This is a genomic window from Paenibacillus ottowii (assembly GCF_006874425.1).
Taxonomy (GTDB): domain Bacteria; phylum Bacillota; class Bacilli; order Paenibacillales; family Paenibacillaceae; genus Paenibacillus; species Paenibacillus ottowii.
This window is the reverse complement of record NZ_VIJZ01000002.1, coordinates 57672-173014: the sequence shown is the minus strand read 5'-3', so window position 1 is coordinate 173014 and position 115343 is coordinate 57672. Positions and strand designations below refer to the sequence as shown.

The 115343-nt window shown below is 40.6% G+C and carries 140 protein-coding genes, 4 pseudogenes and 1 riboswitch (2 of these 145 cut by a window edge); of the genes and pseudogenes, 119 read left to right on the top strand and 25 right to left on the bottom strand.

The annotated features are described in order from the left end of the window. The 28 genes from FKV70_RS04920 to FKV70_RS04780 form a co-directional block, all read left to right on the top strand. Positions 1–487 carry the 3' portion of a hypothetical protein gene (locus tag FKV70_RS04920; RefSeq protein ID WP_142611978.1) on the top strand. Its footprint begins 80 nt before the window's first position, so 487 of the gene's 567 nt are visible here — the last part of the coding sequence; the start codon falls outside the window, past its left edge; the stop codon is at positions 485–487. A gap of 10 nt (positions 488–497) precedes the next feature. Then, positions 498–1073 carry a hypothetical protein gene (locus FKV70_RS04915; protein ID WP_142611977.1) on the top strand — a complete coding sequence of 192 codons (576 nt, stop codon included), beginning with the start codon at positions 498–500 and terminating at the stop codon, positions 1071–1073. After that, positions 1070–1648: a hypothetical protein gene (locus tag FKV70_RS04910; protein ID WP_142611976.1), complete on the top strand. Its 579-nt coding sequence runs from the start codon at positions 1070–1072 to the stop codon at positions 1646–1648. The genes FKV70_RS04915 and FKV70_RS04910 overlap by 4 nt, the downstream gene beginning before the upstream one ends. Beyond that, a complete protein-coding gene (locus FKV70_RS04905; RefSeq protein WP_142611975.1) occupies positions 1645–2079 on the top strand; it encodes a hypothetical protein in 435 nt (144 codons plus the stop codon). Before FKV70_RS04910 ends, FKV70_RS04905 begins: the two co-directional genes overlap by 4 nt. A gap of 10 nt (positions 2080–2089) precedes the next feature. After that, positions 2090–2536, top strand: coding sequence for a hypothetical protein (locus FKV70_RS04900; RefSeq protein ID WP_142611974.1), 447 nt, complete (start codon positions 2090–2092; stop codon positions 2534–2536). Positions 2537–2578: 42 nt separating this feature from the next. After that, a complete protein-coding gene (locus FKV70_RS04895) occupies positions 2579–3367 on the top strand; it encodes a hypothetical protein (RefSeq protein ID WP_142611973.1) in 789 nt (262 codons plus the stop codon). A 64-nt stretch (positions 3368–3431) separates the two neighbouring features. Further along, the gene (locus FKV70_RS04890; protein WP_142611972.1) at positions 3432–3773 is read left to right on the top strand and encodes a hypothetical protein; all 342 of its coding nucleotides are present in this window, start codon (positions 3432–3434) and stop codon (positions 3771–3773) included. A gap of 49 nt (positions 3774–3822) precedes the next feature. Beyond that, entirely contained in the window at positions 3823–4059 is a 237-nt protein-coding gene (locus FKV70_RS04885; RefSeq protein ID WP_142611971.1) for a hypothetical protein, read from the top strand. 27 nt (positions 4060–4086) lie between these two features. Then, on the top strand, positions 4087–9567 hold the full coding sequence (locus FKV70_RS04880; RefSeq protein WP_142611970.1) for a phage tail tape measure protein: 5481 nt from the start codon (positions 4087–4089) through the stop codon (positions 9565–9567). Further along, positions 9567–10121 (top strand): phage tail domain-containing protein, encoded by a 555-nt coding sequence (locus FKV70_RS04875; RefSeq protein ID WP_142611969.1) that lies wholly within the window; start codon positions 9567–9569, stop codon positions 10119–10121. The genes FKV70_RS04880 and FKV70_RS04875 overlap by 1 nt, the downstream gene beginning before the upstream one ends. Positions 10122–10133: 12 nt before the next feature. After that, positions 10134–10544 carry a phage tail fiber protein gene (locus FKV70_RS04870; RefSeq protein WP_142611968.1) on the top strand — a complete coding sequence of 137 codons (411 nt, stop codon included), beginning with the start codon at positions 10134–10136 and terminating at the stop codon, positions 10542–10544. 9 nt (positions 10545–10553) lie between these two features. After that, a complete protein-coding gene (locus tag FKV70_RS04865; protein ID WP_142611967.1) occupies positions 10554–11921 on the top strand; it encodes a right-handed parallel beta-helix repeat-containing protein in 1368 nt (455 codons plus the stop codon). Positions 11922–11936: 15 nt separating this feature from the next. Beyond that, positions 11937–12575, top strand: a complete 639-nt coding sequence (locus FKV70_RS04860; RefSeq protein ID WP_142611966.1) for a phage distal tail protein — start codon at positions 11937–11939, stop codon at positions 12573–12575. Between the two features lie 12 nt (positions 12576–12587). Further along, positions 12588–14741, top strand: a complete 2154-nt coding sequence (locus FKV70_RS04855) for a phage tail protein (protein ID WP_142611965.1) — start codon at positions 12588–12590, stop codon at positions 14739–14741. 61 nt (positions 14742–14802) lie between these two features. Continuing rightward, on the top strand, positions 14803–15387 hold the full coding sequence (locus FKV70_RS04850; RefSeq protein ID WP_090738489.1) for a 2,' 3'-cyclic nucleotide 2'-phosphodiesterase: 585 nt from the start codon (positions 14803–14805) through the stop codon (positions 15385–15387). 3 nt (positions 15388–15390) lie between these two features. Further along, positions 15391–16089, top strand: coding sequence for a hypothetical protein (locus FKV70_RS04845; protein WP_142611964.1), 699 nt, complete (start codon positions 15391–15393; stop codon positions 16087–16089). A 112-nt stretch (positions 16090–16201) separates the two neighbouring features. Then, complete coding sequence (locus FKV70_RS04840) at positions 16202–16408, top strand: hypothetical protein (protein ID WP_244310659.1); 207 nt, start codon at positions 16202–16204, stop codon at positions 16406–16408. Between the two features lie 41 nt (positions 16409–16449). Further along, positions 16450–16905 (top strand): phage holin family protein, encoded by a 456-nt coding sequence (locus FKV70_RS04835; protein ID WP_208738390.1) that lies wholly within the window; start codon positions 16450–16452, stop codon positions 16903–16905. Beyond that, complete coding sequence (locus FKV70_RS04830) at positions 16883–17875, top strand: GH25 family lysozyme (protein ID WP_142611963.1); 993 nt, start codon at positions 16883–16885, stop codon at positions 17873–17875. Before FKV70_RS04835 ends, FKV70_RS04830 begins: the two co-directional genes overlap by 23 nt. 2 nt (positions 17876–17877) lie before the next feature. Next, positions 17878–18432, top strand: a complete 555-nt coding sequence (locus FKV70_RS04825; RefSeq protein WP_142611962.1) for a phage holin, LLH family — start codon at positions 17878–17880, stop codon at positions 18430–18432. Between the two features lie 141 nt (positions 18433–18573). Next, positions 18574–19818: a hypothetical protein gene (locus FKV70_RS04820; protein WP_142611961.1), complete on the top strand. Its 1245-nt coding sequence runs from the start codon at positions 18574–18576 to the stop codon at positions 19816–19818. Between the two features lie 470 nt (positions 19819–20288). Beyond that, entirely contained in the window at positions 20289–20867 is a 579-nt protein-coding gene (locus FKV70_RS04810; RefSeq protein WP_142611959.1) for a hypothetical protein, read from the top strand. A 94-nt stretch (positions 20868–20961) separates the two neighbouring features. Then, complete coding sequence (locus tag FKV70_RS04805) at positions 20962–21432, top strand: NucA/NucB deoxyribonuclease domain-containing protein (protein WP_142611958.1); 471 nt, start codon at positions 20962–20964, stop codon at positions 21430–21432. Positions 21433–21698: 266 nt separating this feature from the next. After that, entirely contained in the window at positions 21699–22211 is a 513-nt protein-coding gene (locus tag FKV70_RS04800) for a hypothetical protein (RefSeq protein ID WP_142611957.1), read from the top strand. A 25-nt stretch (positions 22212–22236) separates the two neighbouring features. Continuing rightward, a complete protein-coding gene (locus tag FKV70_RS04795) occupies positions 22237–22644 on the top strand; it encodes a hypothetical protein (protein ID WP_142611956.1) in 408 nt (135 codons plus the stop codon). A 730-nt stretch (positions 22645–23374) separates the two neighbouring features. Then, complete coding sequence (locus FKV70_RS04790; protein WP_142611955.1) at positions 23375–23962, top strand: transcriptional regulator; 588 nt, start codon at positions 23375–23377, stop codon at positions 23960–23962. A gap of 34 nt (positions 23963–23996) precedes the next feature. Beyond that, complete coding sequence (locus FKV70_RS04785; protein WP_142611954.1) at positions 23997–24620, top strand: hypothetical protein; 624 nt, start codon at positions 23997–23999, stop codon at positions 24618–24620. Positions 24621–24639: 19 nt separating this feature from the next. Further along, entirely contained in the window at positions 24640–24873 is a 234-nt protein-coding gene (locus tag FKV70_RS04780) for a hypothetical protein (protein WP_142611953.1), read from the top strand. A 110-nt stretch (positions 24874–24983) separates the two neighbouring features. On the opposite strand, the gene FKV70_RS04775 is transcribed toward FKV70_RS04780, so the two are convergent. Then, positions 24984–25307 carry a hypothetical protein gene (locus tag FKV70_RS04775; RefSeq protein WP_142611952.1) on the bottom strand — a complete coding sequence of 108 codons (324 nt, stop codon included), beginning with the start codon at positions 25305–25307 and terminating at the stop codon, positions 24984–24986. A gap of 242 nt (positions 25308–25549) precedes the next feature. On the opposite strand from FKV70_RS04775, the gene FKV70_RS04770 reads away from it, so the two are divergent. The 3 genes from FKV70_RS04770 (at position 25550) to FKV70_RS27080 (ending at position 27593) form a co-directional block, all read left to right on the top strand. Next, positions 25550–25975, top strand: coding sequence for a NucA/NucB deoxyribonuclease domain-containing protein (locus FKV70_RS04770; RefSeq protein WP_142611951.1), 426 nt, complete (start codon positions 25550–25552; stop codon positions 25973–25975). A gap of 171 nt (positions 25976–26146) precedes the next feature. Next, positions 26147–27406, top strand: coding sequence for a Kelch repeat-containing protein (locus FKV70_RS04765; RefSeq protein WP_142611950.1), 1260 nt, complete (start codon positions 26147–26149; stop codon positions 27404–27406). Between the two features lie 103 nt (positions 27407–27509). Next, a complete protein-coding gene (locus FKV70_RS27080; protein ID WP_223822117.1) occupies positions 27510–27593 on the top strand; it encodes a putative holin-like toxin in 84 nt (27 codons plus the stop codon). 214 nt (positions 27594–27807) lie between these two features. Here the strand turns inward: FKV70_RS27080 and FKV70_RS26475 are convergent, their stop codons facing one another. Beyond that, positions 27808–28698 (bottom strand): hypothetical protein, encoded by an 891-nt coding sequence (locus FKV70_RS26475; RefSeq protein ID WP_244310657.1) that lies wholly within the window; start codon positions 28696–28698, stop codon positions 27808–27810. Between the two features lie 161 nt (positions 28699–28859). Here FKV70_RS26475 and FKV70_RS04755 point away from each other — a divergent pair, with 161 nt between their 5' ends. The 5 genes from FKV70_RS04755 to FKV70_RS04735 all read left to right on the top strand — a co-directional run bounded on the left by FKV70_RS04755 (position 28860) and on the right by FKV70_RS04735 (position 31015). Next, on the top strand, positions 28860–29192 hold the full coding sequence (locus tag FKV70_RS04755; RefSeq protein WP_142611949.1) for a YolD-like family protein: 333 nt from the start codon (positions 28860–28862) through the stop codon (positions 29190–29192). 124 nt (positions 29193–29316) lie between these two features. Further along, complete coding sequence (locus FKV70_RS04750; RefSeq protein ID WP_014599897.1) at positions 29317–29949, top strand: hypothetical protein; 633 nt, start codon at positions 29317–29319, stop codon at positions 29947–29949. Beyond that, positions 29927–30481 carry an accessory gene regulator ArgB-like protein gene (locus tag FKV70_RS04745; RefSeq protein WP_142611948.1) on the top strand — a complete coding sequence of 185 codons (555 nt, stop codon included), beginning with the start codon at positions 29927–29929 and terminating at the stop codon, positions 30479–30481. The genes FKV70_RS04750 and FKV70_RS04745 overlap by 23 nt, the downstream gene beginning before the upstream one ends. After that, entirely contained in the window at positions 30459–30605 is a 147-nt protein-coding gene (locus tag FKV70_RS04740; RefSeq protein WP_016821994.1) for a cyclic lactone autoinducer peptide, read from the top strand. The genes FKV70_RS04745 and FKV70_RS04740 overlap by 23 nt, the downstream gene beginning before the upstream one ends. 14 nt (positions 30606–30619) lie before the next feature. Next, complete coding sequence (locus FKV70_RS04735) at positions 30620–31015, top strand: LytTR family transcriptional regulator DNA-binding domain-containing protein (protein WP_014599896.1); 396 nt, start codon at positions 30620–30622, stop codon at positions 31013–31015. 240 nt (positions 31016–31255) lie between these two features. On the opposite strand, the gene FKV70_RS04730 is transcribed toward FKV70_RS04735, so the two are convergent. The 3 genes from FKV70_RS04730 to FKV70_RS04720 form a co-directional block, all read right to left on the bottom strand. After that, positions 31256–31468, bottom strand: a complete 213-nt coding sequence (locus FKV70_RS04730) for a helix-turn-helix domain-containing protein (RefSeq protein ID WP_043921417.1) — start codon at positions 31466–31468, stop codon at positions 31256–31258. Between the two features lie 553 nt (positions 31469–32021). Continuing rightward, complete coding sequence (locus tag FKV70_RS04725) at positions 32022–33209, bottom strand: site-specific integrase (RefSeq protein ID WP_142612008.1); 1188 nt, start codon at positions 33207–33209, stop codon at positions 32022–32024. Between the two features lie 109 nt (positions 33210–33318). Beyond that, entirely contained in the window at positions 33319–33708 is a 390-nt protein-coding gene (locus tag FKV70_RS04720) for a helix-turn-helix domain-containing protein (RefSeq protein ID WP_014599962.1), read from the bottom strand. A 230-nt stretch (positions 33709–33938) separates the two neighbouring features. On the opposite strand from FKV70_RS04720, the gene FKV70_RS04715 reads away from it, so the two are divergent. From FKV70_RS04715 to FKV70_RS04650, 14 genes are all read left to right on the top strand, one after another. Beyond that, a complete protein-coding gene (locus FKV70_RS04715) occupies positions 33939–34151 on the top strand; it encodes a helix-turn-helix domain-containing protein (protein ID WP_017427617.1) in 213 nt (70 codons plus the stop codon). A 12-nt stretch (positions 34152–34163) separates the two neighbouring features. Beyond that, positions 34164–34430, top strand: coding sequence for a group-specific protein (locus FKV70_RS04710; RefSeq protein ID WP_142612007.1), 267 nt, complete (start codon positions 34164–34166; stop codon positions 34428–34430). Between the two features lie 206 nt (positions 34431–34636). After that, positions 34637–35776 carry a ParB N-terminal domain-containing protein gene (locus FKV70_RS04705; RefSeq protein ID WP_142612006.1) on the top strand — a complete coding sequence of 380 codons (1140 nt, stop codon included), beginning with the start codon at positions 34637–34639 and terminating at the stop codon, positions 35774–35776. Beyond that, positions 35757–36188 (top strand): ORF6C domain-containing protein, encoded by a 432-nt coding sequence (locus FKV70_RS04700; protein ID WP_142612005.1) that lies wholly within the window; start codon positions 35757–35759, stop codon positions 36186–36188. The genes FKV70_RS04705 and FKV70_RS04700 overlap by 20 nt, the downstream gene beginning before the upstream one ends. Before the next feature lie 105 nt (positions 36189–36293). Next, positions 36294–36662, top strand: coding sequence for a hypothetical protein (locus FKV70_RS04695; protein ID WP_142612004.1), 369 nt, complete (start codon positions 36294–36296; stop codon positions 36660–36662). 5 nt (positions 36663–36667) lie between these two features. Continuing rightward, on the top strand, positions 36668–37063 hold the full coding sequence (locus FKV70_RS04690) for a hypothetical protein (RefSeq protein WP_244310667.1): 396 nt from the start codon (positions 36668–36670) through the stop codon (positions 37061–37063). Positions 37064–37123: 60 nt separating this feature from the next. Continuing rightward, a complete protein-coding gene (locus FKV70_RS04685; protein WP_142612002.1) occupies positions 37124–38284 on the top strand; it encodes a hypothetical protein in 1161 nt (386 codons plus the stop codon). A gap of 8 nt (positions 38285–38292) precedes the next feature. Beyond that, the gene (locus FKV70_RS04680) at positions 38293–38700 is read left to right on the top strand and encodes a hypothetical protein (protein ID WP_244310665.1); all 408 of its coding nucleotides are present in this window, start codon (positions 38293–38295) and stop codon (positions 38698–38700) included. Between the two features lie 34 nt (positions 38701–38734). After that, a complete protein-coding gene (locus FKV70_RS04675; protein WP_142612000.1) occupies positions 38735–39745 on the top strand; it encodes a phage replisome organizer N-terminal domain-containing protein in 1011 nt (336 codons plus the stop codon). A gap of 6 nt (positions 39746–39751) precedes the next feature. After that, positions 39752–40708 (top strand): primosomal protein DnaI, encoded by a 957-nt coding sequence (gene dnaI / locus FKV70_RS04670; protein ID WP_142611999.1) that lies wholly within the window; start codon positions 39752–39754, stop codon positions 40706–40708. 128 nt (positions 40709–40836) lie between these two features. Continuing rightward, a complete protein-coding gene (dnaN, locus tag FKV70_RS04665; protein ID WP_142611998.1) occupies positions 40837–41967 on the top strand; it encodes a DNA polymerase III subunit beta in 1131 nt (376 codons plus the stop codon). Beyond that, positions 41968–42360: a DUF1064 domain-containing protein gene (locus FKV70_RS04660; RefSeq protein ID WP_244310663.1), complete on the top strand. Its 393-nt coding sequence runs from the start codon at positions 41968–41970 to the stop codon at positions 42358–42360. It abuts the gene before it with no gap. Positions 42361–42429: 69 nt separating this feature from the next. Next, on the top strand, positions 42430–42744 hold the full coding sequence (locus FKV70_RS04655) for a hypothetical protein (protein WP_208738391.1): 315 nt from the start codon (positions 42430–42432) through the stop codon (positions 42742–42744). Next, a complete protein-coding gene (locus FKV70_RS04650) occupies positions 42741–42968 on the top strand; it encodes a hypothetical protein (RefSeq protein WP_142611997.1) in 228 nt (75 codons plus the stop codon). The genes FKV70_RS04655 and FKV70_RS04650 overlap by 4 nt, the downstream gene beginning before the upstream one ends. Positions 42969–42999: 31 nt before the next feature. Here the strand turns inward: FKV70_RS04650 and FKV70_RS04645 are convergent, their stop codons facing one another. Further along, positions 43000–43209, bottom strand: coding sequence for a helix-turn-helix domain-containing protein (locus FKV70_RS04645; RefSeq protein ID WP_142611996.1), 210 nt, complete (start codon positions 43207–43209; stop codon positions 43000–43002). Positions 43210–43350: 141 nt separating this feature from the next. Between FKV70_RS04645 and FKV70_RS26040 the strand changes: the two genes are divergently transcribed. The 10 genes from FKV70_RS26040 to FKV70_RS25855 all read left to right on the top strand — a co-directional run bounded on the left by FKV70_RS26040 (position 43351) and on the right by FKV70_RS25855 (position 48102). Further along, complete coding sequence (locus FKV70_RS26040) at positions 43351–43512, top strand: hypothetical protein (protein WP_167669710.1); 162 nt, start codon at positions 43351–43353, stop codon at positions 43510–43512. A 126-nt stretch (positions 43513–43638) separates the two neighbouring features. Next, on the top strand, positions 43639–43827 hold the full coding sequence (locus FKV70_RS04640; RefSeq protein WP_016822073.1) for a hypothetical protein: 189 nt from the start codon (positions 43639–43641) through the stop codon (positions 43825–43827). Beyond that, a complete protein-coding gene (locus FKV70_RS04635; RefSeq protein ID WP_142611995.1) occupies positions 43824–44006 on the top strand; it encodes a hypothetical protein in 183 nt (60 codons plus the stop codon). The genes FKV70_RS04640 and FKV70_RS04635 overlap by 4 nt, the downstream gene beginning before the upstream one ends. 72 nt (positions 44007–44078) lie before the next feature. Then, the gene (locus FKV70_RS04630) at positions 44079–44750 is read left to right on the top strand and encodes an HNH endonuclease (RefSeq protein ID WP_142611994.1); all 672 of its coding nucleotides are present in this window, start codon (positions 44079–44081) and stop codon (positions 44748–44750) included. A 26-nt stretch (positions 44751–44776) separates the two neighbouring features. Then, a complete protein-coding gene (locus FKV70_RS04625; protein ID WP_142611993.1) occupies positions 44777–45109 on the top strand; it encodes a hypothetical protein in 333 nt (110 codons plus the stop codon). 53 nt (positions 45110–45162) lie between these two features. Further along, positions 45163–45909 carry a DNA cytosine methyltransferase gene (locus FKV70_RS04620; protein ID WP_142611992.1) on the top strand — a complete coding sequence of 249 codons (747 nt, stop codon included), beginning with the start codon at positions 45163–45165 and terminating at the stop codon, positions 45907–45909. Between the two features lie 12 nt (positions 45910–45921). Further along, on the top strand, positions 45922–46749 hold the full coding sequence (locus FKV70_RS04615) for a DNA adenine methylase (RefSeq protein ID WP_142611991.1): 828 nt from the start codon (positions 45922–45924) through the stop codon (positions 46747–46749). Between the two features lie 41 nt (positions 46750–46790). Next, positions 46791–47468, top strand: coding sequence for a hypothetical protein (locus FKV70_RS04610; RefSeq protein ID WP_142611990.1), 678 nt, complete (start codon positions 46791–46793; stop codon positions 47466–47468). A 47-nt stretch (positions 47469–47515) separates the two neighbouring features. Continuing rightward, positions 47516–47911: a YopX family protein gene (locus FKV70_RS04605; RefSeq protein ID WP_142611989.1), complete on the top strand. Its 396-nt coding sequence runs from the start codon at positions 47516–47518 to the stop codon at positions 47909–47911. A 47-nt stretch (positions 47912–47958) separates the two neighbouring features. Beyond that, positions 47959–48102 carry a hypothetical protein gene (locus FKV70_RS25855; protein WP_162305662.1) on the top strand — a complete coding sequence of 48 codons (144 nt, stop codon included), beginning with the start codon at positions 47959–47961 and terminating at the stop codon, positions 48100–48102. Positions 48103–48414: 312 nt separating this feature from the next. Here the strand turns inward: FKV70_RS25855 and FKV70_RS04600 are convergent, their stop codons facing one another. Beyond that, the gene (locus FKV70_RS04600; RefSeq protein ID WP_142611988.1) at positions 48415–49173 is read right to left on the bottom strand and encodes a Cthe_2314 family HEPN domain-containing protein; all 759 of its coding nucleotides are present in this window, start codon (positions 49171–49173) and stop codon (positions 48415–48417) included. A 303-nt stretch (positions 49174–49476) separates the two neighbouring features. Between FKV70_RS04600 and FKV70_RS04595 the strand changes: the two genes are divergently transcribed. Beyond that, the gene (locus FKV70_RS04595) at positions 49477–50118 is read left to right on the top strand and encodes a hypothetical protein (protein WP_142611987.1); all 642 of its coding nucleotides are present in this window, start codon (positions 49477–49479) and stop codon (positions 50116–50118) included. 201 nt (positions 50119–50319) lie between these two features. Here FKV70_RS04595 and FKV70_RS26035 read toward each other — a convergent pair whose 3' ends face one another. Further along, complete coding sequence (locus FKV70_RS26035) at positions 50320–50496, bottom strand: hypothetical protein (protein ID WP_167669709.1); 177 nt, start codon at positions 50494–50496, stop codon at positions 50320–50322. 368 nt (positions 50497–50864) lie between these two features. Here FKV70_RS26035 and FKV70_RS04590 point away from each other — a divergent pair, with 368 nt between their 5' ends. The 37 genes from FKV70_RS04590 to FKV70_RS04405 all read left to right on the top strand — a co-directional run bounded on the left by FKV70_RS04590 (position 50865) and on the right by FKV70_RS04405 (position 84613). Further along, positions 50865–51119, top strand: coding sequence for a hypothetical protein (locus FKV70_RS04590; RefSeq protein ID WP_142611986.1), 255 nt, complete (start codon positions 50865–50867; stop codon positions 51117–51119). A 420-nt stretch (positions 51120–51539) separates the two neighbouring features. Further along, the gene (locus FKV70_RS04585) at positions 51540–51779 is read left to right on the top strand and encodes a hypothetical protein (protein ID WP_142611985.1); all 240 of its coding nucleotides are present in this window, start codon (positions 51540–51542) and stop codon (positions 51777–51779) included. A gap of 59 nt (positions 51780–51838) precedes the next feature. Further along, positions 51839–53143: a terminase small subunit gene (locus FKV70_RS26875; RefSeq protein ID WP_280115059.1), complete on the top strand. Its 1305-nt coding sequence runs from the start codon at positions 51839–51841 to the stop codon at positions 53141–53143. Beyond that, positions 53079–54503, top strand: coding sequence for a DEAD/DEAH box helicase family protein (locus FKV70_RS04575; protein ID WP_142611984.1), 1425 nt, complete (start codon positions 53079–53081; stop codon positions 54501–54503). Before FKV70_RS26875 ends, FKV70_RS04575 begins: the two co-directional genes overlap by 65 nt. A 67-nt stretch (positions 54504–54570) precedes the next feature. Continuing rightward, on the top strand, positions 54571–55503 hold the full coding sequence (locus FKV70_RS04570) for a nucleotide-binding protein (RefSeq protein ID WP_142611983.1): 933 nt from the start codon (positions 54571–54573) through the stop codon (positions 55501–55503). 126 nt (positions 55504–55629) lie between these two features. Beyond that, on the top strand, positions 55630–56985 hold the full coding sequence (locus FKV70_RS04565; protein ID WP_142611982.1) for a phage portal protein: 1356 nt from the start codon (positions 55630–55632) through the stop codon (positions 56983–56985). 153 nt (positions 56986–57138) lie between these two features. Beyond that, complete coding sequence (locus tag FKV70_RS04560) at positions 57139–58194, top strand: 3-oxoacyl-ACP reductase (protein WP_142611981.1); 1056 nt, start codon at positions 57139–57141, stop codon at positions 58192–58194. A 3-nt stretch (positions 58195–58197) separates the two neighbouring features. Further along, positions 58198–59199 (top strand): hypothetical protein, encoded by a 1002-nt coding sequence (locus FKV70_RS04555; protein ID WP_142611980.1) that lies wholly within the window; start codon positions 58198–58200, stop codon positions 59197–59199. A gap of 66 nt (positions 59200–59265) precedes the next feature. Beyond that, a complete protein-coding gene (locus tag FKV70_RS04550; protein ID WP_142611979.1) occupies positions 59266–59664 on the top strand; it encodes a hypothetical protein in 399 nt (132 codons plus the stop codon). Continuing rightward, complete coding sequence (locus tag FKV70_RS04545) at positions 59661–60227, top strand: hypothetical protein (protein WP_142611978.1); 567 nt, start codon at positions 59661–59663, stop codon at positions 60225–60227. The genes FKV70_RS04550 and FKV70_RS04545 overlap by 4 nt, the downstream gene beginning before the upstream one ends. A 10-nt stretch (positions 60228–60237) precedes the next feature. Beyond that, positions 60238–60813 carry a hypothetical protein gene (locus tag FKV70_RS04540; RefSeq protein ID WP_142611977.1) on the top strand — a complete coding sequence of 192 codons (576 nt, stop codon included), beginning with the start codon at positions 60238–60240 and terminating at the stop codon, positions 60811–60813. After that, a complete protein-coding gene (locus FKV70_RS04535; protein ID WP_142611976.1) occupies positions 60810–61388 on the top strand; it encodes a hypothetical protein in 579 nt (192 codons plus the stop codon). The genes FKV70_RS04540 and FKV70_RS04535 overlap by 4 nt, the downstream gene beginning before the upstream one ends. Beyond that, positions 61385–61819 carry a hypothetical protein gene (locus FKV70_RS04530; RefSeq protein ID WP_142611975.1) on the top strand — a complete coding sequence of 145 codons (435 nt, stop codon included), beginning with the start codon at positions 61385–61387 and terminating at the stop codon, positions 61817–61819. Before FKV70_RS04535 ends, FKV70_RS04530 begins: the two co-directional genes overlap by 4 nt. A 10-nt stretch (positions 61820–61829) precedes the next feature. Next, a complete protein-coding gene (locus FKV70_RS04525; protein ID WP_142611974.1) occupies positions 61830–62276 on the top strand; it encodes a hypothetical protein in 447 nt (148 codons plus the stop codon). Positions 62277–62318: 42 nt separating this feature from the next. Further along, on the top strand, positions 62319–63107 hold the full coding sequence (locus FKV70_RS04520) for a hypothetical protein (protein WP_142611973.1): 789 nt from the start codon (positions 62319–62321) through the stop codon (positions 63105–63107). Positions 63108–63171: 64 nt separating this feature from the next. Further along, a complete protein-coding gene (locus FKV70_RS04515; RefSeq protein WP_142611972.1) occupies positions 63172–63513 on the top strand; it encodes a hypothetical protein in 342 nt (113 codons plus the stop codon). 49 nt (positions 63514–63562) lie between these two features. After that, on the top strand, positions 63563–63799 hold the full coding sequence (locus FKV70_RS04510) for a hypothetical protein (protein WP_142611971.1): 237 nt from the start codon (positions 63563–63565) through the stop codon (positions 63797–63799). Positions 63800–63826: 27 nt separating this feature from the next. Then, on the top strand, positions 63827–69307 hold the full coding sequence (locus FKV70_RS04505) for a phage tail tape measure protein (RefSeq protein ID WP_142611970.1): 5481 nt from the start codon (positions 63827–63829) through the stop codon (positions 69305–69307). After that, positions 69307–69861 (top strand): phage tail domain-containing protein, encoded by a 555-nt coding sequence (locus FKV70_RS04500; protein WP_142611969.1) that lies wholly within the window; start codon positions 69307–69309, stop codon positions 69859–69861. Before FKV70_RS04505 ends, FKV70_RS04500 begins: the two co-directional genes overlap by 1 nt. Positions 69862–69873: 12 nt before the next feature. Beyond that, entirely contained in the window at positions 69874–70284 is a 411-nt protein-coding gene (locus FKV70_RS04495; protein WP_142611968.1) for a phage tail fiber protein, read from the top strand. Positions 70285–70293: 9 nt separating this feature from the next. Then, on the top strand, positions 70294–71661 hold the full coding sequence (locus FKV70_RS04490) for a right-handed parallel beta-helix repeat-containing protein (RefSeq protein WP_142611967.1): 1368 nt from the start codon (positions 70294–70296) through the stop codon (positions 71659–71661). Positions 71662–71676: 15 nt separating this feature from the next. After that, positions 71677–72315, top strand: a complete 639-nt coding sequence (locus tag FKV70_RS04485) for a phage distal tail protein (RefSeq protein WP_142611966.1) — start codon at positions 71677–71679, stop codon at positions 72313–72315. Positions 72316–72327: 12 nt separating this feature from the next. After that, complete coding sequence (locus FKV70_RS04480) at positions 72328–74481, top strand: phage tail protein (protein WP_142611965.1); 2154 nt, start codon at positions 72328–72330, stop codon at positions 74479–74481. A gap of 61 nt (positions 74482–74542) precedes the next feature. Further along, complete coding sequence (locus tag FKV70_RS04475; protein WP_090738489.1) at positions 74543–75127, top strand: 2,' 3'-cyclic nucleotide 2'-phosphodiesterase; 585 nt, start codon at positions 74543–74545, stop codon at positions 75125–75127. 3 nt (positions 75128–75130) lie between these two features. Beyond that, complete coding sequence (locus FKV70_RS04470; protein WP_142611964.1) at positions 75131–75829, top strand: hypothetical protein; 699 nt, start codon at positions 75131–75133, stop codon at positions 75827–75829. 112 nt (positions 75830–75941) lie between these two features. After that, positions 75942–76148 carry a hypothetical protein gene (locus tag FKV70_RS04465; protein ID WP_244310659.1) on the top strand — a complete coding sequence of 69 codons (207 nt, stop codon included), beginning with the start codon at positions 75942–75944 and terminating at the stop codon, positions 76146–76148. 41 nt (positions 76149–76189) lie between these two features. Next, positions 76190–76645, top strand: coding sequence for a phage holin family protein (locus FKV70_RS04460; RefSeq protein ID WP_208738390.1), 456 nt, complete (start codon positions 76190–76192; stop codon positions 76643–76645). Beyond that, positions 76623–77615 carry a GH25 family lysozyme gene (locus tag FKV70_RS04455; protein ID WP_142611963.1) on the top strand — a complete coding sequence of 331 codons (993 nt, stop codon included), beginning with the start codon at positions 76623–76625 and terminating at the stop codon, positions 77613–77615. The genes FKV70_RS04460 and FKV70_RS04455 overlap by 23 nt, the downstream gene beginning before the upstream one ends. Before the next feature lie 2 nt (positions 77616–77617). After that, positions 77618–78172 (top strand): phage holin, LLH family, encoded by a 555-nt coding sequence (locus FKV70_RS04450; protein WP_142611962.1) that lies wholly within the window; start codon positions 77618–77620, stop codon positions 78170–78172. 141 nt (positions 78173–78313) lie between these two features. Beyond that, positions 78314–79558: a hypothetical protein gene (locus tag FKV70_RS04445; RefSeq protein ID WP_142611961.1), complete on the top strand. Its 1245-nt coding sequence runs from the start codon at positions 78314–78316 to the stop codon at positions 79556–79558. A 470-nt stretch (positions 79559–80028) separates the two neighbouring features. Continuing rightward, positions 80029–80607: a hypothetical protein gene (locus FKV70_RS04435; protein WP_142611959.1), complete on the top strand. Its 579-nt coding sequence runs from the start codon at positions 80029–80031 to the stop codon at positions 80605–80607. A 94-nt stretch (positions 80608–80701) separates the two neighbouring features. Continuing rightward, positions 80702–81172: a NucA/NucB deoxyribonuclease domain-containing protein gene (locus FKV70_RS04430; protein WP_142611958.1), complete on the top strand. Its 471-nt coding sequence runs from the start codon at positions 80702–80704 to the stop codon at positions 81170–81172. A gap of 266 nt (positions 81173–81438) precedes the next feature. Next, on the top strand, positions 81439–81951 hold the full coding sequence (locus FKV70_RS04425) for a hypothetical protein (RefSeq protein WP_142611957.1): 513 nt from the start codon (positions 81439–81441) through the stop codon (positions 81949–81951). 25 nt (positions 81952–81976) lie between these two features. Further along, positions 81977–82384 (top strand): hypothetical protein, encoded by a 408-nt coding sequence (locus tag FKV70_RS04420; protein ID WP_142611956.1) that lies wholly within the window; start codon positions 81977–81979, stop codon positions 82382–82384. 730 nt (positions 82385–83114) lie between these two features. Continuing rightward, entirely contained in the window at positions 83115–83702 is a 588-nt protein-coding gene (locus FKV70_RS04415; protein WP_142611955.1) for a transcriptional regulator, read from the top strand. A gap of 34 nt (positions 83703–83736) precedes the next feature. Next, positions 83737–84360, top strand: coding sequence for a hypothetical protein (locus tag FKV70_RS04410; protein WP_142611954.1), 624 nt, complete (start codon positions 83737–83739; stop codon positions 84358–84360). A 19-nt stretch (positions 84361–84379) separates the two neighbouring features. Continuing rightward, on the top strand, positions 84380–84613 hold the full coding sequence (locus FKV70_RS04405; RefSeq protein WP_142611953.1) for a hypothetical protein: 234 nt from the start codon (positions 84380–84382) through the stop codon (positions 84611–84613). Between the two features lie 110 nt (positions 84614–84723). Here FKV70_RS04405 and FKV70_RS04400 read toward each other — a convergent pair whose 3' ends face one another. After that, positions 84724–85047 (bottom strand): hypothetical protein, encoded by a 324-nt coding sequence (locus FKV70_RS04400; protein WP_142611952.1) that lies wholly within the window; start codon positions 85045–85047, stop codon positions 84724–84726. A gap of 242 nt (positions 85048–85289) precedes the next feature. On the opposite strand from FKV70_RS04400, the gene FKV70_RS04395 reads away from it, so the two are divergent. From FKV70_RS04395 to FKV70_RS27075, 3 genes are all read left to right on the top strand, one after another. After that, positions 85290–85715, top strand: coding sequence for a NucA/NucB deoxyribonuclease domain-containing protein (locus FKV70_RS04395; RefSeq protein WP_142611951.1), 426 nt, complete (start codon positions 85290–85292; stop codon positions 85713–85715). Positions 85716–85886: 171 nt separating this feature from the next. Beyond that, complete coding sequence (locus FKV70_RS04390; RefSeq protein WP_142611950.1) at positions 85887–87146, top strand: Kelch repeat-containing protein; 1260 nt, start codon at positions 85887–85889, stop codon at positions 87144–87146. Positions 87147–87249: 103 nt separating this feature from the next. Beyond that, complete coding sequence (locus FKV70_RS27075; protein ID WP_223822117.1) at positions 87250–87333, top strand: putative holin-like toxin; 84 nt, start codon at positions 87250–87252, stop codon at positions 87331–87333. 214 nt (positions 87334–87547) lie between these two features. On the opposite strand, the gene FKV70_RS26455 is transcribed toward FKV70_RS27075, so the two are convergent. Continuing rightward, positions 87548–88438: a hypothetical protein gene (locus FKV70_RS26455; protein ID WP_244310657.1), complete on the bottom strand. Its 891-nt coding sequence runs from the start codon at positions 88436–88438 to the stop codon at positions 87548–87550. Between the two features lie 161 nt (positions 88439–88599). On the opposite strand from FKV70_RS26455, the gene FKV70_RS04380 reads away from it, so the two are divergent. The 5 genes from FKV70_RS04380 (at position 88600) to FKV70_RS04360 (ending at position 90755) form a co-directional block, all read left to right on the top strand. Beyond that, complete coding sequence (locus tag FKV70_RS04380) at positions 88600–88932, top strand: YolD-like family protein (RefSeq protein ID WP_142611949.1); 333 nt, start codon at positions 88600–88602, stop codon at positions 88930–88932. A gap of 124 nt (positions 88933–89056) precedes the next feature. Next, positions 89057–89689 (top strand): hypothetical protein, encoded by a 633-nt coding sequence (locus FKV70_RS04375; RefSeq protein ID WP_014599897.1) that lies wholly within the window; start codon positions 89057–89059, stop codon positions 89687–89689. Further along, positions 89667–90221 carry an accessory gene regulator ArgB-like protein gene (locus FKV70_RS04370; RefSeq protein ID WP_142611948.1) on the top strand — a complete coding sequence of 185 codons (555 nt, stop codon included), beginning with the start codon at positions 89667–89669 and terminating at the stop codon, positions 90219–90221. The genes FKV70_RS04375 and FKV70_RS04370 overlap by 23 nt, the downstream gene beginning before the upstream one ends. Then, a complete protein-coding gene (locus FKV70_RS04365; RefSeq protein WP_016821994.1) occupies positions 90199–90345 on the top strand; it encodes a cyclic lactone autoinducer peptide in 147 nt (48 codons plus the stop codon). Before FKV70_RS04370 ends, FKV70_RS04365 begins: the two co-directional genes overlap by 23 nt. A 14-nt stretch (positions 90346–90359) precedes the next feature. After that, positions 90360–90755, top strand: a complete 396-nt coding sequence (locus FKV70_RS04360) for a LytTR family transcriptional regulator DNA-binding domain-containing protein (RefSeq protein ID WP_014599896.1) — start codon at positions 90360–90362, stop codon at positions 90753–90755. A 240-nt stretch (positions 90756–90995) separates the two neighbouring features. On the opposite strand, the gene FKV70_RS04355 is transcribed toward FKV70_RS04360, so the two are convergent. The 4 genes from FKV70_RS04355 to FKV70_RS04340 all read right to left on the bottom strand — a co-directional run bounded on the left by FKV70_RS04355 (position 90996) and on the right by FKV70_RS04340 (position 94317). Further along, positions 90996–91208, bottom strand: a complete 213-nt coding sequence (locus tag FKV70_RS04355; RefSeq protein WP_043921417.1) for a helix-turn-helix domain-containing protein — start codon at positions 91206–91208, stop codon at positions 90996–90998. Between the two features lie 564 nt (positions 91209–91772). Beyond that, positions 91773–91994, bottom strand: a complete 222-nt coding sequence (locus tag FKV70_RS04350; protein WP_142611947.1) for a DUF6199 family natural product biosynthesis protein — start codon at positions 91992–91994, stop codon at positions 91773–91775. Positions 91995–92341: 347 nt separating this feature from the next. Beyond that, on the bottom strand, positions 92342–92668 hold the full coding sequence (locus FKV70_RS04345) for a hypothetical protein (protein WP_142611946.1): 327 nt from the start codon (positions 92666–92668) through the stop codon (positions 92342–92344). 485 nt (positions 92669–93153) lie between these two features. Beyond that, positions 93154–94317: an epoxide hydrolase family protein gene (locus FKV70_RS04340; protein ID WP_142611945.1), complete on the bottom strand. Its 1164-nt coding sequence runs from the start codon at positions 94315–94317 to the stop codon at positions 93154–93156. 114 nt (positions 94318–94431) lie between these two features. On the opposite strand from FKV70_RS04340, the gene FKV70_RS04335 reads away from it, so the two are divergent. Beyond that, entirely contained in the window at positions 94432–95286 is an 855-nt protein-coding gene (locus FKV70_RS04335) for a helix-turn-helix domain-containing protein (protein ID WP_142611944.1), read from the top strand. A 188-nt stretch (positions 95287–95474) separates the two neighbouring features. Here the strand turns inward: FKV70_RS04335 and FKV70_RS04330 are convergent, their stop codons facing one another. Both FKV70_RS04330 and FKV70_RS26450 read right to left on the bottom strand, forming a co-directional pair. Further along, positions 95475–95987 (bottom strand): cupin domain-containing protein, encoded by a 513-nt coding sequence (locus FKV70_RS04330; RefSeq protein ID WP_244310679.1) that lies wholly within the window; start codon positions 95985–95987, stop codon positions 95475–95477. Between the two features lie 20 nt (positions 95988–96007). Then, on the bottom strand, positions 96008–96208 hold the full coding sequence (locus tag FKV70_RS26450) for a cupin domain-containing protein (protein ID WP_231887506.1): 201 nt from the start codon (positions 96206–96208) through the stop codon (positions 96008–96010). A 174-nt stretch (positions 96209–96382) separates the two neighbouring features. Here FKV70_RS26450 and FKV70_RS27070 point away from each other — a divergent pair. From FKV70_RS27070 to FKV70_RS04305, 5 genes and pseudogenes are all read left to right on the top strand, one after another. Then, positions 96383–96472, top strand: a pseudogene (locus FKV70_RS27070) (hypothetical protein); the annotation flags it as partial. A gap of 137 nt (positions 96473–96609) precedes the next feature. Beyond that, positions 96610–96906 (top strand): DapH/DapD/GlmU-related protein, encoded by a 297-nt coding sequence (locus FKV70_RS26445; protein WP_280115058.1) that lies wholly within the window; start codon positions 96610–96612, stop codon positions 96904–96906. Positions 96907–97025: 119 nt separating this feature from the next. After that, entirely contained in the window at positions 97026–97211 is a 186-nt protein-coding gene (locus FKV70_RS04315) for a sporulation protein Cse60 (RefSeq protein WP_063212598.1), read from the top strand. A 205-nt stretch (positions 97212–97416) separates the two neighbouring features. Next, positions 97417–97542: pseudogene (locus tag FKV70_RS04310) on the top strand (VOC family protein); the annotation flags it as partial. A 371-nt stretch (positions 97543–97913) separates the two neighbouring features. Next, positions 97914–98726, top strand: coding sequence for a class I SAM-dependent methyltransferase (locus FKV70_RS04305; protein ID WP_142611943.1), 813 nt, complete (start codon positions 97914–97916; stop codon positions 98724–98726). A 188-nt stretch (positions 98727–98914) separates the two neighbouring features. On the opposite strand, the gene FKV70_RS04300 is transcribed toward FKV70_RS04305, so the two are convergent. Both FKV70_RS04300 and FKV70_RS04295 read right to left on the bottom strand, forming a co-directional pair. Continuing rightward, complete coding sequence (locus FKV70_RS04300; RefSeq protein ID WP_142611942.1) at positions 98915–99559, bottom strand: DUF554 domain-containing protein; 645 nt, start codon at positions 99557–99559, stop codon at positions 98915–98917. Between the two features lie 57 nt (positions 99560–99616). Next, a complete protein-coding gene (locus FKV70_RS04295; RefSeq protein WP_162305661.1) occupies positions 99617–100372 on the bottom strand; it encodes a MerR family transcriptional regulator in 756 nt (251 codons plus the stop codon). Positions 100373–100586: 214 nt separating this feature from the next. Between FKV70_RS04295 and FKV70_RS26440 the strand changes: the two genes are divergently transcribed. Together FKV70_RS26440 and FKV70_RS26435 are read left to right on the top strand one after the other, a co-directional pair. Further along, positions 100587–100724 (top strand): hypothetical protein, encoded by a 138-nt coding sequence (locus FKV70_RS26440; RefSeq protein WP_244310656.1) that lies wholly within the window; start codon positions 100587–100589, stop codon positions 100722–100724. A 1-nt stretch (position 100725) separates the two neighbouring features. Further along, positions 100726–100878: a DUF4367 domain-containing protein gene (locus FKV70_RS26435; RefSeq protein WP_244310654.1), complete on the top strand. Its 153-nt coding sequence runs from the start codon at positions 100726–100728 to the stop codon at positions 100876–100878. Positions 100879–101199: 321 nt separating this feature from the next. On the opposite strand, the gene FKV70_RS04285 is transcribed toward FKV70_RS26435, so the two are convergent. The 4 genes from FKV70_RS04285 to abc-f all read right to left on the bottom strand — a co-directional run bounded on the left by FKV70_RS04285 (position 101200) and on the right by abc-f (position 107216). Then, a complete protein-coding gene (locus FKV70_RS04285; protein WP_142611940.1) occupies positions 101200–102297 on the bottom strand; it encodes a GerAB/ArcD/ProY family transporter in 1098 nt (365 codons plus the stop codon). Between the two features lie 29 nt (positions 102298–102326). After that, a complete protein-coding gene (locus FKV70_RS04280; protein WP_142611939.1) occupies positions 102327–103553 on the bottom strand; it encodes a Ger(x)C family spore germination protein in 1227 nt (408 codons plus the stop codon). 12 nt (positions 103554–103565) lie between these two features. Further along, positions 103566–105182, bottom strand: coding sequence for a spore germination protein (locus FKV70_RS04275; protein ID WP_142611938.1), 1617 nt, complete (start codon positions 105180–105182; stop codon positions 103566–103568). Positions 105183–105728: 546 nt separating this feature from the next. After that, complete coding sequence (gene abc-f / locus FKV70_RS04270; protein WP_142611937.1) at positions 105729–107216, bottom strand: ribosomal protection-like ABC-F family protein; 1488 nt, start codon at positions 107214–107216, stop codon at positions 105729–105731. A gap of 562 nt (positions 107217–107778) precedes the next feature. Here abc-f and FKV70_RS04265 point away from each other — a divergent pair. The 4 genes and pseudogenes from FKV70_RS04265 (at position 107779) to FKV70_RS26430 (ending at position 110578) form a co-directional block, all read left to right on the top strand. Further along, the gene (locus FKV70_RS04265) at positions 107779–109173 is read left to right on the top strand and encodes a helix-turn-helix domain-containing protein (RefSeq protein ID WP_142611936.1); all 1395 of its coding nucleotides are present in this window, start codon (positions 107779–107781) and stop codon (positions 109171–109173) included. A gap of 503 nt (positions 109174–109676) precedes the next feature. Further along, positions 109677–109873 (top strand): annotated as a pseudogene (locus tag FKV70_RS27065) (IS3 family transposase); the annotation flags it as partial. Between the two features lie 163 nt (positions 109874–110036). Next, positions 110037–110294: pseudogene (locus FKV70_RS27060) on the top strand (transposase); the annotation flags it as partial. Between the two features lie 176 nt (positions 110295–110470). Next, the gene (locus tag FKV70_RS26430) at positions 110471–110578 is read left to right on the top strand and encodes a YjcZ family sporulation protein (RefSeq protein WP_231116802.1); all 108 of its coding nucleotides are present in this window, start codon (positions 110471–110473) and stop codon (positions 110576–110578) included. Positions 110579–110690: 112 nt separating this feature from the next. On the opposite strand, the gene FKV70_RS04255 is transcribed toward FKV70_RS26430, so the two are convergent. The 3 genes from FKV70_RS04255 to FKV70_RS04245 form a co-directional block, all read right to left on the bottom strand. Beyond that, positions 110691–111908: a sialidase family protein gene (locus FKV70_RS04255; RefSeq protein ID WP_142611935.1), complete on the bottom strand. Its 1218-nt coding sequence runs from the start codon at positions 111906–111908 to the stop codon at positions 110691–110693. Positions 111909–111947: 39 nt separating this feature from the next. After that, positions 111948–112316, bottom strand: a complete 369-nt coding sequence (locus tag FKV70_RS04250; protein ID WP_142611934.1) for a hypothetical protein — start codon at positions 112314–112316, stop codon at positions 111948–111950. A gap of 349 nt (positions 112317–112665) precedes the next feature. Continuing rightward, positions 112666–112767, bottom strand: a riboswitch (guanidine-I (ykkC/yxkD leader). Between the two features lie 253 nt (positions 112768–113020). Beyond that, the gene (locus FKV70_RS04245; RefSeq protein WP_244310653.1) at positions 113021–114490 is read right to left on the bottom strand and encodes an FAD-binding protein; all 1470 of its coding nucleotides are present in this window, start codon (positions 114488–114490) and stop codon (positions 113021–113023) included. A gap of 494 nt (positions 114491–114984) precedes the next feature. On the opposite strand from FKV70_RS04245, the gene FKV70_RS04240 reads away from it, so the two are divergent. Then, positions 114985–115343 carry the 5' portion of a glycosyltransferase family 2 protein gene (locus FKV70_RS04240; protein ID WP_142611932.1) on the top strand. It continues 523 nt past the right edge of the window, so only the first 359 of its 882 coding nucleotides appear in the window; the start codon lies at positions 114985–114987; its stop codon lies off the right edge, out of view.

Here is a 115343-nt window from a genome sequence, read left to right as displayed (position 1 = left end):
ATCAGCCGTAATTGATGGACGGTGCAAACGTGAGATCGGAGTTACAACATATACCGAGCGTATACCGCTTACCGATCAGCAGCGAGGGCATTTGTCTTATTACCCGGTTGTAGAGGTGAAGGAGGTAAAGGGCAGGCTGAAGCAGGGATTGATGGGTAATTTCTTTGGTCCGCCAGGATTCGAAACAATCGCTGATATCGGCACAATTGATATAGACAAGGATATTGGTACAGTCTGGTGCGGTTATTCTTCTTTCGGTTCAGCGTATGCAGAGCTAGAAGTGACGTATACCAGTGGTTGGGAGACTATACCTGATAAGGTCAAGGTGGCATGTGGACTGATCATAGGGCAGTTAGCTGGGAACCCGAACACCAACGTGAAATCGAAGAAGGACTTCGACTTAAACATTGAATACTTCGGCAACAGTATGATCACGCCAGAAATAGCCGATCTTCTGTCTGAGTTTGAACATAGGTCATTTAGGTAGGTGATGAAAGTTGTTCTATGAGTTCTTACACCGCCATACGCCGTGTGTGGTGGACGGAAACGAAGATGTAGTGATTCTATCAAGGGAAACCAAAGCGACGACTGTAATGGGCAAAGAATACGTCTATAACGGTGTATTCTCATCTGAATCACTCGTTAATCGTGGTTCCTTGGTACAGGCAGAGGACAGGTTTCTCGTCCTAACCTTAAGGAAAACGGTAGATCAGGACAAATACTGTTCTTTGGTTAAAACGAACGCTGTGGTAGAGGTGCAAAGATACCAGCAAGCTTACGATGCAAATGATAATCCGGTGGGCGATGCGGAATTCACGTCGGTCGCTGCTGATGTTGTTTGTTCTGCACTGTATGTCACAGCACAATTGCGACAACAGGAGCCGGGCTTGCTGCCGAGTACCGTGTTTACCTTGCAGTTACAGACGACAGTCGATGTAAGAGACCCTCAAGACTCAAGTCTATCCGCGCCTGACCGGATTGTAATGGGCGGGAAGACATACCAGGTAGATGTGGTAGATAGGATCAAGTATCCTAACTTGCTGCATGTTCAGCTTTCAGAGGACCGCCGATGATTACAGGGTATGATTCAGCGAAAGCGGCAAAGGATCTGGAGAATAAGCTCGCTGTTGAAATTACCGGGCTAACGAAACTGGTCATGCTGACAGCCAAAAGCGGCATACGGTACTATCCGGCAGTTCGGGACCATTTGGAGATGCACATGTTCGTGCTTGCTAATCAAATGATTTCAGGCGACATTACAGCGGATTACTGGCAGGCGTGGCTTGAACAATTCGGTAAAGGCTCCAAGATGGCAGACAGCAGCCAAAATCCCGGTTTAATAACCTACATGAATAGTGAAGCATGGAACCGACTGAGGTCCAAAGGTGATCGTATTATTGTAGGTCGTTCCCGTGGAAAGTACCGAGCGATTGACGGTACCATGAAGGAATCAGGTGGGGGATATGCTGGAGTAGATTTGGAGGAGCTTGCGGAGCGCGGTGATATTGATCCTTCATTTAGGGCCACACCTCCAACCTACTTTTTACGTATTGCAATCCAGTCCAACCGAAAACGGATTTTGGACGGTATCAGCCGAGTGATCACTGAATTTCCTTATCACAGATACTTCAAGGAGGTAAAGGAGTGAGCCTACAACTTATTGATGCTGTTCAGAATGCTTTAAAAGCAGATTCGGAACTCATGAGCATGCTGAAGCTTACTCCTTCATCACCCTCTGCTGATATCGTAAAGCGATTTACGAAAGGCATGGAGCCTGAGATAACGGTTTCTAAGGATACAGTTCCACATATCTGCCAATATGTCATGCCGGGACGATATGCCACTAATCCACTGGTGTTCGAAGGTAAGTTCTGTATCGACTTTTATGGTAAGACAGCATATGAGGCAAAGCTTCTATTTGAAAGAGCTTTCAAAACCTTGCACGAAAAAAGGTTGTTTGCACAGGGGGTTATGTCCTATCTTTGTGTGCTATCCTATGACTCAGATTTTGCTACTGGCATCCAAGGGGCCAAGGGGTACAAAGCAATTTTCGATGTTGATTACTTGAGAATGAATTGAGGTGAGCAGAATGGCAGAAGCAGCTGTATGGAAAGCAACCGGGAGATCCGGTGATCACAATGGTGTTAACCACGTTGAATATGAGCTGCTGGATTCAGCACAAAAGCGAGTTTCTTTGGCTAAAACCAACGTATCCAGTATTGAAAAAGATGGGGTTAAAATTGAACCGGATGATCAGGAAACTCTATGGTTTAGTGAAGCAAATGCAACCAAGAAGTACAAATTTAATGTTGTTACTCTTGCTGGTACAACTTATGAAACCGAATTGAATTGGACTCAACCTAATCCTCCTAAACCAGAACCTACCGAATGGGATACGCTGATTGCTGAAAAAATCGCGCTTGCTAAAGGGTTGGGTATCATGGGGGTCTGGAATCCAAAACAGGGTTACAAGCTAACCAAAGAGTACAGTCGCATTGCAGAAATTGATAAGCGTTTATGGGAACTGGTCAAATAATCTGACCAGTTTTTTATGTTCACATAAGGAGGATGAAACTTTATGCAACCTTTAGTATTTGATGGTGTGGGGTCAGCACAGGTTTATGAAGAAGGCGGAAGGCTTAAGTTTCTTGATGATAAAATCACTAAAGTCACTTTGCAATTGCAGTTTGATTGGGACAAAGTAATGGGCGGCGATAGTGGATATGCATTCCACTACACTGCTAAGGATTTAGGGGATAAGGCCTCTATGGAAGTTCCTCGTTACTCTGATATTTTGGCTGAGTTGTCTCAAGGGGCTGAATCAGAAAAAGGCACAGTTCAATTTGATGAGGTAGAGCAAGGATTTTTGACCGCTACTGATGGCTATAAATTAAAGGCTCCGACGAAGTATAATGGAACCTTTGTTGATAAGAGTGACCGCGTTTACTTAAAAGACACTGACACAGGAGAACTTACTGAACTGACTCGTGTTGCTTCCACTCCAACAGCAGAACAGTACGTAATTACATCTGATGGAAAAATTACATCTGATGTTGCAAACGAAGGGAAGTTAATAACCGTTACGTTCAAATGGTCAAAAGAGAATGCTACAAGAAGTAGTTTAAGCGGTAAACGCCGTCCGAAACCATTTAAGCTGGTACACCGTTTTTCCTTAACCGATGATCGGAACGGTAAAGAAGTCCCTTGCCAGCTCACTATTTGGAAGGCCCTCGGGGGCGGAACTTTGGACGTGTCCCAAGAACGCAAAAAGCCAACCACTAACACATTGGCGCTGGAGATTATGGAACCGGATATCACGCCGGAAAACCCTAACGGATATGCAGTGGAAATCATTTTCGGTATCTAATTAATCACTAACCCAACCCCCTACCAGAGCGCTAGGGGGCTACATACATTGAGGAGGAAATTTAATGAGTACAGACAAACAATTGGATAAAACGCTTAACATCGGAACTGAAATTCGATTGGCAGAGGGCATCAAAAAGCACGTGAAGATTGGAACAATTGCATTGATCCGTCAGGTTCGTGAAGAGATGGATGGTGTAGTACACAAGTTTTCCTTTTCGATAGGCCGGAAAAAGTGGGAGGCTACCGAAGACCGGGAAGCGGTTGACTGGCCTAAAGTAGAGGATACGTACAAAAAGGTATTTAACCTTGTTCTGGTTGAAGAAATAACTGAAGAAGAGTATGAACAGATTGACCAGGACGGTATTGAAGAACTGGACAAACTATTAGACCGATTTCTATTCTGAGTCGTTTCCTCCAGACCAGGAAGAGAATGATGAGGAAGAACCGGACGAAATGGATTCAGTTGAAAATGATCATGAAACCGACTGGTTAGAACTTTGGGCCTTGTGTATCAGTAATGGAATATCAGATTCCGAATGGCCTAATATGACTATTCCAAAAATTAGAGCGCTCATGAAGGCCAAGAACAGAAACCGGGAATTTGAAATCATTCTTCACGGTGGCAATGTTGAAAACAAAAAGCCGAAGAAGGTTAAGACATTATCTGATCTTGGTTTCTTCGCCAAGTAAATTAAGAGGCATCCGCAATCATGCAGGATGCCTCTTTTTCTGTATTCAGGGCAGGAAAAGTTTCCTGAACCCTATGAAGAGGTGAGCAAAGTGGCGGATTTAAGTAAAGATGTAGTAGGTGCGCGTATAAGCTTGGATACCACCAAGATACTACCTGCTTTCAAAGTAATAGACAACGGAGCAAGGGCGAATGCTGAATCCTTTAAAGTTTTAAATTCTGAACTGGGGCTAAGTGAGAAGAATTTTAAATCCTTAGCCAGTAGTGCGGATAAGTTTGCTTTGAGTGCAGAAGACAGACGGAAGAAGATCCTCGCTGAATCCGAAGCTCTTGTTAAGCAACGCACTGCACAAGCAGAATTAAATACTGCTCGGAAGAATCAATTGGAGCAGGCCAATAAGATAACCGACGAGAAGCTTAGAGCACAGCAGGCCATTGTAAAAAAGCGTGAAGACGCAATAGAACAACAGGAACGCGAACACCTGAAGCGTATGGAGGCTTTGCAGAATAAAGCTTCATTGACAGGTCAGAGATCGGCAAAGGCCTCAGGGGCTGGGACTGACGACAGGACGCGTGAACGTGTCTTAATGGAAGAACAGTCCATACGGATGAAGATATCTCAACTGGCAGAGAAAGAAGCACAGCAGGCACGTAAGAACGCACAAGATTACGAAAAGTTTTGGATGAATGCATTACGTGCCAGGGAGCAAAAAGAGGCACAAGTTCGTGAGAAAGTCCTTCAGGAAGAACAGAAGATCCGGCGCTCTTTAAGCCAAACTGAAGCGCAAATGAAGCAGACTTTTAATACAACTCCTAACTGGATTAGCCGAGTAGGTGATATGGCTACCCATGCCCTTGTATTTAATACAGCATATGCAGCTATGCATAAAACGCAGGAGGCACTTAAAGAGGGATTAGTTGGCATTGAGTCCAACATGGCGGGTTATATCCAAACCAATGAGCACTATTTTTTGGAGTACAACGAAGGCACCAAAGAAATGGTGATGAACACCGAAAAACTTCATGACCAGACGACCAAATTTATTCGAACGGCGCATGACCTTGGTTCGGAAATTATGGACGTTACCGAATCAGCACGTCTTTGGGGCCGGATGTATAAGGACGCAGGCGTAGTTCAGGAAATGGTGCGTAAGTCTACGATGCTTTCGACTGTCGATTTGGTTTCTCTTGAAGGCGCGACTAAATCAATGGAGTCCACATTTGCTCAATATGGCGTGCAGATTAAAGACAGCAACGATGCCATGGTGCTTGGTGGTCGCGTGCTGGATTCCTGGTCCAAGGTTGCCCATGACACGATGGCACCAGCGAGAGACTTGGGAGCTGCCTTCGAACGGACAGGTAAGATAGCGGCAGAAACAGGCGTTTCATTTGATTTTATGAACGGCTTGATTTCAGCAGGTGTTCGTAACACGGCTCTCAGCGGGGAAAACTTGGGGAACATGTGGAAGACAGTCCTGGGTACAATTCGTACAGATAAAGCCGTAGCAGAGATTGAGAGATTAGGAGTTCAGACAAAAGAAGTTGTAAATGGTACAGAGCAGTGGAAAAGGGCAGAAGACATCCTGTTAGAGTTATCGACAAAAGTAATCGACAAAAATTATGACCTTACGAAATCCTACGCTGATATATCGCGTGGCGTTTATCAATATGCAAAACTAGCCGCTTCACTGAACGCTGGAGACATTTTGTTAGGTACAGCTGCTTCTATTGGATCTACTGGTTCTACAATGGAATATCTAAAAGTTCAAATGGATACGATTCAGAGAAAAGCTGCTCAGACCAAAGCCTCTTTGTTAGAGATATTCAACAATGCAGGAGACGACGGGCTTCGACGCATGATTAAAGATGTATTGGATGTAATTGATCAGCTTTTAATTGGGCTTACCAAAGTTCCGGCAGGAGTATTTGAAGGGACAGCAGCTATTGGTGGATTACTTCTTGCATATAAGGCATTGAGTGGTCCGATCTTTAATGTGATTGAAGCAGTCAAAGTGTTAACAGCGGCAAAAACAGCGGAAACAGTCGCTGTATCAGCAAATACTACTGCTAATCAAGTCAATATTGTTTCTGCGCAAGGGTCGACCCTTGCGACTGTTTCGAGAACTGCTGCAACTGAAGGAGCTACGGTAGCACAGGGAGCGTTAACATTAGCTACGGAAGGCGCTACAGTAGCAACCAATTCCCTATCCGTCGCTCAAGCAGCAGCCACAGTAACCACAGCAGCAGCTACAGCGGGAATATCCTTAATAGCAGGAGCTATTGCATTGTACGCCTTCCAAAGCGGAAAGTCTGAAAAGGCGAGTAGGGAGAGAATTCAGTCTTTAAAAGATGAAATTGGCGCATCACAACAAATGATGAGTCAATATCAGAGACAAATTGATTTACTACCTAAATTGGTAAGTGCTCACAAGTCGTTAGAACAGTCCCTTAATGTAGGAAACTTATCATTAGAAAAAGAAACAAAGATTAAGAAACAGTTAGATGAGGTATCAAAAGCTTTAGTAATCACACTCGGAGAAGAAGGGGCCAAGCGTTTATCAGCAAACAATTATGATGATTCTGCTGTCAAAAAAGAAATCGAGAATCTAAATAAACTGATTGAAAAGAAAAGAGAGGCAAGCAGACTGACTCTTCTTGATCAACAGTCTGAAATAATGAGACAGCAGAAAGCTAATTCTGAAGAATTAGCCAAAGCTCAAGAGAAGCTAGCTGCAACCGAAGCAGAGTTAAATGAGCGAATAGAAAAAAGAATGGGGACTATGAAAAAGGAGGAGCAAGTCAAGGATGCTAAGGAAGCAGTTCATGCCCTGATTACTGAGAATCATAAGCTCTCTGAATCTTTAGCAGAAACCCAAGTGCAGTTGACCCAAATTGCTGTTGATGGGTTCGATCAATTTTCTGGTAATGCAGGTACCGCAGCCGAAAGTGCCAAAACCCAAGAGGAAGCCCTTGCTGATTTAAGAGAACAGATTCAGGGTAACGGCAAGGCTATCTCTGAGATGAACACTGTTTTAGATGATCTTGCAAATAAACAGTCCATGAACGCAGAAGCTGCGGCAGAATTAATCCTCAAATACCCTCAATTAGCTTCAGAGATTTACAAAACCTCTGAGGGATGGGCTTTCGAAAAGAATGCACTCGAAGTTGTTCGTAAAGCTAAAATTCAAAAGGCTATAGATGATCTAAAGTCTGAAAAAGCGTCCAGTTTAAGTACAAAACTTGAGTCTGATGATCGCATCGCAGTTTACATTAAAGAGGCTGGAGCGATTAAGAGTCTTGCTGAGTTAAAAGCTAGATTGAATGGAGTTATGGCTCAAAGTTCATTAGAAGTTTTTAATAAACAAAAAGAATTAAACAATATGACCGGAGTGAAATCTTTCCTAAATGCTCCTTTTCAGAACCAGTTAAACCAAGATAAGAAAAACATGGAGCAAAGCAAAAAAGATATAGGCGAAATATATAGCGGATACGAGAAAGATATGAAACAGTATGACACTCAGATTAATGCTTTAACCAAGCTATATAATGATCCTAAATTTGGTGTGAGTTCTTCTGGTTCAAAAAAATCGAAGGGAAGCGGGGGCAAAAAAGGCAAGAGCGATACGGAACGTGCAGCTGAAAAAGCAGCTAAGGACGCATCTGCGGCACGAAAAGATAGTTATGATAACGAACTTGATAATTTTAAGTACATCGCTGAACGAAATGAATGGTCTGTAGACCAGCAAATAGCTGGATACAAACGATTGGCTCAGCGGCATAAGCAATATTTAACCGAAGATAAGGATGCAATGAAGCAATGGAGCCGCGATGTTCAGAAACTAAATGACTCCAGGTTTCAGGAAGATGTTGAGAATCTTGAGCGAAGAACCGAGCGAATGCGGCAGGCTAATAAACAGGAAATTGAGATGGTTAAAACCAGCCTGGATTTCTACAAGAAGGAGCAAAGTAAAAATTATCTGCTTCCTGCTAACCGTAGAGAGATTGCCAAACAAATCTATGATTTAACCGCCAAATACAATGAGCTTCGCTATCAAAACAGTGAGAAGTGGATTGATAAAGAAACTTCCAAAATGGAAATGGCAGGGCAAACCCAAATTTCTATTCTGAAAATGGAATATGATGCTTATATGCGTATGAGTAAGGCAAAGGATCGTACTGCCGAACAAAGTTTTGAGTTGCAGCAGAAGATTTATGAGAAACGTAAAGCTCTGGAAGATGAATTTCTGTCCGACTTCCAAAAACGAATCAATTACCAAAAGAGTATGGAAGCCGTATCTGTTTCCGATCAGCTCAATTTATGGACAAAAATGCAGGCTCTTTATAAAGAAGGATCAGAACAACGGATGGAAATTGATGTACAGGTCAATGATTTGAAGAAGCAACTTTTGGAAGATCAGAAGAAGGCTGCTACCGAAGCTGCCAAAAAGGAAAAGGAAGTACTTGAAAAGACTCGGGATGAGGAAGTAAAGCGCATTGAGGCGGAACGGGATGCTTTTATCGAGGCTCAGGACGCTAAAATTAAGGCCATAGATGACTTGCTCGCCAAAATGCAAACAGCTAACGAAGACGAGGATTATGAACGTGCAATGGCGGAGAAACAAGCGCGCCTTGCCCTGCTACAATCTGCTGTCGGTCCCGAAGGTATTGCCGAACGGAAACAGACTGAAAAAGATATCGAAGATATGCAGCGGGAACATAACCGGACGCTTGCTAAGCGTGGACTGGAGGATCAGAAGAAGAAGCTCCAAGACGAGAAGGCTGAACGGGAAAAGGACTACAATGACCAGATTGAAGCTGCCAAACAGCATTATGATCAGCTTGCTGAGAAATACGATGAGTATTCAGACGGAGTTGAATCTAAAGCTGAAGATTTGAAAAATACCCAAATCTCAAAAGAAACCGAGAAGAACTCGGAGATTTTGCGTCAGTTGGACCAGTTTATTGCTGATTATCAGGCTAAAATGGCTGAAATCAATGCTACCTCATTGTCTGCATCCTTTGATACAGGTTCCTCAATATCCGAAAAGGACAGCGATTTGGCGAGATACAATTCTAATATTGATAAATGGTATTCGGCAGGCGCTGCTGAGAAGGCCAAGCTGCACGAGGAAAATGCCGCTCTGCGGAATAAGTATGGCATTAAGAAGGATACAGGGAAACTTCAAAAATTCCATTCTGGCGGGATCGTTCAAGGCCAGAAGGGAGCAGAGGTACCCGTCATTGCTCGAGAAGGGGAAATGTATTTGAATGGTCAACAACAGAGTAACTTGTGGAAAATTATCAATTTTAAGATGCCGAAACTTAATTTCTCCATGCAAGACTTCTCTATGCCAATGGCTTCGGGCGGTTCAAATCCGCAGCAAATCAGCAACCAGTTCGTAATAAAATCAGGCGATACTTATATTGAAGACGAATCCGCAGCAAAGGTGTTCTGGAGTGAACGGGACAACTTTGTACGGAGGTTGCAAACGAGGGGAGGCAAGTCTTAATGATAGACGCTACGGTGGATGGTAAGTCCTTTAAATCCATTGGATTAGGGCTTAAAAAGCACAACATACCTGTGTTACCGCCGACGAAGGACCATAGCCTTGAGATAGCTGAGAGGGATGGAGAACTGGATTTTGGCAGTACCTATGGAGCGCGAACAATCAATCTTGAATGCGTCCTAATGGCTGATGATATAACCCTTGATTACCATAGGAGAGTCGCCCAAGTGGCGGCTCTTTTTAATGCCAAAAAAGGGGATATTGTATTCACGTTTTCAGACTTACCGGGAAGGCGATATATCGGGCGCTATGCCGGAACATTGGATATCGAAAAAATACTTTGGGATGGAGAATTAACCATACCAATCAAAATGGGTGAACATCCGTTTCCCGAGAGTGAGGAGAACATTAAAGAGGTGACCATCACACAGTCGCCGCAGACCGTTTCAGTTACGTCAGTTGGAGACGAACGAGCAAGTCCTGTTATCGTTCTGACCAACATTGGTGAAAACGACATACGAAATTTTCGAATTGCAAATGAATATCTAATTGAGTAGGGGGTCTTTACATTGGCGGACATACTTTTAAGTAAAAGTAATTGGTGGAAAACGGCCTGTATTAATGCAACCTTAAGGGGAATAAATTTTACAGCCCCTCAGACCGTATATATCGCCTTATACACAAGCAATCCAACGGATGCAGATACAGGGCAGGAAGTTAACGGAAGCGGCTATGTACGGCGAGCTGTGACCTTTGGTGCGCCAGTTATTACCGATCGTAGGGCAGTTGCTTCCAGTACAGAGGATGTGTCTTTTCCAATTGCAACGTCTGAGTGGGGATTGGTAACACATATTGGCATCCGAACGGCAGCGACGGGGGGGAATCTGATATATCACGGAGCTGTAAAAACACCGCGCACGGTACAAACAAATGACACGCTACGTTTTATGGCTGGTCAGATAAGCATAGATGAAGGGTAGGTCCTAGACATGGAAAAAATGTATCCCCCGGTGGTGAATTCGCCGCGTACAGAGTTGTCAGAACTTATTACTTCGACTCAAACTGAAATCAAGGTAACGAATGCTGCTGTACTATTACAAGGCGAAGGTATAGCGGTTATAGGCAACGGGGATGTAGCGGAGACAATCACATATACAAACATAGAGGATAACACGCTTAAAGGATGCGTCAGGGGCTTCGAAGGCGTAGCACGTGCTTGGGCATCAGGTGCTGTGGTAGCACGTAATTTTACTGCTTCCGACCTTCGAGCGGCGCAGCACAATATTGAAGATCTTGACGACAAATTGCGAGGTATGGAACTAACAGACGCTTATGTGTATTACGTGGATGCCGTTAACGGATCAGATTCAAATGATGGTCTGACTAAAGCTAAGGCATTTAAAACCATCGCCAAAGCTGTAAGTGTAATGAAGCCTATAAGCTTGTCTCGATTTTCCATTGTGCTCTTACCAGGAACGTATGATGAAGACGTTGAGATTAAGCATAAACTACGTGCCCAGACACTAGAACTTAAGGGTGAAACAGAGGATACCAGCTTATACAAGGTTAGATCTGTTACATTAGACAACTTTACGAACCGTGCAGGGATTTACAACCTGACAATCACAACGACTGAAAAGGTTGGTATATCTCTGGTCTATTGTAATCGTACTTTGATTGAGAACGTGGTTATTGAAGGGGTTTCAACAAGCCAGCATGGTATTAGTAGTTATGACGCTAATGCACGGATCGTAAACTGTAAAATTTCTAATCGCAATATTGGTATAGCTGCTGATGCTCGTTCGTGGTTCTACATCGAAAATTGCACAGGGTCTGGGAACGTTACAGGTATACAATCGCAGCTGGGTTCTATCATCGTCGTGGCTGGAACTGTTCCAAAAGGTGCAACGGATGAAAAATCTCCATTATCAGGTCAAATTTTTGGGAATACGCCTTTTGTGTACCTACGAAGCGGGGGATATACATTGCCAGCTAATTCCACTCCTACTGATGTACCAGTTACTACCGTAATGGAAGACAGCTATTCTATGCGTGATGGAAACACGGTAGTGATCAATAAAAGCGGGTGGTACCACATTAATTCACTGGTCACGATAGAAAGCTTGCCTAATACCAAAATCGCAGACCTGACAGTACAGAAGAATGGAGCAAATTTAACATCCCGACAAGGCGTGGGGCTAGGTACTGGATTAGTCACCTTTTTGACGTTGGATGATCAACAATACCTAGTAGCTGGAGACGTTATATCATTTAAAGTTTTTCAAAGCGACTCGGTAGATCATAACGTATATAACACTCAAATGAGGCTTACATGCATCGGGCAGAGAAGAACGTAATTTAGGAGGGAGGTCATGTTTAACACAACAGGATTCAATAACCTTGCTCTTAATTCGGGCAGCTCAGCAGATGGGAATGTAATAGACCTGTCCGCCCATTTATCCGGTCAGGGACAAATGTATTCCCGGCGTAAAGAGACGAGCGGGAGCGAAACTGACAATGCATTTAACCTAATGTCATTCAATGTCATGGACGCAGAAACGGTCACAGAATATATATTGGACTTTAATTTAGATATGACCGTAGGTGTGAAACTTTCAGGCGAAGGCCGGGCGCAATCTGATTTTGTCCGGTCTTATGATTTAGAAGCAGCGCCTATGTCCGGTGATGGGCGAATGTCGAACGCTGATTACGTCCGAGAAATATTAATGGGGGCTGTACCTATGTCTGGAGAAGGACGATTGCATCCAGGCGAGGCCAGTCGATTCCATACTGATTATATTGAGTTTACGGACGTTTTCCGTCCTGGCGAAGTCATTACTATAGATGCAGGAAATTTCAAAATTATGAGAAATGGTCAGAACGTATCGCATCTTTACAATGGTGATTTCTTTGACTTGAATCTCGGCAATAACAACCTGACCTGGACGGACCCCGAAACAGGACGGACAGTTTTGTTCCGTATTACACACCGAGATAAATTTTTATATTAAGAGAGGTGGACTATGCCTACTCCAACTATGCAAGTGTTTGATAAAAATATGCGGCGTGTTGGAACGCTAGTGGACTCTTATGACATTCAGCGGCGGCGCAGGATTAACAGTGACTATGAATTAACCTTCATGGTTCCAATGACCTCAGAGGATTACCGTGAAAAGATAGCAATCAAGGGCCACGTTCGGGATGAGCGTGGCCAGTTTTATGTCATTCAGTCTCGTAGCCGATCACGAGAGGGAAAAAAGCTGACTGCAAATATCTATTGCAATCACATCATGTTCAAGCTTAACGATTACAAGTTTCCATATGCTTCATACATTGCAGAAGCATATGGAATTCATCTCAATCAACTCACGGATCTTATTACAGCTGCTACGGGCGGGAGATTCAAATTCGTTATCCACGACACATTCGATTTGCATGATGTCAAGGACTTCGGGCGTGGGACGTGTTTGGAAGCTCTCAATAAGATCGTGCAAATGTATGAATGTGAAGTCGAACCGGATAACTTTGTAATCAATCTGAGAAAAAAGATCGGGGCTGATAATGGGCTACAATACAGACTCAAAAAGAATATCGTTTCTATCTCCTTCAAAGATAAAGGGGAATCCCTTGTAACCCGCATGTTTTCGCAGATGAAGGATGGACGCACCTTTATTGGAATGGATGCATCTAAACTGACGGACGAGGAGCGGAGTTTGCTTTCCAGTGTGCCGGGAACGATTGTAAACGGGAAGCTGGCAGTTAACTACTTAATTTCTCCTTATGCTCAATATTGGGCCAGTGCTTCCGTACCATTTTATGATGGTGAAATCATAGAGCAGGATATTGAAGAACCTGAGGAGTTGCTTAAGGTTACTCGAAAGGCTCTCAGGGAGCAAGAGAACGTAACACTAGAAGTTACCGTATCAACGGCTGACCTATTTAAAATTGACAATACAGAGCCAGAACCACATTTAGGTGACACAGTAATGTGCATTGACCCGGCTATGGATATGAACAAACTCAAAGCTCGAATCACAGAGCTTACAGAGTATCCATATAGCCGCGACAAACACAGTGAACCTACGATATCCAATGTCAATTTACGAGACTATGCGGACATTATCAGTGACTTGGAGAGAAGTAAGAACATTGTTAACAACTCGTTTAGTAACGGAAAGATCCGAACAGAAGTTTTTGAAGCCTATGCCAAACAAGCTGTCATTGATATTAATAACAGTAAAACGGAATTGATTTACCCACCAGAAGGCGGAATATTGGCTCAAGAAAAGACAAATCCATTGGAACAAGTGCGTCTGACTTCAAAGGGGATAGGCATATCAACAGATGGTTGGAAAACGATCCGTGCTGCTATAACTGCTCGTGGAGTATTGGCAGAACAGATTATTGGGCAACTTGGTAGCTTCGTTTCTTTAGTTATTGGTAGTGGTAATAACGTAACCAAAATAAATACTGACGGAATTAGTGCCGGAAACGATGACTATACTATTGCACCGTTCAAAGTAGATATGCAGGGGAATGTTGTTGCCAGGTCAATCAAGCTTACGGGCCAAATTGATAACTCAGAAATGAATGCTTCAGATATTAGGGCTAGTACAGTTAATGCAAGTACAATACGCGGTAGTAAACTGATCGGTAATGAAATAGAAGGCGGTATTATTACAGGAGCCTTATTCCGTACAGCCAAAGAGGGTAGGCGCATAGAAATAAATTCTAATGGTCTTACTGCTTATAATTCTCGTGGCGGAGAAGCTGTCTCATTAGGTCAGTATAATGATGGAGGCGGCTTATTGTTTATGGATGATGGCTCGCCGAGAGGAAGTGTCTACGGAGATAGAGAAGGATTTCATATGGGGAACATGGGACCTATTATCATAAGATCAGTTGACGATGCTACGTACTTAAAAGGACCTGTAGATTTCTCTGAGGCATTCGTGAGTGGTCTTGATCTTAAGCCGGGGAGTATCGAAGGACTTGAGGATACAATCAGCAGTTTCCGTAATGAAATAGCCGAGATTCGTGGCGATTTGTTTAATGGATTAATTGTTAATGCGACATTTGATCCAAGTTCCAGGAATCTAAAACTGTTCAGTCGTGGTAGAACGGTTGCAACAGTCAATATACCTGCTGGCGGAAGTACAAGTAGCTTGACAACATAATGTTTACTGCACCTTCTATGGATGGTAATATTAGGACATATATACTACATAGGAGGTTCTAATGATGAAAAAATGGTCATATTTGCTCATTGGTCTGTTGATCGGTGTGGTTTTTGCTACGACTGGAAACGCATTTGCGGATCAAATTAAATCTATGGTTGGGCAGACAGTGGCAGGAGAGTATAGTGTAAAGGTTAATGGTAATTCCCTGTCTGAAAACGCGATAGTCGTTGATGGAAAAGCACATGTTCCGCTTCGCGCTGTCACCGACTCTTTAGGGGCGAGTTTAAAAGTGGATGGTAAAACAATTCAAATTGAATCGTCGGAAAATTCTTCTTCAAAACAAACTGATAATATGGCTCAGTCTGTTTCGAATAAATACCAAGGGTGGCCTATTTCTAAGTTAGAAGATAGAAAATCAGAGCTTGAAAAATTTGTGACTGATAGCGAAAAGGATAAAGAGAGCATGCTAAAATCTCTCGAAAAATATAGTAAATTTAAGACTGAATATTCAGGAAATGAAAAACTGATGGAAAAGCTAGATTCCGAAACAAAAGATACTGAAGAACGCATAAAGGCAGCAGAAAACAATATAGCTAAATACAAATCTGACTTAGCCGAAGTAAATGCTGCCCTCACGAAGTAATTCATGAACAAAAAGATAAAACAGGCATGGATTATTTTGACGGTTGTTGTTGGGCTTTTTATTGTAGTATGCGTTTCATCTTTTCTATCGGAGAACAAGGAACTGGATGAAGCATCTGTACCTGTAATTAATAATCATTGGTACTACGAATTTACAGATGATCAAATACAAGCGGCAATAAATAAAGGGCTAAAGAGTGATCGTAGTGATATGTTTCAAGAGGAATCTAGCAGGATAATCAAGGTTCATGAAAACAATTTGTTAGAAATGAAAGGAAATCCACCATTAGTATATTTCTACACACCAACATATCAAATCATAAGAAGAGCATATAAGGACTCTCAAAAGATGGATATGCCTTCAGTCAGTGATGTAAGACGAGATAACATAAACGAAAATTTCTTGTACTTCTCTATTGATGTAGGTATGAATAGGGAAGACGCTTACCAGAATTTCCATGCTGTCTTAAGACAGGGAGATGTCACATTACAGCCTGTAGGTGGTAAATTAGCCAGATTAGACAGTCCATCCACAAAGATTTTTTCTCCTGGTGAGGGCCAAGCGAAATACACTAAGGAAGTTATTGCTCCTTTTATGATTGACGATAAGATTAATCTAAAAGAGCCGTTATATTTAACATTCATCTATTCAGGTAAGAATGATACTGCAACTTATGAAATAATCCCTTCACAACAAAGATGAAGAAAAAGGTTAATCCGTAGTAAATAAGTAATCAAATACAAATACAATACAAGTATGAAAGCCTCTGATAAATCAGGGGCTTATTTTGCGTCTTGAGGGGGTGACGAAACCCATGGCAAAAATAAAATCTACATTGGATATACAACTGGATCTAACCAGACCTGTTGAGGATTTGACTGAGGTCATTTCTGCTGTAATTGCTTCACAACCACATAAACGTAAAGAAATACTTGAGGGATTGGATATAGCAGTAGGAAATGCATTAGCAGATATACAGGCCCAAGAAGAAAAGAAACAGAAAGCAGACGATGATAGATAGCTCAGGAAAAGTTTCCTGAACGGAGAGATGGGGGAAGCAAGGTGGATAAGTGGGAGGTTTTTAAGTTCAGCACTGCTTTAGGAAGCAGTGCTGTGACGTATTTTTACGGTGGGTGGTCGGGAGTATTGGGGGTGTTACTTGCTCTGGTCATTATTGATTATGTGACCGGATTATTTGCCGCTGGCGCGGAAGGTAAGAAGGGTACCGGACCTGGTTTAAAAAGCAAGATTGGTCTTATTGGTATCGCTCGAAAGGTATTTATTTTTGCAATGGTAGCAGTATCCCATCTAATTGATGGTGTCTTAGGCGATTCGCATCTTTTCCGGGATGCAGTCGCCTATTTTTACATGGCAAATGAGCTGCTTTCGATTCTTGAGAACGGCGGCAGGCTTGGAGCGCCAATACCACCAGTGATCCGACAAGCGGTTGAGGTTCTAAAAAGTAAAAGCGGAAGTCAGGAAGGGGATAGAGAAGATGCAAGCAAGGAAAAAAGGTAACGCGCAAGGGATCGACGTATCCCATCACCAGGGCGACATAAATTTTAAAAAGGTTGCCGCAGACGGAATCAGCTTTGTATTTATCAAGGCAACGCAGGGCAAGTCGTTCCGCTCCAAAACGTTTCTTAAATTTGTGAAGGATGCGAAGGCCGCTGGCTTGATGATCGGGGCGTATCACTATGTTGATGATTCGGCAACCACGCCGGATCTGGCCCGACAAGAGGCGGCAAACTTTGCAAAGGCAATAAAGGATGCAGGAGGCGTGTCCACGTTCAACCTGCCGCCCGTGATGGACTATGAGTCCAATAAGTCCAACTTAAGCAAAGCAACTGTTACGGCGGTCGCTAAGGCGTTTCTGGAGGAAGTGGAGCGTCTTACTGGAGTACGCCCAATTGTTTACACGTACCCATCGTTTATCGGCAAATTTTCCGGGCTATCTGGTTATCCACTATGGATTGCGCGGTACCATGCCACAAAGGCCCCATCTGATGCGTCTGGCTGGTCACGTTGGGAATTTTGGCAATACTCCGATGGTCAGTATGGTGGGACTCTGCCGAGCGGCACACGCAAGGTATCCGGTATTACTGGGCCAGTCGATTTAAATGAGTATAACGGCACAGTGGACGAGTTGCGAGCACGCTTCACCAAGCCTCCTGTTTCACCAGATAAGGCGGGAACATTCACATCTGGTACTTTTATTGCAAATGGCAAGGAAGCGGGGAAAGCACTCCTGTATGGCTCCAGAACCTATGTACCGCTGCGGTCTTTGGCAAATGCCTTGGGCCTATCTTATCGTTGGGACAACGTTCGCAAGGAAGCCTATTTAAACGGGTCCAAGCTGCAAACTGTCCAACTTATAGAGGGTACAGCATATGTACAGCTCAAACCAATTGCTGATGCTTATGGGGCGGTAGTGTCTTGGGATTCAAAGAATAAAATCGCATCGTTGAAAACGAAAGGGGAAAAGTAATCATGTTAACAATTATCGAAACTGTACAGCCATATGTAAGTACTATTGCAACAGCAGTCGTAGGTGTGCTTACAGCGTTTGTTTTAGGAGGTCTGAACAAACTCAAGATTAAGGTTAACGTGTGGCTAGAAGCGCGTACAACGGCAGCACAACGTGAGGTAATCCATAAAGTAGCAGGGGAGGCATTTGCACTTGCTCAAACAGCATTTAAAGAAGCTGGAGGAGAACGTAAGCTTCAGGAGGCTTTGCAGTATGCTTCACTTACACTTTCCAGTCAAGGTATTGTAGTATCCCAAGTAGAGCTAAAATCCGCGATTGAGAAGGCATATTTGGAGTACAAGGCTAAGACGAAGTCAGTACTTGCTCCTGAAGTACAGCCAAACGAGGAGGCAGCACAGGCCGCAGCTAAGGAAGCTGTATCATCGTTAGCTGCTCAAGTTACTGCAATCCTATCACAAGCTACTGGAGCAGATACCGTGGAAAGCGCGGTACCTGAAACTCATCAAGATGCTTCTCCAGCACCACAGGCTAATGTAACGGGAGTAGCAGTAGAATAAAAAATGAAGTAAGCACCCTGCTAGCATACTCTAGTTGGGTGCTAATCTACTAGTCCTGATCTTTTGCTATGCATTTAGGGCTTAAGTAGTATATAATACTCCTATCATTAAGGAACTATTTTCCTAAAGGAGCAGATTATCGTGGAAATTCCAAAAGGATTGGCAGATTATTTATACCAATATCGAATTAGAGATTTTCTCAAAAAGAACGGAAAAACACATAGCGGAAAGCCCTCTGCTTACGAAAGATTAAATAATGCATTGATGGAAGATAATACATTTATAGATACATTTAAAGATTTCGTAGTTGAAGAAATCAATTATGGGCGCAATAGACAAATTTTCATTTGTAACTTCGCAGTTGAAAGTTTAAGCGTGTTGGGTTCATACCGATCGGTTCAATCAAACTTAGCTGCTAGATCGTTACCTTTTGAAAACTTCAATGACTTAATGAGTGTAGATTCGAAAGCTGGAGATATGGTATATCTAAACGTAGAACAATTAGATGACCAAGTCAAAAAGATATCTATGGCATTTATAAGGGAAGCATCGGTCGAAGTTGATGACGGTGAAGGGATGATTACAACTAAGATAATAACGGATTATGATTGGATCGATATTTTTCCTCAAAAGAGATACCTACTGATAAAAACAAGACCGCATTCTAATAATTACATAGTTAATGAAGCTCAGTCAAAACAAGATTTTGAATATTACTGGGAATTATTGAAAAATATTTTCAAAATCGTTTATATTAATATGTCTGAAACGAAAAACACACTATACAGAATATTCAAAGTTTTAACGGATAAAGCAGAAGCGCCATATTCCAAAAAAGTTTTAGACAATCTTTCGGTAATTGAACATACAATTAAAGAGTTGTCTTCTACTGTTGAGTTAAAAAGTAGTAAATATCCTGTCGATATACCAATTCGGGTAGCACGTTTATTTGAAAGATCCTTAATTTTAAGTGACTTAATCAATTACAAAGCTTATGATAAAGATAAATTAGGGATAGTAGACAAAATTGATTTTTCCGACCAGTCGGGAGCAAAGGTTGTCGCTCTTTCTGCGGAGGATGGAATTGAATATGCTGATATCTATTTCGACACGAGAGAGACATTAGATGAATTGATGAAACTTAATAAACTTTGGGTTACTTGGTTCTTGCATGATTCTAATGAAGATGATACTTCTTCGCATCCGGAGGAAAATGTTGAATCAAGAGAACAAGATGGAGGAGGAATGAAAAAAGTTGAAACTAGATTTGAAGTCTACGACAACAGAGTTGTTTTGCAGTTTTTAGAAATTCAATGTGCTCCAAAGGAGGTACAAGAGCATGTTCTTTCCGTGTTTAGAAAATTTGAAGAGGGCGAAATTTCCTGATCAATCAATCCAACTTTACGATTGGTGGCTAGGGACTAGAAGGCAAAACACTCTTCAACATTTAAATCCCCTTCAATTTAGTCTTGACTGTGGGATTGATATTCGGCATTCATTACAATTATTTTCACAAAGCGTGTACAATGCAGACCTTAATTTATTGAAAAAGAGAGTGACTCTAGTGTGTCCTATTTGTAACCATAGGGTTGCAGGGCCAGACGAACATTTGAATTTGAATTCAAATTTCGTTTGTAAAAATTGTGGAACAACAATTCCATATTCGCTCGTAGAGGACAATTTGGTTGTAACATTTGAATTGATACAGTCGCCTAATACCCAAGCATTAGATAATGACTTTCCAATAGGGAATAACGCGGGAAACGCTTCTAGCCTTCGATTATCTGATATTCAAGAATATAGTGATGATGACGATATTCGAAGGCTTTTTGAATTAATGTAGGGGAATGATAATTATGAAGAAAAATCTAAGTGTTTCCTTACGTGCTCTTATAATTACATCGCTGATTTCATTAGCAACAGGTTCACTAATCGTATTGAGTGTTTTTTTAATTGGGAGTATTAGGATATCGGGAGGGGACTATATAGGTGCGGTTGTTGGCGGTATAGGGAGCATCGTGGGAAGTTTCATAGGTGCAGTGGTCGCTTATATAGTAGCCGCATATCAGGTTCATAAAACTTTTGAATTAGACAGGTTAAAAGGACAGTCTGGCAATTATGCCGTAATAAGATTGATAAAAGTTGAAGTTGACAAAAACTTTAGGCTTTTAGAAAACTCAAGAGATCACTACTATCTCGGAAAAAAAGATTTTATTAAATATTTAAGTGACTCAAATTGGAATAAATGTTCTACATTAATAGGACAAGAGATAAAAGATGAAGTCATACACACGCTTTCGTCAGTTTATAGTAAGATATTGTTATTAAAAAATAATGATATAACATTAGAAGGTCCGTTATATGATAAATTAACTACACAGTTAAATGAGTGTTCACAAAAACTTGATTCTCAACTTGAAATTTTAAGGAATTGATACTATAAAATCAGAAAGTTTCCAATCCGAAAGCATCGGTGATACCCTACTGGCTAAGCTGGTGGGGTGTTTTTACGTTTAAGGGGGAGACGTTATGCGTAAAACCTGTATTACAATTTGCTTGCTTGGGGCGTTAATAGTATTAGGTGGGTTTATAAATACACTGTCCCACACAGAATGGGGAGATACAAAGCCTTCGGTGCAGACCGTCGCTCCTGTGGCCACTACAACAGCGCCAGGAGAAGCCGTGCGCCTAGAATTCCCGTCAGACCGTTATCCCGAAACAGCACAGCACATTAAAGAGGCTATAGCAGCCGGAAAGTCACCAGTATGCACCATAGACCGCGAAGGAGCTGACCATAACCGTGAGTTGTCCCTAAAGGGTATACCCACCAAGAAGGGCAAAGATCGAGATGAATGGCCTATGGCGATGTGCTCCGAAGGTGGAGAAGGTGCAGACATTAAGTACATAAGTCCAAAGGATAATCGTGGAGCTGGATCGTGGGTAGGTCACAAATTGGATGAATATAAAAATGGGACGAAGGTTGAATTTATCGTTAAGTAGTAAAATCCCCGATAACCTTTATTGGTTGGCGGGGATTTTTGTCAATAAACAACAATATTTTTACATGTTCTAGTTCGAAAGACTATGTCTAAGAAGGAAGAATAGTTTGAAATTTATTTATGTCATTGCTGAATATTTAGAATTTTAAAGGAATTCATAATGGGACTTCCTTACTGTTTATTTAAATTTACGGTTTTCCTCTTACTTCGACATTCATTTTTATATATTATTTTGTTGTAAATACAAAATATTGGAGGAATGTATAAGTGAAATGGAAATTAGCTAAAAAAACTATCTTGAGTTCAATGGCAACTGCTTTATTATTCTCTGTTATAACTCCTTTTGCGGCGTTTGCAGAAACATCTTCAGTAACTGCTACATACGGAACAGCACCAACGATAGATGCTAATACTGTAACTCCGCCTGCTCCTACTGTACAGCCTGATGGGGAAGTTAGTACCCAAGGTGTAAAAGTTAAGGCTGTAGAAATTGCTATTAAAGCATTAAGATATGTTATTGATAACCCTGTGTCGAGATGGACTCTGGAAAAATTCTTTGATACAGAGACAGTGGCAGCTGTTATTAAATATAACAGTAAGGTTTTTGGTGTTCTTGAAAGTTACTTAGGAGCAGTAGAATTGACTACTGCTGAAATAGCCGCAGGCGCAAGGTCTGCTATCGTTCAAGAAATGAGAGGAGTCGTTAGTAAAGGAATTGCAGAAGGAGTAGGGATGGTTGTTGAGTGGTTGATTTATTATGGTAGCAAAGTAATACTTTAATGACTTGGAAAGTGAGAGGTGCATCATGGAAAACTCAAATATTACCCAGCTTGAGAAACGCATAAATGTTTTGCTTGAATGGAAATCTGTATTGTTGCGTTTAGCAGAAGATGAATTGTCCCCATATGATAAGTGGTGTGCTGAAAAAGAGCTTAGTCGAGAAGATCAGCATTTTATCACGAATCTTTGTATGTTATTTAACATCCGTTTGCATCCTGATCAAAGTAACCCTGATGTTCAAAAAGTCACTAAGAACTTTGAAGAACATTTCAAAGTTGATGATTTTGAGTTGAGTTATGAAGTATTTGAAAAATTTATAAAAGAATATCAACTTAGAGTGCACCCAATTCACGAGTGGGATGCTCGAGAAGTGCTTGAAAAGCTTGCCGAGAGCAATAGAAGTGTTGAGTTGAAGGAAAAGCTACTTGGTTAGCTATGAGTTCTAAATGGAGTAGGTAAGAAGGTCCCGCTAACTTAATGATTGGTGGGACCTTCTTCATTAAAGGAATTACCATACCGTTCACCGAATACCTTCCTGAGGTGATCAGCATGAACCATACATATAAAGTGTTAAAGTCGGATATAGAACAGTTACAGTTACGTTTAGTCAGGTAAAAGTGCATCAGAGTATAGCTTCTCTTTGAAATTTATGGTATATTGTAGTTGGAATTGCGACTAGGCCTCTGATCTTGGTTAAGGGGTCAGACAATGATGAAATTTACTGAAGAATTTATTTTAAAAATGGTAAGAACAACTTTTGGAATGTGTAAGTTGATAATTTTAGTTTTGCTAATATTGATTCTTTTTAAGTAGTTGGTTAGTAACATATTGTAATGGACTGAAATAATTTTTAATAACGATAAATTTTGAGTTTTGCTTTTCTAAATTAACAGAGACTAGTCGCCTTCCCTTAATTGGGAGGCGATAAGTGTTAAATAAAGTAGTGCACAAAAAAGGCATTTTCTCTTTCTAGAGAAGATGCCTTTTTTGTGCTATCTGATAATTAAATAAGGTAAAGGAGATGGAGTTATCTTTATCGAGAATAGTTGATAATTTTTTTAAAATCTAATGGTTCAATAGTAATAGTTCTTGTTGACTAATTCGTTTAATGTTGCAATAATCTAAATAGGGAATATAAGTAAATACATATACAGGGTGATAAATTGGAATATACAAAGAAAATTATTGAAGAGAAGTTAAATATACTTTTAGAAGAATCATTTAGGTCTGATCCTGAAGCAAAGAAATTAAAGGTTCTAAAAGATATAAGAAAGGTATATAAAAAACTCTTTAGGATCAAAGATGATGAACAAGTGAAGTTGTATCTCTTGAATTTAAAAATTGATGAAATTAGAATAAAAGCCAATTCTTTTATATCTAATAAGATACACAACTTGTACATGCTTTTTTCAATTTTGCTAATGGTTTATGCCATAATTTTTATAATGAATTCAGGAAATAATTTTTTTGAAGAGACCAGAATATACCTTAAATATGTTGGTATAAGTTTATATGGAGCGTTACTATTTTTAGTTACGACCTCATTAAAAGAGATTAATGAGGTTGGTAATAAACTTTTAGTTTCCATGATTATTCCATTTATTTTTATTAGTGTTTTATTTATAGATAAAAATGAACCTTTTTCACTCACAAATGAGAATGTATATGTATTCTTACTTGGTTATAGTTCTGATATGCTCACTTACATTTTGAATAAAATGATTGAAAAAGTAAAAGCCGTTTTTAATTAAAAAATTCAACAGATAGTTTTTTGGGAGGAGTAATATGAGTAAACTTAAAGAAGATTTAATTGAAAAGTTGATGCAAATTTCGGAGAATGCAGATGAATATGACGAAGTTGGAATGGCTGTAATTAGAAGATGTAAAAAATTATTTACAAAACTTAATTCCATTAATCCTGATGACCAGAATAAGCTGTTTAAAATCAAATTTGAGATTGATGAGTTTATTCTTATATTAAAAGAACATAAATCAGGTAAAGTCTTCGCACATGGAAGACTGGCCTCTAAATTTACGATTGTAACGACACCATATATGTTTATTATTTTAATTATGATTTACTCTTTAATGTATATAACAATTGATAACGTAGGAATAGACAACAACACTGAATATCTTTATATTAAATATCTAGTGTTAAGTATGCTAGGGGCTATGTTCTTTTTTATAACTACGTATTATGAGAAATTTAATAAATCATTGACTAAATTACTGATAGCTTGTTTTGTACCAATTTTATTCGTGGGAGTTTTGTTTACAAAAAAAGATGGAAGTATAGATTTTGCGAATGCCCAACTTGTTGTCTTTCTGCTCGGTTATGGTTCAAACCTTGTTGTATTAATTATCAACAAGGCGACCGAGAAGTTTAAAGCAACATTAAATATTTAGTTTGTAAAGGAGAATTTAGTTGGGAAACATATATAAAGTGCTTAGTATGGATGCCGATTTTCTGGGAGCAGCTCTATCACAGTCCCGAGTATGCGTAGTTAGACCACTGAACGACGAAATGGTGGAGATTGTAGATTATGGTGGTATGATAGAAAAATATACACCTGATTCAATTAAGGTTAATGGAAGCTATTTTATGAGAAAGCAGTTTGAATTTAGAGTAGATGTGAAAAAGGACTCCGCTGGTATGTAACCAGTATGGAGTCCTTTGTTGTTTATTTACTTAAAAACACGCTTATTTGAACGTGTACATCGTATTGTAGTTATACGGTCATTATGGCTAGAATGGTTATGCCTTTCGAATTAATCAGGTTTGGTAATATAACCTTGATAGTACGCCACGTATACATTATTTACCAGTACAGTGTCATACAATGTTAACGAACCACCCCAACCAGTTCCAGGTTCTGTATAAGCAATAGTAGTAGGGATTTTATCTCCTTTCTGATATTGTTTTGTATAACCGGTTACATATTTCTGGGGAAGACCTTGTGGTGTAACTATAGACGATGTTTGACTATTCGTGGATACTTGATTATTAACGGGTGTTGAAGCAAACGCGGCTGACGAACTTCCTAACAAAGCTAATGACAAAAGGGAAGTGACGACGATCTTATCCAACTTCATTCAAAAACATCCTCTCGAATAAAATTTGATTACTTATTCAATATATAGTATATATTGTTATTTTTAATGCGAAATAGATCACATTGAATTGACAAATTACTATTTGATTAGTGCGAATTAGGTAGACGTAAAGGACTCTGAGGGTAATTGGCGATCTTTTTTTGTTTTGCGACAAGCTATGCGATACTTCGACATGACTCTCCAATTAGTATAAAGAAGGCTAAATACTATGGAGGTGTCATATGATAAAAGGAATTGCAAGAGGATTAATTGTATTTTTACTAGCTGCTATTTTTTCCGTTCAAGGCGTCTATGCTGAACCGACAGCAATCAACCAGCAAGCATCTGGGTATACGTTGGAGTTCCCTAGTTCACGTTACCCTGAAACCGGAGCACACATTAGGGATGCGATAGCAGCCGGACATTCTTCGGTATGTACGATTGATCGTGATGGAGCTGAGGAAAACAGGAAGGAGTCACTCAAGGGCTATCCAACTAAAAAAGGATATGACCGCGATGAATGGCCAATGGCAATGTGTGCTGAAGGCGGCGCAGGTGCAGATATCAGATACATAACCCCTAGTGATAACCGGGGAGCAGGATCATGGGTAAGTCATCAGTTAGATAAATATTCTAATGGCACAAAGGTAAGATTTATCGTGAGTTAAAAACAAGGACTCAGCCAGTATAGAAGCTGGAATGAGTCCTTTTTAATACCCAATAAAAAATAAATATGCAAGAATATAGAACATATTTATAGATAAGCAAGTTTATGTTTAGACTCATTAGATCGAATCGAGTAATCTTAGCATACAAAAACAAAAAGGGGAGAAATTGTTTTGAAAAAATTATTTATGTTTTTTATTATTTGCATAGCTTTTTTCTCAACAGAAAAACAGATATTTGCTGAACAAAATGCTTGGATAAGCGAGACCAATTTGAATAATAAAATTGACAGAGTAACCCTAGTAACCGTTAATGGCAAGATATATTCAATTGGCGGACATGATCCGAATAAATTTTATGACACAATTGATGTTTATGATCCTGAAACTAAAACATGGACGCAAAAAGGAAAACTCCCGACACCAAGAGGAACGGTAAGCGCTGCTGTATATGATGGGAAAATATATATTACAGGAGGCGAGCCTATAAATGACAAACTGGATATCTACGACCCCATAACAAATGAGTGGAAGAAGGGAAAGTCACTTCCCAAGGTTGTAGCTGGTCACGGCTCTCAATTTGTTAATGGAAAGCTTCTTGTAATAGGTGGATTCAATATTTATAACAATGCATCCGCAGATGTTTACGAGTATGATCCAAGTACCGATAGCTGGACTACAAAAGCTAGCTTATCCACTCCTCGTAGATATATCACATCTGCTTTAGTTAATGGAAAGGTATATGCAATAGGTGGTTTCGATGAATCAAAAGGCTTGCTTTCTTCTATAGAAGAATATGATCCTCAAGCCAATACTTGGACAACAAAGTCACCAATGTCCACCAAACGTATGGGGCTGTCAGCTGCAGTGTTAAACAATGAAATATATGTCATTGGAGGTAATACTGCTACTGAAAAGATAAGCGGGCCAGCAACGGATGAAGTTGAAAAATATAACCCCAAGACAGATACATGGTCTAAAGTACCTAGCATACTAACTGCAAGGGGGCTTTTATCGGCAGTGAGCTTGAATAATACAATATATGTAGCAGGCGGATCTAATAAATCCGTATACTTTTCAGACTTTGAGAAATATGCGCCTGGCGATAATGGAACCTCTCCAAGCCAACCAGGAGATCCAGGAACCTCTCCAAGTCAACCGGGAGATCCAGGAACCTCTCAACCCAATAACCCGGTGGGAGATCGTGCTATTCTGGTAGTCACCATGACAAATGGCTTAGAGAAGGAATTCGACCTGAGCATGAAAGAGGTCAATGATTTTATCTCATGGTACGAAGGTAAGCAGGCTGGTTCTGGATCGGCTTCATACGCCGTTAATAAACATGATAACAATAAAGGCCCATTCAGCAGCCGTAAGGATTATATGCTATATGATCGTATCCTAACGTTTGAAGTAAGTGAATACTCGAAGTAAAATAAAAAGCCCTCATAAAAGAGGACTTGTGGTATAATTTGGATTGTGCGACAAAACGGCTATATAGGGCGGTCGGCTAATCTCCCGGAAGGGAGGTGACGCCATGGAAGTTAAAGACACACTGATGTTGATGATTCAATTCGCAACGTTGGTGATTCTGATACTTTCTTTCCATAAACGGAAATAGACCGCCCTGGTGAGGATACGGTCTATTTCTGGATCAAACCTCAATTGCTGACCGCTCTTATAGCGGTAAGTCGTGCAGGGGACGGTGGCTGCCGTTCCCTTTTTCTATTCTTATGTTATCATATTCATTTTATTCAGGCAATGGAATTACCTTTGTTGACAATAGTCATAATGGTTATAGAAATATTAAAACCCCGGATTGCTCGGGGGCCGTTTTATTCAAGACCAAATTGTGCTTTTGCTTGTAGTTTGTTACCTTGGAATGTGAAAACGGCATTTGCACCAGGTTCGACTTCACCTTTATACGAATACATTACAGTATAAAATTCGTCTCCTTTTTCACCAACCTCTGAAAGAGCCTCACCGGGACCACCGATAATTTTCGCAACTTCCTCATAAGTCATTCCATTTTTAATCTTGTTATATTTAGCTTTGGTAATGGTTCCGAGGTTTGGCGATTCTGCTACTGTCCGACCCTCTATTTTTCCGTTGTATAGTTTCCAATTGGCTTCTCCCTTAGCACCACGGGAACCAAGTTCACCTTTAAAGGTAACCATATCCCCCGGATTAAGACCATTCAATTCTGAACGATCTGAAACTTTTACAACGATAACATCCCCGAGTTTTTTCTTTTCAGCGCTAATATCTGACCATGATTCACCGTTGTAATCTGCAGGTTTACCATAGACATAAAGGCTGCTTGATCCAGCTTCAATAACAACACCTGACCATGAAACAACTTGGTTTCTTACACTATCGAATGTTTCCCCTTGCTTAGATACTGGCAATGCAAAGAGAGCAGATGAAAACTTATCAAAAGGAAGCGATGTGTCAATCAATGGTTTTTTAGCATCAGTCTGTTCATTTTGGACTGGTTCAGTAGTAACTTTGTTCTCATTAACAGGCGTGGTAGCTACTGGTTTGGAATTAGTTTCGGCTGGTTTCTGAGTGTCAGCGACTGATATTCCAATAATAAATACTAAGAGAGCAGCTAAACCAAAGAGAAACATTTTCTTAGCCTTGCCATTCTTTCTAATTAAAGCTATAGCCCACAAAACAAAAAACACAAAAAAAACCAGCAAAGCAATCACAGCAATTGCAGTCATTACATAACCCCTATCTATTGGTAATATTATTGTAAAATTAGTATATATGACCTAGGAATAATTTTCTAGTACAAAAGTTTTAGATTCAGAACGCGAAAGGTCTTGTCTAGAACGTATGTTCGTAATATAATTTCTACATAATACATCAGGAGGCTAAATACATGTCGAAAAAATTAGAAGGTAATGGCTTGTGGGAAAGCAGTCGGATAATCATCCCTGAGCACAAAGAAGCTTATTTGCGTTTAATGAAAGACCGTCAACGGCGCGGTAAACCGGAGCTGGATGACCAAGAGGTACAATTGATCGAGCAGGCTCTAATAGAGTCTTACAATACACGTACAGCCGTGACAGTGACAGTATTTAGCCCGTTTGACGATACGGACATGACTGGTGTAGTAACGTCAATTAACACCGCTAGATGCGAAGTAAAACTGTTTCGTGGGGAAGATGACTTTAGTTGGATTAGGCTTGAGGATATTATATCGGCAGGCTGAAAATAATTACCTCACATAATACATAAATACTTCCATTTAACATGGTAATTGGATTGCCTCTAACAAGTAACAAATATAGAATTAAAGCATATTTGTTACCAATTATGAGAAGGGGTTATGTGTTATGTGGGAGCCTGTACGGTTCTTGCTTTTCTCGACTGTAGAAACATTTGCGGCGTTTGTTTTAATGTTAACTATTTTTAGAGTTAGAGCCTTAGACTATATATGGCCTGCATTGTTTATTGGTTTGATAATGAATTTGCAGAGCTTTATCTTGAGAGAAGAGACATCTTTATCTTTCTTTGCTCCAACCATAAACATTATATTGTTCACGTTATTAATAACCACTGTTGTTAGGATGCCGATTATTTGGGCAGCCATCATATCCATTACAGGCACATTTTTGTACACATTATTCCAAGCGGCGGTTATATTAATGCTTTTTGGTACCTTGACAACAGAAATGCAGACCTCAGCAGAAGGATCGTTAGCGCAAGCGGTAACTAGTGCATGGGTGTTAGCTATTTCGTGGTTCCTGTATAAATTTAAAATAGGCTTTACGGCAGATTATGAAAATCTACGTTTTAAGTGGGAGTATGTACTCGTTATTATCTTAATAATAGGAGTATTGGCAGCTTGTGCATTTATGTTTTACGTCAATAATTTCTTTTTGAGTATTCTATTTATTGCCTTAGCATCTGCCATGTTTTTATATTATGCATTAAAAACGGAGCGTGATTACTATAAAAAGCCTTGACACCATCGCTCTTAATATTGCGACTCACATCAAAACAGTTGTCCCTGATCATCCTTCATCTATAGATGTTTTAAAACACGGGATATCCGTTGCGATCAATACAGTCTCAATTATTTTACTGACTATAGGTATCTCATTTTTTACGGACAGAATGCAGGAAGCTTTGCTAGCTATGATATCTTTTTCAATGTTGCGCCAAATTGTAGGAGGAATACATTTAAAGAGCAATATAGTGTGTATTGTTGTATCTACAGTTCTACTTACTGCTTTATCTTTCGCAAGTTTTAATTACAATTGGATCGTTATTACGTCGATAATAAGTATTGTGCTTATCTTGATTTACGCGCCATCGAGGGTGGAGGGGAAGACGCGTATATCTAAGAAGCACTATCCGTTGCTAAAGTTGATGGGAGTTGCAATTGTTGCTTTAAATCTGTGGTTGGCTTTTCCAGTGGTAGCTGCCAGTTTTTTTGTTCAGAGTTTAACACTAATAGAAGGAGGTGTGAAAAATGAAGAAAACCAAACCGAGTAAAGTGAAGGCTAGTATGTATTACAATATTGCTGCAATGTTGACAACACTTGCAGTTGCATCAGTGAGCACGGCAAGTCTGTCATGGATTCACAGTCCCGAACCACCGAAAGAATTGTTAAAGTAAGCGGGGAATGTTAAATGCTAAGTTTAACCGTATCGGCAGATCCTGGAGGTATAGAAAGAGGAGAAAATGTTTTAGTAGACAAAGTCCTTTTCATCTCTAAGGGGAGAAAGCGAGACCAGATACTGGTTCATACATTTGATAAAACATACTATATGGTAGGAACCTTGAGACATTGGGAGAATTTTTTGAATAGTAACGGATATCGTTTTTTAAATGTGGATAGAAGCAACACTCTTAATGTAGAAAAAGTAAAGATTGTTAATGGTATCTTTAAAGATGCTTACTTTGAAGATGAAGTAACAAAAACATCGAAAAGATGTCCAATTGCTTACCATCGATTTGATGAGGTTGTTGAAGAAATGGGTTTTATTAATTCGAAAATAATCTTCACTGGAGTTGCTACAAAATAGCGACTCTTTTTTTGTCGAAAATAAGTGTCTTATAATGTCGAATATTAAGAGACATTCAGCGCCCGAATTTTTGTTGCCAAGCCCCTAATAATGGGATTTAATAGTAGTATAGTTATGTCAAAAATTGATATGTTCGATTATAGACATAATTGACTTGGAAAATAAAAAAGGGAGGGGAGTACAGTTGTCTGTAAAAAGTATGGTTCAACCATACTTTTATCCGAGGGAGAGCCAACAGGCTCACTCAAAGATCAGTTCGTATAAGTCTTCCATTTTACAATCGAGGGCATAAGCTATGTTAATCATAACATCAGCAGACATTTTATCCTGATTGTTGGCCCAATTAGAAATCAAATGTCTGCTGTAGCCGGTGCGTCTAGCAAGATCGATTTGTTTTATACGACGTTCTTCGAGTAGCTCCTTAAGTCGGCATCTCCCACGGGAGATTTTCAATCAGAGATCCTCCAGTAGACATCTATTCGTTGCAAATTATATCACTGAGAGGCACTCCAGTAAATACGACAAAGGACGTGCATCAATGCAAATACACAGATTAAAGATTAAATGGGACATTAAAAAAGAGAATGCTGAAATTTATACCTTATCTATGCTTCAGGTATTTGGGACTACTCTGCCGGTCGTTGTAATAGTAGAAGCTCCTTCATGGATTCATGAATTCACTTTCGTAAAGTAGTATGTAAAACGGGGTAGAATGGTTCATTCCCATCTGCCCTACATTGGTCTTAAAATCGTCCCCCTAAGTGTCCCCCAAACGTCCCCCAATTCATGAAAAGTTATGATAGATTGTGAACAACGTTTCTGATGAAATGTTCTATAAATCGCTATCCTAATAAAGGAAAAGATGAAGTGATAAATTCGTACATAAATCGCACCCAAGTACATCAGTGGGAACGTGATCAATATCTGACGCTTTATTAATAGATAAAAACCTGTGAGTATGCGGTTTTTTTGGGAGTTGTAATGGGGGACGTTTCAGAGGAGTTTATTAATTCTTCTGGGGTGTCCCCCAAACGTCCCCCGACTTAAAATTGTTTGAGCCGAGAATTTTGCTTGTGTATTCCTCATATCTGTCTATGTTACGTTTCTCTAACTTCTTAGAAATGTGTGCGTATACATCAGATGTAATCTGCACACTACCATGACCAAGCTGCTCCTGGACAAACTTTATATCGGCTCCAGCTTCAAGCATGAGCACTGCGTAAGTGTGACGAAGAGAATGGATACGTAAAACTCCATCGAGACTAGCGCGCTTCAAGATACGCTTAAATGCGTTAAATAGTGTTGACTTCGGCATAGGACGTCCGTCATTTCTACATAGAACGAGATTTAAATCATGTCGGTACATTGTTTCTCCGAGATTAATTTTATTCTGGTTCTGCCAACTAGCATGATACTTTAGATCGTTGATTAGAGATGTACTTACACTGATTGTTCGTTTTGATTTGAAGGTTTTTGTTTCCCCGAATAGCTCGTCCTCGTTATCAGGTTGGAAATCCAAAGTTTCATTAATGTGAATTTTTTTCTCCTTAAAATTAATATCAGACCACTTTAAAGCAGCGGCTTCACCTTTACGCATGCCAGTCTCCAACAGCACCTTGAAAAATATCCAGTATATATAACCATATCCTCTTGCTGTATAAAGAAAACGAGGAATATCCTCAGAATCAATGAAATCAATAGTTTTTTGTTTCCTCTCTCCCTTAATAATTGATCCTATGCAAGGATTACGTTCTAACTTTCCTTGAATTACTGCGAGTTCTAAAGCACTGTAAACTGTTGAGTTAATTATTTCGACTGTTCTTCGGCTTAAGCCTTTTTCTAAACAAGCATCTAAAAATTTTTGGTACATATCTGGTTTTAAATCTTTTATCATTAATTGTTTAAAATAAGGCTTAATGTGTGTTTTTAGATTGTTCATATGTTGTTTAAGTGTGTTTTTTCTAACATCTCCTTTTTTATAGTTGATGATCCAACTTTCTATATAATCGACGAGAGGCTTGTCAATCTGTTCGTAACCTTGTTTTATTCTCTTTAAAAATTCTGCTGCAGCTAACTCTGCTTCCGGTTTTGTACGGAATCCCCGTTCTGACTTCTCCTTTTGTTGCTGTGTAAACGGATCGGTGTACTTTAACCGATACCGCCAACCACTCTTTAATCTTTTAAAGTTTGCCATGATTATTCCTCCAATAGAACAAATGTTCCGTTTTTTGTGTATGTGAAACCGCCTCGCAGCGGTGAAAGCGCAAAGTTAATATTTAGGAAAGCTATTTCATTCAAAACAATTAATCTTTTTTGTTCTTTTTAGCATCCCAGAACATAGCTTCCATGACCCGTTTAATTTTTTCTTTGTCGTCTTCTGAGATTGGTACGCCATCGAACATTACCGGCGCATCTTCTTCAAGTATTGTTTTAAAATCCCGAATGTCCTTTGACGTGGCCCACTCTGGATATTGGCGATCATCTTTTTCGGCTTCTGTACGGCCAAGAAGGTAATCTACGGTTACATCAAAATACTCGGCTAATTTTGAAGCCACCTCAGTATTTAAAGTTCGGCTTCCTTTTTCGATATTGTATAGAAATTGAGGGGTAATTCCTAAAAATTCAGCTACTTGTACTCCTGATTTCTTTTGTGATTTTCTAATCTCTCTTATCCGGTTAGGATAACTAGACATGTCCTGTGACCGCTCCTTTTAAACTAATTGATGAATTAATGATATCAACAAATAGATTAAAATACAAACAGCAAATAGATTAAAAAGAAGCAAATAGGCGAAAAATTGAGCATATATATTAAACTATATGGATAATAATCTAAAATGCTTCTATTTGAACCTATTTGATTAATTTTACGTTTGATTTAATTAATCAAATAGATTAATATTAGTTCAACGGAGGTGATGAAATGAAGGTTTCTGAACAAATGAGGCCACTTATAAATGAAAAAGGATTAAATCCTTCTGATTTAGCTCATTTAGTTGGGTGTTCCCCGCAGTACATGCACAATTTGCTAAATGGAAGTCGTCGGTGGAACGAAACCACGCTTAGAAAAGCCTGCGATGCTTTGGGGTTAGAGATCAAGCTGGTTCCTAAGAAATTAAAAGAAAACAACAATTAAGGAGGGATAAACATGTTGTCAGTCAGCGTTGACGAAAAAGAAGCCTTTCAACTGGTCAAATCGAAGATAGCGGAGGTTTTAAAAGAAGCTGATGTGGAGTACGTATTTTGGGATGCGGCTGAATTAAAGCGTCGTACATGTATGAGTTGGAACTTTATACAAGAACAATTTTTCTATCATCCAGAATTTCCGAAACGGAAAGTAGGGAGCAAATGGTATTTTCCTGCGAGAGAAACGCGTGAGTTCTTGGAAAATTGGTTATTGGAACAATCTTATTAAAGAAAGGAGAACAAAACTAAATGACTACACCCAATATAGAACAACTGGATAACTGACTGCATGATTTAAAGAATGTAAGCATTCTACTCTATTAAAAAATAGCGAGAATATCTTTACAAGTAGCATCTCTTTTCTTTGATGAATTGATAAAGCTACAACAACTTACATTTTATCACAGAGGGGATGGAAAGAAAGGAGAATCAGCCTTGCAAATTGGTATCAGCAAAATCAAAGTCAGTGATCGTATCCGCAAGGATTTTGGCGGAATTGAAGAACTGGCCCGAGATATAGAACAAAACGGACTCATTAATCCAATTGTAGTAACACCAGATTATCAGTTAATTGCTGGAGAGCGGCGACTAAGAGCACATCAGTTTCTAGGTCGGAAAGAAGTAACGGTCAGAGTCATGGAAATAAAGGATCTTGAACATCAACTACAGCTTGAGATCAGCGAAAACGAACATCGCAAGGAATTCACGTTTAGCGAGCGAGTCGAGTGGGCGCGGAGATTGGAGGAAGTTGAACGTCTAAAGGCCAGAGAACGGATGGTTGGCGGCAAGGAAAATTTACCTGACCAACCAACCGGACAAGTACGGGACATTGTAGCGGATCAAGCAGGCTTTGGTTCCGGTAGGCAGTATGACAAAGCGAAGTTTATTGCGGAAAATGCTACTCCTGAAATCATTCAACAGCTTGATGAAGGTTTGATCAGCACTCATAAGGCATTTGTAGAAACCAAAGCTCGGCTCGAAGCTGCTGTGCGTGAGGCAGAGGAAAGAGCAGAGCAGGCAGAGCGGGACAAGCTTGAGTTACAAAGACAGTACAAAGATGCCATTCCTGTGGATCAACTTGAAGAGGCTGTAAATGCCGCCGTAGAGCGTCACGAGGAAGAAACCACGGTATTCATCAAGCAGAAGGAAAAAGAAGCTGAGGCGCAGCTCAAACAGCGTGACGAATATTGGAAAAACAAACTCAATGAAGATTTAGAACTGGAACGTTTAAAAGTCGAGCAATTGAAATCTGGCTACCAACAGAAGAAAGAAGAGTTGGAAGCTTTGAAATTACAGAAGACAGATGACTTTGACGAACAGCAAGCGGAATTAAAAATGAAGAAGCTTCGTTCTGAGTCCAATATCAATGCCTTGCAATTGAATAACCACGTCAAAAGATTTCTTGAAACGGTCGGAATCACTTCATTCATGTTAGGTGCGATCGGAGCTGCAAACATGGGTGAGAAAAAGCGCTTGGGGGAAAGCCTTGATATGTTGCAAAGTTTTATAGATCAAGTTAGACCAGCCGTAAACGGCAGAAAGGCGGTAGAAGTATATGACGTTGATAAACAATAATCAACAACCGGATTATATGATGCTGGTGGAAAAGCAGCTCCAACTTACAGAGTCTCAAGGAATTGCCATTCGCGGCCTGTGGGACGGAATGAAGAAAATGCAGGAGGATGTTACTGGAAAGGTTGAGGAAGTCCAGATGATGGTTCAAGAGGTTCGAGACAGTGTAACGCTGACGGATGCTGAATGCTATCAGTTACAGGAGGCAGTTAGAATCAGGTCCATTACTCTCACAAAAGATCGTTATAAGGAGACAGATGGAAAATTTAACGAAACGGTCGGAAAATATCGCCGCATGATTTGGAGTAAGTTAAAAGTTTTGTTCTCAGTTGCAAAGTACAGTCACATCCGGCGCATTGATTTTGATGATTCCATTTACTTCGTTAAAGAGTTCCGTCCAGAAGACTATATCTAAAGGGTGAATGATTATGACTCTATCGGAATTGGCTCGTATCTGGTTCGAAAACGAATTACAGCATGCCATTATCGTTCGTAATATACAACGCAAGAGCAAGTCAAAATGAGTAGCAAAATGCAAACCATTTACTCTATTCCTATTGTAGATGATGAAGGCTTCAAATTTACATTGGATCAACCAGCAGACTCGCTTATAGCCGCTGTATTACTCATGCATCGTTGGTTGAATTGTCAACATTCGGTAGATATTGAGATGCTACAGCTGACAGAGCAGGATAAGAAAAAGCTTTCTCTTCAAAAGGAAAAAGAAATAACTGAACAAAAGCTTCGGGCCATTTATAAAACTCAATATGCTATTACAGATAGTCCATGGCCTAATCACGTTTGCATTCAGAAGATGAAGCCTTTGAGGGATCAAGAAAGGCGATTAAAAACTAGAATATCCGAACTTGAAGCGGAGATATGGAGCTGAGAGAGTTGGACTTGGACGAGCATAAACAATCTAGGGTGCTTAGAGCGCAATTACGTGAGTTATACGAGGACAGTATTGACGCTGTTAAATTCGGATTACCGAATGACGAGATTCATGTTCAAATAGATTTGCTTACTGCTCAGTTGAGTAAGTTAGAGAAATCTATAGATAAGAACGAAGAATATGAAGGTTTGGAGGATTCTAAGCCATCAGGATACAAGATATCCGGGAAAGGAATAGGGATATGTGTGCATTGTGGAAAAGAGGTTTTTGCAGGCCAGAGGTTTCCCAATCCAAAAGAAGAAGGACTTTTCTGTAATTACTATTGCCGTAAGTTATACCGCAAAAGAAAAGACAGAGAAGTCCAGAAAAACAATCGTGCTACCAACACGATCATTTAAGAAACAATTCAACGGAAGTATAACACAGGATTTTGAAAATGAAAACAGGGGGCCTGTCTTGTGAGAGGAGACAAGGATTTTAGCATCTGGAATACAAGCATAGCTGTAAGAGGAGATAAAGAAATATCTCATCCTACCTTTTTACGGATGTTAGACATGATGAGAAAAAGAGGTTTTGTTGTTGGATCTGATCCACGAATTGACCGTGATTATTCTATCCTTTCTAAGGATCACTTTGCTGGCAACAAGGGAGAACTTCTGTTTGTTGGTGAAAAATATAATTGTGGTGCAAAACTTGAGTTCTATCAAGAAATCAATGTAGAGAACCCAAACGGCGGTAGATATGACTTTAACAAATTTGAAAAGATGCCTTATCTACTCCAAAAGCGGTTTCTAGTTGAAGTCAGATATATGGAACAATTTTTACTGAAGGAAGGATTTACTTGTGACTCTGAACCAGTACTAAAAACGTCATACGATAAGGTATTTCATAAGCTTAATTCGCCAAGCAGACACTGGAGTTCAGAAAACCTTCCTGATTATAACGCTCTCGATAAAGATGGGATACGGATAAATAACGGCGAAGTGAAATATTTCAGAGGCAGAAAAGGAACGTTGATGCGTGGGACCGTCTACCACAATATCAATAATATGTGGTGGGTCATAGTTAATAAAGATTACTATACCAACTTGGCAAGTTTCGAATTGTTTGACCTTGCTACAAAACCCGAAAACAGACTTAGAAAACTGACGAAGAGATCAGGTCATCACAACCCAAAATCCAGATTCATTCCTAGTGAGGCTAATTTAAAGGAATGGAGTACAACGGCTAAAAAAGTTGGGAAAGACGGAAGGATTAAGCTAGCGAATAGCGTGCTGGATTACTTATATGAAATCAACTGGACCTCTCGTAAATTCCAGTTTTTTAAAAAAGATAATGGCCGACTTGGTTTGATGGAAACCGAAGGGAACCCATATTTCTTTGGCCAAAGATTAGGTGAGAAAAAGTATGATCCACCACGGATTATGTCTCTCTACACTCGTTCACTGGATATGTCGGGTACAGAATCATCCTGGGTTAAAGGATTACGAGATTATGTCACAGGTGGCAAGCCAACTATCTCAAAATGGTTCTGCCAGGATGGAAATGGAGAAGGTGGACAAGCATATCTTTGGCCTGAGGTTAGAGAACGATTACTCCACATAGGAGCACATGTTTAAAAAAAGGAGTGGCTGCATTGTCTCTACAAAAACAATATACGCTCGGAGAGCTTTATAGCCTTGCGGATCAATGCAGCCATGATTACCCTGCTACACTGGCACGTAAGATTGAATTGCTGACCGAAGTCCAGATTCTCCTGGGGCGTAAGGCAGCTGAGGCCATAAGGGAATATAAGCGGATCTATGCCAAGAGGAAACGCGTTTATGCCGAAGCATATATAGCGGCAGAAAACCTGAGGGAGCAGCGAGCGGAATTAGCGGTAATTGAACTTCGCCTCCAAGAAGCAGACGCAGAAGCTGATAAGGTCCGCTGGAGTAATGCTGTAGAAAGTAATGACCAGGTAATAAACTCTTTAAAATACAGCCTTAAGGTGTTACTGGCGGAGTTTGGAAACAACGCCAGCGCAAACAGGTAGGTTTATGATTCAAAAGCTGAGAAGAGGTTGAAACATGGCAGAAATAAAATGGATCAAGCTCAGTACTGGCATGTTTGACGACGAAAAAATTAAAATCATCGAAGATATGCCCGAAGCTGACACGATCATTGTTATATGGCTGAAGCTAATGACTATGACTGGCAGATCAAACATGGGCGGTTACATCATGCTGACCGAAACTATTCCATATACAGAGGATATGTTAATTTCAGTGATCAAGAGGCCGCTACCAGTTATAAAAATGGCTCTATCCATCTTTGAAAGATTCGGGATGCTGGAAGTTTCTGAGCAAGGAGCTTTCTTTCTACCTAACTGGGAGAAGCATCAAAATGTAGATGGAATGGATAAGGTCAGGGAACAAACAAAAAAGAGGGTTCGAAATTACCGGAACAAACAAAAACAACTTGCTTCAGGTGAAAATGATCCTCCTGTTACAGGAAACGCTACTGGTAACGTTACAGTAACGGTCGGTAACGAAACAGATAAAGAATTAGATTTAGAACTAGAAAAAGAAAGTAGTTGTTGTTTAACGCCCGAGACTGAAATCAAATCCGAAAATGAGGGGGGACCGTTCACCCGACGGGATGCCGTTCCTGTCACTCCTGAAACAGATGCCGACTCTGGACAGGACGAAATATCATCTGCGGAACTAGATTATCACAACGCCGTTGCCAACAAGTACCTACAGCGCAGAGGGAAAGGATTATACATTACAGCAGCCGACGAAACGAGCATTGATGAATTGCTAGCTGCTGGTGTACCGCTTCAAACCGCCTTGGACGGAATTGATCAATCCTTTGACAAATTTAAACCTAAGCATAAGCGCGATGGGATACGGAGTCTGAGTTATTGTGCGACTATTATTTTCTCCTTGCATGCATTGCGAGAAGTTGATAGCAAGAGCAAAGAGGATGAAACACCACTGGATGAGGTGGAACCGGAAATAGAAGTCCCAACAAGCGAATATACCCAAGTGGACATTCAGAACATGCTTGTAAAATTGAGGGCTAAACAGGGAGGCTGATGCCACATGGAGAGCTTCGGAAAAGAACTAAAGGCATTAATACCCGATGGTTTTGCCAAGAGACAGGCTGCGGTGTTGGAACGTCTAGCAAACCATCCTGAGGTTCATCGGCTGAAAGCTGAGTTTCCAGACAGAACGGACGATTTGACAGAACCCAAACGATATAGAGATCTATCACAGCATATATCCTATTGCGATAAATGCAGCGAGTGCCCGGGTTTACTGGATTGCCAGAACGAACAGAAGGGGCATACAAGCGTTGCAGAACCTAGCCCGACCAAAGGTGATGAACTGGTCTTTCGACTTCGAAAATGCCCATTGCTGGCTGCTTACGAACGGGAACAAGGGATAGGTCAGAGGATCAAGAGCCACTACATCCCGGCTCACATCCTGAATGCCACCTTTGAAGACATTGAACCTGACCCGCAGCGGATATCTGCAATTGTAGCGGCAATAAACTTTTGTGATGAATTTGTACCAGGTGAAACAACAAAAGGTTTGTACTTTTACGGTCAAATGGGTGTAGGCAAAAGTCGTATTGTTGGTGCCATTGCCCAAGAGTTGGCTAAGCGTGACGTAAGCGTACTGATGGTCTATGTTCCTGATTTCCTACTGGAGGTTAAGGATGCAATTGGCTCAAAGACAGAGACAGTTGAAAGTAAACTTGATGCTTTGAGAACAGTTCCTGTGTTGATATTGGATGATATCGGGGCCGAGTCATTAACGACTTGGACAAGGGATGAAGTCCTGGGACCAATACTTCAGCGGCGGATGGAACGCCTAACGACGATCTACACATCGAATTTAACCATGAGTGAGTTGAAACAACACTTGGCGAATGTGAAAGACAGCAAGCCGAGCGAACAGAAACAGAATGACAAAAAAGCGGCCCGGATCTTTGAGCGAATAGAACCATTTGTAAAAATACTGCCAGTAGGCGGACGGAATAGACGTAGGGGGTAAGCATATGTGCAGAACATGCGGAGGTAGCAAGGTGGCGTACCAGTTTCGTGGCTCAATGTTGATGATGGGACCATGCCCGGAATGCAACCCAAATGCCAAAAATGATAGCGAAATGGAGGTCAAACCTTATGAATATAGTAGTAGACAGCGCATTACTAGCTGAAGCTTTAGAGGACGCAAGTAAAGCTATTTCAGCCAAAAGCATCATGCCGGTACTTGGTTGCTTCTTAATCGAAGCCAATCACGAGGGCTTAACTGTGACTGGTACTGACGATAGAGCAACAATCCAGTCATATATTTTTGAGGAACATGTTCAAATCGAACGGAATGGAAAGATAGTGCTACCTAAACTGTTTTTGGAAATGCTCAAGAAATTAAGCGGTAATGTTCGGATTGAGTCTAAAGATGGTCTGAATGTAATTATCACGTCTCGGAATAAAGAAATTGAAATGGCAGGATTGGACCCCGAGGAATTTCCTCCGCCTCCTTCAATAAATGACAATGAATATATTGAAATTACAGGGAAAGATCTAAGGGGGTTATTCAAAAAGGCTATCTTCGCGGCAGACATTGATGGTAAAGGCATGCCTATACTAACTGGAGCAAATGTCTATCTAAAGAACGGGAAAATAGGAATGGAAGCAACCAATCGGCATCGCCTTTCAAAAACAGAGAAGGTTATTGAATCGGGTGACTTTGGGAGTGCCGTGATCGAAGCAAGGGGTTTGGTTGAACTACAGAAGATCATTACAGATAAAGACGATGTTCAATTCGGATTTTCAAAAGGGAGGGACGATCAGGTAGTCTATGCCTTTGCTCGCACAGAGAGATTCACTTTTTACTCTCGTGTTCTGGAGGGTGAGTATCCAGACATACACCAGATGGTCATTGTTCCTGACAGTGGTACGAGGATTGAGATAAATAAACAAGAATTTTTGGAGTCCGTTGAACTTATTTACACCCTGGCAAAAGAAGAGAAAAATAATATGGTTAGGCTTGATGTAACTGAAAAAGAAATAAATATTCGTGGAAAAGGAAAGCAAACGGGTAAGGCAAGTGAAAGTATTGTTCCTATTAAGTTTACTGGGCAGGAGCTAACCATTTCCTTGAATTCTAAGTATGCTATGGATGCTTTAAAAGCTTTGGATGGGGAAAAAGTCACTTTGGTTTTCACAGGCAAAATGAAGTCTATTTTCATTCTCAGCAACGAAGATCATCAAAGTGTCCATGTGGTTCAGCCATACAGGACGGTAGATTAAATGAGCAAATATAATGCCAGTAAAGTAGTCGTTACGGACGATGGGACACTTTTTACAATAGCTGAGATAGAGAAATACAACCTTGATGTGACCGGAACCTACTTCGATTCTCGAATGGAAGGAGAGTATTATATAGAGCTTCTTAGGCAGAAACAGTATGGCGAGATCAAAGATTTTAGTTGTCAACCCAAATTTGTCTTGCAGGAAAAGCCGAAGGTGACGTATATAGCAGATTTCCTTGTGACTGCGCTGGATGGAAGCGAACGAGTTATTGACATAAAAGGAGCGGAAACGTCTACTTTTAGAGTTAAATTGAAGCTGTTTCAAGGTAAATATCCGACTATGCATTACTTACAAAGCATCGAGGGGAATTTGTTCTGTTACAGCAAGTGAAGAAGGAGAGAGCGGCTCGGAAACGGGATGCGAATAAATTACTCAAACGAGCAGAAGGGAAGATGAAAAATGCCAGAACTGGCCGGAGTGCAAGTCAAATTCACCGTATTAAAAAATGAGGATATCAGTAAATACCTTGATGAACGTGAGAAAAGTGATCTATCTCGTATTCTGTGGAAGATTCAAGAGCTGCGGCTTCTGGACAGAAAGCCTCCACTTAATACGTATCTGGTAGTTAACACAGACGAACCATATGCCACTGATATAGTTCGTATCATGCAAACTAATAACCATTGGGGGCCAATAAGTGACTCAAATCAAGCGGAGATGAAATTTGAGGGTAATGCGCTTATTCTTTCGGAAGTGGAGGAGGAGATAAAATGAAACACTCCCAAAATGAAATTGAACGTCCAGAAGTAACGCGACGGATCATAGAATTGCTGGACAAACAAAATGAGAAAGGCCTCAAGAAGTATGGAACCACAATAGACCAGGTATCAGATATGGCCTATGACTGGAAGCTCATGGCGCTGGAGGAGGCAGCTGATTTAATTCAGTACCTCCAGAAAGAGGTTATACGGCTTGAAAGACTTCTTAATCCGATCTAGGCAAAACAAAAGGAGCATAGAGGGTTCTTAATTAATCCTCTTGCTCCTCAGTAATAAACAAATCTTCAATCGCAACATCTAGCGCTTTAGCGATAGCGAATAAATGCCAGGCTTCATGGCGGCTGTTTTTATCAAATCTACTAATTGAACCTTGTGGAATTCCAGTCATTTCAGACAATTCCGTTTGAATGATACCTTTCTTTTTTAACAAGGGTGTCAGATTCGGTTTCACTTTAAACAATGTACTTCACCTCTCAGCCGAATTATACGATAGCGAATAATTTTTAGCAAGGCATGTTGACTTAATATTCGATATCGTATATTATTAGGACAATCAATAAATATTCGAAATACGATATCGAATTTACGGAGGTATATTTTTATGAGAAAGACATACAAGCAATGGGTGTTCTGGCAAGATGGTTTTTGGGAATTCGAATGGAGTTTCGTCCTACTTACAATTTGGATCAAAGAATTAAAAACTCGTCTGAGCGAGTATAAACAGGTCATTAAGCTCAGAGCGTTCGCCGGGATTATCCGGTGAGGTTGGCACAAGCCAAGATCAGTTCAGGAAACTTTTCCTACGCTGAATGATTCGATACGCAACGCAACACTGTACCCAAAAGAGCAACAATGTACTGGAACCAAAAACGTAATGGAGGCATGGTGTATGACAGAACAAGAAATGGATGAGTTCACTACAGCATTGGTGGAACGTTACGTGGATATACAAAAATTTGCTTCAGTTAACAGTGAATTATTGAACATATGGGATGAGGTAATTGATACCTTACCGCCTAAAATAAAAGGTGATTTTCAAGAGAAATATAATCGCCGCATAAGGGAGGGGAGCTTGTGAAAAAGCTCGACTTAAACAATATCGAAGATGAGCCGATTGAGGTCCAGCAGGCTGTAGCCTTCTACACATCACATACGATAAATAAAGTGCGTGTAACAACGGAAGAAAGGTGTAAACATTATTCTATTTTAGAGGAAGTAGGACTGCTTGAACCCCTAAAATCCGTAGTGGAGCCGTAGCGGTTTAGGCACAAAATATAAGCATAAGCACAGAAAATACGAATCAATCTGTTGGGAAGGTGGCGAGGGAGAATGTCTCATCAAACATTCTGGAAACCGGAGAAAAAAGTTAAAGAGAAGAAGTCGTACAGCAGCCTTGGACAGCGAAAGAAAAGCAGAAATCCGATTCCAGATTGGAAGAAAGACATCTTTGCTCACCACCAGTCACGTCCATCCCGGGCTGATCGAGCCGAGTTTCCACCAGAAGTTGTTAAGGAACTGATTGAGGAAACGGATGGGTTATGCCAGTGCAACTGCGGACGAAATGCAACACAAACTCACCACGTAATGCCAAGAGGTCGGAGCGGACGCGGTGTTAAGACCAATGCCATGCGTGTCTGCGATTTGTGTCATGACCGTATTCAGACGAACGAAGAAGAGCTTCAAAGCTGGATATCAACATACTCTCTGATTCATGGACCTAGATTTTGGTATGACGAGCAGGATTGGGAAGAGTTCAACCGCAAGCAGGCGGCACAGGAACGTTTGATAGCTCAAAAGCAGGAACGATTGGAATCTATAAAGCCAGTCATGGATTTACTTACTACAGCGGCGGGACGCTCATTAAAAAGCAAAGAGATTCGGTTGCTAGAGTCTATGGATACTAAGCAAATGAGTGTATTTAGCATCATGATATCCGATGCCTTGAACAATTTCAGTAAACCAGCTCCTTCATATGGTTATGGTGAACGATTTGAAGATTAGCCCCCAAGGGCAGAGAGGACAAACACATGGATAAAGTGATTTTAACCAAAGCACAGGCAAAGGCGATTGAACTGTGGAAAGAGGAACGTTCGGATATTGAAGGTTTGGTTAGAAAGCACGTAACTGAGGTTTGGGTTTGGGAAGAAATGAAGCCACTGAATGGTATGCCGCTAGACAAACTCATTCGTGCTTTATACATCGGCTATGAAGTCGAACAAACAATGGAAGAAAAGCTATTGGAATTGTATAGGGAAGGGCTACCATGTCCAACAACCCCTAGTGAAGATTCAGCTTTCCGCGAAGGGATGAAAAAGGCGTGTGAAATAGCTGGGATTAAGGTTAAGTGGGCTAGAAATTAGGCCCCATAGGGGATAAGAAGGAGGGAACAGCCCTCCATAAGGGGGATACACATATGCGTAAATTAAGCCTGTTCTCTGGGATCGGTGGAATTGATTTGGCTGCTCATTGGGCAGGCATGGAGACGGTAGCATTTTGCGAACGTGAGCCGTTTCCGCAGCAAGTGCTTCGCAAGCACTGGCCCATGGTCCCAATCTACGATGATGTACGAAACGTAACGAAAGAGAGGCTACAGGCTGATGGAATCGACACAGACTCAATTGGAATTATTTCCGCCGGATATCCTTGCCAACCTTTTAGTAACGCCGGGCAGCGAAAAGGCGAAGCAGATGACCGTCATCTCTGGCCGGAGGTTAGCAGGATACTACAAGAGATTAGGCCCCCTTGGTTTGTTGGTGAAAATGTTGCTGGTCACATCACATTGGGACTCGACGATGTGCTTGATGACCTGGACAACATCGGCTACACCGCGCAACCGTTCGTTATTCCGGCTGGAGCTGTTGACGCGCAACATGAGAGAGCAAGGGTGTTCATTCTTGCCTACACCGACTGCCAGCGATTACAGGGGGGGCAGGTCTCCCGAGGCCGCAGCCAAATGCGGCAGAGGGCCGAACAACAATTTCAGGGATTATTGCAGACAAGTACATGGTCTAAAGTATCCGCCGCCGACTTTAGTAGAGCGACTTATGGGGTTTCCCGAAGGATGGACGAGCATAGAATAAAGGCCCTAGGAAACGCGGTGGTGCCGTATCAGATATACCCTATCCTAGCAGCTATAAAAGCCATAAATGACAGTCTATAAGGGGGATACACCATGCAAGGAGTACGAAGCCCATTAATCTGGTTTGGCGGTAAGAGCAAATATGCACAGCACATCATAAGCAAGTTTCCTGCGCACCGCGTTTATATCGAACCTTTTGGCGGAGCTGCTCATGTAATCTCTCAGAAGCCAAGAGTAGCGCATGAGGTGTACAACGATATTGACGGTAACGTAGTGAACTTCCTCATGGTTGCGAGGGAAGAACCGGAGAAGTTACAAAATGAATGCGAAAGCCTGCCATATAGCCGCATGCTTTACGAGCAATGGCTAAACGAACCGTTACCTCGAGATCCGTTCGAAAGAGCTGTAAGGTTTTTCTACATGAATCGTTCCGGCATATCCCAGGGGAACGCGAATGAGATAGCAAGAACAGGATGGAGGCACAGCACAAAGTCCGGATCCAACCCAGCGACAGGGTATATAAGCGCCTGCCAGTTATTTAGTGCTTTCGCTGAACGGATGAAATGTGTGATGATTGAGAATTTTGATTTTCGGACTTTGATTCCTAAATACGATGGGAAAGACGTTTTGTTTTACGTCGATCCACCCTACATCGGTCGTGAAAAACAGTATGCCTTAACGGATAAAGACAAGGAAAGCCCGGAGAAGTTACACAGAGATTTGGCTGCTATTTTAAACGACGTGAAGGGAAACGTTGTTCTCTCATATTATGCGGATCCGTTGCTGGACGAACTTTACCCAAACTGGAACAGAGATACCTTCCAGGCATATAAGCAGGTTGTTGGTGGTGATGGATTGGGAACGGAAACCGAGGAACTACTGCTAATGAACTTCGACAATCGCCAATTAACACTATTTTAAGGGGGATACACCCCCTACTACCTATAAAGGAGAGATAACACATGGATATGAACTTAATCATTAATAACCAATTGGCAGCATTAAACGAAGAAGGTTATGTAGAGAAAATCATTAAGAAGCAACTGGAAGAAACTATTAAGGATGTTGTCGAAGATTCCTTGCGTAGTTGGAGTGACTTCGGAAAAGGGTTGAAAGAAACGGTAAAAGGGCAACTACAAATCAATCTCGATAAGTTGGACATCCCTTCGTACAACCAAGTTATTCTGAACGTTATTAAAAGTGAGTTAGAGCGTTCGATTCATGAAGAAGGCGCAGCGAGAATACAAGAGCAGTTACAAGAGTTGCTGGGAACAGGGAAGAATGAATATAGATTATCAGAATTAGTAAAAGAAATGGTTGAGGATGAGCTTAAACTTGAAGAACTGTCTTATGAAGAGGTTGAGCAAATCACGGTTATTGTAGAGGAAAAATACGGAACCAAGTACGTATATATGGACCCGAAAGAAGATGTTGAGTGGTACCAATGCAAATATATGATATCGCTTGAAAAAGATATGACCGTATCAAGAGCCGAGGTTTCAGATAAGAAATTCGATAACCGTGTGATTATGGGTGGAATGTACGGATTGGATGCGACTTTGTTCAAGATGTGGACTCAAAAAGCAACACTGGTCATAGATGATTACGAAACGGAGTTTGGAAACCCTGAATTTGAATGAGGCATAACAGCCTCTTACCCTACACCCCTATATAAGGAGCGATAAGCATGAGAGATATTAAATTCCGTGGTAAACGGCTTGATATCTCCGAATGGGTATTCGGAGATATCTGGCAGCACAACGGCAGGGTGGACATTGTAGATCATAGAGCGCAATCACATCCAGTAGACCCTGAAACAGTAGGTCAGTTTGTAAAATATTACGGATTAGAGTTTTACGATTGCGACATTATGTTCATTGCCTGCGACTGCGATAGTGAATACGGGTGTACGCACAATGATAGCAAATATATGGTTGTTTGGAACAAGGAAACGGCTGGTTACGTGCTGAAAAGCCACTCCACCGGACGTTTGCATTCGTTGGATGAATTTGGTGAAGAAAATATGCATATCGCTGGAAACATACACGATAACCCGGAGCTGCTACACCCCCAAGGAGAGTAACCACCAATACAATACGCTCCTGGTTGAGCGTTGGAAGGATGATAGATATGATACCAAATTATTATATGATGTGGCACGATCTGCGCGAGGAAATTAACCGCCTTGAAGCAGAGGGGATTGAGGATAACAATCTGGATTTGGGAGACTTGCAGCGGATGATGGACGAACTTGAAATGGATCATCGGGATTAAACCGATACAGGGTGTAGGTAACACCTGCACCCGATCATATCTTTCGCTTACATGTAAATAATACAGGACGCGGTGTCCCTCTACCCAGAAGCAGGATATAAGATTATGAAGAAGCCAGAAATAATATTAGAAAATGTTATGTAAACCCTGATTATTACAAAGAATCAACTTATCCGATACATGTAATTAATCATGGGAAACAGTGACTGACCCAGCGGTATAACGAATCCTCCTAATTATGAATAGGTAAAATATTAAGGTTAATTGGTATTTTTATAAAAGGATATCAGCTAATAACTTGACCTATCTCTACTACTCAGACAAACTAACCTTCTCTCTTATCTTGTCTGTAATTTCTAATAACAAATCCAAGCTTTCGTTAATGTTATTTAGAAACTCACTTGAAGAAGTGTAATTACCGATCCCCATAGAATAGGTTGTAGAGCCGTCCTCATTTTTAGTTTTGGATAAACCAGAATCAACTTGGTTGGGTCTGAAATTGTGTACAATATTATTTCTGAAGTCCTTTATCTCTTTAAATACAGGGTTTTCTGGTAATGAATTGAGATATGCATAAAGATCACTATCCTTCGTCTTAAGTTTTTTCATTACTCTAATTCTAAAACCTAGAGTTGTCTCCACATCAAACTGATATTTTACATTGACAAGATGATAGACCGAATCAATTACTCCTTCAAATCGAGTATAGTAGCTGTCCATATAAAAACTGAACCAATACAAATTACCAAAATGCTCTTCTTTAAAATGCGGAAAATATTGAATGCTTTCGCCATTATCGCCTGGTGATTTGTACCATTCTTCATCTGGGATTCCGGCATCATAATAGGACTTGAGTAAGGTGTAGTTAGTAATCAAATCAAAGATTCTGTTGTTGAATTCTCGAATCCAGTAGCTCAAATTAATACCATGGTAGCCATCAAAGAGATTAAGAACATTAAACTTTCTCTTGGGATCACTGAGGCCGAGGTTATTAATGACCTCTACCTTTTCTCCACAAATCTTTTGCCAATCCTCTTTTAATGGGTTTCTTGCATAATCGTAAATATCCATGTTAGGTAGTCCCCTTCTTGTCGAATTTTGTATTTTTTAATCTATATTTAATTTGGCAGCGACTGTCAGCCTATATGAAGTATAATATCACAAGTGGAATATTCTGAGAAATAAACAGGTTAAGAAAGATATTGTTGCTATGTGCGGTAGTGGTTTAACTATCTTAATAGTTCGGGGATAATACTTGGTTTTCGGACAACTTATAGCTTATGTTGATAGCAGATTTAATCAGTCCTAGATAACTATATTTATTTCTTGAAATTCAAATAATATATCATTTTCCTTTGAAAGGGATGCGTGTTTATGGAACATATGCAATCTGTAATAATAAGTGATCAATCTCATAAAGATTCTTCTGATACACACGAAATAGTCCAAGTAAACTTTTTTGACGATGTAGATGCGGTAGATATAAGAAAAACAAAGTGGCTGCTAAACAAATATACTGACTTAATTGATGTAATCAAAAACTATGAATACTCACTTCAACAATTGGAAAACGGAATGGCTGCATATGATCTACTTTCAGCGGAAGGCTCGGTTGCCAAGCGAGTTTCTGGACAAGAACTGACAGCAGATGTGACAGCTAACGCCGTTCTGCTCAAAGACCAGCGCCATGTGAATTATAAATTCTATCAATTCCTTACGAATAACATTAAGTTTGCAATAAATAATATGCGTGATAAGCACGAGGGATTGATAGCAAAGCTGTTATTTTTGGATGGTATGAAATATCTCAAAGCTCAACAATATTTGGAAAAAGGTTATCGCAAGGACATTCCTCCTATCTCAGCAACTACATTTGCAGATAAACGGCGTAGGGTTATTGTTAATATAGCAAACAGCCTAAAAACAAACCGTACATTGGATTTTGTCACCATCGACTATGGCCGGGGACGAAACCAAGAAGGAGAAATTGGGCTGAGGATGCCAGAAGTAAATTAGACCGTAAGGGCTTAAGCCTTTGCGGTCTTAATTTTAGGTGTCTAAAGTTCTAGACTGAAAATAAAGTAATAGTCTTGACGATGCTTCATTAAGCTAACGGGCAGTTTAGTTGAACAAGATAAGTGGAGGTTTTATGTCGCATTTGACGCAAACTGTGAAGGAGGAAGCTGGGAAAATGATAGCTAAGTGTAAAGTGTTGAGTTAACTATCCAGCTTGTTTGTTGATGTCTTTAATGTTTGTGCAGCCTCATCGAGATAGATATCTAAAAAAGTACCATCAGTAAATTTAATAACCACAGCATTAGTAGTGATGGCGACATCTTCAATCGTCCTACCTTTAAGTTTTTCAGGTATAACTTTGAAATTAGTCGATTCCACATTCATCAAATCCTTTCATTGATTACACATCTTAGTAATCGGTAATAAGTATATAAAACCTATATTAGTCTAACACTTCTCATAATAACAGTAAAAGATGAATGATAGAAATACTGAACAGTACGAAGATATTGTGTAATAAAAGAAAGCGTGCTTATTCAACTAACGAGGAACGTTAGTTCAATGGAAAAGCGACAGTCTAGGACTTTTTTTTCGTTCTTGGCTGTCGCTGTTTCAATTTCTAGGCTCAGTCTACTACTTTATTTTCTGCTGATAGTAGGAACTAATAAATCCGTAGTAGGCGCGTAGTAGAAAGGATTTACACTTTATTCAGGAACAAATTAAATCCATTCTAGGAGGCAATAAACATGGCACATAGTTACGCTTACTTGGACAAGGAAAAAATTCTCCATCTCCATCCATTGGAAGATGAAGCAGTTAAGCATGGCAAGTATGTGGGTACAAATTTGGATTACGACGAAAGTGGTTTTCCGGTTATCGGCGGCGAAGGTGTAATCTATTATGCAGACAAAGACACAGCTTATGTAAACGGAAATGAAGATAATGGCAAACAAATTGCTGTACCAAGTGGCCTTAAATCACTAGCTAGTCAACTTCTGTAATCGTTAAGATTTAAATGTGGTGGCGGAATAGACGCAAGGCCGCGATACACGCCTCGCCCACATCGAACTACAACTAATTCGAACAGCCGTAAAGAGGGTCATAATACCCCATCAATAAGGGCGGCAGATTGTTCCGCACGTAATGCGGACTATAGCGATTGACGGTAATCGCTGTGAAATAATTCCCGTTGGGAACCATTCCGCATGTATAAGGGAGCGGCAGTGGCAAGCGCATGACGGAGGGTTAGGGCGCATTCAAAACTAAATCGGAGACAGGACTCAAATTAACGATCACTACAATAGGAGCAGCGATTTTACGCTGCTCTTTTTAATTTTGAATGAAAGGCTGTATTGTTTTATAAAATTCTGTATCCTTAATGTCGATACTATCGTATGGAACAATATAGGAGATGAATTTGAGTGAAGAAGAAGATAAGGGATGGACTAATTTTTTATGTAGTAGTACCGCTATTTTTAACATGGTTTATATGGTTCCCCCTTGGTATGAATTATTTGTATTGGACAGAAATGAAAAGTGAATTTCACATTCAAGAAGGCTACTGGGAATTCTTTGGACGAAATTGGTATAAAAAATCTTTTAACATTAGAGTGGACTATCGAAGAGAATACAAAGAAAAACAAGAGAAAGCTGCTGAATAGTGGCTTTTTTATTTGTTCAGGAAACTTTTCCTTAGCTTCAGATACATTATCAAAAAGGGGTGAATAATAAGATTATGGGGCGAAAGAGAGATCCGAAACGGGACGAAGCATTTGATTTATACAAAGCCAGTTCCGGCAACATACGTCTCACAGATATAGCCTCTCAACTTAGTGTATCTGAAGGTACGGTAAGAGGATGGAAGGCTAAAGATAAGTGGGAGGGTTTAATTGCTGGAGAAGTGAAGGATACGGAACGTTCTGATGAAAATGGAGCGCCTTATAATAAAGAGGCTCCAGTTAAAGATGAAGACCCAACATCATATCCTGATGAGCTTTTTCTAAAAGCTGTCCAAATTGTAGCCGAGGCCAAACAAGCCTCGGTTTCTTTATTACAGAGAAGGATGAGGATAGGCTATAGCAGAGCAGCTCGACTGATTGATGAAATGGAGCGGCGTAAATTTGTCGGTACATATCAAGGTGATAAGCCAAGAGAGGTATATGCTACCCTGCTAACAGTTGATGCGCTCTCTAAAGAGCTAAAAGACGCTGCTCCAGAAATACGGAACGTTCCGAAAAAAATACCGGAACGCTCTATTGATATGGAGCGTTCCAAAACAAAAAAGAGCGTTCCAGTAATCGAGGAGAAGCCAGAACCGGAAATTCCGGACGAAGAGGGGTTAACGCCGAAACAGCGGATCTTCATAATGGAATACCTCAGAGATTTCAACGCGACAAGGGCGGCAATGGCTGCTGGATATAGTAAGAAAACAGCATATTCAATTGGATGGGAATTATTGAGGAAACCTGAAATTAAGGCTGCGATACAGAATTACAACGAATCCCTGATGGATGGGGTTGGTTTAAATGCTCAGCGCGTTCTAATGGAGTACATGAAAATTGCTTTTGCAGACATAACGGACTACGTAGAATTCGGTCAAAAGGAAGAGGATGTTCTTGGCTTAGAAGGAGACCCTGTGTTTGATCCAGACACTGGAGAAACGAAGAAATACAGATACAATTATGTTTCTTTTAAAAATAGTGATGAAATTGATGGTACTCTGGTTTCAGAAGTCAAGCAGGGCAAGGATGGCGTAAGTGTTAAACTACACGATAAAACTAAGGCATTGGATGTGCTGACTAAATACATGGATCTGCTTCCAGACAAACATAAACGAATGGTTGAAGATGAAAAACTTAAGATGCAGCGTGAGAAACTTGAACTTGAAAGAGCAAAAGTCACGGGAGAAGGAAATACAGAAGACGATCTAATTGACGATTGGGTAGAGGCGGTGGTAGGTGATGAAGCAGAAGGATTCGCCGGAGACGAAACGGAGGCTTCAAGCATTCAAGATACGGATTCCTGAGTATCGTAAGAATCCTATATTGTTCTGTCAAGAAATGCTTAAGTTCTACCCTGATGATTGGCAGGCAAGCACTCTAATGGATTTAGCTAATAATCCGCGCGTTTCAGTACGTTCAGGTCAAGGCGTAGGAAAAACTGGGCTGGAAGCTGCAACAGCCCTTTGGTTTCTGTCCTGCTTCCCTTATCCAAAGGTGATTTGTACAGCTCCTACAAGACAGCAGCTACATGACGTGTTATGGGCTGAGATTAATAAATGGCAATCTAAAAGTCCGGTATTGAAACGAATCCTTAAGTGGACTAAGACCAAAATATACATGAAGAATTATGAGGAACGCTGGTTCGCTACAGCTCGGACAGCAACCAAGCCTGAGAATATGCAGGGCTTCCATGAGGACTACATGCTATTTATTGTGGATGAAGCATCGGGTGTTGCTGATCCAATCATGGAAGCTATTTTAGGTACGTTGTCGGGTGAGTTCAACAAAATATTGATGTGCGGCAACCCGACAAAAACGTCGGGTGTTTTTTATGATTCACACAATAAGGATAGATCCGATTATAAAACACGTAAGGTATCCTGTTTGGACAGTCCTAGAACAAGTAAAGAAAACATCGCTATGCTTAAGCGGAAATATGGAGAGGGAAGCGATGTATGGCGTGTCCGTGTAGAAGGCGAGTTTCCCCGTGGTGAATCTGATACATTCATCTCTCTGGAAGCTGCTGAATTTGCCAAAGATGAAGTTAAAATTGAACCTTCTGGAACAAAGCTATTTGTTGGCGTTGACGTTGCACGTTTTGGAGATGATGAGACAACCATGTATGCACGTATGGGCGGCAAGGTGGTAAAGACTCATTTCCACCACAAGCAGGACACTATGACAACTACAGGATGGGTATTGCGCCTGGTTGATGATGTGAAGGTCGAACATTCAGAAGTGGATGAAGTAGAAATAAGAATTGATGATAGCGGAATAGGTGGAGCTGTAACAGATAGATTGAATGAGATTAATGAGGAGAAAGGGTTGGGCTACACCATTATTCCAGTTAATAACGGATCGGCAGCAGAAGATGCTCATTACGGCAATCTTGGGGCAGAGCAATGGGGCCACATAAAGGAAATGCTTGAGGCTAACATGAGTAATTATGTTCTTGGCAAACCTGGAGATTTACAGTTGCCAGATGATGAAAAACTGATAACGCAGCTCACTTCCCGAAAATGGCGGATGGGTAGTAATGGCAAGATATTTCTGGAGCGTAAAGAGGATATGAAAAAACGTGGCCTTCAATCTCCAGACAGAGCAGATGGTTTTATTTTGGCGTTTGCAAATGTTCAAACTGAATCCGGTTTTGCGTTTGGTTGAAATTTATGGAAGAGAACAAATGATAGTTATATAATTAACAACATAAATATATTATTTGGAGGACTTCATGAAACCGAAGCTATTTATTGGATCTTCAGCAGAGTCAAGAGCAATTGCTTTCGCTGTACAGGAAAATTTAGATTATGATGCCGAATGCACCGTTTGGACCCAAGGTGTATTCAATTTGTCTGTTACGGCATTGAGCAGCTTAATTAAACAGGCTTCCATTAGTGATTTTGCTGTATTTATTTTCAGTTCTGATGATATAACTGAAATGAGAAATAAAGCTAATCCTACAGTTAGAGACAATGTCATTTTTGAAACAGGACTTTTTATTGGAAAGATTGGAGTCGAACGGGTTTATTTTGTAACCCCTTCTGAAAATCAAGACCTCCACCTTCCCACTGATCTACTAGGAATTTCTCCCGGTCGCTTTGATAGTACACGAGATGATCTTACGGCAGCGCTTGGTTCATTTTGTAACCAGGTTCGAAGGAATATTGGGGAACTTGGTGCTATTAACCCATCTAATGAAACTACAGAATCCAAAGAAGTGAAATATGATTTTGAATATACCGATGCTTATAAGAATTTAGACATAAGTCTTATTGAATCAATTAAGGAAACGCTTCCTATTAATGGTTCTATTAACTTCATCAGGACTCATAGTTTTGAAGGTTCTTATCGAAGGGATTTACTTGATGATTTGAGGAATTTCCATCAAGATGGAGATAATGCAACAATGGAGTTTGTAAATCCAGAGCTTGAAGGATTAAGGAAACAGTTATACCAAGACGTAAATAAATTTTTATTTCTTTTGGCTAAAAACACTTGGGTAAATAAAATGAATTCTGATTATTCTAGTGTGCCGAGTGATTGGGAGGAGGAACAGCCCGAACGTTTTAATCAAGTGATCAGTGAAATCCATGATACTGCGGAAAGCATTTGTTCAACTTACGACCTTTTAATTAGAAGGTCGAGATTACTTCTTGCGGTATAGGCATAAATCCGTAGTAACACCGTAATAACTCAATGATATTATTTAGACATAGAAATATGAACGAATACTGGAGGCAGGAAAAATTTCCTGACCTCTTTTTTGTTGCGTCAGAAGGGAGGTACAGATTTGGGTGTACGACAGTGGATAATTAATTGGTTAGCTGCGGGAAGACCGAAGAACGAACCTGAACGACAGACGGAAAGCTATCCATTCCCGTTTGGTATCATGATGAGTAAGGGAAGTAACCAGCCAGCGCCGAAGAGAACACCGACCAACTTACGAACGTTATCGGAATCCCCGATTCCACGCAGAGCAATTAATGTTATCAAGAATGGAATCACAAAGCTGAACTGGTCCGTAGCTGCCATCGACGAGAACGATACAGAAAAATATAGAGAGATATGCAAAGTTATTGAACGATCATTACTAAAGCCGAATCCTGGTGACTCATTCCGTTCATGGATTGAGCAAATGGTTGAAGATATGCTTGTATGTAGTGCAGGTTCATCGGAAGTGTTGAAAGCTGGCGATCCTCTTAGGCCGTTCAGGATGTATCCGGTGGACTCTTTCTCTGTCGACCTTTACCCGGACTGGGATGGAAAAGATAATTCATGGCGTTATGCACAGCGGGTTAACGGACAATATGTTCACTTAACATCTTCCGACCTGATGTATATACGAATGAATCCAAGAACAAATACTCCTTTTGGACTATCACCACTCGAAACGGTTTGGGAATCGGTGCAAAGCTTCATTACAGCTCATCGTTCTGCTGGGAAGCAGGCTTCAAACACGGCAATAAGGAAGTTGATTAATCTTGGAAAGAACACTGATACCAAGGCGGTTGCGGCTTTTCGTGCATATTGGGAGAATGAAGTAATAGGACGTGGGTTGAACCCAATTATCGGGGGAGAGAACCCAAGTGTACTTGATCTAGGGGCTACGGATGATAAGGCATTGTTTCTTGAGTGGCAGCGCTTCTTAATTGAGATCGTAGCGATTGCTTTTGATATATCCCCTAAGAAACTGGGGCAGACGAAAGATGTTAACCGCTCTACAGCAGATAGCGAAGACGACGACACGAACGAAACGGTCAAGTCTATAGCTGAAAACATTGTGGAACATATCAACAATCACATCATTGACGGTATTTTTAAGCTGGGCGGAGTGATCGAGTTTAAATTTCATTATGAAGCATCGTTAAAAGATCAAAAACTCAAAGCTGATATTGATGCGATTTATCTCGACCGGAGAGTTACGACACCAGATGAAGTACGTGATGGTCTGGCGCGTAAAGCATTGCCTAATAAACATGGCGAAGTATTATTACAACCAGGTAATACCGCAGCTATTGATTTGAATAAAACTCAGGAAGAAATACAAGGGGAGAAGGACAGGCTGTTAAGCAATCTTCCTGAAGATGATCCGCTGAACAATAAGAACAAAACAGAAAAGGATGAATCTGACACCGCTGAAGAGTAGGTGTTTTTATTTTGCCCTGAGAGGCGGTGAGGACGTGTTTACAAGGTTTGTTTGCAGTGTTGTGAGACTGACATATCCAAGGTCAGTGCCGACACCGAGAAACCGAGCAGAACGCAGACAACAGAAATATCACGGAGGGAGGTGAGAATCTAAATGCTTAAAACGTTGAAAATGAGCAACCAGCGGATGCGTGTTCAGGACTTCAAGTTATCCGAAGAAGGAGGACATCCAAACAAGGTTCCTTTCAAATGTGCTCTTTTCGCAGTTGACCAACCAAGTGATGGCTCACCTCATGGTGCTGGTGGGAAACGTATTCGTATTTCATCAAGTGTTTGCGACAAATATCTTCAAACTTTCGTTGGTATGGCCTTGAATATTGACTATGCCAACGGTATGGCGGACCATGATCCGCGATTTAAAGTCGCTGTGATTGATAAGGCTTACCGTTCGCTTGATGGGTATGCATGGATTGATGGATACATTTACGCAAAGGATTTTCCTGATGTGGTTGCGACTATTCGTTACTACAATGGGCTGGCGGCTGAGTATGACTGGAGCGAATATCAATTCGGAGCATCGTTGGAAATGGAAGCCGCAGTTCAGGATGCTACTGATTTGGATGATGTGCTAGATGTAATTGAATTTTGTGGTACGGGAGCAGCTATCCTGTTCGCTGATGCCGCTGCCTATAAAACAACGAGCTTTGCTGCTCGTAACATGAAAAAGGACAAGGAGGATGTCGATATGACACCGGAACAAATTAAAGCGATGGAAGAGTCTATGAAGGCATTACAAGACGGTATGACTGCTATCACTGCGAGTGTGCAAAGCGTGGTCACAGAGGTGGGAGCAATTAAAACAGATATCACCACCATGAAAGCTGCAAGTGAAGAAGCTGAACAGAAGACTGCTGAAGAACAAGCTGCTGCTGACCTAAAGGCTGCTCAAGATAGAGCAGATGCTTTAGAAAAAGAATTGAAAGAGTTAAAAGCAGCGGGTGCGCCTCCAGCAGAGCCAGAACGCAAAACATTCAGCGCGTCCGCATTATTGTCCAAGTATGGCAGTAATGCCAATCTTGCAGCCGGAGCGGAAGTAAATGATTACAAAACCTTCTGTGCTTCTGTCGATGCTTTGGACCTTCCTTCTTCCGAATCCTTCAAACTTAAAATGCAGGCAAAAGCACAATTTGCCGAAAAGGAGAGTGTGTAATACATGAATAACCGTGTTGGAGTAGCTCAATTTGTTTCGGTTGCTGCGGCAGCTCAGTTTCAGGGGCCAGGGGCAATTATCACAGACGATTTTCAGAAGGAAATTACGGATGTACTACGTCGAACATCTATTTTGGATGGACGCTTGAATTATGTACCAGCAACAGGTGATATTTCTACTTATTATGAACAGAATACTGTGAATGGCGGCGCGTTCATTGATCCGCGTAACCCTTCCGCTACAGCAAGCAGCAATCAACGTACACCTCATGGTGTGAAGATCAAAGCTCTTACGAACCAAGTTAACTTTGGACATTATGATGTAACGCTGGGTCAGCAACAAAACAACTTTCCTGAATTGAAAGCCAAGGATCTGAACGACATGCTGAATGCCATTGGACTTACGCATGGTAAAGCACTTTGGAGAGGTAATGACACTGGTTTGGCTGTACCTACAACCTTACAATATGTAGGACTTGCAAGTCAGATTACGAACACATTCACAGTTGGGGCAACGGCTTCAATTGTATCTGCTATTCGGGCCAAGGTAGCTGCGATGGTGGCGAGTGAACTGTACGAACTTATGCCAACGGCTATATACATTCACCCTATCGCACATCACTATCTGGAGGAAGAAGAACGGAATGCTGCCAACAATGAAACGCAAATCAGCAACCTCAAGAAAACAACGGTGGCTGGCTTAGAAGTGTTGGCTATTATGACGGCCGCAGGTCTGCTGCCGATCATTCCAGAGCCGTTTATTCCTTCAACAGTTAATGCAAAAACGGCGACAAACACTGACTACGGAATTGCCATCGTCACAGAGCCTATGATTGAGTATCACTATGTTGGTGAGAAGGGCATCTATCTCTTTCAATTGGGTACAACGTCGAACCTCCAAGAACAGTACGTAGGTATCAAATATGGCGCTCCAGTAGCCAAAGGTCCAAGTTACGCACATGCTTACGGCACAATTGAGCGTCCGACGATCACGGCGGTATCCTAATAAATTTTAAAGTCAGGGGACGGTTAATGTGACCGTCTCTTTTCATTTTGAGAGGAGATGATTCAGTTGGCAAAATCGAATCTAGATAAGCTGAAAGATGCAATTGCTGAAAGCACTACATTGTTGGATCAAGCTGAGATTGGAGAGAGCGGAGGGCAATACCCTCAACAATCGGTAGATGTGTTCAAGGCAACTGTTGCAGCGGCAGAGGTACTGGTTAGCACTGAAGGCGCAGAGCCGAGCCAGTTCGACGCTCAAACAACGGCGCTGAATGATGCACGTAGTTCTTTTCTTGCTACGAGAATTCCAGCGGTCCGAAAAGTTACGCTTCGTGGTACACCAAGCCAGCGAAAGGGGGCTCACACGATTCATTTTAAAAATGGGGTTGTTAACTTTGTGGATGGCGAAGCACAGTTACCGGATGAACTGGCAGACGAGCTTGCTGATGCTGGCTATGTAGAATGAGTCAGTATCTTGAGTTAACGGATTCTGACTTCGTTCCGGTAGGGATCAAATTAACTACTCCACTTATTCTCAGAGCATCAGCCGTAATTGATGGACGGTGCAAACGTGAGATCGGAGTTACAACATATACCGAGCGTATACCGCTTACCGATCAGCAGCGAGGGCATTTGTCTTATTACCCGGTTGTAGAGGTGAAGGAGGTAAAGGGCAGGCTGAAGCAGGGATTGATGGGTAATTTCTTTGGTCCGCCAGGATTCGAAACAATCGCTGATATCGGCACAATTGATATAGACAAGGATATTGGTACAGTCTGGTGCGGTTATTCTTCTTTCGGTTCAGCGTATGCAGAGCTAGAAGTGACGTATACCAGTGGTTGGGAGACTATACCTGATAAGGTCAAGGTGGCATGTGGACTGATCATAGGGCAGTTAGCTGGGAACCCGAACACCAACGTGAAATCGAAGAAGGACTTCGACTTAAACATTGAATACTTCGGCAACAGTATGATCACGCCAGAAATAGCCGATCTTCTGTCTGAGTTTGAACATAGGTCATTTAGGTAGGTGATGAAAGTTGTTCTATGAGTTCTTACACCGCCATACGCCGTGTGTGGTGGACGGAAACGAAGATGTAGTGATTCTATCAAGGGAAACCAAAGCGACGACTGTAATGGGCAAAGAATACGTCTATAACGGTGTATTCTCATCTGAATCACTCGTTAATCGTGGTTCCTTGGTACAGGCAGAGGACAGGTTTCTCGTCCTAACCTTAAGGAAAACGGTAGATCAGGACAAATACTGTTCTTTGGTTAAAACGAACGCTGTGGTAGAGGTGCAAAGATACCAGCAAGCTTACGATGCAAATGATAATCCGGTGGGCGATGCGGAATTCACGTCGGTCGCTGCTGATGTTGTTTGTTCTGCACTGTATGTCACAGCACAATTGCGACAACAGGAGCCGGGCTTGCTGCCGAGTACCGTGTTTACCTTGCAGTTACAGACGACAGTCGATGTAAGAGACCCTCAAGACTCAAGTCTATCCGCGCCTGACCGGATTGTAATGGGCGGGAAGACATACCAGGTAGATGTGGTAGATAGGATCAAGTATCCTAACTTGCTGCATGTTCAGCTTTCAGAGGACCGCCGATGATTACAGGGTATGATTCAGCGAAAGCGGCAAAGGATCTGGAGAATAAGCTCGCTGTTGAAATTACCGGGCTAACGAAACTGGTCATGCTGACAGCCAAAAGCGGCATACGGTACTATCCGGCAGTTCGGGACCATTTGGAGATGCACATGTTCGTGCTTGCTAATCAAATGATTTCAGGCGACATTACAGCGGATTACTGGCAGGCGTGGCTTGAACAATTCGGTAAAGGCTCCAAGATGGCAGACAGCAGCCAAAATCCCGGTTTAATAACCTACATGAATAGTGAAGCATGGAACCGACTGAGGTCCAAAGGTGATCGTATTATTGTAGGTCGTTCCCGTGGAAAGTACCGAGCGATTGACGGTACCATGAAGGAATCAGGTGGGGGATATGCTGGAGTAGATTTGGAGGAGCTTGCGGAGCGCGGTGATATTGATCCTTCATTTAGGGCCACACCTCCAACCTACTTTTTACGTATTGCAATCCAGTCCAACCGAAAACGGATTTTGGACGGTATCAGCCGAGTGATCACTGAATTTCCTTATCACAGATACTTCAAGGAGGTAAAGGAGTGAGCCTACAACTTATTGATGCTGTTCAGAATGCTTTAAAAGCAGATTCGGAACTCATGAGCATGCTGAAGCTTACTCCTTCATCACCCTCTGCTGATATCGTAAAGCGATTTACGAAAGGCATGGAGCCTGAGATAACGGTTTCTAAGGATACAGTTCCACATATCTGCCAATATGTCATGCCGGGACGATATGCCACTAATCCACTGGTGTTCGAAGGTAAGTTCTGTATCGACTTTTATGGTAAGACAGCATATGAGGCAAAGCTTCTATTTGAAAGAGCTTTCAAAACCTTGCACGAAAAAAGGTTGTTTGCACAGGGGGTTATGTCCTATCTTTGTGTGCTATCCTATGACTCAGATTTTGCTACTGGCATCCAAGGGGCCAAGGGGTACAAAGCAATTTTCGATGTTGATTACTTGAGAATGAATTGAGGTGAGCAGAATGGCAGAAGCAGCTGTATGGAAAGCAACCGGGAGATCCGGTGATCACAATGGTGTTAACCACGTTGAATATGAGCTGCTGGATTCAGCACAAAAGCGAGTTTCTTTGGCTAAAACCAACGTATCCAGTATTGAAAAAGATGGGGTTAAAATTGAACCGGATGATCAGGAAACTCTATGGTTTAGTGAAGCAAATGCAACCAAGAAGTACAAATTTAATGTTGTTACTCTTGCTGGTACAACTTATGAAACCGAATTGAATTGGACTCAACCTAATCCTCCTAAACCAGAACCTACCGAATGGGATACGCTGATTGCTGAAAAAATCGCGCTTGCTAAAGGGTTGGGTATCATGGGGGTCTGGAATCCAAAACAGGGTTACAAGCTAACCAAAGAGTACAGTCGCATTGCAGAAATTGATAAGCGTTTATGGGAACTGGTCAAATAATCTGACCAGTTTTTTATGTTCACATAAGGAGGATGAAACTTTATGCAACCTTTAGTATTTGATGGTGTGGGGTCAGCACAGGTTTATGAAGAAGGCGGAAGGCTTAAGTTTCTTGATGATAAAATCACTAAAGTCACTTTGCAATTGCAGTTTGATTGGGACAAAGTAATGGGCGGCGATAGTGGATATGCATTCCACTACACTGCTAAGGATTTAGGGGATAAGGCCTCTATGGAAGTTCCTCGTTACTCTGATATTTTGGCTGAGTTGTCTCAAGGGGCTGAATCAGAAAAAGGCACAGTTCAATTTGATGAGGTAGAGCAAGGATTTTTGACCGCTACTGATGGCTATAAATTAAAGGCTCCGACGAAGTATAATGGAACCTTTGTTGATAAGAGTGACCGCGTTTACTTAAAAGACACTGACACAGGAGAACTTACTGAACTGACTCGTGTTGCTTCCACTCCAACAGCAGAACAGTACGTAATTACATCTGATGGAAAAATTACATCTGATGTTGCAAACGAAGGGAAGTTAATAACCGTTACGTTCAAATGGTCAAAAGAGAATGCTACAAGAAGTAGTTTAAGCGGTAAACGCCGTCCGAAACCATTTAAGCTGGTACACCGTTTTTCCTTAACCGATGATCGGAACGGTAAAGAAGTCCCTTGCCAGCTCACTATTTGGAAGGCCCTCGGGGGCGGAACTTTGGACGTGTCCCAAGAACGCAAAAAGCCAACCACTAACACATTGGCGCTGGAGATTATGGAACCGGATATCACGCCGGAAAACCCTAACGGATATGCAGTGGAAATCATTTTCGGTATCTAATTAATCACTAACCCAACCCCCTACCAGAGCGCTAGGGGGCTACATACATTGAGGAGGAAATTTAATGAGTACAGACAAACAATTGGATAAAACGCTTAACATCGGAACTGAAATTCGATTGGCAGAGGGCATCAAAAAGCACGTGAAGATTGGAACAATTGCATTGATCCGTCAGGTTCGTGAAGAGATGGATGGTGTAGTACACAAGTTTTCCTTTTCGATAGGCCGGAAAAAGTGGGAGGCTACCGAAGACCGGGAAGCGGTTGACTGGCCTAAAGTAGAGGATACGTACAAAAAGGTATTTAACCTTGTTCTGGTTGAAGAAATAACTGAAGAAGAGTATGAACAGATTGACCAGGACGGTATTGAAGAACTGGACAAACTATTAGACCGATTTCTATTCTGAGTCGTTTCCTCCAGACCAGGAAGAGAATGATGAGGAAGAACCGGACGAAATGGATTCAGTTGAAAATGATCATGAAACCGACTGGTTAGAACTTTGGGCCTTGTGTATCAGTAATGGAATATCAGATTCCGAATGGCCTAATATGACTATTCCAAAAATTAGAGCGCTCATGAAGGCCAAGAACAGAAACCGGGAATTTGAAATCATTCTTCACGGTGGCAATGTTGAAAACAAAAAGCCGAAGAAGGTTAAGACATTATCTGATCTTGGTTTCTTCGCCAAGTAAATTAAGAGGCATCCGCAATCATGCAGGATGCCTCTTTTTCTGTATTCAGGGCAGGAAAAGTTTCCTGAACCCTATGAAGAGGTGAGCAAAGTGGCGGATTTAAGTAAAGATGTAGTAGGTGCGCGTATAAGCTTGGATACCACCAAGATACTACCTGCTTTCAAAGTAATAGACAACGGAGCAAGGGCGAATGCTGAATCCTTTAAAGTTTTAAATTCTGAACTGGGGCTAAGTGAGAAGAATTTTAAATCCTTAGCCAGTAGTGCGGATAAGTTTGCTTTGAGTGCAGAAGACAGACGGAAGAAGATCCTCGCTGAATCCGAAGCTCTTGTTAAGCAACGCACTGCACAAGCAGAATTAAATACTGCTCGGAAGAATCAATTGGAGCAGGCCAATAAGATAACCGACGAGAAGCTTAGAGCACAGCAGGCCATTGTAAAAAAGCGTGAAGACGCAATAGAACAACAGGAACGCGAACACCTGAAGCGTATGGAGGCTTTGCAGAATAAAGCTTCATTGACAGGTCAGAGATCGGCAAAGGCCTCAGGGGCTGGGACTGACGACAGGACGCGTGAACGTGTCTTAATGGAAGAACAGTCCATACGGATGAAGATATCTCAACTGGCAGAGAAAGAAGCACAGCAGGCACGTAAGAACGCACAAGATTACGAAAAGTTTTGGATGAATGCATTACGTGCCAGGGAGCAAAAAGAGGCACAAGTTCGTGAGAAAGTCCTTCAGGAAGAACAGAAGATCCGGCGCTCTTTAAGCCAAACTGAAGCGCAAATGAAGCAGACTTTTAATACAACTCCTAACTGGATTAGCCGAGTAGGTGATATGGCTACCCATGCCCTTGTATTTAATACAGCATATGCAGCTATGCATAAAACGCAGGAGGCACTTAAAGAGGGATTAGTTGGCATTGAGTCCAACATGGCGGGTTATATCCAAACCAATGAGCACTATTTTTTGGAGTACAACGAAGGCACCAAAGAAATGGTGATGAACACCGAAAAACTTCATGACCAGACGACCAAATTTATTCGAACGGCGCATGACCTTGGTTCGGAAATTATGGACGTTACCGAATCAGCACGTCTTTGGGGCCGGATGTATAAGGACGCAGGCGTAGTTCAGGAAATGGTGCGTAAGTCTACGATGCTTTCGACTGTCGATTTGGTTTCTCTTGAAGGCGCGACTAAATCAATGGAGTCCACATTTGCTCAATATGGCGTGCAGATTAAAGACAGCAACGATGCCATGGTGCTTGGTGGTCGCGTGCTGGATTCCTGGTCCAAGGTTGCCCATGACACGATGGCACCAGCGAGAGACTTGGGAGCTGCCTTCGAACGGACAGGTAAGATAGCGGCAGAAACAGGCGTTTCATTTGATTTTATGAACGGCTTGATTTCAGCAGGTGTTCGTAACACGGCTCTCAGCGGGGAAAACTTGGGGAACATGTGGAAGACAGTCCTGGGTACAATTCGTACAGATAAAGCCGTAGCAGAGATTGAGAGATTAGGAGTTCAGACAAAAGAAGTTGTAAATGGTACAGAGCAGTGGAAAAGGGCAGAAGACATCCTGTTAGAGTTATCGACAAAAGTAATCGACAAAAATTATGACCTTACGAAATCCTACGCTGATATATCGCGTGGCGTTTATCAATATGCAAAACTAGCCGCTTCACTGAACGCTGGAGACATTTTGTTAGGTACAGCTGCTTCTATTGGATCTACTGGTTCTACAATGGAATATCTAAAAGTTCAAATGGATACGATTCAGAGAAAAGCTGCTCAGACCAAAGCCTCTTTGTTAGAGATATTCAACAATGCAGGAGACGACGGGCTTCGACGCATGATTAAAGATGTATTGGATGTAATTGATCAGCTTTTAATTGGGCTTACCAAAGTTCCGGCAGGAGTATTTGAAGGGACAGCAGCTATTGGTGGATTACTTCTTGCATATAAGGCATTGAGTGGTCCGATCTTTAATGTGATTGAAGCAGTCAAAGTGTTAACAGCGGCAAAAACAGCGGAAACAGTCGCTGTATCAGCAAATACTACTGCTAATCAAGTCAATATTGTTTCTGCGCAAGGGTCGACCCTTGCGACTGTTTCGAGAACTGCTGCAACTGAAGGAGCTACGGTAGCACAGGGAGCGTTAACATTAGCTACGGAAGGCGCTACAGTAGCAACCAATTCCCTATCCGTCGCTCAAGCAGCAGCCACAGTAACCACAGCAGCAGCTACAGCGGGAATATCCTTAATAGCAGGAGCTATTGCATTGTACGCCTTCCAAAGCGGAAAGTCTGAAAAGGCGAGTAGGGAGAGAATTCAGTCTTTAAAAGATGAAATTGGCGCATCACAACAAATGATGAGTCAATATCAGAGACAAATTGATTTACTACCTAAATTGGTAAGTGCTCACAAGTCGTTAGAACAGTCCCTTAATGTAGGAAACTTATCATTAGAAAAAGAAACAAAGATTAAGAAACAGTTAGATGAGGTATCAAAAGCTTTAGTAATCACACTCGGAGAAGAAGGGGCCAAGCGTTTATCAGCAAACAATTATGATGATTCTGCTGTCAAAAAAGAAATCGAGAATCTAAATAAACTGATTGAAAAGAAAAGAGAGGCAAGCAGACTGACTCTTCTTGATCAACAGTCTGAAATAATGAGACAGCAGAAAGCTAATTCTGAAGAATTAGCCAAAGCTCAAGAGAAGCTAGCTGCAACCGAAGCAGAGTTAAATGAGCGAATAGAAAAAAGAATGGGGACTATGAAAAAGGAGGAGCAAGTCAAGGATGCTAAGGAAGCAGTTCATGCCCTGATTACTGAGAATCATAAGCTCTCTGAATCTTTAGCAGAAACCCAAGTGCAGTTGACCCAAATTGCTGTTGATGGGTTCGATCAATTTTCTGGTAATGCAGGTACCGCAGCCGAAAGTGCCAAAACCCAAGAGGAAGCCCTTGCTGATTTAAGAGAACAGATTCAGGGTAACGGCAAGGCTATCTCTGAGATGAACACTGTTTTAGATGATCTTGCAAATAAACAGTCCATGAACGCAGAAGCTGCGGCAGAATTAATCCTCAAATACCCTCAATTAGCTTCAGAGATTTACAAAACCTCTGAGGGATGGGCTTTCGAAAAGAATGCACTCGAAGTTGTTCGTAAAGCTAAAATTCAAAAGGCTATAGATGATCTAAAGTCTGAAAAAGCGTCCAGTTTAAGTACAAAACTTGAGTCTGATGATCGCATCGCAGTTTACATTAAAGAGGCTGGAGCGATTAAGAGTCTTGCTGAGTTAAAAGCTAGATTGAATGGAGTTATGGCTCAAAGTTCATTAGAAGTTTTTAATAAACAAAAAGAATTAAACAATATGACCGGAGTGAAATCTTTCCTAAATGCTCCTTTTCAGAACCAGTTAAACCAAGATAAGAAAAACATGGAGCAAAGCAAAAAAGATATAGGCGAAATATATAGCGGATACGAGAAAGATATGAAACAGTATGACACTCAGATTAATGCTTTAACCAAGCTATATAATGATCCTAAATTTGGTGTGAGTTCTTCTGGTTCAAAAAAATCGAAGGGAAGCGGGGGCAAAAAAGGCAAGAGCGATACGGAACGTGCAGCTGAAAAAGCAGCTAAGGACGCATCTGCGGCACGAAAAGATAGTTATGATAACGAACTTGATAATTTTAAGTACATCGCTGAACGAAATGAATGGTCTGTAGACCAGCAAATAGCTGGATACAAACGATTGGCTCAGCGGCATAAGCAATATTTAACCGAAGATAAGGATGCAATGAAGCAATGGAGCCGCGATGTTCAGAAACTAAATGACTCCAGGTTTCAGGAAGATGTTGAGAATCTTGAGCGAAGAACCGAGCGAATGCGGCAGGCTAATAAACAGGAAATTGAGATGGTTAAAACCAGCCTGGATTTCTACAAGAAGGAGCAAAGTAAAAATTATCTGCTTCCTGCTAACCGTAGAGAGATTGCCAAACAAATCTATGATTTAACCGCCAAATACAATGAGCTTCGCTATCAAAACAGTGAGAAGTGGATTGATAAAGAAACTTCCAAAATGGAAATGGCAGGGCAAACCCAAATTTCTATTCTGAAAATGGAATATGATGCTTATATGCGTATGAGTAAGGCAAAGGATCGTACTGCCGAACAAAGTTTTGAGTTGCAGCAGAAGATTTATGAGAAACGTAAAGCTCTGGAAGATGAATTTCTGTCCGACTTCCAAAAACGAATCAATTACCAAAAGAGTATGGAAGCCGTATCTGTTTCCGATCAGCTCAATTTATGGACAAAAATGCAGGCTCTTTATAAAGAAGGATCAGAACAACGGATGGAAATTGATGTACAGGTCAATGATTTGAAGAAGCAACTTTTGGAAGATCAGAAGAAGGCTGCTACCGAAGCTGCCAAAAAGGAAAAGGAAGTACTTGAAAAGACTCGGGATGAGGAAGTAAAGCGCATTGAGGCGGAACGGGATGCTTTTATCGAGGCTCAGGACGCTAAAATTAAGGCCATAGATGACTTGCTCGCCAAAATGCAAACAGCTAACGAAGACGAGGATTATGAACGTGCAATGGCGGAGAAACAAGCGCGCCTTGCCCTGCTACAATCTGCTGTCGGTCCCGAAGGTATTGCCGAACGGAAACAGACTGAAAAAGATATCGAAGATATGCAGCGGGAACATAACCGGACGCTTGCTAAGCGTGGACTGGAGGATCAGAAGAAGAAGCTCCAAGACGAGAAGGCTGAACGGGAAAAGGACTACAATGACCAGATTGAAGCTGCCAAACAGCATTATGATCAGCTTGCTGAGAAATACGATGAGTATTCAGACGGAGTTGAATCTAAAGCTGAAGATTTGAAAAATACCCAAATCTCAAAAGAAACCGAGAAGAACTCGGAGATTTTGCGTCAGTTGGACCAGTTTATTGCTGATTATCAGGCTAAAATGGCTGAAATCAATGCTACCTCATTGTCTGCATCCTTTGATACAGGTTCCTCAATATCCGAAAAGGACAGCGATTTGGCGAGATACAATTCTAATATTGATAAATGGTATTCGGCAGGCGCTGCTGAGAAGGCCAAGCTGCACGAGGAAAATGCCGCTCTGCGGAATAAGTATGGCATTAAGAAGGATACAGGGAAACTTCAAAAATTCCATTCTGGCGGGATCGTTCAAGGCCAGAAGGGAGCAGAGGTACCCGTCATTGCTCGAGAAGGGGAAATGTATTTGAATGGTCAACAACAGAGTAACTTGTGGAAAATTATCAATTTTAAGATGCCGAAACTTAATTTCTCCATGCAAGACTTCTCTATGCCAATGGCTTCGGGCGGTTCAAATCCGCAGCAAATCAGCAACCAGTTCGTAATAAAATCAGGCGATACTTATATTGAAGACGAATCCGCAGCAAAGGTGTTCTGGAGTGAACGGGACAACTTTGTACGGAGGTTGCAAACGAGGGGAGGCAAGTCTTAATGATAGACGCTACGGTGGATGGTAAGTCCTTTAAATCCATTGGATTAGGGCTTAAAAAGCACAACATACCTGTGTTACCGCCGACGAAGGACCATAGCCTTGAGATAGCTGAGAGGGATGGAGAACTGGATTTTGGCAGTACCTATGGAGCGCGAACAATCAATCTTGAATGCGTCCTAATGGCTGATGATATAACCCTTGATTACCATAGGAGAGTCGCCCAAGTGGCGGCTCTTTTTAATGCCAAAAAAGGGGATATTGTATTCACGTTTTCAGACTTACCGGGAAGGCGATATATCGGGCGCTATGCCGGAACATTGGATATCGAAAAAATACTTTGGGATGGAGAATTAACCATACCAATCAAAATGGGTGAACATCCGTTTCCCGAGAGTGAGGAGAACATTAAAGAGGTGACCATCACACAGTCGCCGCAGACCGTTTCAGTTACGTCAGTTGGAGACGAACGAGCAAGTCCTGTTATCGTTCTGACCAACATTGGTGAAAACGACATACGAAATTTTCGAATTGCAAATGAATATCTAATTGAGTAGGGGGTCTTTACATTGGCGGACATACTTTTAAGTAAAAGTAATTGGTGGAAAACGGCCTGTATTAATGCAACCTTAAGGGGAATAAATTTTACAGCCCCTCAGACCGTATATATCGCCTTATACACAAGCAATCCAACGGATGCAGATACAGGGCAGGAAGTTAACGGAAGCGGCTATGTACGGCGAGCTGTGACCTTTGGTGCGCCAGTTATTACCGATCGTAGGGCAGTTGCTTCCAGTACAGAGGATGTGTCTTTTCCAATTGCAACGTCTGAGTGGGGATTGGTAACACATATTGGCATCCGAACGGCAGCGACGGGGGGGAATCTGATATATCACGGAGCTGTAAAAACACCGCGCACGGTACAAACAAATGACACGCTACGTTTTATGGCTGGTCAGATAAGCATAGATGAAGGGTAGGTCCTAGACATGGAAAAAATGTATCCCCCGGTGGTGAATTCGCCGCGTACAGAGTTGTCAGAACTTATTACTTCGACTCAAACTGAAATCAAGGTAACGAATGCTGCTGTACTATTACAAGGCGAAGGTATAGCGGTTATAGGCAACGGGGATGTAGCGGAGACAATCACATATACAAACATAGAGGATAACACGCTTAAAGGATGCGTCAGGGGCTTCGAAGGCGTAGCACGTGCTTGGGCATCAGGTGCTGTGGTAGCACGTAATTTTACTGCTTCCGACCTTCGAGCGGCGCAGCACAATATTGAAGATCTTGACGACAAATTGCGAGGTATGGAACTAACAGACGCTTATGTGTATTACGTGGATGCCGTTAACGGATCAGATTCAAATGATGGTCTGACTAAAGCTAAGGCATTTAAAACCATCGCCAAAGCTGTAAGTGTAATGAAGCCTATAAGCTTGTCTCGATTTTCCATTGTGCTCTTACCAGGAACGTATGATGAAGACGTTGAGATTAAGCATAAACTACGTGCCCAGACACTAGAACTTAAGGGTGAAACAGAGGATACCAGCTTATACAAGGTTAGATCTGTTACATTAGACAACTTTACGAACCGTGCAGGGATTTACAACCTGACAATCACAACGACTGAAAAGGTTGGTATATCTCTGGTCTATTGTAATCGTACTTTGATTGAGAACGTGGTTATTGAAGGGGTTTCAACAAGCCAGCATGGTATTAGTAGTTATGACGCTAATGCACGGATCGTAAACTGTAAAATTTCTAATCGCAATATTGGTATAGCTGCTGATGCTCGTTCGTGGTTCTACATCGAAAATTGCACAGGGTCTGGGAACGTTACAGGTATACAATCGCAGCTGGGTTCTATCATCGTCGTGGCTGGAACTGTTCCAAAAGGTGCAACGGATGAAAAATCTCCATTATCAGGTCAAATTTTTGGGAATACGCCTTTTGTGTACCTACGAAGCGGGGGATATACATTGCCAGCTAATTCCACTCCTACTGATGTACCAGTTACTACCGTAATGGAAGACAGCTATTCTATGCGTGATGGAAACACGGTAGTGATCAATAAAAGCGGGTGGTACCACATTAATTCACTGGTCACGATAGAAAGCTTGCCTAATACCAAAATCGCAGACCTGACAGTACAGAAGAATGGAGCAAATTTAACATCCCGACAAGGCGTGGGGCTAGGTACTGGATTAGTCACCTTTTTGACGTTGGATGATCAACAATACCTAGTAGCTGGAGACGTTATATCATTTAAAGTTTTTCAAAGCGACTCGGTAGATCATAACGTATATAACACTCAAATGAGGCTTACATGCATCGGGCAGAGAAGAACGTAATTTAGGAGGGAGGTCATGTTTAACACAACAGGATTCAATAACCTTGCTCTTAATTCGGGCAGCTCAGCAGATGGGAATGTAATAGACCTGTCCGCCCATTTATCCGGTCAGGGACAAATGTATTCCCGGCGTAAAGAGACGAGCGGGAGCGAAACTGACAATGCATTTAACCTAATGTCATTCAATGTCATGGACGCAGAAACGGTCACAGAATATATATTGGACTTTAATTTAGATATGACCGTAGGTGTGAAACTTTCAGGCGAAGGCCGGGCGCAATCTGATTTTGTCCGGTCTTATGATTTAGAAGCAGCGCCTATGTCCGGTGATGGGCGAATGTCGAACGCTGATTACGTCCGAGAAATATTAATGGGGGCTGTACCTATGTCTGGAGAAGGACGATTGCATCCAGGCGAGGCCAGTCGATTCCATACTGATTATATTGAGTTTACGGACGTTTTCCGTCCTGGCGAAGTCATTACTATAGATGCAGGAAATTTCAAAATTATGAGAAATGGTCAGAACGTATCGCATCTTTACAATGGTGATTTCTTTGACTTGAATCTCGGCAATAACAACCTGACCTGGACGGACCCCGAAACAGGACGGACAGTTTTGTTCCGTATTACACACCGAGATAAATTTTTATATTAAGAGAGGTGGACTATGCCTACTCCAACTATGCAAGTGTTTGATAAAAATATGCGGCGTGTTGGAACGCTAGTGGACTCTTATGACATTCAGCGGCGGCGCAGGATTAACAGTGACTATGAATTAACCTTCATGGTTCCAATGACCTCAGAGGATTACCGTGAAAAGATAGCAATCAAGGGCCACGTTCGGGATGAGCGTGGCCAGTTTTATGTCATTCAGTCTCGTAGCCGATCACGAGAGGGAAAAAAGCTGACTGCAAATATCTATTGCAATCACATCATGTTCAAGCTTAACGATTACAAGTTTCCATATGCTTCATACATTGCAGAAGCATATGGAATTCATCTCAATCAACTCACGGATCTTATTACAGCTGCTACGGGCGGGAGATTCAAATTCGTTATCCACGACACATTCGATTTGCATGATGTCAAGGACTTCGGGCGTGGGACGTGTTTGGAAGCTCTCAATAAGATCGTGCAAATGTATGAATGTGAAGTCGAACCGGATAACTTTGTAATCAATCTGAGAAAAAAGATCGGGGCTGATAATGGGCTACAATACAGACTCAAAAAGAATATCGTTTCTATCTCCTTCAAAGATAAAGGGGAATCCCTTGTAACCCGCATGTTTTCGCAGATGAAGGATGGACGCACCTTTATTGGAATGGATGCATCTAAACTGACGGACGAGGAGCGGAGTTTGCTTTCCAGTGTGCCGGGAACGATTGTAAACGGGAAGCTGGCAGTTAACTACTTAATTTCTCCTTATGCTCAATATTGGGCCAGTGCTTCCGTACCATTTTATGATGGTGAAATCATAGAGCAGGATATTGAAGAACCTGAGGAGTTGCTTAAGGTTACTCGAAAGGCTCTCAGGGAGCAAGAGAACGTAACACTAGAAGTTACCGTATCAACGGCTGACCTATTTAAAATTGACAATACAGAGCCAGAACCACATTTAGGTGACACAGTAATGTGCATTGACCCGGCTATGGATATGAACAAACTCAAAGCTCGAATCACAGAGCTTACAGAGTATCCATATAGCCGCGACAAACACAGTGAACCTACGATATCCAATGTCAATTTACGAGACTATGCGGACATTATCAGTGACTTGGAGAGAAGTAAGAACATTGTTAACAACTCGTTTAGTAACGGAAAGATCCGAACAGAAGTTTTTGAAGCCTATGCCAAACAAGCTGTCATTGATATTAATAACAGTAAAACGGAATTGATTTACCCACCAGAAGGCGGAATATTGGCTCAAGAAAAGACAAATCCATTGGAACAAGTGCGTCTGACTTCAAAGGGGATAGGCATATCAACAGATGGTTGGAAAACGATCCGTGCTGCTATAACTGCTCGTGGAGTATTGGCAGAACAGATTATTGGGCAACTTGGTAGCTTCGTTTCTTTAGTTATTGGTAGTGGTAATAACGTAACCAAAATAAATACTGACGGAATTAGTGCCGGAAACGATGACTATACTATTGCACCGTTCAAAGTAGATATGCAGGGGAATGTTGTTGCCAGGTCAATCAAGCTTACGGGCCAAATTGATAACTCAGAAATGAATGCTTCAGATATTAGGGCTAGTACAGTTAATGCAAGTACAATACGCGGTAGTAAACTGATCGGTAATGAAATAGAAGGCGGTATTATTACAGGAGCCTTATTCCGTACAGCCAAAGAGGGTAGGCGCATAGAAATAAATTCTAATGGTCTTACTGCTTATAATTCTCGTGGCGGAGAAGCTGTCTCATTAGGTCAGTATAATGATGGAGGCGGCTTATTGTTTATGGATGATGGCTCGCCGAGAGGAAGTGTCTACGGAGATAGAGAAGGATTTCATATGGGGAACATGGGACCTATTATCATAAGATCAGTTGACGATGCTACGTACTTAAAAGGACCTGTAGATTTCTCTGAGGCATTCGTGAGTGGTCTTGATCTTAAGCCGGGGAGTATCGAAGGACTTGAGGATACAATCAGCAGTTTCCGTAATGAAATAGCCGAGATTCGTGGCGATTTGTTTAATGGATTAATTGTTAATGCGACATTTGATCCAAGTTCCAGGAATCTAAAACTGTTCAGTCGTGGTAGAACGGTTGCAACAGTCAATATACCTGCTGGCGGAAGTACAAGTAGCTTGACAACATAATGTTTACTGCACCTTCTATGGATGGTAATATTAGGACATATATACTACATAGGAGGTTCTAATGATGAAAAAATGGTCATATTTGCTCATTGGTCTGTTGATCGGTGTGGTTTTTGCTACGACTGGAAACGCATTTGCGGATCAAATTAAATCTATGGTTGGGCAGACAGTGGCAGGAGAGTATAGTGTAAAGGTTAATGGTAATTCCCTGTCTGAAAACGCGATAGTCGTTGATGGAAAAGCACATGTTCCGCTTCGCGCTGTCACCGACTCTTTAGGGGCGAGTTTAAAAGTGGATGGTAAAACAATTCAAATTGAATCGTCGGAAAATTCTTCTTCAAAACAAACTGATAATATGGCTCAGTCTGTTTCGAATAAATACCAAGGGTGGCCTATTTCTAAGTTAGAAGATAGAAAATCAGAGCTTGAAAAATTTGTGACTGATAGCGAAAAGGATAAAGAGAGCATGCTAAAATCTCTCGAAAAATATAGTAAATTTAAGACTGAATATTCAGGAAATGAAAAACTGATGGAAAAGCTAGATTCCGAAACAAAAGATACTGAAGAACGCATAAAGGCAGCAGAAAACAATATAGCTAAATACAAATCTGACTTAGCCGAAGTAAATGCTGCCCTCACGAAGTAATTCATGAACAAAAAGATAAAACAGGCATGGATTATTTTGACGGTTGTTGTTGGGCTTTTTATTGTAGTATGCGTTTCATCTTTTCTATCGGAGAACAAGGAACTGGATGAAGCATCTGTACCTGTAATTAATAATCATTGGTACTACGAATTTACAGATGATCAAATACAAGCGGCAATAAATAAAGGGCTAAAGAGTGATCGTAGTGATATGTTTCAAGAGGAATCTAGCAGGATAATCAAGGTTCATGAAAACAATTTGTTAGAAATGAAAGGAAATCCACCATTAGTATATTTCTACACACCAACATATCAAATCATAAGAAGAGCATATAAGGACTCTCAAAAGATGGATATGCCTTCAGTCAGTGATGTAAGACGAGATAACATAAACGAAAATTTCTTGTACTTCTCTATTGATGTAGGTATGAATAGGGAAGACGCTTACCAGAATTTCCATGCTGTCTTAAGACAGGGAGATGTCACATTACAGCCTGTAGGTGGTAAATTAGCCAGATTAGACAGTCCATCCACAAAGATTTTTTCTCCTGGTGAGGGCCAAGCGAAATACACTAAGGAAGTTATTGCTCCTTTTATGATTGACGATAAGATTAATCTAAAAGAGCCGTTATATTTAACATTCATCTATTCAGGTAAGAATGATACTGCAACTTATGAAATAATCCCTTCACAACAAAGATGAAGAAAAAGGTTAATCCGTAGTAAATAAGTAATCAAATACAAATACAATACAAGTATGAAAGCCTCTGATAAATCAGGGGCTTATTTTGCGTCTTGAGGGGGTGACGAAACCCATGGCAAAAATAAAATCTACATTGGATATACAACTGGATCTAACCAGACCTGTTGAGGATTTGACTGAGGTCATTTCTGCTGTAATTGCTTCACAACCACATAAACGTAAAGAAATACTTGAGGGATTGGATATAGCAGTAGGAAATGCATTAGCAGATATACAGGCCCAAGAAGAAAAGAAACAGAAAGCAGACGATGATAGATAGCTCAGGAAAAGTTTCCTGAACGGAGAGATGGGGGAAGCAAGGTGGATAAGTGGGAGGTTTTTAAGTTCAGCACTGCTTTAGGAAGCAGTGCTGTGACGTATTTTTACGGTGGGTGGTCGGGAGTATTGGGGGTGTTACTTGCTCTGGTCATTATTGATTATGTGACCGGATTATTTGCCGCTGGCGCGGAAGGTAAGAAGGGTACCGGACCTGGTTTAAAAAGCAAGATTGGTCTTATTGGTATCGCTCGAAAGGTATTTATTTTTGCAATGGTAGCAGTATCCCATCTAATTGATGGTGTCTTAGGCGATTCGCATCTTTTCCGGGATGCAGTCGCCTATTTTTACATGGCAAATGAGCTGCTTTCGATTCTTGAGAACGGCGGCAGGCTTGGAGCGCCAATACCACCAGTGATCCGACAAGCGGTTGAGGTTCTAAAAAGTAAAAGCGGAAGTCAGGAAGGGGATAGAGAAGATGCAAGCAAGGAAAAAAGGTAACGCGCAAGGGATCGACGTATCCCATCACCAGGGCGACATAAATTTTAAAAAGGTTGCCGCAGACGGAATCAGCTTTGTATTTATCAAGGCAACGCAGGGCAAGTCGTTCCGCTCCAAAACGTTTCTTAAATTTGTGAAGGATGCGAAGGCCGCTGGCTTGATGATCGGGGCGTATCACTATGTTGATGATTCGGCAACCACGCCGGATCTGGCCCGACAAGAGGCGGCAAACTTTGCAAAGGCAATAAAGGATGCAGGAGGCGTGTCCACGTTCAACCTGCCGCCCGTGATGGACTATGAGTCCAATAAGTCCAACTTAAGCAAAGCAACTGTTACGGCGGTCGCTAAGGCGTTTCTGGAGGAAGTGGAGCGTCTTACTGGAGTACGCCCAATTGTTTACACGTACCCATCGTTTATCGGCAAATTTTCCGGGCTATCTGGTTATCCACTATGGATTGCGCGGTACCATGCCACAAAGGCCCCATCTGATGCGTCTGGCTGGTCACGTTGGGAATTTTGGCAATACTCCGATGGTCAGTATGGTGGGACTCTGCCGAGCGGCACACGCAAGGTATCCGGTATTACTGGGCCAGTCGATTTAAATGAGTATAACGGCACAGTGGACGAGTTGCGAGCACGCTTCACCAAGCCTCCTGTTTCACCAGATAAGGCGGGAACATTCACATCTGGTACTTTTATTGCAAATGGCAAGGAAGCGGGGAAAGCACTCCTGTATGGCTCCAGAACCTATGTACCGCTGCGGTCTTTGGCAAATGCCTTGGGCCTATCTTATCGTTGGGACAACGTTCGCAAGGAAGCCTATTTAAACGGGTCCAAGCTGCAAACTGTCCAACTTATAGAGGGTACAGCATATGTACAGCTCAAACCAATTGCTGATGCTTATGGGGCGGTAGTGTCTTGGGATTCAAAGAATAAAATCGCATCGTTGAAAACGAAAGGGGAAAAGTAATCATGTTAACAATTATCGAAACTGTACAGCCATATGTAAGTACTATTGCAACAGCAGTCGTAGGTGTGCTTACAGCGTTTGTTTTAGGAGGTCTGAACAAACTCAAGATTAAGGTTAACGTGTGGCTAGAAGCGCGTACAACGGCAGCACAACGTGAGGTAATCCATAAAGTAGCAGGGGAGGCATTTGCACTTGCTCAAACAGCATTTAAAGAAGCTGGAGGAGAACGTAAGCTTCAGGAGGCTTTGCAGTATGCTTCACTTACACTTTCCAGTCAAGGTATTGTAGTATCCCAAGTAGAGCTAAAATCCGCGATTGAGAAGGCATATTTGGAGTACAAGGCTAAGACGAAGTCAGTACTTGCTCCTGAAGTACAGCCAAACGAGGAGGCAGCACAGGCCGCAGCTAAGGAAGCTGTATCATCGTTAGCTGCTCAAGTTACTGCAATCCTATCACAAGCTACTGGAGCAGATACCGTGGAAAGCGCGGTACCTGAAACTCATCAAGATGCTTCTCCAGCACCACAGGCTAATGTAACGGGAGTAGCAGTAGAATAAAAAATGAAGTAAGCACCCTGCTAGCATACTCTAGTTGGGTGCTAATCTACTAGTCCTGATCTTTTGCTATGCATTTAGGGCTTAAGTAGTATATAATACTCCTATCATTAAGGAACTATTTTCCTAAAGGAGCAGATTATCGTGGAAATTCCAAAAGGATTGGCAGATTATTTATACCAATATCGAATTAGAGATTTTCTCAAAAAGAACGGAAAAACACATAGCGGAAAGCCCTCTGCTTACGAAAGATTAAATAATGCATTGATGGAAGATAATACATTTATAGATACATTTAAAGATTTCGTAGTTGAAGAAATCAATTATGGGCGCAATAGACAAATTTTCATTTGTAACTTCGCAGTTGAAAGTTTAAGCGTGTTGGGTTCATACCGATCGGTTCAATCAAACTTAGCTGCTAGATCGTTACCTTTTGAAAACTTCAATGACTTAATGAGTGTAGATTCGAAAGCTGGAGATATGGTATATCTAAACGTAGAACAATTAGATGACCAAGTCAAAAAGATATCTATGGCATTTATAAGGGAAGCATCGGTCGAAGTTGATGACGGTGAAGGGATGATTACAACTAAGATAATAACGGATTATGATTGGATCGATATTTTTCCTCAAAAGAGATACCTACTGATAAAAACAAGACCGCATTCTAATAATTACATAGTTAATGAAGCTCAGTCAAAACAAGATTTTGAATATTACTGGGAATTATTGAAAAATATTTTCAAAATCGTTTATATTAATATGTCTGAAACGAAAAACACACTATACAGAATATTCAAAGTTTTAACGGATAAAGCAGAAGCGCCATATTCCAAAAAAGTTTTAGACAATCTTTCGGTAATTGAACATACAATTAAAGAGTTGTCTTCTACTGTTGAGTTAAAAAGTAGTAAATATCCTGTCGATATACCAATTCGGGTAGCACGTTTATTTGAAAGATCCTTAATTTTAAGTGACTTAATCAATTACAAAGCTTATGATAAAGATAAATTAGGGATAGTAGACAAAATTGATTTTTCCGACCAGTCGGGAGCAAAGGTTGTCGCTCTTTCTGCGGAGGATGGAATTGAATATGCTGATATCTATTTCGACACGAGAGAGACATTAGATGAATTGATGAAACTTAATAAACTTTGGGTTACTTGGTTCTTGCATGATTCTAATGAAGATGATACTTCTTCGCATCCGGAGGAAAATGTTGAATCAAGAGAACAAGATGGAGGAGGAATGAAAAAAGTTGAAACTAGATTTGAAGTCTACGACAACAGAGTTGTTTTGCAGTTTTTAGAAATTCAATGTGCTCCAAAGGAGGTACAAGAGCATGTTCTTTCCGTGTTTAGAAAATTTGAAGAGGGCGAAATTTCCTGATCAATCAATCCAACTTTACGATTGGTGGCTAGGGACTAGAAGGCAAAACACTCTTCAACATTTAAATCCCCTTCAATTTAGTCTTGACTGTGGGATTGATATTCGGCATTCATTACAATTATTTTCACAAAGCGTGTACAATGCAGACCTTAATTTATTGAAAAAGAGAGTGACTCTAGTGTGTCCTATTTGTAACCATAGGGTTGCAGGGCCAGACGAACATTTGAATTTGAATTCAAATTTCGTTTGTAAAAATTGTGGAACAACAATTCCATATTCGCTCGTAGAGGACAATTTGGTTGTAACATTTGAATTGATACAGTCGCCTAATACCCAAGCATTAGATAATGACTTTCCAATAGGGAATAACGCGGGAAACGCTTCTAGCCTTCGATTATCTGATATTCAAGAATATAGTGATGATGACGATATTCGAAGGCTTTTTGAATTAATGTAGGGGAATGATAATTATGAAGAAAAATCTAAGTGTTTCCTTACGTGCTCTTATAATTACATCGCTGATTTCATTAGCAACAGGTTCACTAATCGTATTGAGTGTTTTTTTAATTGGGAGTATTAGGATATCGGGAGGGGACTATATAGGTGCGGTTGTTGGCGGTATAGGGAGCATCGTGGGAAGTTTCATAGGTGCAGTGGTCGCTTATATAGTAGCCGCATATCAGGTTCATAAAACTTTTGAATTAGACAGGTTAAAAGGACAGTCTGGCAATTATGCCGTAATAAGATTGATAAAAGTTGAAGTTGACAAAAACTTTAGGCTTTTAGAAAACTCAAGAGATCACTACTATCTCGGAAAAAAAGATTTTATTAAATATTTAAGTGACTCAAATTGGAATAAATGTTCTACATTAATAGGACAAGAGATAAAAGATGAAGTCATACACACGCTTTCGTCAGTTTATAGTAAGATATTGTTATTAAAAAATAATGATATAACATTAGAAGGTCCGTTATATGATAAATTAACTACACAGTTAAATGAGTGTTCACAAAAACTTGATTCTCAACTTGAAATTTTAAGGAATTGATACTATAAAATCAGAAAGTTTCCAATCCGAAAGCATCGGTGATACCCTACTGGCTAAGCTGGTGGGGTGTTTTTACGTTTAAGGGGGAGACGTTATGCGTAAAACCTGTATTACAATTTGCTTGCTTGGGGCGTTAATAGTATTAGGTGGGTTTATAAATACACTGTCCCACACAGAATGGGGAGATACAAAGCCTTCGGTGCAGACCGTCGCTCCTGTGGCCACTACAACAGCGCCAGGAGAAGCCGTGCGCCTAGAATTCCCGTCAGACCGTTATCCCGAAACAGCACAGCACATTAAAGAGGCTATAGCAGCCGGAAAGTCACCAGTATGCACCATAGACCGCGAAGGAGCTGACCATAACCGTGAGTTGTCCCTAAAGGGTATACCCACCAAGAAGGGCAAAGATCGAGATGAATGGCCTATGGCGATGTGCTCCGAAGGTGGAGAAGGTGCAGACATTAAGTACATAAGTCCAAAGGATAATCGTGGAGCTGGATCGTGGGTAGGTCACAAATTGGATGAATATAAAAATGGGACGAAGGTTGAATTTATCGTTAAGTAGTAAAATCCCCGATAACCTTTATTGGTTGGCGGGGATTTTTGTCAATAAACAACAATATTTTTACATGTTCTAGTTCGAAAGACTATGTCTAAGAAGGAAGAATAGTTTGAAATTTATTTATGTCATTGCTGAATATTTAGAATTTTAAAGGAATTCATAATGGGACTTCCTTACTGTTTATTTAAATTTACGGTTTTCCTCTTACTTCGACATTCATTTTTATATATTATTTTGTTGTAAATACAAAATATTGGAGGAATGTATAAGTGAAATGGAAATTAGCTAAAAAAACTATCTTGAGTTCAATGGCAACTGCTTTATTATTCTCTGTTATAACTCCTTTTGCGGCGTTTGCAGAAACATCTTCAGTAACTGCTACATACGGAACAGCACCAACGATAGATGCTAATACTGTAACTCCGCCTGCTCCTACTGTACAGCCTGATGGGGAAGTTAGTACCCAAGGTGTAAAAGTTAAGGCTGTAGAAATTGCTATTAAAGCATTAAGATATGTTATTGATAACCCTGTGTCGAGATGGACTCTGGAAAAATTCTTTGATACAGAGACAGTGGCAGCTGTTATTAAATATAACAGTAAGGTTTTTGGTGTTCTTGAAAGTTACTTAGGAGCAGTAGAATTGACTACTGCTGAAATAGCCGCAGGCGCAAGGTCTGCTATCGTTCAAGAAATGAGAGGAGTCGTTAGTAAAGGAATTGCAGAAGGAGTAGGGATGGTTGTTGAGTGGTTGATTTATTATGGTAGCAAAGTAATACTTTAATGACTTGGAAAGTGAGAGGTGCATCATGGAAAACTCAAATATTACCCAGCTTGAGAAACGCATAAATGTTTTGCTTGAATGGAAATCTGTATTGTTGCGTTTAGCAGAAGATGAATTGTCCCCATATGATAAGTGGTGTGCTGAAAAAGAGCTTAGTCGAGAAGATCAGCATTTTATCACGAATCTTTGTATGTTATTTAACATCCGTTTGCATCCTGATCAAAGTAACCCTGATGTTCAAAAAGTCACTAAGAACTTTGAAGAACATTTCAAAGTTGATGATTTTGAGTTGAGTTATGAAGTATTTGAAAAATTTATAAAAGAATATCAACTTAGAGTGCACCCAATTCACGAGTGGGATGCTCGAGAAGTGCTTGAAAAGCTTGCCGAGAGCAATAGAAGTGTTGAGTTGAAGGAAAAGCTACTTGGTTAGCTATGAGTTCTAAATGGAGTAGGTAAGAAGGTCCCGCTAACTTAATGATTGGTGGGACCTTCTTCATTAAAGGAATTACCATACCGTTCACCGAATACCTTCCTGAGGTGATCAGCATGAACCATACATATAAAGTGTTAAAGTCGGATATAGAACAGTTACAGTTACGTTTAGTCAGGTAAAAGTGCATCAGAGTATAGCTTCTCTTTGAAATTTATGGTATATTGTAGTTGGAATTGCGACTAGGCCTCTGATCTTGGTTAAGGGGTCAGACAATGATGAAATTTACTGAAGAATTTATTTTAAAAATGGTAAGAACAACTTTTGGAATGTGTAAGTTGATAATTTTAGTTTTGCTAATATTGATTCTTTTTAAGTAGTTGGTTAGTAACATATTGTAATGGACTGAAATAATTTTTAATAACGATAAATTTTGAGTTTTGCTTTTCTAAATTAACAGAGACTAGTCGCCTTCCCTTAATTGGGAGGCGATAAGTGTTAAATAAAGTAGTGCACAAAAAAGGCATTTTCTCTTTCTAGAGAAGATGCCTTTTTTGTGCTATCTGATAATTAAATAAGGTAAAGGAGATGGAGTTATCTTTATCGAGAATAGTTGATAATTTTTTTAAAATCTAATGGTTCAATAGTAATAGTTCTTGTTGACTAATTCGTTTAATGTTGCAATAATCTAAATAGGGAATATAAGTAAATACATATACAGGGTGATAAATTGGAATATACAAAGAAAATTATTGAAGAGAAGTTAAATATACTTTTAGAAGAATCATTTAGGTCTGATCCTGAAGCAAAGAAATTAAAGGTTCTAAAAGATATAAGAAAGGTATATAAAAAACTCTTTAGGATCAAAGATGATGAACAAGTGAAGTTGTATCTCTTGAATTTAAAAATTGATGAAATTAGAATAAAAGCCAATTCTTTTATATCTAATAAGATACACAACTTGTACATGCTTTTTTCAATTTTGCTAATGGTTTATGCCATAATTTTTATAATGAATTCAGGAAATAATTTTTTTGAAGAGACCAGAATATACCTTAAATATGTTGGTATAAGTTTATATGGAGCGTTACTATTTTTAGTTACGACCTCATTAAAAGAGATTAATGAGGTTGGTAATAAACTTTTAGTTTCCATGATTATTCCATTTATTTTTATTAGTGTTTTATTTATAGATAAAAATGAACCTTTTTCACTCACAAATGAGAATGTATATGTATTCTTACTTGGTTATAGTTCTGATATGCTCACTTACATTTTGAATAAAATGATTGAAAAAGTAAAAGCCGTTTTTAATTAAAAAATTCAACAGATAGTTTTTTGGGAGGAGTAATATGAGTAAACTTAAAGAAGATTTAATTGAAAAGTTGATGCAAATTTCGGAGAATGCAGATGAATATGACGAAGTTGGAATGGCTGTAATTAGAAGATGTAAAAAATTATTTACAAAACTTAATTCCATTAATCCTGATGACCAGAATAAGCTGTTTAAAATCAAATTTGAGATTGATGAGTTTATTCTTATATTAAAAGAACATAAATCAGGTAAAGTCTTCGCACATGGAAGACTGGCCTCTAAATTTACGATTGTAACGACACCATATATGTTTATTATTTTAATTATGATTTACTCTTTAATGTATATAACAATTGATAACGTAGGAATAGACAACAACACTGAATATCTTTATATTAAATATCTAGTGTTAAGTATGCTAGGGGCTATGTTCTTTTTTATAACTACGTATTATGAGAAATTTAATAAATCATTGACTAAATTACTGATAGCTTGTTTTGTACCAATTTTATTCGTGGGAGTTTTGTTTACAAAAAAAGATGGAAGTATAGATTTTGCGAATGCCCAACTTGTTGTCTTTCTGCTCGGTTATGGTTCAAACCTTGTTGTATTAATTATCAACAAGGCGACCGAGAAGTTTAAAGCAACATTAAATATTTAGTTTGTAAAGGAGAATTTAGTTGGGAAACATATATAAAGTGCTTAGTATGGATGCCGATTTTCTGGGAGCAGCTCTATCACAGTCCCGAGTATGCGTAGTTAGACCACTGAACGACGAAATGGTGGAGATTGTAGATTATGGTGGTATGATAGAAAAATATACACCTGATTCAATTAAGGTTAATGGAAGCTATTTTATGAGAAAGCAGTTTGAATTTAGAGTAGATGTGAAAAAGGACTCCGCTGGTATGTAACCAGTATGGAGTCCTTTGTTGTTTATTTACTTAAAAACACGCTTATTTGAACGTGTACATCGTATTGTAGTTATACGGTCATTATGGCTAGAATGGTTATGCCTTTCGAATTAATCAGGTTTGGTAATATAACCTTGATAGTACGCCACGTATACATTATTTACCAGTACAGTGTCATACAATGTTAACGAACCACCCCAACCAGTTCCAGGTTCTGTATAAGCAATAGTAGTAGGGATTTTATCTCCTTTCTGATATTGTTTTGTATAACCGGTTACATATTTCTGGGGAAGACCTTGTGGTGTAACTATAGACGATGTTTGACTATTCGTGGATACTTGATTATTAACGGGTGTTGAAGCAAACGCGGCTGACGAACTTCCTAACAAAGCTAATGACAAAAGGGAAGTGACGACGATCTTATCCAACTTCATTCAAAAACATCCTCTCGAATAAAATTTGATTACTTATTCAATATATAGTATATATTGTTATTTTTAATGCGAAATAGATCACATTGAATTGACAAATTACTATTTGATTAGTGCGAATTAGGTAGACGTAAAGGACTCTGAGGGTAATTGGCGATCTTTTTTTGTTTTGCGACAAGCTATGCGATACTTCGACATGACTCTCCAATTAGTATAAAGAAGGCTAAATACTATGGAGGTGTCATATGATAAAAGGAATTGCAAGAGGATTAATTGTATTTTTACTAGCTGCTATTTTTTCCGTTCAAGGCGTCTATGCTGAACCGACAGCAATCAACCAGCAAGCATCTGGGTATACGTTGGAGTTCCCTAGTTCACGTTACCCTGAAACCGGAGCACACATTAGGGATGCGATAGCAGCCGGACATTCTTCGGTATGTACGATTGATCGTGATGGAGCTGAGGAAAACAGGAAGGAGTCACTCAAGGGCTATCCAACTAAAAAAGGATATGACCGCGATGAATGGCCAATGGCAATGTGTGCTGAAGGCGGCGCAGGTGCAGATATCAGATACATAACCCCTAGTGATAACCGGGGAGCAGGATCATGGGTAAGTCATCAGTTAGATAAATATTCTAATGGCACAAAGGTAAGATTTATCGTGAGTTAAAAACAAGGACTCAGCCAGTATAGAAGCTGGAATGAGTCCTTTTTAATACCCAATAAAAAATAAATATGCAAGAATATAGAACATATTTATAGATAAGCAAGTTTATGTTTAGACTCATTAGATCGAATCGAGTAATCTTAGCATACAAAAACAAAAAGGGGAGAAATTGTTTTGAAAAAATTATTTATGTTTTTTATTATTTGCATAGCTTTTTTCTCAACAGAAAAACAGATATTTGCTGAACAAAATGCTTGGATAAGCGAGACCAATTTGAATAATAAAATTGACAGAGTAACCCTAGTAACCGTTAATGGCAAGATATATTCAATTGGCGGACATGATCCGAATAAATTTTATGACACAATTGATGTTTATGATCCTGAAACTAAAACATGGACGCAAAAAGGAAAACTCCCGACACCAAGAGGAACGGTAAGCGCTGCTGTATATGATGGGAAAATATATATTACAGGAGGCGAGCCTATAAATGACAAACTGGATATCTACGACCCCATAACAAATGAGTGGAAGAAGGGAAAGTCACTTCCCAAGGTTGTAGCTGGTCACGGCTCTCAATTTGTTAATGGAAAGCTTCTTGTAATAGGTGGATTCAATATTTATAACAATGCATCCGCAGATGTTTACGAGTATGATCCAAGTACCGATAGCTGGACTACAAAAGCTAGCTTATCCACTCCTCGTAGATATATCACATCTGCTTTAGTTAATGGAAAGGTATATGCAATAGGTGGTTTCGATGAATCAAAAGGCTTGCTTTCTTCTATAGAAGAATATGATCCTCAAGCCAATACTTGGACAACAAAGTCACCAATGTCCACCAAACGTATGGGGCTGTCAGCTGCAGTGTTAAACAATGAAATATATGTCATTGGAGGTAATACTGCTACTGAAAAGATAAGCGGGCCAGCAACGGATGAAGTTGAAAAATATAACCCCAAGACAGATACATGGTCTAAAGTACCTAGCATACTAACTGCAAGGGGGCTTTTATCGGCAGTGAGCTTGAATAATACAATATATGTAGCAGGCGGATCTAATAAATCCGTATACTTTTCAGACTTTGAGAAATATGCGCCTGGCGATAATGGAACCTCTCCAAGCCAACCAGGAGATCCAGGAACCTCTCCAAGTCAACCGGGAGATCCAGGAACCTCTCAACCCAATAACCCGGTGGGAGATCGTGCTATTCTGGTAGTCACCATGACAAATGGCTTAGAGAAGGAATTCGACCTGAGCATGAAAGAGGTCAATGATTTTATCTCATGGTACGAAGGTAAGCAGGCTGGTTCTGGATCGGCTTCATACGCCGTTAATAAACATGATAACAATAAAGGCCCATTCAGCAGCCGTAAGGATTATATGCTATATGATCGTATCCTAACGTTTGAAGTAAGTGAATACTCGAAGTAAAATAAAAAGCCCTCATAAAAGAGGACTTGTGGTATAATTTGGATTGTGCGACAAAACGGCTATATAGGGCGGTCGGCTAATCTCCCGGAAGGGAGGTGACGCCATGGAAGTTAAAGACACACTGATGTTGATGATTCAATTCGCAACGTTGGTGATTCTGATACTTTCTTTCCATAAACGGAAATAGACCGCCCTGGTGAGGATACGGTCTATTTCTGGATCAAACCTCAATTGCTGACCGCTCTTATAGCGGTAAGTCGTGCAGGGGACGGTGGCTGCCGTTCCCTTTTTCTATTCTTATGTTATCATATTCATTTTATTCAGGCAATGGAATTACCTTTGTTGACAATAGTCATAATGGTTATAGAAATATTAAAACCCCGGATTGCTCGGGGGCCGTTTTATTCAAGACCAAATTGTGCTTTTGCTTGTAGTTTGTTACCTTGGAATGTGAAAACGGCATTTGCACCAGGTTCGACTTCACCTTTATACGAATACATTACAGTATAAAATTCGTCTCCTTTTTCACCAACCTCTGAAAGAGCCTCACCGGGACCACCGATAATTTTCGCAACTTCCTCATAAGTCATTCCATTTTTAATCTTGTTATATTTAGCTTTGGTAATGGTTCCGAGGTTTGGCGATTCTGCTACTGTCCGACCCTCTATTTTTCCGTTGTATAGTTTCCAATTGGCTTCTCCCTTAGCACCACGGGAACCAAGTTCACCTTTAAAGGTAACCATATCCCCCGGATTAAGACCATTCAATTCTGAACGATCTGAAACTTTTACAACGATAACATCCCCGAGTTTTTTCTTTTCAGCGCTAATATCTGACCATGATTCACCGTTGTAATCTGCAGGTTTACCATAGACATAAAGGCTGCTTGATCCAGCTTCAATAACAACACCTGACCATGAAACAACTTGGTTTCTTACACTATCGAATGTTTCCCCTTGCTTAGATACTGGCAATGCAAAGAGAGCAGATGAAAACTTATCAAAAGGAAGCGATGTGTCAATCAATGGTTTTTTAGCATCAGTCTGTTCATTTTGGACTGGTTCAGTAGTAACTTTGTTCTCATTAACAGGCGTGGTAGCTACTGGTTTGGAATTAGTTTCGGCTGGTTTCTGAGTGTCAGCGACTGATATTCCAATAATAAATACTAAGAGAGCAGCTAAACCAAAGAGAAACATTTTCTTAGCCTTGCCATTCTTTCTAATTAAAGCTATAGCCCACAAAACAAAAAACACAAAAAAAACCAGCAAAGCAATCACAGCAATTGCAGTCATTACATAACCCCTATCTATTGGTAATATTATTGTAAAATTAGTATATATGACCTAGGAATAATTTTCTAGTACAAAAGTTTTAGATTCAGAACGCGAAAGGTCTTGTCTAGAACGTATGTTCGTAATATAATTTCTACATAATACATCAGGAGGCTAAATACATGTCGAAAAAATTAGAAGGTAATGGCTTGTGGGAAAGCAGTCGGATAATCATCCCTGAGCACAAAGAAGCTTATTTGCGTTTAATGAAAGACCGTCAACGGCGCGGTAAACCGGAGCTGGATGACCAAGAGGTACAATTGATCGAGCAGGCTCTAATAGAGTCTTACAATACACGTACAGCCGTGACAGTGACAGTATTTAGCCCGTTTGACGATACGGACATGACTGGTGTAGTAACGTCAATTAACACCGCTAGATGCGAAGTAAAACTGTTTCGTGGGGAAGATGACTTTAGTTGGATTAGGCTTGAGGATATTATATCGGCAGGCTGAAAATAATTACCTCACATAATACATAAATACTTCCATTTAACATGGTAATTGGATTGCCTCTAACAAGTAACAAATATAGAATTAAAGCATATTTGTTACCAATTATGAGAAGGGGTTATGTGTTATGTGGGAGCCTGTACGGTTCTTGCTTTTCTCGACTGTAGAAACATTTGCGGCGTTTGTTTTAATGTTAACTATTTTTAGAGTTAGAGCCTTAGACTATATATGGCCTGCATTGTTTATTGGTTTGATAATGAATTTGCAGAGCTTTATCTTGAGAGAAGAGACATCTTTATCTTTCTTTGCTCCAACCATAAACATTATATTGTTCACGTTATTAATAACCACTGTTGTTAGGATGCCGATTATTTGGGCAGCCATCATATCCATTACAGGCACATTTTTGTACACATTATTCCAAGCGGCGGTTATATTAATGCTTTTTGGTACCTTGACAACAGAAATGCAGACCTCAGCAGAAGGATCGTTAGCGCAAGCGGTAACTAGTGCATGGGTGTTAGCTATTTCGTGGTTCCTGTATAAATTTAAAATAGGCTTTACGGCAGATTATGAAAATCTACGTTTTAAGTGGGAGTATGTACTCGTTATTATCTTAATAATAGGAGTATTGGCAGCTTGTGCATTTATGTTTTACGTCAATAATTTCTTTTTGAGTATTCTATTTATTGCCTTAGCATCTGCCATGTTTTTATATTATGCATTAAAAACGGAGCGTGATTACTATAAAAAGCCTTGACACCATCGCTCTTAATATTGCGACTCACATCAAAACAGTTGTCCCTGATCATCCTTCATCTATAGATGTTTTAAAACACGGGATATCCGTTGCGATCAATACAGTCTCAATTATTTTACTGACTATAGGTATCTCATTTTTTACGGACAGAATGCAGGAAGCTTTGCTAGCTATGATATCTTTTTCAATGTTGCGCCAAATTGTAGGAGGAATACATTTAAAGAGCAATATAGTGTGTATTGTTGTATCTACAGTTCTACTTACTGCTTTATCTTTCGCAAGTTTTAATTACAATTGGATCGTTATTACGTCGATAATAAGTATTGTGCTTATCTTGATTTACGCGCCATCGAGGGTGGAGGGGAAGACGCGTATATCTAAGAAGCACTATCCGTTGCTAAAGTTGATGGGAGTTGCAATTGTTGCTTTAAATCTGTGGTTGGCTTTTCCAGTGGTAGCTGCCAGTTTTTTTGTTCAGAGTTTAACACTAATAGAAGGAGGTGTGAAAAATGAAGAAAACCAAACCGAGTAAAGTGAAGGCTAGTATGTATTACAATATTGCTGCAATGTTGACAACACTTGCAGTTGCATCAGTGAGCACGGCAAGTCTGTCATGGATTCACAGTCCCGAACCACCGAAAGAATTGTTAAAGTAAGCGGGGAATGTTAAATGCTAAGTTTAACCGTATCGGCAGATCCTGGAGGTATAGAAAGAGGAGAAAATGTTTTAGTAGACAAAGTCCTTTTCATCTCTAAGGGGAGAAAGCGAGACCAGATACTGGTTCATACATTTGATAAAACATACTATATGGTAGGAACCTTGAGACATTGGGAGAATTTTTTGAATAGTAACGGATATCGTTTTTTAAATGTGGATAGAAGCAACACTCTTAATGTAGAAAAAGTAAAGATTGTTAATGGTATCTTTAAAGATGCTTACTTTGAAGATGAAGTAACAAAAACATCGAAAAGATGTCCAATTGCTTACCATCGATTTGATGAGGTTGTTGAAGAAATGGGTTTTATTAATTCGAAAATAATCTTCACTGGAGTTGCTACAAAATAGCGACTCTTTTTTTGTCGAAAATAAGTGTCTTATAATGTCGAATATTAAGAGACATTCAGCGCCCGAATTTTTGTTGCCAAGCCCCTAATAATGGGATTTAATAGTAGTATAGTTATGTCAAAAATTGATATGTTCGATTATAGACATAATTGACTTGGAAAATAAAAAAGGGAGGGGAGTACAGTTGTCTGTAAAAAGTATGGTTCAACCATACTTTTATCCGAGGGAGAGCCAACAGGCTCACTCAAAGATCAGTTCGTATAAGTCTTCCATTTTACAATCGAGGGCATAAGCTATGTTAATCATAACATCAGCAGACATTTTATCCTGATTGTTGGCCCAATTAGAAATCAAATGTCTGCTGTAGCCGGTGCGTCTAGCAAGATCGATTTGTTTTATACGACGTTCTTCGAGTAGCTCCTTAAGTCGGCATCTCCCACGGGAGATTTTCAATCAGAGATCCTCCAGTAGACATCTATTCGTTGCAAATTATATCACTGAGAGGCACTCCAGTAAATACGACAAAGGACGTGCATCAATGCAAATACACAGATTAAAGATTAAATGGGACATTAAAAAAGAGAATGCTGAAATTTATACCTTATCTATGCTTCAGGTATTTGGGACTACTCTGCCGGTCGTTGTAATAGTAGAAGCTCCTTCATGGATTCATGAATTCACTTTCGTAAAGTAGTATGTAAAACGGGGTAGAATGGTTCATTCCCATCTGCCCTACATTGGTCTTAAAATCGTCCCCCTAAGTGTCCCCCAAACGTCCCCCAATTCATGAAAAGTTATGATAGATTGTGAACAACGTTTCTGATGAAATGTTCTATAAATCGCTATCCTAATAAAGGAAAAGATGAAGTGATAAATTCGTACATAAATCGCACCCAAGTACATCAATGGGAACGTGATCAATATCTGACGCTTTACTAAAATGTGGAATCCCTTGGCGCTCTATGCGTTGAGGGATTTTTTTGTTTGGGGCTGATGACTAAAAACAGATCGCAGAGCTTACAGAAAGATAACCAAAAGTCCACACACTAAAAAGAAGGAACCAAAGAGAATAGATGCAGAGCCCCAAAATTTCATGTCATTAATGTAAGCGTCGCTTGGTTCTGAGTCACCTTTGATCTTCCAGGCTTCGTTGGCACGCCATCCCCAGGTGGGGTTTCGTTTACTTAAAATACCAAACGTAAAAAAAGCAATAGCAATAAGAATAAGCAAGAATCCCATTTGATCAGCTCCTTTAAGTGAATTATACCAATAATCTACAACAGATTGAAAGTATACTTAAGTGCTTCAAGGGAATTGTACAAGCCGTGGAGAGTATGAAACGACTTTGAAGAAACCGGACGACATGATCCAAGAATATCATGTTCTCTTTCATCTTGTAGGAGACACCCCACGATAAGAGCCTATACACTATGCACTGTACTATTAAATGGGTGTAGTAGTATAGACCGATGCATGCTAATAGAAAGGGTAATTCATGAGAGATGAGTAAAAAATATGGCAGATAATAACGATGAAAAAAGTAAGCACTTATGAAAAAAGTGCTTACTTTAGAGTTGTTTTTATTATTAAGGGAGTATTTTGTAGACGAAGCCTTGATATAATGGGCATACTCTATGGTTGCCTTTTTGTTGCCATTTATACAAATAAATATCTCCTGCAAAGCCTCCTTCTATGTAAAATTTTGAAGTTGGAACTGTCGATTTCTTATCCTCATTAACCGTTGCGCCTCTGATACCAGTGACCCATTTGCTGTTCTTTTGAGATGGAGAATATGATGTTTCAGAAGAAATACTTGCTGAAGTTTGGGCTTGCTCTGCAAAACTTAATGTCGGTACAGATAATGCCCCAAGAAGAACTGTGCCAGCAGCCAAAGCGATAACAGATTTCTTCAAAAGTAAAGTCTCCTTAGTTTGTTTATCTTCGTATGCAAACTATGGTGTAAGGTTATTATAGTGCTCTGATTTACATTTATCTACCAAAAAAACCACTAAATTATCACATTACATAAACTGAAATGCATACTCACTACATGACAAGGGATTTACCGAGTGGAGAAGCTTTGAGGTCCTTTGTTGTAGCCTCCTGAATTACCCTCACAATACTCTACTTCTGGAAGCAGAAGCGAATCTTATAAAAGAAACTGCAAGATATGACATTCTAGTCATGCATTCTGCTTCTTTCTTAGCAAACATATTTACTTGTCTGCTCCAACATCGTCTCCGTCAAGGTATCAATCTAGCTCAACATGAAACATATAATTACTGAAATTAAATTTTTGGGACTAAAGTAGAATTAAACATTAAACTATCAGGATACTAATGCTCATATTTGCAGGATGTCATCTTAGAAAGCGGCAGAGGAATGAACCGGGACAGCATCATGGATTATTCATCTTAGTTCTAAGAGGCCGAAAGAATGCACGAATATCCTCGGCAAAAAACTCTGGTTCCTCCAGAGCGGTAAAATGCCCGCCGCGGAGCATTGGAGACCAGCGGGTGATATTGAGGCTGCGCGAAGCCCACTCTTGGGGAGGCTGCAGGATATCGGCCGGAAATAAGGCCAAGCCCGCTGGAACTTGTATGGAGCCGAGCGGCGGCAAAGAGTTTGCATTTTCATAATACATACGTGTTGATGAAGCTATAGTGTTGGTAACCCAATAAATCATGATATGGGTGATTAATTCATCAAGATCGAAGGTTTTCAAAAGGTCGTCCCCACAGTCGCTCCAGGCACGGAATTTTTCGATAAGCCAGGCAGCCAGACCTGCCGGTGAGTCGGAGAGTCCATAAGCAAGAGTTTGTGGACGCGTTGATTGCATGGACATATAACCTCCTTCCTTGGAAATCCATTCGGCAGCGTTTTTTCTATATTGGCGTTCTGCTTCCGAAAGTTTGTCTGGATCCTGTGCAGCCATAAGCTCTCGAATAATGCCGATATCAGTCAGGTGAATGCCTACTAAAAGCTCAGGATGGTTTGAAGCTAGATATCTTGTGACGCCAGAGCCTATATCGCCACCTGCGGCAGCAAATTTTTGATATCCCAATTTCTCCGTCATAAGTTTGGCCCACATCTCAGAGACATAATAATTGTTCACGCCGGCATGGATTGGACGACCAGAGAACCCAAACCCGGGTAAGGAAGGGATGATGACGTCAAAAGCATCTTCAGGATCACCGCCGTGATTGGCCGGATCGGTAAGCAGAGGAATGACTTTCTGATAACGGAGGTAGCTGTCCGGCCAGCCGTGTGTAAGAATAAGGGGCAAGGGAGCTGGACCTTTCCCATGCTCATGAACAAAGTGTACATCTATTCCATCGATCTGGCAGCGATATTGGGATAACCGGTTAAGCAAAGATTCTTGTGGGCGCCAATTATATTGATCTCGCCAATAGGAAACGAGTGTTTTTAAAAAATTCAAATCCGTTCCCTGCTTCCAATTCGATTCTACCAACTGATCCGGCCAACGGATATTCTGCAGCCTGGAATGCAGATCATCAAGAACTTCATGGGATATATGAATGTTGAAACGTTTAATGGCCATAGCGTTGCTTCTCCTTTTCGTCTGGATGTTGACGACGTCATTATATCATTTGGATTGGCGTGCTACACTGTTATAAGTGAAGCATTTAACTATACGATTTGATAGGTGATGACTATGCCACAAATAGACCGCTACAAACAAAGAACCGTAAATATTGAATTCAACGCCATCGAGGATTTTACGGTTGTTCCCCATCCCGAACGGCTTACGCTAATTTTTATTACGTCTGGAAGCATCAAATGGAATTTGAACGAAAGGCCCATATTCGTTAGCGCACCCGGCGTACTATGTTTGACAGAAGACGATAAAGTGCAAGTGATGGAAAAAAACGATGTGGCTGCGCAATCCTTTAGCTTTCACCTTGAATTTCTGAACTCGACCGTTCTGTCTGAAACCAAGAAATATTATCCAGAAATTCCCAGGATACATACAGGCCTTTCTCTTTTTCAAAGAAATCAGGGCTCTTACGGCGTACCTCGTATAACCGAGACGGCTTATCCACTTTTATTGGAATGGTTTTTTGTGCTGGGCACGGAGGTTCAAGCGCAAAGCGACGCGCTTTGGGTGTGTAGAATCAAAAGGTATCTGATTCAAATTTTGGGGTTGTTAGAAGAATTGAATCAACAAAGGGAACACTCACCAGTTGATGCAGTATTGGATTATATCCACACCCATTATTCAAACAAGATTTCCTTAGAGGATTTAACGAATTGCGCTCATTTGAACCGTGTAACGTTGAATAAGAGATTTCAGGAGAGATGCGGAAATACAGCAATGGGGTATTTGCTTTCTTATCGATTGAAGGTTACGCGTGATCTTCTGACTCACACAGATATGAGCCTAAATGAAATTGCCCGTGCTGCGGGGTTTGAGTATGATACTTATTACATTAAACAGTTTACGGCGAAACTAGGTATGTCTCCTACTACTTATCGAATAACCTCACGTGAGTTGGCTGGTGCTCTATAACCAGAATGCATCGTTTGATCATCTGTGAGTGCCATTTTCACCTTGTTTTCCCTCCAGACTTTCAGAGTTTCTCTTTCCAAGCGGCCTTAGGGTAACTAGAGCTTCGAAGAGCATAGCGACGAATTTACAAAATGACGAGCATTCTGTATTTGGGGAAAGCCATCAGTAAAATAGCTGCGCCACTCTTGTTAGAACCTATCTTTATATGATCGTTTTAATTCATCTCTATATTGAGTTGGTGATGCTCCTGTCCACTTTTTGAATTGTTGTTGTTTGAACACCTTAGTAAAGTGTGTGCGGTGATAGCCAAGAGAAGCCGCTAATTTCTCAATGGAAATTGGCAGCATATACTGCGTTTGAAACCATCTAATCGCTTGTTCTACTAAACGTTCGGAGTCGGTAAGAACTTCAGCTGAAGAATAATGTGATTTATTCGCATTCAAGCGAGCAAATTCTGCTAAGGGTAAGCGAAACCAACCATCAGTAGCTAAGGTAGTGATCGTCTGGCCCGATTTATGTTCTAATTCAAATATGCTTGCCAGATTTGTAGAATTTGCACCCCTTACGATGGGATCAGTAATTGTAACACCAATATTTTCAAGCATTTCTGTAACACGTCGTCCCTGAAGAGCTATCCAACGATAGGACCATGGTGGCTCAGCATGGTTGGCTTCGTAGCTAAATAATACGTCTGGAAAAATAATAAAAACATCTTCTTGACCTAAACGATACTTCTTCCTCTGCCATCAAAGGTACCATATCCATGATCTACACTATGAATCAATATGTAATTATATACAGCTGGACCTACTTTATGGCGAGGACGAGGTCTGGCTGCACCGGCAAATGTGACATTCAGCTCAGCGTTTAACAAGTACGGATTAATCTGTACTCTATACTCATAATGTTCTGGATTTTCCATTATCATTTCTCCTTTTGTATAGAGTAGATCCGAAAGTAATTATACTACAAATCTCCATGTAAGAATGTCAATGTTCCATCCTCAAAATGTTGTTGTGATTTTATAGTAGAGACATAAACCTCACGATCAACATAGGGGTAGATGAACAAGAGGAGAGTGTGGTAAGTTAATAAAATCGTTTTTTTAGGGGCAGGAAGTACAGTTTTTGCTAAAAATATACTTGGGGACTGCTTACTTACGCCGGCAATCCAGGATTTTGAAATTGAAAAGAGGGCAACTCTCCTCAAAAAAATGTTTGCTGAAATTGGTGAGGAAAGCATGTACACTTTGGGAAAAAGGTTTATGCCAATTTCAATTTAACTATGGTTGATGATACTCATATTTACGTAGGCGATTACACGATGTTTGGGCCTAATGTGACTGTAGCAACATCCGGGCATCCCGTCTTGCCTGAACTTCGCTTAAAAGGTTATCAATTTAACGCGACCATTACTATCGGGAAAAATTGCTGGTTAGGGTGTGGGGCCATTATACTTCCGGGTGTGACTATTGGCGACAATACGGTAATAGGAGCTGGAAGTATCGTGACTAAGGATATTCCTGCAAATGTTGTGGCGGTGGGAAATCCCTGCAAAGTGCTTCGCGAAATTAACGAGCACAATAAGATGTTTTATTTTAAAGACAAAAAAGTTGTTTGAAAGGCTTGAATGGTTTGAAGGAGATGGGATGGGACCAAACAGTTTTGCCTTCGACCTTGCGTAAAAGAGGGAATACCTTCCTAGTTGTCGAAACTTCATTATGATTAGGAGGTGGGGATATGTATCAGATTAAAATATTTCAAAGCGACAACTTGGCTGTCCTTGAAGAGGAAGCTAATGCTTACCTTTCTGAACTTTCTGAGTCTATAGAAGTGGATATTAAGTATCAGATAGAACATAGATCCCTAACAACTTTAACGGCTAAACCAGTTGCTTGTCATACTATTATTTTGACTATGCATTAAGTTTCCGAATTTTAATGAAAGCACACTTTGAGGTGCTTTTTCTTTTGCCCTCGCACGACAAAACATGAGCCGTTTTGAGCGTTCTTTATTTTACACAGGTTAAATGAAGAAGTACAGCAGAGAGCAGAGAGAGGGCATACACACGCTCTGACAGACTATTAGCCATCTACGCGAAAAGAGGAAACGAACAATAGGGGGACTCAAAATGATTCAGTTCATTGTTCATATTGCTATGATTGTAAAAGATTATAATGATGCGATAGAATTTTATATAAAAAAACCAAATTTTGCATTAGTTGAAGATACGTATCAACCAGAGCCCAAAGAACAATCTTACGGATTAGCTGCTGTATTTAAAGATTTGTAAATTTCCAAATGCATTAGGTGAGTTCTTATAAGTTAATCGCCCAATTAGGCTCCCTCGAAATGATTTGAAAAATGGCTTAAAGAGCGAAAGGAGGAGATGATAAACCATTTTAACTCACCTAATTCAGATGAAGCTCTTTGTTCACTAGGATCGTGTCTGCGAGATCAAACGGACGACATTTGGAGTATGTTGGATGGATTTGTTCATGGGAAAGTGGTACATTATTTTGGGATCAATAGCGTAGAGTGTTCGTGTTCAATATGTGTTTTTAAGATAACACGCAAGTCGGGATAGACGTTTAGCTCACATTATTTATATTGGGGGATGGTACCGACATGGACAAAAATTCTATTTCTCGAACAAACATTATAGGCGCTGGCGAGGTTGGTAGCGCCGTCTCGGTCGACATGGACAAGAATTCTATACATAAAATAAACAGCATCTTTTGGGATACAAAAGGAAATGAAATCTTAGGAACAACCGCACTTCCTTTCTATGGAGCATTTGTCTCAGAAGAAAAATGCCAACTTTTTGGCGATGTCTCAGGAAAAAAGATGCTGGAGATAGGCTGTGGAAGCGGTCAATCCTTGCGATATCTAGCGGAACGCAAAGCATCTGAACTATGGGGCACGGATATATCAGAAAAACAGATCGAAAAGACAACGCAGTATTTGACGTCGTACGGTTTTTTAGCAAAATTAATCTGTTCTCCCATGGAAGAAAAATGTGGTATACCGGAGAATTATTTTGACTTTGTTTATTCGATTTATGCCATAGGGTGGACCACCGACCTTGAGGGGACTTTCTGCCGGATCGCTTCTTATCTAAAAAAAGACGGTGTATTTATTTTCAGTTGGTCTCATCCTATACACAAATGTGTTGTTGCAGAAAATAATAGGCTTACTTTTAAAAAAAGTTACTTTGATGAGTCTTGGTATTCAGTATCACTTGGTGAAGGCACGCTAGCATTATCGGACCGAAAACTATCAACCTATGTGAATGCGTTGGCAAAAGCGGGATTTGTAATTGAGCAAATGATTGAACAATCTGATGATGAAATTATACAATCGTGGGATGATAACAGTGACTTTGCGAAAAAAGCAAAGATGCTACCTGTAACTTTTGTAGTTAAAGCAAGAAAAATATAATATTACTAAACAATATTTTTCTTTAAAATCCGTAGCGATACAATAGTATTCAAGAGGATGCCTTCGAAGCTAAAGAACTTTATCTAGGTTAAAGAGGTTCTCATAAGAAAAGACCGGAAAAAACCGGTCATTTGGTGTCAAATGGCACAAAAATGTGAGGCCAAAGAATGGAGTATGTTAGATCCACTTTAGAAGCCTATTGTACTCTTCAAGGCGATAAATATAACAGGGATCAACAGTGCTGGAATTAAGTTTATCGTCTTGAAGTTTCGTATGCCAAGGACGCTTAAACCAGCGCAGAATATTAGCACCCCGCCAACAATTGATGTTTCGGTCAATAGTTCAGACGTGATGAAATTAGATAAAACATTTGCCAGCAAGTACAGTGACCCTTGCCAACAAAAAAGTACTACTGCAGACCAAATGATCCCGATTCCGAACGTTGACGCCAGAACAATTGAGGTTATCCCATCCAGTGCACTTTCTATTAGTCCCAAAATAGACATTGTTCCTAAGCAAAATAACAATATGGCAGTTGATAACCCCTCCACCAAATTTCCTTTTGAAATTTTTGTAACCACATTTTTGAATCGTTGCTCCAATTCAAGTTTCTGACCAATAACGCCGCCCAGTGCCAAGCTAACAATAAACAACATGGGATATTGGCTTTGCGGCATATATGTAGCTATGGCATTAATACCAAGTGCAGCCGCTACCAAACCCATTGCCTGCATAAGAATATCTTGGTAAGACTCTTTTAAACCCTTCTTAAAAATACTTCCTGCTAGACTACCAATATTAATTGTAGCTACATTAACAATCGTCCCAATCATGTCGCTCTCTCCTACAATTTGTTTTTTAAAAGAATAAACCCTCCAGTAACTGGAGGGTCAACTATTATTCGATCGGTATTTGAATCTCAGTAACGAATTTGGAGGTATCCTGTGTAAGTCCATAATCAATATAAGTGATTTCGAGTGCGTCATCTGCCAAAATATAGCCCTCAGGTATCTTTGTTGAGGAAGAGACTTTATAGTCGCATTGGAGTATAGATGTTTATCCAGTTCCACGAATAGAAATAAAGCATCGTACTCATCGAATTTTTTCTGTTGTAGATTCGTTACAGATATTGCTAATCCGACTTGTCCGAGGAAAATGGTAGATTTCATATTACTATTTTTTTCTAACATACGGATCGACATTTCCAGATTGTCACTTCTATCAATTTTTTGTTTCAGCATGACAATCATTCGTTCGGGAAGCTGCGTTACCCGGATTTTGAAGAGTTCTTCTACATTAGATACATCTTCGATCTGCTGAATTCTTTTATTAATTCTTTGTTGAATCTGTTTGAACTCAGTAATTTTTTTCTCTGTTCTGCGTTTTTGCTCTTTTAATAAAGTTAAAATATGATCCACATTGCGATTGTCAAGAAAATGTTTTATTTCTATAAACGGGATATTAAGCTCTTTGAGATAAAGAATTGTGTTCAGGCGTTCGAATTGATCAATTGAATAATAACGATAACCAGTTGTTTCATCGACTGATGCTGGCTCAAAAAGATGAATGCTTTCATAGTAACGTAGTGTTCGGATATCGATTTGAAAGAGCGTGGAAATTTCTCCGATCAAAAACATTGTACTCATTGTACCTCTCAATTCTCCTTCGTTTTTTGCCATTATAGTATAGCTTAACAATTTGGGAGTTCATACTTTGACAATACAAATGTGTTGTTCTGTGCCCTTTCCTTAGACTTTCTGCATGAACTGGGATAAAATCCTATATATGAAAATGGGAGGACTTGCGTTGAAAAGAAAATTAAATCTAATTTAGGACAGTTGATTGAGAGGAGGGCTAAAATTGAAAAAACAATTAGTAGCTGTAGCATTGGGTGGCGCACTCGTAATAGGCAGTGCTGCTTTTGTAAATAGCTCATATGCTGCTGAATCAAAAGCTCCATCACAGATTCCGGTTGAGACGAAAGTTGGAGAACGTTGAGTTGACTACAATCAATGGCCATACCGCTGCCTATGTAAATGGTAAAGAGAGAAAAGTTGTTCATCTAATTACGAAAGATCACTTTTATACGATTTCTGCTTTTAAAATGACTCTTGATGAATTGATGGAAATTGCCAAGAAAATTCGAGAGTGATCTGATATATAGGTTAAATCAAAACACAAGCGCAAATGCTTGTGTTTTTTATTGCTTTTATCTGTTGGGAGAGTGGGATGTACAATATCAAGAAAGTGAGCAAAAGCCAGCCTTAAAGAGAGCTCTGTCCATAAAAAAGCAGCCTCATGGATTGGGAAAAAGGAACATATGTCGGTCATCCTTCAATGAACACTATCATAGAAACAGATACGGCTAAAGAACCAGATCTTATTACTGAGGCTTTTTGAAAATACCATAGTGGTAGACGTAAAGGCATATGTACCTTTATGAACTGTAAAGGAAGTGTTGAGAAGGCTATAGTTAACCATAAGCCCTTCTCTTTTTCTTCCGAATTAGCATGGTCAGGAAAAGGAGGACAGGTAGAGCAATCTGAAAGATAGGCCAGATTTGAATCAAAGCAACATGAAGACCGAACCACAAAAATTCGGTTAACCTTGGGGAGAGAAACGTAAGGCCGTATATGATGATGCTCAGCAACAGTAACGCAGGCTTATATCTAAAAGGGGTTATTGTTTGAAGTCCAATGACGGCACCAAACATAAAACCAGCAGTTTTGACTCCAATTCCAATAAATAGAATCATCGAAAATAGGACATCAGCTCTCTCGACGATTTTTGGTAGCTGAATTAGTTGTGTAACCTCAAATAAGGGATAGGTGCTTGATGCTGCCCATTCCGGACCCAGAACCAGGATTGTAAGTTCATTCATTACAATAAGGAACACAGCAGTGATCCAGTAAACAATGACGATCGACCGCTGTAATTTACGTTTATCCGTGACAATCTTGAACAGCACAAGAAAAAGAATTGTCTGACCGAAGGGAAAAGATATGATCTCGGGAATGGCAGCCTTCACTACGGGAGTTAGACCATTCTCCAATACAGGAAACAAAAATTCAAAGTGAATGAGTCCTGTAAAAGGAGTAAGCAATAATAAAATGCTATAACCAAAAACCAATAGAAGAAGGAAGATATGACATAGAAGGAACCAGACCCTCGGTCCAAACCGCACTACATCGGCACAGACAATTAACGCTATAAACGTAATAACTTCGGTAGGGGTTCTGTTCAGCAATGTCAATGCGCCGAGCTCACCAATGTCCCTGACACTCCTGGAAGCTTCATAAGCAAAGTAACTGATAAACAAAAGCCCACCCAGCCTACCAACCCATTTTCCCCAATAATGGCATAGGAGCTCATACAAATCCCGGTGTGGGTCAAGCTTATGCATGTATAAATACATGATTAGCAGGACGAAGCCTGCAAGTGCACCGATCAGCATGGCTAGCCATGCATCTTGCTTGGCTTTAGCCCCCAATAGGAATAATGTTGTACTGCCAACCTGAAACAAGGAAAAGGCGATAGCTAACCCGGATACCCTGGTGACGGTTTCCCTCATACTTTTTGAGTCCCTTCATACAAATTGGTTTAGGTTTGACTTCCGATACGCTTTTGTAGGAGCCCAGGACGCTTAATTCGTGCATCCACTCGAATGTCCAGTTCTATCCTCTTGAACTCCTGATCCCAGTCTTTTTTTACCGTTTCCCACTCCCTTGGGAAACTTCGGTGAACCCGGTCAGCAAAACCAGTTGCATCTACACCAAGTTCCTGAAGTTTAGCCCAGCCCTCATTTATCGTACTGGTGACTTCTTTTGCAATCTCTTTTTCCAAATCATGTATGGTCTTCGTCTTAGAAATATCCTTAGTGCATGTTGTTTCATTTAAAGTCCCGTTAATTTTCACTCCAACCTGCATAGTGTAATGAGAATTCGTTTTTTGGGGTGTAAGCTTTACATTAGCAGAGTTTACAAGTATGGAAGAGTACATTTCCCTACCGGGTTGTTCGCTGCATGGGAACGAAATTTCGGTGTTGTTAACCTTTTGAGACAGGTAAGATACGCCCAGACTTTCTTCCTTGTTGAGAAATCCTTTGAGCTTTCCGTTTTGGAATATGGCCAATTTCGTTAATGCCAGTTTGAGAGGGGCCGATGTTTTTTTGAAGACATCCAGACTCTCTGCTTCCTTCTCATCCTGATAGTCCCTTTTTCCGATCATCTCGGCGACAGGTACTCCAATAGATTTGGAATCCGAGTTCATGCTTAATACGAAATCATAAACCCTAACTTTAGGAAACACCGATAACATATCACTCTCTTTGTCGACCAATTCAGCCATGGCGGCGCCTTGAATTTTTTCAGGTGGCAACAATTTCCTTAATAGATCAGAGGCTAGTCCGTCCGTTACAACCATAGTTACCATTTCTCTGGCTTCCGTATTACGAAGATAAAAATCGATTAAACGATCCATTCCCTTCTCAGCCGCTCTTTTACCGATAAATACAACACGATTATGTGCTATGTAGATTTGTCTTGATGTTTTTAAATTGCTGTACGATAACGCCTGGTTATAGGTTTTGGACTTTACTGAGAATACTTGGGATGCTGGTTGGGAAGAGCCTCCCGAGCCTCCTCCGGTTCCACTTGCAATGGCGGAGGGAACAACGATCTGATAGGACATCATCCACTGTCCGTCGTCCATCATATCTACCCCTGTAGCTGCAGTTACCCATAGCTCATTCAGCTCAACTCGGTTCCAGCAACCCGCCAAAATGAATAATATGATCAAGGCCAAAATAAACCTGCCAAATTGAGACATATCGGTTCCCCCTTATACCATGGGATCTCGCCCGTGTTCGCCTGCCTTTTCTGCATACGATTCCTGCCCTGTTGTCTGCCTTACTGGATTGGAGATCCCAATCATTTTCGGCCGTTTCTTCATTTTCCACCAGGGTACACGCACTAACATGTCTTTCATATTGCCCTTATAGAAAGGTGCGATCGGCACCATATAAGGAATGCCGAACGAATTCATAGATACTAATCGAACGAGGATGGGAACCAAGCCCGATAAAACTCCGTATAATCCAAATAAACCTGCTAACAGCATGAGTCCAAATCTGAGCAAACGAACAGACCCTGCCATATTGATCGCAGGCAGCACAAAGTTGCAGATAGCTGTGAATGATACCACAATCACCATAGCTGCGGAGACCAAACCCGCCTGAACGGCAGCTTGTCCAAGAACCAACGCCCCGACAATAGAGATTGCAGGCCCTACTGCACGTGGCATTCGTACACCTGCTTCGCGGATAACCTCAAAGGTCAGCTCCATTAACATCGCCTCAAGCAGGGCTGGCAATGGTGTATTTTCTCTCTGCGCAGCCAGAGTGATAAGCAGTGTTGTAGGCAGCATTTCCTGGTGAAACGTAGTTGTTGCAATAAAGAACGCGGGTAAAAGCAATGCCAAGAAAAAGGATGCCATCCGAACGATCCGAAGAAAAGATGCCAAATCATAACGTTGGTAGTAGTCCTCACTGGAAGAGATGAACCGAAAAAAGGCTACGGGAGCAATCAATACAAATGGAGTCCCATCAACCAATATCGCTACCAACCCTTCAAGCAAGCTGCCTGCTACAGCATCCGGACGTTCAGTGTTATATATAGTTGGAAAAGGTGTCCATACCCCATCTTGAATAAATTCCTCGATATATCCACTTTCGAGAATACTGTCAGTGTTAATGGAATCTAATCGTCTGGAAATTTCCTTAACCACCTCCGGATCTGCTAAGCCTCGAATAAATGCCACCGATACCTTCGTCTGCGTATATGATCCGATAATTCGAGAATCAATGTGGAGGTCAGTTGATTTGATCCTTCTCCGGAGAAGTGCAATATTGGTGGAAATATCCTCGGTAAACCCCTCTTTAGGACCACGAATTACTGTCTGAGATGTTGGCTCCTCAACTGCTCTTTTAGCCCCTCCACTGATAGAAGCAGCAAAGGCCTTGGAGCTGCCTTCGACGAGGAGAGCAACCTGTCCATAAAGAACGGCATGGATAAGCGATTGCTCATTGTCAAGACAAGTTATGCCCCCAATAGGAATACGATCCATCAACCAACTTTTGACATTACGATCAGAGACATCTCCATTTCGAATACCTGCAGTGAGCTCCTCTAGCAGTGTCGTTAAAATTTGCTGATCAATCAGGCCTTGAAGAAAACCTACAGCGAGAACCGGATTGCCCTGCTTATCCTTCAAACAACGAAGGATGAAATCCGCGCTATGTCCTATTTCCTGGTTCAGCATGGTCACGTTTTCCTTAAGCGTGCCACTCAGCTCTTTGGATTTTTTGGTTGATTTTTCCTCGTTAACTGGTTCAGAGCTCGTGCCATTTTTAGATCGTAAAGACTGTTTAAACAGCCATTTTTTTAACTTGTCAGCCATGGCCATATAGTTCCCTTCTAGATATCAGTCAACTGTAATATGTTGCTATTCCAAAATTTATATGTATGGATCTTGTAAAAAAAGCTTGTATATCAATCCAGTGCAACTATGCTTATTGTCGAGGTTTTAGCTGAGAGTCTATATTTCTTAGATAATCACCAGTGTTAAAACAGCCAAAGCGGAATCGAGCGTTTTGCTGATGTGTGGGATCAGGTTGGAGGCGCGAAAGGGTAAAGGTAGTCGAGACAAAGGGAACATAGACCTGAATGAACTTGATGGAGCGATGGACGAGTTACGTAATCGATTCGGCGGCATGCTTGTATAGGAGAGATAGAAGTCGTTATAATTAGGCACATTCTGCTCGAATAATACCCGCGAGGAAGCTTGCTTAAAAGGTACAAACTATCCATCTTGTAGAGGACACAGATTATTGTTGTTTGTTTTTTAAGTTAAAATACCCGTTAGAAAAGCTCCAAAAGAAAAAGCGGCAGCCAAGGACGAAAAATAAAATCCTAGACTGCCGATGTTCGATTGATTTATAAAATTCTAATCCCCACCGAGTTCAATCGTTTTTGTGGCGACACGGTCATGAAATTCCCGATCATGTTCCACAAATACAATGGTCGGCGTGTACTCAAGTAGCAGTTCCTCAATTTGCATCCGGGAAATCACATCGACAAAGTTGAGTGGTTCGTCCCAAATATGCAGATGAGCCTCCTCACATAGGCTTCTCGCGATCAAAACCTTCTTCTTCTGCCCGCCGCTAAACGCGGATATATCCTTTTCAAACTGGATGCGGGCGAAATCTAGTTTACGCAACACGGCCTTAAATAAGCTTTCGTCAATTCTGTGCTCTGCTGCATAATCGGAGAGTGTTCCTCGCAGATGAGAAGTATTTTGGGATACATAGGAAACGCGAAGCTGCGGGTCCCGCTGAAACGTACCTGTATAGTGTAACGCCTCAGCGTTGAGTAGGTGAAGCAAGCTAGATTTACCTGAACCATTTGGACCTGAAATTGCAATACGATCTCCAGGTTCAATCGTCAGACTCACGTTCTTGCAAACCGCTCTTTCCCCGTAGTAAATTGTGACGTGATCCAGTATTGCCAGTTCGGATTTGGAATACTCAAGCTGAGAAATCGCAAGGCTTTCCGACTGCTCGATATTTCGGAGCAGTTTCGATTTTTCCTCTAAAGCAGCGTGTTGCCGCTGTTCGATGGATTTTGAGCGCTTCATCATTTTGGCTGCCTTATGTCCGACGTACCCCTTGTCAAGCTTGGAACCGGAATTTCGTGTGCCATTTTTCGATTTTTCGGTCTCGAAAGACCAGCTACTAGTACGTTTAGCAGAAGCGGATAAACGCTGTATGTCTTTGTACAGCTTTTCGTTTTGTGCCATTTCGAATGTATCCTGGCGAGTTTTGTTCGTCCACCAGCTGGAAAAGTTGCCTTTTTGGATTTCGATATTCGTTTTATTGATCGAAAGAATATGGTCTACGCAGCGGTCGAGAAAAGCCCGATCGTGTGAAACAAGGATAAAACCGCGCTTTGTATTCAGATAATCGGCAACAAGCTTGCGTGCATGCAGGTCGAGATGATTGGTCGGCTCGTCGATGAGCAGAAATCGATTGTCTTGAATGAAGAGCACGGCTAGCAATACCTTCGTCTGTTCTCCTTGGGACAGCGATTCAAATGGCCGGTACAGCACGTCTTCTGACACCTTCAGCAGGTTCAGTTCGCGCATCAGCTTCCAGCTTTCATAGTTTGGCACGATCTCTTCGACGACATCTAAGGTCAAATACTCTGGATGTTCGACGGGGAACGGAAAATAATCAAAGGCCACTGGTGTGGAGATCGTACCGCTGTATTCGTACTTCCCCTGCAGAAGGTTTAAGAACGTCGTTTTACCCCGACCGTTTCGTCCTGTAAAGCCTAACTTCCAGTCTGTATCAATTTGAAAATGGACATGTTCAAATATGGGGTCATAGCTGCCTGGATAGGCAAAAGTAAGATTGGTTACCTGAATGGCGGGCATGGCAATCATCCTTTCGTGTGGAAATAAAAAAGAGCCGCAAGAAAGGTGCTTTCTTGCGGCTCTAATCCATACGAGGAAATAAGACCCCATTCCAAAGGGCCGTATGATTGTCCGGATAGGGAGCGCAAACGAAATGCAGACCTTTCTTGCAGAGACGAAATAAAACGACCCTAGCCAAATCGCTGAGTCCGTTCTTTTCGAGATCTCAAAACAAGAAAGTCCTACATGTATCCGTTCAACTCCCGTCATCAAATTACATCCAGTTTATCACAATAGCAAATTAACTACAACCTGCGTTGTCTCTTAGGCTAAAAATCCTCGCATAATTCAACTAAACTCATTGCTAAAAAACTAGGAACAACATACAGCAAAAATATAATGAAAAGAATCATACTCTCTGTCGGCAGAAAAGATTAGTGGTAAGTTTTTTTGTGGTCAACTAATGAGAAAAATTAATTAATTATATTAATTGCATAATATATTGACATATGGGGCAATTATGGTGAAAAATGAAGTGTGTTTTTAAAAATTATGGAATTTTTATTCGAAGGGTGGCTATGGAATGAAGCATACACCTACGATTCGATCTGAATTAGACAGATATCTACAACAAAAGGGTTTGAGTTTAACACAATTTGGTCATATTGCGGATATGAATAGGGGAGCAGTAAGTGCTATCGTGACAGGAAACAAGCCTTTGTCTGTTAACCAACTGGATCGAATTACTGAGGCCATGGGTTTACCAGAAGGCTACTTTTACGACTTGTTCGTAGAAAACTACATCATCGACCATCCTCCGAATATGAGGCGAATTGAGCCATTTTTATATCGCTGTGCGGAGTTGGGCAAGCTTGGTGTGATCCGTCGAGTGGTGGGAGTCATCATGGATAATTTACTGTATTCGCCCAAGCTATTTGACATTGCAGAGGAATTATTGGCACAGGGACGGCATGATGCCGCGCTGATACTCTATGAAAACGTGGCAGAAGTGGAGAAATATCAGCACTCTGAACGTTTGGCGATTTGTCAGTATCGCATGTTCACGATCCAGATTGGTGACGATCAAAGTCGTAACCTAAGGGTAGCAACACTGTTTGAGCCTTATGTTGAGCGTTTGAATGAAATAGACCAGCTTGACGCATTGAAGGATTTGGCAAACGTGTACAGGTCTTTACGAAAATGGGACAAGGTTGATGAAGTTGCTCGCAAAATGAGAGCTAAAGCGGAAATCCAATATTCAATGAAACACCAATACAAGAGTCGAGAATACGATGAGGCTACCAGAAAGTTGAGTCGCCCTATGTTTGTATATATTGCCTATGCTGACCTGCTGTGTGCAAGTGTCTGTGATGCCCAAGGCGATTACCAGCAAGCTCTACAATATACATATGCCTACGCAGACTTGGATTGGGTCAAAGAAACTGATGCCAATACCCTTTATTGGGTTAAATTGTATCAGGATTGGGCGAGATGCAATATTTATGTTAATAAGCTCCTGTCAGGAGATATAAGTGTGCTTCCAGATTATGTTGAATACATAGCTGAAACAGCACATACTATGGAAAGTGAGAAACTTTCGAAGCTATTGAACGTTATGATAGCTGCTAACCGATTTCAGTTAGACGTCAATGATATACTTAAACGGTTTGAAATGATTATTGATTCTTTTGTACAACAGCCATCATCGGATATGTATACTCATCAGGTAGTACCAGAGCAAACAACATGTTTTAAATATGAACTTGCTAAATACTACTTGAACAGAGGCAATTACTCTTATGGCTTCAAATACCTGCTAGACGTGTTATCTAAATCATTAGCCAATAACAAAGAATCCTTTTTCATTAGATGCATAAAATTATTTGAGCAGTTTAAACAATTTGCAGACGTTAGAACTTTTATAAAGTATGAAAGTTTAGTTAGTGTAGGGCAAAGAGAAAGATTATTTTACTATTAATATCCATGTCCTCTTTTTATAATAAATGATTAAAATACTAAAAAATAGTACTTTAATCATTGCAGCTAGTTTTTGTTTATTGTTACTGTGACTGTTCAGTCACATATGTTCAGTCACATAGTCAGGTTATTCAACTAAAGGATGTGAGTTGGAGGGCTCAAACGTAAGCAAGGCCAATCCCTGCAACCTTAACTGAACCGCACCCCAAATCTTAAACACTTGGTATAATCCGCTAAGAAGAAAGGGGGCGGATTTTACTTTATGGTTAAATACAGCGAAGAAATATGAATTAAAGTTGCTATAGTTGTACTTGAGGGGCGCTGTCTGAGAATGAAGCAGCACGTAAGTATGGCACAGAACTTTTACTGGAGAACAAAAGCAGTACATATTAGAAGATATGCATGAGAACCATTTGAGTTATAAAGCTCCTGTGAAAAAGTAGACGTACAGCTAATAAAGAGCCACAGAAAGAATTGGAGGCAAATGAAAGTGTTATAGACGAGCTGAATAAGGAAAACCGACGCCTTCGTATGGAGGTTACGTACCTAAAAAAAATGAATGCCTTAGTGCAGAAAAAAAACTCATTACAAACGATGACAAAGCTCATGTGATTTACGAGCTAAGGCATGAATTTAACGTGAAAGAGCTTGTCAACATTGCAGGCATTCCTCGAAGCACTTACTATTATCATGTGAAAAAGTAGAACAAGCCTGATAAGTACGCCGATGTGAAAACAGAAATGAGGCGTTTATTTAATGATGAATTAAAATGTCGAGCAGGATACCGAATCATGACCAGAGAGATTCGCAAAATGACTCCAATCAATCATAAGACAGAAGCTACCAGAGAAGCAACACAATTTCATTCTGCACTCTGATCAATGGTGGCAATATCAACAAAAGCGCTATCGGTATATGCTCTCTGAGAGAGGAGTCACGCAAAGTGTGTCACGCCGAGGGAACTGCCTGGATAACTCCGTGATAGAGAATTTCTTTGGAATCTTAAAGAAGGAACTTCTTTACATACAAGAATTTGAATCCATTGAACATTTCATTCAAGAACTACATCAATATATATACTATTACAACTATCGAAGAACCAAACAAAAGCTCAGAGGACTGTCCGCCCGTAGAATAACGCATTCAGTCCTCTGTAGCAGCCTAAGTCTGTCTGTGTTTAACGTTTTGGGGTCAGTTCATAACGGTGGGCGGGGATTTTTCTATTTACCTAAACGCCCGGTCACAGAGTGTATTTACACATATATTAAAGTGACGACAAATAAAGGAGGGCTAAAGCTATGAGTGGATGCGCAGGTCCAGCTATTTGCGGTGCGTGGACTTCTACAACGGCAATCTTGGTGCTCTATATCCTCTTGGTTATCATCCTTAAATCGTGTTGGATTTAACTTTCTTAAGATAGCGGTTGGATGCTCTCTCTTCATTTAACTAACACCTTATTGGCTTCGGCTGGTAAGGTGTTTTTAATTCACTTTGTTTCAAAATTTGAGATCTTAGGGTTTATTGGTTATCGTCAAACCAAATGTTTTCAGTTCCGGTTCGGGTGTCTGTCCAAACCGTTACAAGACGGTCTGTCTGCGGGACAACGGCATTGCCAATGTAGTCTCCGATCAAGGTTAGCCCTGCCACACTGATTGAAGTGGTCGTTATGCGAGTGTTGGTAAATGTATTTCCGCCATCTCTGGAGGTAGCCAGAAAAACGTCAAGATTAGGCGCATTGACTCGATTGGTGTAATAGGAAACGAAAACTGCCCCATCTGATGGAGAAACTGTAATGGCCGGAAAAAAGTTCTGCGATCCCGCCGGACTGTTTGTAATGGGTTGAGGCGGACCCCAATCGACGCCAAAGTTAGTCGAGACAGAGAGGAATATATCCGAATAGCCTTGCCGAAAGTCTTGCCATACAGCGTAGACATTTCCTCGCGTCGTTGGTGCATTCGAGATGTCGCCTCCCATGACAGGGTATGTCAGGCACCTGAACTGGTATCCTGGTAGCGGGGAAGGTGGGACAACGACGGGCGTAACTCGGGTTTCAATTCCAAAGGCTGTTCCACCATCTTGTGATGTACGAGTGTTAAATTCACTTATATCGGGGGGCTGGGTAATCCATCCTATGATAAGAATTCCATTTAATGTGATAGCCATCCCGGGGAATTCTTCAAATTCGTTAACTGAAGAGAGAAGGGATGGAGCCGAGTACGTATTTCCTCCATCAATGGAACGATTGAAGAATATCGTATTTCCGGGTATAAATTGCGTGTTGTAGTCGTGTGTATAACCAGTATAAATGTTTCCAAAAAACGGGCTGGAGCCGGCTTTATCAGTGGTAACAATTACTTGATCGTCATTGACGAATTGTCCATATCCCTGGTTAACAATAACAGGCGGTCCGAACGAAGATGCGTTATCTATGGACGTATAAGTGACGACTGTACCGCTGAGGCCGTCTGAATCAAAGGCATGGGCCGCCACGACAAAGGAATTGGGGAAGATATAATCAACATGTGGGGACTCGATGCTAGCGAACCCGGCTGGTGTTGGGAGTATCGTTGTGCTCCATGTCGCACCTGCATCGATTGACCTGTACAAGCCAATAGCCGCTGGTCCTGTTCTTAAATCTACAGCAACCACCACCATAACAGAGGGATTTAACCAGTTTACGGCGATGGAGGGCTCAAATTGGCTACTAGTACTTGGTGAGATTTGTACATTTACCATGATGACTTCTCCTTTTGTTAAAGGATAATGGAAATTTTTTTATGGGTTGAGTTGTGCGATTTGGGTGAGGTCTTGTTGTAATACTTTTTGGTAAGGAATTACGTTTCCAGATGAGTCCGTCCCAAATACAGTAATGACTGTATCTGTCGGAACCGTTCCTGTTACGAGAAACTGAACTTCGTAAGCAAAATTACCTGCAATGTTGAAATTAAGAAGTTGACTCGTGTTGGCATTGATATTCAGTGAACTTGCATAAACCAGTGCCTTACTCACCGTACTGTTCCATACGTAGATATGATACACAACGTTGGATGAAAAACTAAGATTATCATTGCCGATGTTAATTGCAAGATTTGTTGCAGAGGAGACAGTTCCTGTATTTGTAATAATGCCTGTTGTAAAAGCCATGAAAACAACACCCCTCTATTTGTTTTTTATAGTATATGAAGTACGTGGTAGTATGGTTTGGACAAAATTACCTCTATGAAAAAGTAGGAGCGAAGTGAAAGTCTTTCAAAATGCCTGCAAAAATCAAATACACCCAATTCTTACTTCTTTCACCTCTTCTTTCTTCTTACTAAGCATTTTCAGTCCAATCACTCTAATAACAGCAACGTGATCCAAGCAACTTCGAATATAGCTGCCACAATGATTGAAATCCACGTTTTGTTCATAACACGTTCCTCCTTAAACTACGTAATAAAAAATTAGCCATAAAAAAGATAAAAGCCTGGGAAATAAAACGCACAATGCGTTTATCTCTCCAGGCTTTTATCCCTCCGTGCCACAGCCACTTGGCTGTGCGTCTTCTCTCGGACCAGACCAATCTTGCGATTGCGGAACCCTAGAAAACGTGTTTATTCAGTTATTGGCTAAAGTCATACCAACACGTGATGTAACGTGAGTCAATTTTCCATTACTAATTTTCTAGTTAGTTTAATCTTCACTAAAATCTTCAAATAAGAAGTTAACACCTATTGGATTTGGCTGATTGGATTTTCTTGGTTAACTGAATGCCGGTCACAGAGTCATAGCTATACATATGGATGCATGCCATAGTAGTTTGCGCTTATTGGCTTTGCAGAAACGAGAATGTCTCATTGCCAGGTTTATTAACCTTTAACGCATGCCTTTACTTCAAGATCTTCTATAATTTCTAATGCGACAGAATGTCCAAAAAATAGTGTTAAAATATCCTCATATCGTTTTCCTGATCCTCTTGCTCTACCTAATATCATGTTCTGACTTTTTTGTATTTTTCTTTTATGGAGTGTCAGCGAAGCTATAGATGAATTGGGAGCGAGCAGATCTACCATTAGAGTGGACAACTCTTTCTGAAATTCTTCAATTGGAAAGTCATTATCTTCTATTGAGTACAGCTGCATAGTTTCAGGCGGAGCTTTAAATGAAAACGGGTATTGCGTATTGAAGACACCTTCATTAGCTATTTTGTCAGCTATTAATTTACCAAAAACGATACCTGATGCGAATGCTTGCCCAGGGATTCTTCCCATCCCAAGGTCACCATTGAATTGAGCTTCCCCTGTAGCAAAAACACGATTTAAGTTTATAGCTTCACCATTAGCATTGATTTCGATTCCTCCTGAAGAATAATGCATCGTTGGTGTAATTTTGATCCTTTTATTTTTAACCACATTAGTGCTAAATCCATATTTTTTGAATCTTTCATTCAATAAATTTTCATTAGCATGGCTCATATCCAAGTACATATCCTTTTTTTGCTTGATGCATTCTAGTTGAAAATGTAAAATTTCGTCAATCATTTCATGGTAATCATCTTGAGCGATAGCATCGCAAATATACTTATCTTTTAATAATTGAATTCCTTCCTCATCTACTATTTTCCCTTGACTTAAAGATACCACTCCGCCCAATAAAATTTGTCTTCCATTGTATATGGACCAAGGATGACACATTACTGTAGACATTCCCTTTAATCTTGCACCTATTTTTTTAGCTAAAATTAGCGTTTCTCCAGTCGAACCCGGTGAATTATCATTGTAACTAAATTGCGCCGCATATCCTCCTGTAGCTAATACCAAATAATTAGTATATATTCTGATGAATTGATCTAATTGTATGTCATAAAATAATGCGATAATTCCATGTGCATACTTTTCCAAATGAATCAAAATTTTATTACACAGTGGTTGTTCAATATGTTGTAACAAACCATTAATTAATTTTTTTCCTCCCTGTGATTTAATCATACATTCAGGCATGATACCAAATGATGTTTTCTCATACGAAATCCCTAATTCCTCAAAAAAATTTATAATTGTGTTGGAGTTTCTATAAAGCGTTTCAATAACAGATCGATCTGCTCCACATTTATCAATCGTAAGATTAATAATATTATTAATATCATTCTCTGATGGAACGCGTGTATTTGCGGCTGCGAGAAAAGAGTTGCTTTGTTTAGGGGCGTTCTTTTTTGTTGTGATCGTATATTTGATATTATTTTTTGATAAATAATAAGCAACGGTGAGTCCCGAGATCCCCGTACCAACAATCAAAATTGGAGTGTAGTGTTCGACAGATGTTATATTTTGTTCCATCATTCTATCTCCTTACCATAAATGGAATACGATCTCATTTGCAAAAGGAAAGGAAAAAAAAGAGCGATTATACTAATCGCTAAATAACTTTACTGCTATGTACACTATGTTTGTTTACAAAGAAGGTTGGAATTGAAACCAAACTTTTTCCTAATTGTACAAATTTATAACTTATTTTGTCAACGTAATTTGGAATATTATTATTTAACTAGATTCTGTAGCTTGAATATTCAAACCAATCTTTGATGCGACTAGTGAACCTATTTTGTTTTATACGATACTTCGATACATCTCATCATATAAAAGAAAAGGAAAATAAATTCCAGCTAAATACTTAAAAGGGCATAGTATATTACCGAGAAGCCGCTTCGAAAAGTATTTTAGAACATACCTTAGAACATGAGGGATATAGAAGGAACAGCTATCCAAAAGCAGGGAGGTTGTTTTGTCTCTTTGTTACTGATTCCATTTTTAAAATATGAAATGGAGGGAGTATTGTGCCACGTGCTTCAGTCATACTGCCTGTTTATAATAATGTGGATTTTGTCTTGGAAGCAATACACAGTATTTTGGTTCAAACCTATTCGGATTTTGAATTAATTGTTATTGATGATGGTTCGACAGATGGATCTACCTTTCTTATCTCACAAATAACAGATCCTAGGGTGATAAAAATCTTTCATAAAACCAATCGAGGATTGGTCGCTTCTCTAAATGAAGGATTAAAGAAGGCTAATGGTGAATATATCGTTCGTATGGATAGCGATGATATATCTACGCCAGATCGACTAGCTATACAAATAGCATTTATGGATCAAAATCCATTGGTTGATGTATGTGGAGCTGCTTTTACTAC

Excerpts from the sequence above, each read along its gene's own strand:
- FKV70_RS04910 (WP_142611976.1), top strand. The coding sequence starts at position 1,070 with ATGATTACAGGGTATGATTCAGCGAAAGCGGCAAAGGATCTGGAGAAT.
- FKV70_RS04900 (WP_142611974.1), top strand. The coding sequence starts at position 2,090 with ATGGCAGAAGCAGCTGTATGGAAAGCAACCGGGAGATCCGGTGATCAC.
- FKV70_RS04895 (WP_142611973.1), top strand. The coding sequence starts at position 2,579 with ATGCAACCTTTAGTATTTGATGGTGTGGGGTCAGCACAGGTTTATGAA.
- FKV70_RS04890 (WP_142611972.1), top strand. The coding sequence starts at position 3,432 with ATGAGTACAGACAAACAATTGGATAAAACGCTTAACATCGGAACTGAA.
- FKV70_RS04885 (WP_142611971.1), top strand. The coding sequence starts at position 3,823 with ATGGATTCAGTTGAAAATGATCATGAAACCGACTGGTTAGAACTTTGG.
- FKV70_RS04880 (WP_142611970.1), top strand. The coding sequence starts at position 4,087 with ATGCCTCTTTTTCTGTATTCAGGGCAGGAAAAGTTTCCTGAACCCTAT.
- FKV70_RS04875 (WP_142611969.1), top strand. The coding sequence starts at position 9,567 with ATGATAGACGCTACGGTGGATGGTAAGTCCTTTAAATCCATTGGATTA.
- FKV70_RS04865 (WP_142611967.1), top strand. The coding sequence starts at position 10,554 with ATGGAAAAAATGTATCCCCCGGTGGTGAATTCGCCGCGTACAGAGTTG.
- FKV70_RS04860 (WP_142611966.1), top strand. The coding sequence starts at position 11,937 with ATGTTTAACACAACAGGATTCAATAACCTTGCTCTTAATTCGGGCAGC.
- FKV70_RS04855 (WP_142611965.1), top strand. The coding sequence starts at position 12,588 with ATGCCTACTCCAACTATGCAAGTGTTTGATAAAAATATGCGGCGTGTT.
- FKV70_RS04850 (WP_090738489.1), top strand. The coding sequence starts at position 14,803 with ATGATGAAAAAATGGTCATATTTGCTCATTGGTCTGTTGATCGGTGTG.
- FKV70_RS04845 (WP_142611964.1), top strand. The coding sequence starts at position 15,391 with ATGAACAAAAAGATAAAACAGGCATGGATTATTTTGACGGTTGTTGTT.
- FKV70_RS04840 (WP_244310659.1), top strand. The coding sequence starts at position 16,202 with ATGGCAAAAATAAAATCTACATTGGATATACAACTGGATCTAACCAGA.
- FKV70_RS04830 (WP_142611963.1), top strand. The coding sequence starts at position 16,883 with ATGCAAGCAAGGAAAAAAGGTAACGCGCAAGGGATCGACGTATCCCAT.
- FKV70_RS04825 (WP_142611962.1), top strand. The coding sequence starts at position 17,878 with ATGTTAACAATTATCGAAACTGTACAGCCATATGTAAGTACTATTGCA.
- FKV70_RS04810 (WP_142611959.1), top strand. The coding sequence starts at position 20,289 with ATGAAGAAAAATCTAAGTGTTTCCTTACGTGCTCTTATAATTACATCG.
- FKV70_RS04805 (WP_142611958.1), top strand. The coding sequence starts at position 20,962 with ATGCGTAAAACCTGTATTACAATTTGCTTGCTTGGGGCGTTAATAGTA.
- FKV70_RS04795 (WP_142611956.1), top strand. The coding sequence starts at position 22,237 with ATGGAAAACTCAAATATTACCCAGCTTGAGAAACGCATAAATGTTTTG.
- FKV70_RS04785 (WP_142611954.1), top strand. The coding sequence starts at position 23,997 with ATGAGTAAACTTAAAGAAGATTTAATTGAAAAGTTGATGCAAATTTCG.
- FKV70_RS04775 (WP_142611952.1), bottom strand. The coding sequence starts at position 25,307 with ATGAAGTTGGATAAGATCGTCGTCACTTCCCTTTTGTCATTAGCTTTG.
- FKV70_RS04770 (WP_142611951.1), top strand. The coding sequence starts at position 25,550 with ATGATAAAAGGAATTGCAAGAGGATTAATTGTATTTTTACTAGCTGCT.
- FKV70_RS27080 (WP_223822117.1), top strand. The coding sequence starts at position 27,510 with ATGGAAGTTAAAGACACACTGATGTTGATGATTCAATTCGCAACGTTG.
- FKV70_RS26475 (WP_244310657.1), bottom strand. The coding sequence starts at position 28,698 with ATGACTGCAATTGCTGTGATTGCTTTGCTGGTTTTTTTTGTGTTTTTT.
- FKV70_RS04755 (WP_142611949.1), top strand. The coding sequence starts at position 28,860 with ATGTCGAAAAAATTAGAAGGTAATGGCTTGTGGGAAAGCAGTCGGATA.
- FKV70_RS04750 (WP_014599897.1), top strand. The coding sequence starts at position 29,317 with ATGTGGGAGCCTGTACGGTTCTTGCTTTTCTCGACTGTAGAAACATTT.
- FKV70_RS04740 (WP_016821994.1), top strand. The coding sequence starts at position 30,459 with ATGAAGAAAACCAAACCGAGTAAAGTGAAGGCTAGTATGTATTACAAT.
- FKV70_RS04735 (WP_014599896.1), top strand. The coding sequence starts at position 30,620 with ATGCTAAGTTTAACCGTATCGGCAGATCCTGGAGGTATAGAAAGAGGA.
- FKV70_RS04725 (WP_142612008.1), bottom strand. The coding sequence starts at position 33,209 with ATGGCAAACTTTAAAAGATTAAAGAGTGGTTGGCGGTATCGGTTAAAG.
- FKV70_RS04720 (WP_014599962.1), bottom strand. The coding sequence starts at position 33,708 with ATGTCTAGTTATCCTAACCGGATAAGAGAGATTAGAAAATCACAAAAG.
- FKV70_RS04715 (WP_017427617.1), top strand. The coding sequence starts at position 33,939 with ATGAAGGTTTCTGAACAAATGAGGCCACTTATAAATGAAAAAGGATTA.
- FKV70_RS04710 (WP_142612007.1), top strand. The coding sequence starts at position 34,164 with ATGTTGTCAGTCAGCGTTGACGAAAAAGAAGCCTTTCAACTGGTCAAA.
- FKV70_RS04700 (WP_142612005.1), top strand. The coding sequence starts at position 35,757 with ATGACGTTGATAAACAATAATCAACAACCGGATTATATGATGCTGGTG.
- FKV70_RS04695 (WP_142612004.1), top strand. The coding sequence starts at position 36,294 with ATGAGTAGCAAAATGCAAACCATTTACTCTATTCCTATTGTAGATGAT.
- FKV70_RS04675 (WP_142612000.1), top strand. The coding sequence starts at position 38,735 with ATGGCAGAAATAAAATGGATCAAGCTCAGTACTGGCATGTTTGACGAC.
- dnaI (WP_142611999.1), top strand. The coding sequence starts at position 39,752 with ATGGAGAGCTTCGGAAAAGAACTAAAGGCATTAATACCCGATGGTTTT.
- dnaN (WP_142611998.1), top strand. The coding sequence starts at position 40,837 with ATGAATATAGTAGTAGACAGCGCATTACTAGCTGAAGCTTTAGAGGAC.
- FKV70_RS04660 (WP_244310663.1), top strand. The coding sequence starts at position 41,968 with ATGAGCAAATATAATGCCAGTAAAGTAGTCGTTACGGACGATGGGACA.
- FKV70_RS04655 (WP_208738391.1), top strand. The coding sequence starts at position 42,430 with ATGCCAGAACTGGCCGGAGTGCAAGTCAAATTCACCGTATTAAAAAAT.
- FKV70_RS04650 (WP_142611997.1), top strand. The coding sequence starts at position 42,741 with ATGAAACACTCCCAAAATGAAATTGAACGTCCAGAAGTAACGCGACGG.
- FKV70_RS26040 (WP_167669710.1), top strand. The coding sequence starts at position 43,351 with ATGAGAAAGACATACAAGCAATGGGTGTTCTGGCAAGATGGTTTTTGG.
- FKV70_RS04640 (WP_016822073.1), top strand. The coding sequence starts at position 43,639 with ATGACAGAACAAGAAATGGATGAGTTCACTACAGCATTGGTGGAACGT.
- FKV70_RS04630 (WP_142611994.1), top strand. The coding sequence starts at position 44,079 with ATGTCTCATCAAACATTCTGGAAACCGGAGAAAAAAGTTAAAGAGAAG.
- FKV70_RS04625 (WP_142611993.1), top strand. The coding sequence starts at position 44,777 with ATGGATAAAGTGATTTTAACCAAAGCACAGGCAAAGGCGATTGAACTG.
- FKV70_RS04620 (WP_142611992.1), top strand. The coding sequence starts at position 45,163 with ATGCGTAAATTAAGCCTGTTCTCTGGGATCGGTGGAATTGATTTGGCT.
- FKV70_RS04615 (WP_142611991.1), top strand. The coding sequence starts at position 45,922 with ATGCAAGGAGTACGAAGCCCATTAATCTGGTTTGGCGGTAAGAGCAAA.
- FKV70_RS04610 (WP_142611990.1), top strand. The coding sequence starts at position 46,791 with ATGGATATGAACTTAATCATTAATAACCAATTGGCAGCATTAAACGAA.
- FKV70_RS04605 (WP_142611989.1), top strand. The coding sequence starts at position 47,516 with ATGAGAGATATTAAATTCCGTGGTAAACGGCTTGATATCTCCGAATGG.
- FKV70_RS25855 (WP_162305662.1), top strand. The coding sequence starts at position 47,959 with ATGATACCAAATTATTATATGATGTGGCACGATCTGCGCGAGGAAATT.
- FKV70_RS04600 (WP_142611988.1), bottom strand. The coding sequence starts at position 49,173 with ATGGATATTTACGATTATGCAAGAAACCCATTAAAAGAGGATTGGCAA.
- FKV70_RS04595 (WP_142611987.1), top strand. The coding sequence starts at position 49,477 with ATGGAACATATGCAATCTGTAATAATAAGTGATCAATCTCATAAAGAT.
- FKV70_RS04590 (WP_142611986.1), top strand. The coding sequence starts at position 50,865 with ATGGCACATAGTTACGCTTACTTGGACAAGGAAAAAATTCTCCATCTC.
- FKV70_RS04575 (WP_142611984.1), top strand. The coding sequence starts at position 53,079 with ATGAAGCAGAAGGATTCGCCGGAGACGAAACGGAGGCTTCAAGCATTC.
- FKV70_RS04570 (WP_142611983.1), top strand. The coding sequence starts at position 54,571 with ATGAAACCGAAGCTATTTATTGGATCTTCAGCAGAGTCAAGAGCAATT.
- FKV70_RS04560 (WP_142611981.1), top strand. The coding sequence starts at position 57,139 with ATGCTTAAAACGTTGAAAATGAGCAACCAGCGGATGCGTGTTCAGGAC.
- FKV70_RS04555 (WP_142611980.1), top strand. The coding sequence starts at position 58,198 with ATGAATAACCGTGTTGGAGTAGCTCAATTTGTTTCGGTTGCTGCGGCA.
- FKV70_RS04545 (WP_142611978.1), top strand. The coding sequence starts at position 59,661 with ATGAGTCAGTATCTTGAGTTAACGGATTCTGACTTCGTTCCGGTAGGG.
- FKV70_RS04535 (WP_142611976.1), top strand. The coding sequence starts at position 60,810 with ATGATTACAGGGTATGATTCAGCGAAAGCGGCAAAGGATCTGGAGAAT.
- FKV70_RS04525 (WP_142611974.1), top strand. The coding sequence starts at position 61,830 with ATGGCAGAAGCAGCTGTATGGAAAGCAACCGGGAGATCCGGTGATCAC.
- FKV70_RS04520 (WP_142611973.1), top strand. The coding sequence starts at position 62,319 with ATGCAACCTTTAGTATTTGATGGTGTGGGGTCAGCACAGGTTTATGAA.
- FKV70_RS04515 (WP_142611972.1), top strand. The coding sequence starts at position 63,172 with ATGAGTACAGACAAACAATTGGATAAAACGCTTAACATCGGAACTGAA.
- FKV70_RS04510 (WP_142611971.1), top strand. The coding sequence starts at position 63,563 with ATGGATTCAGTTGAAAATGATCATGAAACCGACTGGTTAGAACTTTGG.
- FKV70_RS04505 (WP_142611970.1), top strand. The coding sequence starts at position 63,827 with ATGCCTCTTTTTCTGTATTCAGGGCAGGAAAAGTTTCCTGAACCCTAT.
- FKV70_RS04500 (WP_142611969.1), top strand. The coding sequence starts at position 69,307 with ATGATAGACGCTACGGTGGATGGTAAGTCCTTTAAATCCATTGGATTA.
- FKV70_RS04490 (WP_142611967.1), top strand. The coding sequence starts at position 70,294 with ATGGAAAAAATGTATCCCCCGGTGGTGAATTCGCCGCGTACAGAGTTG.
- FKV70_RS04485 (WP_142611966.1), top strand. The coding sequence starts at position 71,677 with ATGTTTAACACAACAGGATTCAATAACCTTGCTCTTAATTCGGGCAGC.
- FKV70_RS04480 (WP_142611965.1), top strand. The coding sequence starts at position 72,328 with ATGCCTACTCCAACTATGCAAGTGTTTGATAAAAATATGCGGCGTGTT.
- FKV70_RS04475 (WP_090738489.1), top strand. The coding sequence starts at position 74,543 with ATGATGAAAAAATGGTCATATTTGCTCATTGGTCTGTTGATCGGTGTG.
- FKV70_RS04470 (WP_142611964.1), top strand. The coding sequence starts at position 75,131 with ATGAACAAAAAGATAAAACAGGCATGGATTATTTTGACGGTTGTTGTT.
- FKV70_RS04465 (WP_244310659.1), top strand. The coding sequence starts at position 75,942 with ATGGCAAAAATAAAATCTACATTGGATATACAACTGGATCTAACCAGA.
- FKV70_RS04455 (WP_142611963.1), top strand. The coding sequence starts at position 76,623 with ATGCAAGCAAGGAAAAAAGGTAACGCGCAAGGGATCGACGTATCCCAT.
- FKV70_RS04450 (WP_142611962.1), top strand. The coding sequence starts at position 77,618 with ATGTTAACAATTATCGAAACTGTACAGCCATATGTAAGTACTATTGCA.
- FKV70_RS04435 (WP_142611959.1), top strand. The coding sequence starts at position 80,029 with ATGAAGAAAAATCTAAGTGTTTCCTTACGTGCTCTTATAATTACATCG.
- FKV70_RS04430 (WP_142611958.1), top strand. The coding sequence starts at position 80,702 with ATGCGTAAAACCTGTATTACAATTTGCTTGCTTGGGGCGTTAATAGTA.
- FKV70_RS04420 (WP_142611956.1), top strand. The coding sequence starts at position 81,977 with ATGGAAAACTCAAATATTACCCAGCTTGAGAAACGCATAAATGTTTTG.
- FKV70_RS04410 (WP_142611954.1), top strand. The coding sequence starts at position 83,737 with ATGAGTAAACTTAAAGAAGATTTAATTGAAAAGTTGATGCAAATTTCG.
- FKV70_RS04400 (WP_142611952.1), bottom strand. The coding sequence starts at position 85,047 with ATGAAGTTGGATAAGATCGTCGTCACTTCCCTTTTGTCATTAGCTTTG.
- FKV70_RS04395 (WP_142611951.1), top strand. The coding sequence starts at position 85,290 with ATGATAAAAGGAATTGCAAGAGGATTAATTGTATTTTTACTAGCTGCT.
- FKV70_RS27075 (WP_223822117.1), top strand. The coding sequence starts at position 87,250 with ATGGAAGTTAAAGACACACTGATGTTGATGATTCAATTCGCAACGTTG.
- FKV70_RS26455 (WP_244310657.1), bottom strand. The coding sequence starts at position 88,438 with ATGACTGCAATTGCTGTGATTGCTTTGCTGGTTTTTTTTGTGTTTTTT.
- FKV70_RS04380 (WP_142611949.1), top strand. The coding sequence starts at position 88,600 with ATGTCGAAAAAATTAGAAGGTAATGGCTTGTGGGAAAGCAGTCGGATA.
- FKV70_RS04375 (WP_014599897.1), top strand. The coding sequence starts at position 89,057 with ATGTGGGAGCCTGTACGGTTCTTGCTTTTCTCGACTGTAGAAACATTT.
- FKV70_RS04365 (WP_016821994.1), top strand. The coding sequence starts at position 90,199 with ATGAAGAAAACCAAACCGAGTAAAGTGAAGGCTAGTATGTATTACAAT.
- FKV70_RS04360 (WP_014599896.1), top strand. The coding sequence starts at position 90,360 with ATGCTAAGTTTAACCGTATCGGCAGATCCTGGAGGTATAGAAAGAGGA.
- FKV70_RS04350 (WP_142611947.1), bottom strand. The coding sequence starts at position 91,994 with ATGGGATTCTTGCTTATTCTTATTGCTATTGCTTTTTTTACGTTTGGT.
- FKV70_RS04340 (WP_142611945.1), bottom strand. The coding sequence starts at position 94,317 with ATGGCCATTAAACGTTTCAACATTCATATATCCCATGAAGTTCTTGAT.
- FKV70_RS04335 (WP_142611944.1), top strand. The coding sequence starts at position 94,432 with ATGCCACAAATAGACCGCTACAAACAAAGAACCGTAAATATTGAATTC.
- FKV70_RS26450 (WP_231887506.1), bottom strand. The coding sequence starts at position 96,208 with ATGGAAAATCCAGAACATTATGAGTATAGAGTACAGATTAATCCGTAC.
- FKV70_RS26445 (WP_280115058.1), top strand. The coding sequence starts at position 96,610 with ATGTTTGGGCCTAATGTGACTGTAGCAACATCCGGGCATCCCGTCTTG.
- FKV70_RS04315 (WP_063212598.1), top strand. The coding sequence starts at position 97,026 with ATGTATCAGATTAAAATATTTCAAAGCGACAACTTGGCTGTCCTTGAA.
- FKV70_RS04305 (WP_142611943.1), top strand. The coding sequence starts at position 97,914 with ATGGACAAAAATTCTATTTCTCGAACAAACATTATAGGCGCTGGCGAG.
- FKV70_RS04300 (WP_142611942.1), bottom strand. The coding sequence starts at position 99,559 with ATGATTGGGACGATTGTTAATGTAGCTACAATTAATATTGGTAGTCTA.
- FKV70_RS04295 (WP_162305661.1), bottom strand. The coding sequence starts at position 100,372 with ATGAGTACAATGTTTTTGATCGGAGAAATTTCCACGCTCTTTCAAATC.
- FKV70_RS04285 (WP_142611940.1), bottom strand. The coding sequence starts at position 102,297 with ATGAGGGAAACCGTCACCAGGGTATCCGGGTTAGCTATCGCCTTTTCC.
- FKV70_RS04280 (WP_142611939.1), bottom strand. The coding sequence starts at position 103,553 with ATGTCTCAATTTGGCAGGTTTATTTTGGCCTTGATCATATTATTCATT.
- FKV70_RS04275 (WP_142611938.1), bottom strand. The coding sequence starts at position 105,182 with ATGGCTGACAAGTTAAAAAAATGGCTGTTTAAACAGTCTTTACGATCT.
- abc-f (WP_142611937.1), bottom strand. The coding sequence starts at position 107,216 with ATGCCCGCCATTCAGGTAACCAATCTTACTTTTGCCTATCCAGGCAGC.
- FKV70_RS04265 (WP_142611936.1), top strand. The coding sequence starts at position 107,779 with ATGAAGCATACACCTACGATTCGATCTGAATTAGACAGATATCTACAA.
- FKV70_RS26430 (WP_231116802.1), top strand. The coding sequence starts at position 110,471 with ATGAGTGGATGCGCAGGTCCAGCTATTTGCGGTGCGTGGACTTCTACA.
- FKV70_RS04255 (WP_142611935.1), bottom strand. The coding sequence starts at position 111,908 with ATGGTAAATGTACAAATCTCACCAAGTACTAGTAGCCAATTTGAGCCC.
- FKV70_RS04250 (WP_142611934.1), bottom strand. The coding sequence starts at position 112,316 with ATGGCTTTTACAACAGGCATTATTACAAATACAGGAACTGTCTCCTCT.
- FKV70_RS04245 (WP_244310653.1), bottom strand. The coding sequence starts at position 114,490 with ATGATGGAACAAAATATAACATCTGTCGAACACTACACTCCAATTTTG.